Genomic DNA, 115,343 nt, shown 5'->3' with positions numbered 1-115,343 from the left:
GCCGCGATGATTCGCCCAGCCTGCAGGTGGGGACGCGCCCTGAGGGGCCGCTGACCAAGGTTGCGCATGCGCAGCCGATGCTCAGCTTGGAAAACGCCTTCGACGACGCCAGCGTGATCGAGTTCGTCGTCCGCATCCGCCGCTATCTCAATCTCGGCGCCGAGGACCGCGTTGCGCTCACCGCCGAGCCCAAGATCGACGGGTTGAGCTGTTCGCTGCGCTATGAAGGCCGCAAGCTCGTCCAGGCGCTGACGCGCGGCGACGGCGCGGTGGGCGAGGTGGTGACGGCCAATGTCCGCACCATCGCCGACATTCCCCAGACGTTGCCCGACGACGCGCCCGATATCTGCGAGGTGCGCGGCGAGGTCTATATGGCCAAGGCCGATTTCGCCGCGCTGAATGAGCGGCAGGCGGAAGCGGACGGCAAGATCTTCGCCAATCCCCGCAACGCCGCCGCCGGGTCGCTGCGCCAGCTGGATCCCGAAGTGACGCGCCGGCGGCCGTTGCGCTTCCTTGCCCATGGCTGGGGCGAGATGAGCGCGATCCCCGTCGGCACGCAGATGGGCATGATGCAGGCGATCGGGGGTTGGGGCTTTCCCGTCTCCGATCTGCTCATCCTCGCCGAACAAGTCGAAGGCGCGCTGGCCCATTATCGACGCATCGAGGCGCAGCGCGCGTCGCTGCCCTTCGATATCGACGGCGTTGTCTACAAGGTCGATCGGCTCGACTGGCAGGCGCGGCTCGGCTTCGTCGCGCGCGCGCCGCGCTGGGCGCTTGCGCACAAGTTTCCGGCCGAGCGCGCCTCGACCACCTTGCTGGCGATCGACATCCAGGTCGGCCGTACCGGCAAGCTGACGCCCGTCGCGCGGCTCGAACCCGTTACCGTCGGCGGCGTCGTCGTCACCAATGCGACGCTGCACAACGCCGACGAGATCGCGCGGCTGGGCGTGCGGCCGGGCGACACCGTCCTGATCCAGCGCGCGGGCGATGTGATCCCGCAGGTGCTGGAGAATCTGACGCCCGGCGAGGATCGGCCGGCCTTCGTCTTTCCCGACAAATGCCCGGAATGCGGATCGGATGCGGTGCGCGAGGAAGGCGAGGTCGACATTCGCTGCACCGGCGGGCTGATCTGCCCGGCCCAGCGTGTCGAGCGGCTGCGCCATTTCGTCAGCCGCCGGGCAATGGACATCGAGGGCCTCGGCCTCGTCCAGATCGAGGATTTCTTCAAGGACGGGTTGATCCGCGCGCCCGCCGACATTTATCGGCTGACCGAGGAGCAACTGCTCCCACGCAAGAAGGACGGCCGCGTCTGGGCGACGAAATTGCTGCGCGGCATTGACGCGAGCAGGACGCGCGCGCTCGACCGTTTCCTCTTCGCGCTCGGCATCCGCCATGTCGGCGAAGTGACGGCGCGCGATCTGGCGCGGCGCTATCGCTGCTTCGACGGCTTCATGGCAATGATCGCAGCGGCGCTCGAAAAGCGTGCCTCGATAGGCCCCACGCCAGCCGAGCCCGAGCGCAAGTTTGAGCTGCGCCGCCAGCGCGAGATCGTGGCGTCCATCGACACGCCCAATATCGGGCCGGAAGTCGCGTCGGCGCTGCTCGATTTCTTTGCCGAGGCGCATAACCGGGACGCCGTGGCCGATCTGATCGCGATGGGCGTCGCACCTGCCGAGGTCGTCGCCGAAGTCCGCGAATCCGAAGTTTCGGGCAAGACGGTGGTGTTTACCGGATCGCTCGAAACCATGTCGCGCGACGAAGCGAAGGCGCAGGCGCTGTCACTGGGCGCGAAGGTTTCGGGCTCGGTGTCGGCCAAGACCGACCTTGTCGTCGCAGGGCCGGGGGCGGGGTCGAAGCTGGCCAATGCCGAGAAGCTGGGCGTTCGCGTGATTGACGAGGTTGGCTGGGCAGCGATCGTCGCGGCGGCGCAGGGCTAGAACCACCACATCACGGTCTGGCTGAAGGGCGTCCAGCGCCCCACGCGGACGCCCGCTGCGCGTAGCGTCGCGCCGACCCATTCGTTGCAGGTGTGGATTGCGTCATAGCGCCCCTTCGCCTCGTAGAAGGCGTCGGCGGGGCCATAGCCCTTCATGGCGACGGCGCTGCCGTCGGCACGCAGCACGAAGCTGGCGCGGATGATCACGGCGAGGTGGCGATAGCGTTCGGGCGAAAGCCGGATCGGCCGCACGTCGGGGCCGGGCGCGGGGTTCAACTCATGATCGACATGGATCAGTGTCCGGTCCGATCCGAAGGCCGCGTGAAATATGTTCGACAGCTTCACGTCGGACCAACGCGGCGTTTCGAGGAAGAAGGCGCGCTCGCCCCAGCCGATCCAGATATGCGTGCCGGCGTAGCGCGGATCGGCGAGATCGCCGGCCCGGGCGAGCCCGCGCCAGTCGACGCCCGCTTCATTCACCGGAACGAGCAGACCGGTGTGCACGCCGTTGGTCTCGACATAGATGGTGACGCCGCCATCCTCCTGCCGCCAGTCGGCATTGGCGGGGATAGCGCCGATCGCGAAGCCGGCGGCGAGGTAGAGCAGCAGGATCGCCGCCAGCGCGGCCGCGCCCAGCCCGGCTGCCTTTGTCGCAGTCCGCGCCGCGCGCTTCAGGTCGAGAGAAACCAGCGGTCGCGACCTTCGAGGGCGAGTGCGGTCAGCCGGCCGGTGGCGAACGCGCCGGTATCGATGCCGATCCGGTTGGGCTGCTCGTCGACGTCATCGGTGATGGTGTGGCCGTGGACGACCATGTAGCCATGGTCGCCGCGATAATCGAGAAAGTCGCCGCGAATCCAGCGCAGGTCGCTGCCGCTCTGCTCATCGAGGGCGACGCGCGGGCGGATGCCGGCATGGACGAAAAGGTAGTCGCCGATGCGCACCTGCTCCTCGCATGCGCGCAGAAAGGCGAGATGATGCGGCGGGATCCGCGCCGTCAGCGCCTCGGCGAGCGCCTCGACCTCCATCGCGTCGAAAATGCCGGTGTCTATGCCATAGCTGGCGATCGTGCTGCGCGCGCCGATGCGCGGCAGGTAACGTATCGCCTGCGGATCGCCTTCGACCGCCTTCAGGAAGACTTCCTCATGATTGCCCAGCAGGAAGCGCATGTCGCGGCCATCGGCGTCGATCCGCGTCAGCCGTTCGATCACGCCGGCCGGATCGGGACCACGGTCGATCAGGTCGCCGAGGAAGATGATCGTCGTGCGCGCAGGTGCCCGCGCAGCGTCGTCGGCGTCGATCCGTGCGAGCAGCGCATCGAGCAGGTCGCTGCGGCCGTGGATGTCCCCGATCGCATAGACGCGCTGCCCGTCGGGAACGGCGTGGTTCGCGGCAGCGGTCGCGCGTCTCAGCAGTCGGTGCAGAACCATATCAATCCAATGCGTGCGACGACCATTCTATAGGCCACGGCCCTGCATTTTGCATCCGACTTTTGGGCCGTTTCGGGGAAGGTCAGGCGTCGGCGCGGTCGAGAAGATCGGCGGCGTCGAGACCAAGGCGGTCGATCACGCGCATGATGCGCGGCCATTCGTCGTTGAGGAAAGCCTCGCGCTCGCTGGCGCGTAGCCGCGCGGTGGCGCCATCGGCGACGAACATGCCGACGCCGCGCTTGACGAGGATCAGCGCTTCGTCCTGGAAAAGCTGATAGGCCTTGGCGACGGTCAAGGGGTTGGCGCCTTGTTCGGCGGCAAAAGCGCGTACCGAGGGCAGCATCTCACCGTCGCGATAACGGCCGTCGAGAATCGAAGCGGCGATTCGGTCGCGAAGCTGCAGATATACCGGGCGATCCTGTTCGGCCATGCTGGCTTAGTGCCTTAACACGGCACTGCGCGTCAAGGGGCGGGCGCGTTTTTGCGGCTGCAACATGTCGGCAATAATCTTCTTCACAGCGCGGATTTCGGCGCTAGGCTCCGCCGCCATGCCAGGGGCCGCCAGCGCCCCGACCACAGGGACAATGCCGCATGGAAACGCCAACCGCCGATTCGCCGCGCGAACCGGACATCACGCACGTCAACCCCGCCGACCGACAGACCTGGTTTGGCCATCCGCGCCAGCTGGCACGGCTGTTCACGACAGAGATGTGGGAACGCTTCGGCTATTACGGGATGCGGGCGCTGCTGACGCTCTATCTCACCAAGCATTTCGTGTTCGGCGATCGGGCGGCGACCGGGCTTTATGGCGGTTATACAGCGCTCGTCTATCTGACCCCACTCATCGGCGGCTATCTGGCCGACCAGTATCTGGGGTCGAAGCGCGCGGTGAAATTCGGCGCGATCGTGATGGCGCTCGGCTATTTCATCCTCTGTTTCGGCGGCGAGACGGCCAAGCCCTATGCGATCGTCGAGGGCACGCGCTACGAAGTGCAGGTCGACAATTTCCGCGATGGGCCGAGCAGTTCGCCGAACGAAAAGCGCTTCCTGATCGACGCCGGCCAGCGCTACGAGATCAAGGGCAATGACGACGGCACCGTCTCGCTGCTCAACGCCGACCAGAGCGTCGCGCGCACCGTCGGCAAGGGCGGATTCGAGCCGGGCGGCGAGCGCAACGCCTTCTACGTGATGCTGATGCTGATCGCGCTCAGCATGGTTTCGGTCGGCAACGGCTTCTTCAAGCCCAACATCTCGACGATGGTCGGCGAGCTTTACGACCAGGGCGATCGCCGTCGCGACTCCGGCTTCACCATCTTCTACATGGGCATCAATCTCGGCTCGCTCTTCTCGCAGCTGCTTTGCCCCTTCCTCGCCGATGCGGTCGGCTGGTGGGCGGGCTTCGGCGTCGCGGCGCTCGGCATGGTCTTTTCCTGGACGCTCATCCAGTTCGACGGCGGCAGGCTGAACGGCTATGGCGATCCGCCCAAGCGCGAGGGCGCGGACAAGGCGATCTGGATCTATGTCGGCGCGCTCTGCTTCGTGCCCGTCTTCTATTTTCTCTACACCAACCTGATGGCCTCGGCGCAGGCGACGCCGGGCGAGGGCATCCTCGGCTACATCGCTTCGCTGCCCCTGATGGGCAAGCTGCTGTTCGGCACCTTCCTCGTTGCGGTGCCGACCATTCTCATCTGGTCCTACAAGGCAGGCGACCGGCGCGAGTTCCAGATGATGCTGGCGGCGATGGTGCTGATCGTCTTCAACGTCGTCTTCTGGACGTTGTTCGAGCAGGCGGGGTCGTCGCTGACGCTCTATGCCGATCGCAACACCAATCTCAGCGTCTTCGGCCTCTTCACCATTTCGGCAGGGCAGACGCAGTTCTTCAACGCCTTCTTCATCGTCGCCCTCGCGCCGTTGATGAGCCTGTTGTGGACCGGCATGGCGAAGCGCGGGATCGAACCTTCGGTGCCCGTGAAGTTCGGCATCGCGCTGATCGGCGTGGGCGCGGGTTTCCTCTTCCTCGTCTGGGGCGGGCAGTTTGCGGGCAGCGACTTCAAGGTTGCGATCTGGTGGCTCGCGGGGCTCTATTTCATCCACTCGGCGGCCGAACTCTGCATCTCGCCGGTGGGTCTTTCGATGATCACCAAACTGTCGATCGCGCGCGTCGTCGGCCTGATGATGGGCGTGTGGTTCCTCTCGATCTCGGTCGCGCAATATGTCGCGGGCGTGGTCGCGCAGGTTGCCAGCGTCGAGACGGTCGGCGGACAGGTGACCAACCTCAAGGTCAGCCTCGATACCTATAATGGCGTGTTCTGGACGATCGGCCTGATCGCCGCCGGGATCGGCCTCTTCCTTCTCCTCGTTTCGCCTCTCATCAAGAAGTGGATGCACGGTGTTCAGTAAGCGCCTTTCGGCAATCCTGCTTTCCACCTGCCTGCTCGCCGCCTGTGCGACGACGGGCGAAGGCAAGCCCGCAGCGGCTACCCCGCCGCCGCCGGCCAAGGGATCGGCGTTCAACGCCGATCCCTACCCATCGACCTACAAGCCCTATCCGGGCGTGCCGACCCTGATAACCAATGTGACAATCTACGATGGCGAAGGCGGCCGGATCGACGGCGGGCAGATCCTGTTCGCCGACGGCAAGATCGTTGCGCTCGGCAAGGCGGTCGATGCCCCGCAGGGCGCCACGGTCATCGACGGCGCGGGCAAGTGGGTGACGCCCGGCGTTATCGATATCCACAGCCACCTTGGCGACTATCCGAGCCCGGCAGTGCAGGCCAATTCGGATGGCAACGAGGCGACCGCGCCGGTGCGCGCCGAAGTATGGGCCGAACATAGCGTCTGGCCGCAGGATCCGGGCTTCAGCCGCGCGCTCGCCAATGGCGGCGTCACCACGCTCCAGATCCTGCCCGGATCGGCCGACCTGTTCGGCGGGCGCTCGGTCGTGCTCAAGAATGTCTATGCGCGGACCATGCAGGGGATGAAGTTCCCCGGTGCGCCCTATGGCCTCAAGATGGCGTGCGGCGAGAATCCGAAGCGCGTCTTCGGCAGCAAGGGGCAGATGCCCCAGACACGGATGGGCAACATGGCGGTCGACCGCCAGACCTGGATCCGCGCCGCCGAATATAAGCGCAAATGGGACAAATATTATAAGTCGGGCGGCGACATGCCGACACGCGACCTGCAGATGGACACGCTGGCCGGCGTGCTCGCGGGCGAGATCCTCGTCCAGAACCATTGCTACCGCGCCGACGAGATGGCCAACGTCATCGATATGTCGAAGGAGTTCGGCTATCACGTCTCGGCCTTCCACCACGCGGTCGAGGCCTACAAGATCGCCGACCTTCTGAAGCAGAACGGGGTCTGCGCCGCTGTCTGGGCCGACTGGTGGGGCTTCAAGATGGAAAGCTACGACGCGATCGACGAGAATCTCGCGCTGCTCCAGAATGCGGGCGCCTGCGCGATGATCCACTCGGACGACGAGAACGGCATCCAGCGGCTCAACCAGGAAGTCGCCAAGGCGCTTGCCTCGGGCCGGCGCATGGGGATGACCATTCCCGACGAGGTGGCGTGGGAATGGCTGTCGATCAATCCAGCCAAGGCGCTGCACATCGACGACAGGACGGGAAGCCTCAAGCCCGGCAAGATGGCGGACGTCGTGCTGTGGAACGGCAATCCGCTGAGCGTTTACACCCGGCCCGAGAAGGTCTGGGTCGATGGGGCGATGATGTATGATGCGCTCGATCCCAAGCGGCGGCCGGTGAGCGATTTCGAATTGGGCCAGCCCGGCGAGGGAGACGTGAAATGAAGAAGCTCCTTCTCGCTGCCGCCGCGCTGATCGCGGCGCCCGCTGCTGCGGAGACGATCGCGATCACCGGTGGCACCGTCGCGATCGGCGACGGATCGGCGCCCGTCGAGGGCGGCACCGTGGTCATCCGCGACGGCCGGATCGTCGCGGCCGGCAAGGGCGTTGCAGTCCCCGCCGGCGCGCGTCAGATCGATGCGACGGGCAAGTGGGTGGCCGCCGGCATCTTCGCCGGCTTCACGCGCATAGGCCTCGTCGAGGTCGACGGCGTCGACCAGACCAATGACGTCTCGGCGCGCAACTCGCCCTTTTCCGCCGCGATCGACGTGACGCCGGCGATCAATCCGCGCACCAGCGCGATCACGGTCAGCCGCGCGCACGGCGTGACGCGTGCGGTCGTCGCACCCGACACGGGATCGTCGCTGTTTGCCGGGCAAGGCGCGATCATCGACATGGGCGCGGACATGGACGCCGTGACAAAGCCGCGGGCCTTCCAGTTCGTCGAACTGGGCGAGGGTGGCGCGCGCTCAGCCGGCGGCAGCCGCGCGGCGGCTTATGTCTATTTCCGCAACGCGCTCCAGTCGGCCAAGGATTATGCGCGCAACCCGGCCGGCTATGAAGGCAACAGCAAGGACGCACTGCTCAATCGCGCCGACGCGGCTGCGCTGGGGCCGGTGGTGACCGGGCAGGTGCCGCTGCTGGTCCATGTCGAGCGCGGCAGCGACATATTGAACGTGATCGCGCTCAAGAAGGACTTCCCGCAACTGAAGCTCGCGCTTGTCGGCGCCAGCGAGGGCTGGACGGTCGCGCCGCAGATCGCAGCGGCGGGCGTGCCGGTGATCGCGACCGCGCTCAACGATCTGCCGGCCTCGTTCGAGATGCTCGCCGCCACCCAGTCGAACATCGGCCGGATGGAGAAGGCGGGGGTCAGGCTCGGCATCGGCATGATCGACGACAATGATACGCGGCAGGCGCGTTACGAGCCGCAATATGCGGGCAATCTCGTCGCGCTCCAGAAGGTGCCCGGTGCGGCGGGGCTGAGCTGGGGTCAGGCCTTCGCCGCGATCACCTCGGGGCCGGCCGAGGCGCTGGGGCTGGGCGGCGAGTTCGGATCGCTGCGGCCCGGTCGTCACGCCGACGTCGTGGTGTGGAGCGGCGATCCGCTCGAGTTGAGCTCGATCCCCGAGGCGGTGTTCATCGACGGCATCCAGCAGACGACCGACACCCGCCAGCGGCGCCTGCGCGATCGTTATGCGACGCCGCAGGAAAGCGACCTGCCCAAGGCCTATACGCGCTGAGCCGACCGGACGACGACGCGGCTGCATGGCCGCGTCGTCGTCCGGCCCATTTCAAGCCAAGGCCCATCTTGCTATCAGGGCGCCAATGCAAAGGGCCCTGGGGGGCGGCCCGCCAACCGGATCGGGATGCAATGGGCAGAAAATTCTTCGGGACCGACGGTATTCGCGGTCGGGTGAACAAGTCTCCGATGACCGCCGAGATGGCGATGAAGGTCGGCATGGCGGCGGGCGCGCACTTCCTGCGCGGCGACCATGTCCACCGCGTCGTCATCGGCAAGGATACGCGGCTTTCGGGCTATGTGATGGAATCGGCGCTGGTCGCAGGCTTCACCAGCGTGGGCATGGACGTGGTCCAGGTGGGGCCGATGCCGACGCCGGCCGTCGCGCTGCTCACCCGGTCGATGCGCGCCGACATCGGCGTGATGATCTCGGCCAGCCACAACCCATTCGCCGACAACGGAATCAAGCTGTTCGGCCCAGACGGCTACAAGCTGTCTGACGAGGACGAAGCCGCGATCGAGGCGCTGATCGAAGTCGAGCCGGTGCTTGCCCCGGCCGAGAAGACGGGTCGCGCGCGGCGCGTGGAGGATGCGCGTGGGCGCTATATCCACGCCGCCAAATCGACTTTCCCCGATCATCTGAAGCTCGACGGGCTGCGCATCGCGGTCGATTGCGCGAACGGCGCGGCCTATCAGGTCGCACCCGCCGCTCTGTGGGAACTGGGCGCGGACGTGATCCCGATCGGCGTCACGCCCAACGGCACCAACATCAACGACAAGTGCGGTTCGACCGCGCCGGGGCTGCTGCAGGAGACGGTGGTGGCGTCGGGCGCGCATATCGGCATCGCGCTGGATGGCGATGCCGACCGACTGATCGTGGTCGACGAGAAAGGCACGATCATCGACGGCGACCAGTTGATGGCGCTGATCGCGACGCGCTGGGCCGAACGCGGCCTGCTGCGCGGCGGTGGGCTGGTCGCCACGGTCATGTCGAACCTGGGGCTCGAACGGCATCTGCAGAACGCGGGGCTCAACCTCGAACGCACCGGGGTCGGCGACCGGCTGGTGCTCGAGCGGATGCGCGGCGCGGGCTTCAACGTCGGCGGTGAGCAATCGGGGCATATCATTCTCTCCGATTATGCGACGACGGGCGACGGGCTGGTTGCGGCTCTCCAGATCCTCGCCGCGCTGGTCGAGGACGGGCGGCCGGCATCCGAACTGCTCCATCGTTTCGATCCGGTGCCCCAATTGCTCAAGAATGTCCGCTTCTCGGGTGGCAAGCCGCTCGAGGACGGCAGAGTGAAGGCGGTGATCGCCGATGCCGAGGCCGAGCTGGCCAACAAGGGCCGCCTTGTCATCCGTCCGTCGGGCACCGAACCGCTGATCCGCGTCATGGCCGAGGGCGACGACGCCCAGCAGGTCGAGCAGGTCGTCGATCGCATCTGCGCGGCGGTGGCAGAGGCCGCCTGATGCTGGAGATGCGTCCCGATTGCGAGCGGTGCGGCGTCGATCTGGCGGCGAACGCGCACGGCGCCTTCATCTGTTCGTTCGAATGCACTTTCTGCGCCGACTGTGTCGATGCGCTGGATGAGCGTTGCCCCAATTGCGGGGGCGAGCTGACCGATCGCCCGGCGCGCACTGGCGATGCGCTCAAGCGCCACCCGGCCTCGACCGAGCGGCGGCACAAGGGGTGACGCCGCGCATATTGATCGTCGCCGGATCGGATTCGGGTGGCGGGGCCGGCATCCAGGCCGACATCAAGACGGTGACGATGCTCGGCGGTCACGCCATGACCGCGATCACCGCGATCACCGCGCAGAACACGCTGGGCGTGCAGGGCGTCCACCCGGTGCCGACCGAAATGGTGATGGCGCAGATCGAATCGGTCGCTGCCGACATCGGCGTCGATGCGGTGAAGATCGGGATGATCGGATCGGCCGAGGCCGCCAATACCGTCGCCGACTGGATCGAGCGGCAAGGCAACATTCCCGTGGTGTTCGATCCGGTGATGGTCGCGACGAGCGGCGCGGCGCTGGCGGATGAAGAGACGATCGCCGCGTTCGGGCGATTGATGCGCGCCGCGACGCTGACGACGCCAAACCTCCCAGAGCTGGCGGCGCTGGGTGGCGATGCGGCCGCCATTGTGCGGCGCACCGGGCGCGCGCAGCTCGTCAAAGGCGGGCATGGCGGGGACGAGGTCGTCACCGATCGGCTGGTGACGCCAGGCGGCATGCGCGACTTTTCGGGCACGCGGATCGAGACCCGACACAATCACGGCACCGGCTGTACGCTGGCGAGCGCGATCGCGACGGGGCTGGCGCAGGGCTTGTCGCTGGTGGACGCGATCGAGGCCGCGCGCGTGTTCGTGCGCACCGCAATGCTCGCGGCACCCGGGCTTGGCGCGGGGCATGGGCCGATGGGGCATCGTTGGGCCGCGACCGGTCTCTACGATCTCAATCAGGTGACGTTGCCCGCAGAAGATTATGTCGCCTCCGTCGCCTTCTATCGCGCGCTCGGCCTGACGCAGATCGTCGACGCACCGGATCATTATGCGCGTTTCGCTCTCCCCGGCGGCGCGACGCTTTCCATCGAAACGGGCCTGCCGACTGCAGGCGGCGCGCAAATCTATCTCGAATGCGCCGATCTGTGCGAACGCGCGACGGCGCTGGCCGAGGCGGGGATCGTTTTCGACGAGATGCCCGAGGATAAAAGCTGGCTGTGGCGCGAGGCGCGGCTGCGCGATCCGGCGGGCAATCGGATCATCCTCTATCGCGCAGGCGAGAATCGCCGCTTCCCGCCCTGGCGCATCGCGTGACGGGACCGTCGCGCAAGATCGAAGCGGCGCATCCCGCGCCGGTGATCGGGGTCGACGAGGCAGGGCGCGGGCCGCTCGCCGGGCCGGTGGTGGCCGCTGCCGTCCTCCTGCCCGAACGCGGCGTGCCGCGTGGGATCGACGATTCGAAGAAGCTGCGCGCCGGCGCGCGCGCGGAACTGAGCGAGCGGCTCCGGGCGATCGCCGGGGTCGGCATCGGCGTGGCCAGTGTCGAGGAGATCGACAGCCTCAACATCCTGCAGGCGACGATGCTGGCGATGACGCGTGCGGTCGACGTGCTGGGCGTTACGCCGGGGATGGTGCTCGTCGACGGCAACCGCTGCCCGCGCTGGGCCTATCCCTCCACGGCGATCGTCTCGGGCGACGCGCTGTCGCTGTCGATCGCTGCCGCATCGATCGTCGCCAAGCATCATCGCGACGCGATCATGATCGCGATCGACGCCGATCATCCAGGCTATGGCTGGTCGCGCAACAAGGGTTACGGGTCGAAGGATCATATGGAGGCACTCGCCCGCCTTGGCCCCACCCCGCATCACCGACGCAGCTTCGCGCCTGTAGCGCGGGCTTTGGCGGCGAGGTGAGTCTTTCGAGTCACACCCACAATCGCTTGTGCTGCTATGACGTCAGGGCGCTCCAGATGTTGGGGCGCTTCTCCTTATGTGTCAGATTGTTGACGCCAGTTGCTAGGAGGCGTTGAAAAGTGGCGCTTGACCCGGAGTCGCCGGTGACTCACTTTCACGCCCCGCAGCACAAGGGGGCATTTATGAGCGTTGTTACCAGGGTCAGGAAAAGCGCGGAAACGCGCGCGATCGAGCTTCCGCTCGACCGGATCCTGCGCGACGACTGCATCGCGGCGATGCGCGCGCTGCCCAGCGCCAGCATCGACATGATCTTCGCGGATCCGCCTTATAATCTGCAGCTTGGCGGCGATCTTTATCGCCCCGAGGGAGGTCGGGTCGATGCAGTCGACAACGACTGGGACAAGTTCGACACTTTCGCCGCCTATGATCGCTTCACGCGCGACTGGCTGGCCGAGGCGCGCCGCATCCTCAAGCCCGACGGCACGATCTGGGTGATCGGCAGCTATCACAACATCTTCCGCGTCGGCGCAGCGATCCAGGACGAAGGCTATTGGGTCCTCAACGACATCGTCTGGCGCAAGTCCAACCCGATGCCCAATTTCAAGGGCACCCGCTTCACCAACGCGCACGAGACGCTGATCTGGGCCGCGCATAGCGAAAGCTCGCGCTACACCTTCAACTACCGCGCGATGAAGACGCTCAACGACGAACTGCAGATGCGCTCGGACTGGGTGATCCCGATCTGCAGCGGGCAGGAACGATTGAAGCGCGGCGGCACCAAGGCGCATCCGACGCAAAAGCCCGAGGCGTTGCTCTACCGCATCCTGCTCGCCTGCACGAAGCCGGGCGACGTGGTGCTCGATCCCTTCTTCGGCACCGGGACGACGGGCGCAGTCGCCAAGCGGCTTGGCCGGCGCTTCATCGGGATCGAGCGCGAGCCGGTCTATATCGAGGTGGCCGAGGAGCGCATCGCTGCTGCGCTGCCGCTCGACGAATCGGCGCTGACCACGATGCAGGCGCCGCTCGCCGCGCCGCGCGTCGCCTTCGGCACGCTGGTCGAGACCGGGATGATCGCGCCGGGCACGGTGCTGACCGACGTCAAGCGCCGCCACAAGGCGACCGTTCGCGCCGACGGTTCGCTCGAGGTCGCCGGTATCACGGGATCGATCCACAAGGTCGGTGCGACGCTGCAGGGCGCGCCGTCGTGCAATGGCTGGACCTTCTGGCATTATGAGGAAGCGGGCACGCTCAAGCCTGTCGATGCGCTGCGCCAGACCTATTTGCTGGCCAACGAGCCGTGAACCTGCCCGCCATCCCAAAGGGCGCGCGCGTCTATCTGCGGCCCGAGGGATTTGTCGATACGCCTGTCGGCAATGACGGGCAGGTCGAACGGCTGGCGGGCACGATGCTCTGGTATTCGGCCTGGGAACTGATCGTCGACAATGGCGGGCGCGTGGGCCGCGCGCTGGTGCCGGTGTCCGAACGGGCGAGTCTGCCCGACGAGGTCGCGCCGATCCTGGATCGGCTGGCGGCATCGCGACCTGCGATCCAGATGCGCGAGCGCGTGATCCGGCTCGATCAGCCGCAGGTTGCGGGCATCCTCAACATGACGCCCGACAGCTTTTCCGACGGCGGCCGCAATGCCGACCTGGAAACGGCTGTCGGCGCCGGCTTCGCCATGGCGGAGGCCGGGGCGGCGATGATCGACGTGGGCGGCGAGTCCACGCGGCCGGGCGCTGCGCACGTGTGGGAAGGTGATGAGATCAAGCGTGTTGTGCCGGTGATCGAGCGGCTCGCGGGTGGAGGCGTGGCTGTCTCGATCGACACGCGCAAGGCGGCGGTGATGGAAGCCGCGCTTGCGGCCGGCGCGGGGCTGGTCAACGACATATCGGCCCTGCGCTATGATCATCGTGCGCTTGAGGTCGTGGCGCGCGCGGGTTGCCCGGTGATCCTGATGCACCACACCGGGCGAGAGCCGCATGACGGGCCGAAGCTCACCGATCCGCTGATCGAGGTTTATGACTGGCTGGAAGATCGGATCGACGCCGTGGTCGCGGCGGGGGTCGCGCGCGACAGGATCATCATCGATCCCGGCATCGGCTTCGCCAAGGGCGTGGCCGACAATCTGGCGCTGCTCAACGGGTTGGCGTTGTTCCACGGGCTTGGCTGCCCGGTGATGCTGGCGGCGAGCCGCAAGCGGATCATCGGCGCGCTCGACAATGAAGCGCCGGCGGAGAAACGGCTGGGGGGCTCGATAACGCTCGCCCTCCACGGCGCCCAGCGTGGAATGCACTTGCTCCGCGTCCATGATGCGCCCGAGACGGTGCAGGCGCTGCGCGTCTGGCGCGGGCTGCGCGACCAGGCGCTGATCGCCTGACCTGTCTGAAAGCGGGACGATCGAAACATGCTTAAGGCCCGCCCGGGGACTTTTATTCGTCATTATTGACGATTAGAGCCGGAAACTCGGGACGCTAAATAGGCGGTTGGAAAAAATGGCCGGGCACATGCCGTTGGGGGCGGTGGTGGCGGACGGCAGTTCCAGACATTTTGCTTCGTGTTGGTCCTCGCCGCGTTAACGATATCTGAGGATCGCTGTACGAAGAGGGACGCTCTGGACCCGCGTAGCATGTGGGGGAAGTCAGCGGTGGCCGAAAGTGATGTCAGGGCAGTCGAAATGAAAGTGGCGACAGTAGCGCCTCGGCCGCGCATCGCCTTCATCTGCGCCGGCGACCCGCTCGAGATTCGCACCTGGTCCGGCACGCCGCATCATATGCTCGAGGCGTTGCGCGCCGAGTTCGACGTGATCCATGTCGTGCGCGAACCCTGGCCGCGCTGGTTCAGCAATCTCCGCGGCCTATTGCGCAGGGTCAGCGGCCGGCGCATCGATATCTACTGGTCGCCCTTCTGGACGCGTCTGGCCGGGCGCAAGGCGATCGACGAAATCGGCGGTTCGGGTGCCGACATCGCTTTCGCCGTCGCGGTCACGCCGATCACCGCCCAGCTCACAAAGATCATGCCGACCGTCTTCGTATCCGATGCGACGCAGGCGGTGATGGTCGACTATAATCCCTTCTTCTTCTCGCTGCTGCCGGGGTTCAAGCGCTCGGCCTACAAGCTCGAGACGCAGGCGATCAGGGATTCGATCGCCGCTTTCTTCCCCTCGGCCTGGGCCTATGGATCGGCGGTGGGCGAGCATCGCGGTGATCCGGCGCATGTGTTCCAGGTCCATTGGGGCGCGAACATGGAAGCGCGTGGCTTCACCCGCCCCGAGGAACGCTCGAAGGACGAGTGGCGTCTGCTGTTCGTCGGGGTGAACTGGAAAGGCAAGGGCGGCGATATCGCGGTCGAAGCGGTGCAGGCGATGCGCAAGGCGGGCCACAACGTCCATCTCGACGTGGTCGGCAGCGCGCCATCGAGCCCGCCGCCGGCGATCGAGGGCGTGACTTTTCACGGCTTCCTCAACAAGCATGTGCCCGCCGATGCCGAGCGCCTGGCGGCATTGTTCCGGGGAGCGCACCTCTTCATCCTGCCCACGCAGTTCGAGGCGCTGGGTATCGTCATCAGCGAAGCTGCTTCCTATGCGCTGCCGTCGATCGCATACCGAACCGGCGGATTGCCTTCCAATGTCGAGGGCGGAAGGACGGGGGTGCTGATCGAGCCGGGCGCGCCGGCCGCGGATTTCGCGCGCGAGATGACTGCGCTGCTCGGCGATACGCCGCGTTACGAGGCGATGTGCTATGCGGCACTGGATCTAAGCCGCAACAAGCTGAACTGGCCGACCTGGGCGCGGCGCGTTCGCGAGGTTGTCGAGCGGCGGGCGAACAAGCTCGAACCGCAGGACACGCGCGAAGTCGCCGACGCCCACTGAGCATTGGGGGAAGGGCGATGCTCAACAAGATATTGCGCAACGTCAGCTCCCGGCTCGGGCCCGATGCGCGTCGCCGCGTCCGCGCGCTGACCGATCCGATGCTGGCACCGCTCGGCTCGATCCGCAGCGCAGCGCGCGCGAGCGACGCGGTGGCGCTGACCTTCGACGACGGCCCCGATCCGGAGGTGACGCCGCGCCTGCTCGATCTGCTGGCTGCGCGCGGGGTGAAGACTAGCTTCTTCGTCCTCACCGACAAGGCGGCCGAACAGCAGCCGCTGATCGCCCGCATGATCGCCGAGGGGCATGAAGTGGGGCTTCATTGCGACCGGCACGATCGGCTGACGCTGCTGCCCGTGCAACAGGTGCGCCAGCGCCTCGCCGTCGCGCGCGACAGGCTCGCTGCGCTGACCGGCAAGCCGGTGCGGCTGTTTCGGCCGCCTTATGGCGCGCAATCGATCGCAACTTTCTTCGTCGCGCGTTCGCTTGGTCTGCAGATCGTCGTCTGGGGTCCGATCGCCGAGGACTGGGTGGAGCAGACGCCGGCCGAGGCGGCCGACCGCGCCGTGGGTGCGAGCAAAGGCGGCGACATCGTCCTGCTCCACGATGGGCTGGAGATACCCCAAGGCGAAGTCGTGCCGCGCTTCGACCGTGTCGAGATGGTGCGGCTGATTCTCGACGGGCTCGCCGAGCGCGGCCTGCGCGCCGTGCCGGTCGGCAGCTTGATCGAAAGCGCGGGTGCACACCGCACCGCCTGGTTCAGGGGCTGACCAGCGCAGCAAGTCGCGCGGCCGTCGCCTCTGCGTCGCCCGAGATCCGCAATCGCTTCATGCGTCCGGTTTCGCCCGCGACGATCGCCACATCGGCTTTGCGTACCTTGAGCGTCTTGGCGAGATAGGCGATGAGCGCCGCGTTGGCCGCGCCTTCGACGGGCGGCGCCTTCAGCCGCAGCAGGAGAAGCGGCCGGCCGTCGCTGTCCACGCTGATCCCGTCGATGCGGTCTGCCGAAGCGCGCGGCGTGAGGCGCAGTGCGAGGTAAAGTCCGCCCTCGGCGACCGTCCAGGGAAGCGGCTGATCCATGCAGCCTCTTAGCGGTGTGGCATGCGCGCCGGAAGCTCAGGCGGCGGCGTCGATGCCCAGCTCGGCGAGTTTGCGGTAAAGCGTCGAGCGGCCGATGCCGAGCCGGCGCGCCACCTCCGTCATCCGCCCGCGATAATGGCCGATGGCAAGGCGAATCACATCTGCTTCGATCGCCTCGAGCGAACGCATATGCCCGTCCGCCTCGAACAAAGTGACGCCCGAGCTGCCGCTGTTGAGCGACGGTTGCGGCGCGGCGCTGACGTGAAGGCCGCCGAACTTCTGCGCGATCTGCGGGAAATCCTCGGTGGTCAGCGCATCGCCGTCGCACAGCACGGCCGCGCGGAAGAGCGCATTCTGAAGCTGGCGGACATTGCCCGGCCAGTCATAGCTCATGAGCAGCGTCAGCGCGTCGTCGGTGATGCCAAGCCCGCGCAGTCCCGGCTGGCGCGCGGCGCGTGCGAGCAGATGGCGGGCGAGCGCCGGAATGTCGCCCTTGCGGTCGCGTAGTGGCGGGATGACGAGCTGGACGACGTTGAGCCGGTAATAAAGATCCTCGCGGAAGCGTCCGGCGGCGACCTCGTCGAGCAGCACCTTGTTGGTCGCCGCGATCACGCGGACATCAATATCGCGAAGCATGCGCCCGCCGATCGGCTGGACTTCGCCCGACTGGAGCACGCGCAGTAGCTTGACCTGCGCCTCGAGCGGTAGTTCCGCCACCTCGTCGAGGAACAGCGTGCCGCCATCGGCTTCCTGGAACCGCCCGACCTTGCGCTCGAACGCGCCGGTGAACGCGCCGCGCTCATGCCCGAACAACTCGGATTCGACGAGATTACCGGGGATGGCGCCGCAATTGACTGCGATCAGCGGTTTCTTCGCGCGCGGGCTGGCGGCATGGATGGCCTCGGCAACCAATTCCTTGCCCGTGCCGCTTTCGCCCTCGATTAGCACCGGCACGCGCGCGCGCGCGGCCTTGGCGGCGATGGCGAGCGCGGCGCGGAATCGCGGTGCGGCTCCGACGATTTCGTCGAAGCCGAGCGGCGCGGTGATCTTCTCGCTCAGATGGCGAAGCTCGCCGCCTGACGCGCCGCTGTTGACCGCTGCGTCGAGCGCGGCGAGCAGGCGTTCGGGCGCGATCGGTTTGGCGAGGAAATCGGTGGCGCCGGCGCGCATCGCCTCGACCGCGATCGCAACCGAATTGAGCGCGGTGAGCGTCAGGATCGGCAGCGCCGGGCGGCGATCGCGCAGCGCCTCGATCAGTCCGCTCAGGTCGCCGCCGGGCACAGCATGATCGATCAGGATCGCGTCGAGCGACAAGCCGTCCTGCGTGCCGAGCGTCGCGATCGCCGCCTCGGCGTCCGACGCGAAGATCGTCCGCCATCCGGCGCGCGCGCCGATCGCCGACACTAGCCGTCGCTGTGCCGGTTCGTCGTCAACCAAAAGCAGCAGGCGCGTCCCGTTCCGTGCCATGTTGTTCCATTTCCGTGCCGTTTCGGAACAGGTGGATTAAACGCCCTAGTGTAAAGGTCCGATTAAGCGCGCCGCCGATCGGGCTTGATGGCCGGGCGGCCGCTGGTTACGAAGAAGATCGACGCTTGAGAGGGGAGTAAGCGGATGACGGCAAGCAGCGACTTCAAGGTGCATGAGGAAACCTATCGCGGTTTCATCGGCTGGCTGAAGGTGGGGACGGTGATCGTCGCGCTCATCGCCGCGCTCGTTATCTTTCTCATCTCGCGCTGATCGCCCCGTGAAGATCGCGGTCCTCAAGGAAACCGCAGCCGGCGAGCCGCGTGTCGCGGCGACGCCCGAGACGGTCAAGAAATTCGCGGCGCTGGGCGCGACGCTCGCCGTCGAAGCGGGGGCGGGGCTCGGCGCGTCGATCGCCGACGCCGATTATCAGGCGGCGGGCGCAGCGATCGGCGATCGTGCGGCGACGCTGGCCGATGCCGATATCCTACTGGGCGTGCAGGGCGCGGCGCCCGAAAGCCTCAAGGGTGTGAAGTCCGGCGCCTGGCTGGTCGCGGGGCTCAACCCATTCGGCGAGCGCGCACGGGTCGACGCCTATGCCGCGCTCGGCATCGATGCGTTGGCGATGGAATTCATGCCGCGCATCACGCGCGCGCAGTCGATGGATATCCTGTCGTCGCAGTCGAACCTTGCCGGCTACAAGGCGGTTCTGGATGCCGCCGCCGAATATGGCCGCGCCTTTCCGATGATGATGACGGCGGCGGGCACGGTTTCCGCCGCGCGTGCCTTCGTCATGGGCGTGGGCGTGGCGGGGCTGCAGGCGATCGCCACCGCGCGTCGGCTGGGCGCGCAGGTCTCGGCGACCGACGTGCGATCGGCGACCAGGGAGCAGATCGAGAGCCTCGGCGCCAAGGCGATCTTCGTCGAGGACGTCAAAGGCATCGAGGGCGAAGGCAGCGGCGGCTATGCGACCGAGATGTCGGACGAGTATAAGGCGGCGCAGGCCGCGCTCGTCTCCGCGCATATCGCGAAGCAGGATATCGTCATCACCACGGCGCTGATCCCGGGGCGGCCCGCTCCGCGACTGATCAGCGACGCGCAGATCGCCTCGATGCGCCCCGGCGGGGTGATCGTCGATCTCGCGGTCGAACAAGGCGGCAATGTCGAGGGCGCGGTCGTAGGCGAGATCGTCGTCAGGCATGGCGTGAAGATCATCGGCCATCGCAACATGGCCGGCCGCCTCGCCGCCGATGCGTCGGCGCTGTTCGCGCGCAATCTCTTCAACTTCCTCAGCGCCTTCTGGGACAAGGAAGCGGGGCGGCCCATGCTGCCCGACGAAGACGAGATCACGCAGGCGATCCGGCTGACGCAGGGCGGCAAGGTGGTCAGCGCAAGACTGCTGGGCTGAGCATAAGGGAGCAGCCGAACATGGATTTCATCTCGATCCTCTCGATCTTCGTGCTGGCCTGTTTCGTCGGCTATTATGTCGTCTGGTCGGTCACGCCGGCGCTGCACACGCCGCTGATGGCGGTGACCAACGCCATTTCCTCGGTGATTATCGTCGGCGCGTTGACGGCGGCTGCGGCGGCGGGATCGCCGATCGCCAAATGGCTGGGGCTGGGCGCGGTGGTGCTCGCCAGCGTCAACATCTTCGGCGGCTTCGCGGTTACCGAGCGCATGCTCGCCATGTACAAGAAGAAGGAGCGCTAGGGGATGCACGAGGGGGCACCGGTCAATCCCTGGGTGGCGCTTGCCTATCTGGTCGCGGGCGTCTGCTTCATCCTCGCGCTGCGCGGGCTGTCGAGCCCGGCGTCGAGCCGACAGGGCAATCGCTACGGCATGTTCGGCATGCTGCTGGCGGTGGGCACCACGCTCGTCACGCATCAGATAGCGAGCCTGCCCGAGATCGTCGGCGCCATCGCGATCGGCGGCGCGATCGGCTTCGTCACCGCGCGCAAGATCGCGATGACCGCGATGCCGCAGCTTGTCGCGGCCTTCCACTCGCTCGTCGGTTTCGCGGCGGTGCTGGTCGCGATGGCCGCGTTCCTCAATCCCGAGGCGTTCGGCATCGTCGATGCGGCAGGGCAGATCCTGCATGTCAGCCGGATCGAGATGATCCTCGGCGCAGCGATCGGCGCGATCACCTTCTCCGGATCGGTGATCGCCTTCCTGAAGCTCAACGGCAACATGTCGGGCGCGCCGATCCTGCTGCCCGCGCGCCATTACATCAATCTCGCGGCGCTGCTCGCGATCGTCTTCTTCACATATGGCTTCTTCGATTCGCAGTCGCCGATCGACTTCTGGATCGTCGTCGGCCTGTCCTTCGTCATCGGTTTCCTGCTGATCATCCCGATCGGCGGCGCGGACATGCCGGTCGTCGTCTCGATGCTCAACAGCTATTCGGGCTGGGCGGCGGCGGCGATGGGTTTCACGCTCCACAACACGGCGATGATCATCACCGGTGCGCTGGTCGGGTCTTCGGGCGCGATCCTCAGCTACATCATGTGCAAGGCGATGAACCGCAGCTTCATCAGCGTGATCGCGGGCGGCTTCGGCGCCGACGGCAGCGGGGGCGGCGCCGGTGCCGCCGCGCATATCGACCGGCCGTGGAAGCGCGGATCGGCCGAGGATGCGGCTTTCCTGATGAGCCAGGCCGAACAGGTCATCATCGTGCCCGGTTACGGCATGGCGGTGGCGCAGGCGCAGCACGCGCTGCGCGAGATGGCCGACAAGCTGAAGGCACATGGCGTGACCGTGAAATATGCGATCCATCCGGTCGCAGGGCGCATGCCCGGCCATATGAACGTGCTGCTCGCCGAGGCGAACGTGCCTTATGACGAGGTGTTCGAGCTGGAGGATATCAATTCCGAGTTCGCGCGCACCGACGTGGCTTTCGTGATCGGTGCGAACGACGTCACCAACCCGGCCGCCAAGACCGACAAGACCTCGCCAATCTACGGCATGCCCGTGCTCGATGTGGAGAAGGCCAAGACGGTGCTGTTCGTGAAGCGCTCGATGGGCGGCGTCGGCTATTCGGGTGTCGATAACGAACTCTTCTACCGCGACAACACGATGATGCTGCTCGCCGACGCAAAGAAGATGGTCGAGGATATCGTCAAGGCGATGGAATAGCGGCTGCGCGGGTGTGTCCGCCGCTCGACCTGCGCAAATTCCACCCATTTTGGATTGAATTGGTCCCGCATGCCGCGGATTTCCGTCGGCGCGGGCGCAAGCTGATCCGTTTCGGAGAGATTGAGCCCGGCTTTGTCGCCGGGGGCTTGCGTCGCCCCCCTGATCGATTGCTGCAACTCTCCGTTTCGGAGTAGCTTAAGCGCCGCCGCAGTTCGGCGGGAATGTTAAATCCGGAGCGGATGAAATGCGCAGCGCCGAACGCGACGAACTGCCCGGGCCGGGCTTCACGCCCTTCGCGGCGCGGCCGCGCATCGCGCTGTGCGTGGCGGATATGGCGTCGCGACATATGCTGGAAGGGGCACTCATTGCGCTCGACGTCGCGACCGAATGGATCGCGCCGGAGGACAGCGATCCGCTGGCGGCGGCCGGATCGGCCGACATGCTGGTATGGAGCGCGCCGCCGCCCCGCCTCGATGTTGCCGACATGTTGCTCGACCGTGCGGCGCTGGGCGACTTTGCGCTGCTCGTCGCGCTGCCCGAGGTGGATCTCGATTGCTGGGCCGACGCGATCGGGCGGTGCGGCGTCGAAGTCGTCGCCGCGTCCGACCTGGAAGCGCTGGTGCGCGTGATCGGCCGAGCGCGCGGCGGCCGCGTGCAGCGGGCGCGACAGGATGATGACGATCCCGTTCGCCGGCTGCGCGATCTCGGCGACGAAGTCGCGCGCATTGCGCAGGCGCTGGCCGCCATGCCGCCGCGCTCCGACATGGCCGGCGAGCCGTCGAGCGGCTACCGCGCGCAACCCGTCGAAGCGCCGCGCGCCGTCACCGCCGCCACGGTGCGCGGGATCATCCGCGCGCGCCGGCTGCGCGACCAGTATTTCGCGCCCGATCTGTTCGCCGATCCCGCCTGGGATATGCTGCTCGACCTGATGGCGGCGCAGATGGAAGGGCATGACGTCGCCGTTTCCAGCCTGTGTATCGCCGCGTCGGTGCCGGCGACGACGGCGTTGCGTTGGATTTCCGCCATGACCGAGCAAGGACTGCTCGAACGCCACGCCGATCCTGCGGACCGCCGGCGCATCTTCATCCGCCTCAGCACGGGGACGGAGGAACGCATGCGGGCGCTGATCGCGGCGCTGGTGCGGACAGGCGCACCGCTGGTCTGAGTGAAAGGTGGATGTGATGGCGGAACATCGGTGCGGCTGGGCAGAGGGCGATCCTTTGATGCGCGCCTATCATGACAGCGAATGGGGCGTGCCCGAGCGCGATGGCTGCGCGCTGTGGGAAAAGCTGATGCTCGACGGCTTCCAGGCGGGGCTGGCGTGGATCACTGTGCTGCGCAAGCGCGATGCGTTCCGTGCAGGCTTTGCCGGTTTCGATCCCGAGAAGGTTGCGCGCTTCGATGAGGCCGATATCGAACGGCTGCTGGGCGATGCCGGCATCATCCGTTCGCGCGCCAAGATCGAGGCGACGATCGGCGGGGCGAAGTCGTATCTCGCCATGCGCGATAGCGGCGAGGATTTTGCTGACTTCTGCTGGTCATTCACCGACGGGCGCACACTGGTCGGCGACGGCGTGCATGTGCCGGCGAGCACGCCGCTGTCGGAGCAGGTATCGAAGGCGCTCAAGCAGCGCGGCTTCAAGTTCGTCGGGCCGACGATCGTCTATGCGTGGATGCAGGCGGTGGGGATCGTCAACGATCACAGCGCCGCCTGCTTCCGGCGAAGCGTGGCGCTATAGGCTTGCTTCGGGATCGATCAGCAGCCAGGTGATCGCGCCGACCACGGCGAGGATCGCGGCAGCCATGAACGATCCCGTCCAGCCGAGCGCGGCGGCGATGATCGGCGTCACCTGCGCGACCGTCGCGCCGCCGATCTGGTTGCCCATGTTCATGACGCCCGAAACCGAGCCGGCCGAGCTTTTGCCGAGATCGGCGCTGAGCGTCCAGAAGGCGCTTTGCGACAGATAGAGCGATCCCGAGCCGAGCGCGAGGACGACCGCCGCGAGGCGCGCGTCGGCCACCTGCGTCGCGATCGCCACGAACAGCCCGGCGAGCCCCATGCCGATCGCGGCGGGCATGCAGCGGCCGATACGCTTGCCGAAGCGCCTGGTGAGGCCGTCCGATGCCCAGCCGCCGAGCGACGAGGCCAGCGCCATCGCGATGAAGGGCAGCATGCCGTAGATGCCGCTCGATTTGAGATCGAGGCCGCGCACGCTCGACAGATAAGTGAAGAACCAGGTGAAGAAGATATAGGCGACATAGCCGAAGCAGAAATAGCTGAGCGTCAGCAGGCGGAGCTGGCGGCTGGCGAAGATTTGCCCCCAGCCGAGCATCGGCTGCGCTTCGTGCGTCGTCTGGTCCGCGCCGCCGCGATTGGCGGCGATGAAGGCGCTTTCCTCAGGGCTGACGAGCGGATGCTGTTCAGGCTTCTCGCGCGCGAGGAGCATCCAGACGGCGAGCGCGACGACGCCAACGGCGGCGCTGGCGAAGAAGGCGGCGCGCCAGCCGTGCGCGGCCATGATGAAAGCCACCATCGGCGGCGCGACACCCGCGCCGAAACCGACGCCGGCGAAGATCAGGCCGTTGGCAAGGCCGCGTTCGCCCGCCGGCACCCAGTTGGCGACCAGCCGGTTGCTTGCGGGGAAGATCACGGACTCGCCGATGCCGAGCAGCAGGCGGATGAAGATGAGCAGGGCGAATGCGCCGGCGATGTGGGTCGAGATGCAGGCGGTGGCGACGGTGATGACGCTCCACCACACGATGCCGAGCGCGATCACGCGATAGGCGCCGAAGCGATCCGCCAGCCGCCCCGCGATCGGCTGGGTGAGGGCGTAGCCGAGGACGAAGGCGGTGAAGACCGTCCCCATCTGGACGTCGCTGATGCCGAGATCGAGCTTGAGCAGCGGCGCCGCGATCGAGATGTTGGTGCGATCGAGATAGGAGACCGCCGCGACCAGAAAGAGCAGCCCGATCATCAGCCAGCGGACCTTGCCGCGTGGACGCACGCTTTCGATTGCCGATGCCAACGGCTTCCTCCCTGCTGGGTTATCAGGCTTATATCGCCTTTTATCGTTTATTCGTATGCAGTATTGGATTGATGTATGCAAGACAGCGCAATGCGACCCGCGATCATCCTTTTCGACCGTCCGCCGCCGATGGTCCGCGCCATGTATGACGCGGCTTTCGACATTATCGAGACCGACGGGCTTAGCGTGCCCGAGCCGGCGCGCGACCGCAGGGTCCTCGTCACTTCAGGCGGGCGCGGGGCAAGCGCCGGGTTGATCGCAGCCTTGCCCGCGCTCGAACTGATCGCGGTCAACGGCGTCGGCTATGACGGCGTCGATCTGGCAGCGGCGCGGGCGCGGGACATTGCCGTCACCAATACGCCCGACGTGCTGACCGACGACGTCGCCGACCTCGCCATCGGGCTGATGATCGCCGCGCACCGCCGGATCGCGGCGGCCGACGCCTTCGTGCGGCGCGGCGACTGGGCGGCGGGCAAGCCCTTCCCGTTGACGACGCGGCTCAGCGGACGGACGCTGGGCATCGTCGGGCTGGGGCGGATCGGCCTTGCGATCGCCGCGCGCGCCGCGCCGATGGTGCGCGATATCGCCTATTTCGCGCGTCACAAGCGTGACGACGTGCCCTATCGCTATGTGAGCGACGTCGAGATGCTGGCGCACGAGGTGGACGTGCTGGTGCTGTGCGTCCCCGGATCGGCGGCGACGCGCGGGCTGATCGGCCGTGCGGCGATCGAGGCGCTGGGGCCGGAGGGCGTTCTGATAAACGTCGCGCGCGGATCGGTGGTCGATCAGGATGCACTGGTCGCGGCGCTCGCCGACGGACGGCTGGGCGGTGCGGGGCTCGACGTCTTCGCCGACGAACCGCGCGTGCCCGATGCGCTCCTCGCAATGGAGACTGTCGTGCTCCAGCCGCATCTGGGCAGCGCGACGATCGAGACGCGCCGCGCGATGGCGCAACTGGTGATCGACAATGTGTTGGCGTATGCGAACGGAAGGCCGCTGCTGACGCCGGTGGGGTGAGGGAACCGGCCCGCCCCCGAGGGGAAGCGAGCCGGCGCCCTTGTCGAACGCGCCTAGGGCCGTTCCTCGGTCACCGCGATCGCGGCCTTGGCGGCCAGGATGTAGGATGTGGTGGTGCTGACCGTATATTCATTCTCGAACCACAGGAACGGCCAGTCGGTCTTGAGTTCGGGGAAGTCGGGCTTGATCACGATCACGCCCGGCACCATCCCGCCGGCGATGAAGCTGTAATCGGCGCGGTTGTGGCCATAGCCGATCAGCTTGGAGCGCGTGCCGACCGTCGAGACCAGCGACAGATTGTTCGCGGGATGCCGCCCCAGCATGTAATCGAGCGCGTGCAGCGTATAGTCCTTCCCGACCACGTCGGGAAACGCCTGATGGAGCAGATACATGTTGGTGCCGAACGTTGCGACTTCGCCCGATCCTGCCCATGAGCCCATGCTGACCGGCACGCCGAACGGATTGCCGGCGAGATCGGCATCGGCGCGTCGCCTGGCGGCCTCGGCCAGTTGCCTGATCCGCGCCTTGTAGGCTGCGTCCATATAAGGGATGGCGCGGACGGCCACGCCGCTCACCCGATCGAAATTCGCCTCGATCGCCGGCATCAGCGCACGGAGCCGCGCGGTATAGAGGGGATCCCCCTTCGTCGTGATCATCAGCTCGACCGTGGCGGCGACCTTCGCGAGATCGAGGAAGCGCGCCATGTTGCCGCTGTCGTCGCGGCCGTCGCTGCCATTGGCGGTCTTGCCCTGCTGCGCCGTCCACAGCGCCCTGGCGGCGGCCAGCGCCTCGGCCGACATGGCGGGGTCCAGATCCTTGAGCGCGCGGCTCGCAGCGGCGAGGCCGCCGGCCACCATCAGGTCGTTCGACGGATAATCGGTCGTGAAGGCCCAGCGATCGTCGGGCACGCCCGAGCGGTCGCCCCTGACTTCGTTGGGGCCGAGAGCCGGATCGTAGATCTTGCCGTCGGTCTGCGATCCGGCGTCGCCCAGATGCGCATATTGGCGAAGCTGGGGATCGACGATGCCGACGATCGCATGGCCGAAGACCTTATATTGGGCCAGCAGTTGCAGCGTGCCGTGGCGGATCTGCTGGAGCGCATCGGGCTTGCCGTCGGGCTTGCGGATCTCCACTTCGCGCGCCGCTTCGTCGACGCTGGTCTCGTCCCAGTCGAGCCCGAACAGTTCGCGCGCCCAGACGAGGTCGCGGACCACCATCGCATTTTGCGGGGTCTGGATGTCGTAATCGCCCGCATCCTGGAAACCGCCGACCGCCAGCCCGGGGATATGCTCGCCCGGCTTGAACGGCGAATCGAGGTTCGGCCCCATGCGATAGCCGTCGAAATGGACATGGTTGGGCGGTGCCTGGCGCGCATCGTCGAGGTGCGAGGCGCGCTGCCACACGCGATACTGCTCGCGCACCGTCATATGATCCATCTGCACGGCGAGATAGGTGTCGAGCGACGGTTGCCAGATCCGCGCATAGGCGTCGGCCGCGATGGGGAAGGGGTTGGTCGTCTGCCCCGCATAGGAAATGGCGTAGATGCCCGGATCGCGCACGCCCGAGAAATCGAAGGCGGCATATTTGTAGCGCAGCCATTTGCCGCGCTGCTGAAGCGGCGCGCGGAACACCGGCTTCTCCCCGTCGGCGGTAAGCCTGACCAGCGTCGCTTCGCCCGGCGCGTCGAAGGCGGGATCGAGCTCGATCAGCGCCACCTTGCTGCGATCGGGCGTGTAGCCGGCCTGGTTGAACGAGACGACCGGCGGCCGCGTCCAGCCCGGGATCAGGTTCGGCCGGACATGCCAGACGACGGCGTCGTCCTTCGCGCCCGCCGCGATCAGCGAGCGCACGACGAACCAGCCATTCTGCGCGCGGTTGCGCGCGTCATAGAGAGCGAGCGGCGCGTTGGCCGAGATGGTGACGCGCGTGGCGGGATCTTCCGGCGACAGGGTGATGCTGTTCGCCCCCGACGCCATCGGCTGCGGATCGCCCGATCCGTCGGTGGCCATCGGCCCGTTGGGATTGCGGGGGAAGAGGCCGGGGCGATCGCCCATCAGATAGGTCTTGCCGAAATAGGCGGTAGGCAGGAAATCGAGGTTGAACCCGGCCTTGCCGACAAGTTCGGGCGGGAGCGGCGCATCGAGATCGACCGCGATCCGGAAGCCGCCATCCTCCGCCGTGACCTTCACGCGATATTTCAGATTGGCGGCGGGATAGCTGGAGCGCACGACGATCTGGCCGGGCGTATCGCCTAGCGTGCGATCGCCGAAGGTGGGGACGGGATCCCATTGCTCGGGTGTCGGGTTCAGCCGCACCTCGCCATCGGTGGCGATGCGCTCGCCATGCAGGATCATCTGGATGCCGGCATTCTTCTCGTCGAAGAAGATCGGGCTGAAATGATTCTGCTCGACGATCACGCTCAGCCCGGGGGCCTCGAGCGTCTGATCGGCGCTGACCTGCAACGGCTGCGCCTGCGCGCTGGCGATCGCAAATGTGGAGCAAGCGGCGGCGAGCAGCCGGGTGGCGATGAGTCCTCGCATTTATCCTCTCCTGTTAGCGATACCATCGATTGGTAGATGGTTATCGCGATTTTGATTTAAGCTCGTCGAATAGCGTAGAATTCGCGAATGAAACGCGGCTCTGTCCGAAAATCAAATCGTCCCGCCTTTACGGTAACGCTAACACAGATTGGCCGATCGCGGATCGAATGACAAGGCGGGGCAGGTGGGACGGCAGGAAATGATTCAATCCCGTGGCGTCGCCGACGCTTTTCTGCGAAGGATCGGCGCGTGAGCGACGACGGGGCATCGAGGCTGCGGATCGAGGACGGGTTCCTCCTTGGCCTGCTGTCGCTGCTCACCATCGGCTTCGCGCTGCTGGTCGCCCCTTTCTTCGCGGCTATCCTGTGGGCGGTGATCGCCGCCTTGCTGTTCGCCCCCGTCAACCGCCGGCTGCTCGCGCGGATGCCGGGGAAGCCGACCGGCGCGGCGCTCATCACGCTGCTGCTGATCGTCGCGATGGTGATCGTGCCGACGATCCTGCTGGGTTCGGCGCTGATCGGCGAGGCGGGCGATTTCTATGCCCATATGCAGGCGGGGCAGATCGATTTCGCCGCGCTGTTCGAGCGCTTCCGTGCCGCGCTTCCCGAATGGGCGGTGGGGATGCTCGGGCGGCTGGGGCTGACCGATTTCAATGCGGTGGCGAGCCGGATCGAGACGGGGATCGCCGCGAGCTTCAGGACGCTGGCCGGGCAGGCGCTGCAGATCGGGCAGGGAGCGTTCGGCTTCCTCGCCCAGCTCGGCGTGATGCTGTACCTCACCTTCTTCCTGATCCGCGACGGCGAACGGCTGGCCGGGCGCGTGATCGAGGCGACGCCGCTGCGCGCCCCGGTGCGCGAGGCGCTGTTTCGCCAGTTCGCGCTGATGATCCGCGCGACGATCAAGGGCAGCATCGTCGTCGCGATCGCGCAGGGAATCATCGGCGGCACCGTCTTCTGGCTGATCGGGATTCGCGGGGCGATGCTGTGGGGCGTGCTGATGGGCGCCTTCTCGCTGCTGCCCGCCGTCGGCACCGGGATCGTCTGGGTGCCCGTCGCCATCTATCTGCTGGCGACCGGGGCGCTGTGGCAAGGGGCGGTGCTCGTCTTCTGCGGGCTGTTCGTCATCGGCATGGTCGACAATGTGTTGCGCCCGATCCTCGTCGGCCGCGACACGCGCATCCCCGACTATGTCGTGCTGATCTCGACGCTGGGCGGGCTCGAACTGTTCGGCTTCAACGGCATCGTCATCGGCCCGGTGATCGCCGCGCTGTTCATCGCGATCTGGAACATCGTCACCGATATGCGATTGAAGAGAGGGCATGTTATGGTGGCAGGCGATGGCGACGGGGATCCGCCCGCCGCCTGACGGGACAGGAGGCGCCGATGCAGACCGAGGGACAGGATTTCGCACAGAACCACAGCGCATCCGGGGGCGGATGGGGCTGGATATTGGCGTATGGCATTGCGGTGCTGCTGATCGGCGCGCTCGCGCTCGCCAATCCGATCGCGACGGGTTTCGCGACGGGGGTGCTGATCGCCTTCGTGCTGATCGCTTACGGCGTGTTCGCGATCGCGACGAGCTTCTCGTCGCTCAAAGGGCGGGCGCGGTGGATCGAGCTGCTGCTGGGGCTGCTGGCGCTGGCGGCGGGGCTGGCGACGCTGTTCCTGCCCGTCGTCGGCGCGCTGTGGCTGGTGTGGTCGATCGGCGCTTGGCTGCTCGTCTCGGGCGCGATCGAGATCGTCAGCGCGATCCGCGTTCGCACCGATCGCGGCTGGCGGTTGTTCCTCGGCGTGGTCGACGTGCTGATCGGGCTGTGGCTGCTGATGGCGGGGCCGGTGACGGGGCTTGCCTTCCTGGCGGTGCTGGTCGGGCTCAGCTTCCTGCTGCGCGGCGTATTCCTGATCCTGCTTGCGCTTGCGCTGCGCCGCTTCGTGCGGGCGTGATTGTGAAGCCGGCGTTCGGTGCCGTCGCGCTGCTCGTCGCGGCCGGCGGCGCGCAGGCCGCCGAGCGGGCGGAGCATTCGTTCGGCGTGTGGCGCAACCCGCAGAACAGCGTCCATGTCCGCGCCGAGCCGTGCGGCGCGCGCATGTGCGGCGTCGTCGTCTGGGCCAATGACAAGGCCAAGGCCGACGCAGCGCGCGGCGGCACCGAGAGGCTGGAGGGCGAGAGGCTGTTCCGCGATTTCACCCGCGCGGGCGCCGGCCAGTGGCGCGGCAAGGTCTTCGTGCCCGATATCGGCAAGACCTTCTCGGGCACGATCCGCACGATCGATGCGACGCATGCGGAAGGCAAGGGGTGCCTGGTCGGGCGCGTCGGCTGCAAGGCGCAGGTGTGGACGCGGGTTTCGGACTAGGGCGGGAAAAAGATCCCCTCCCGCCCAAGCGGGAGGGGAGTGAGGAGGGCTTATTGATCGCGCGCCTTCATCATCTGTTCGAGTTCGGCGCGGGTCATCTTCATCTGATCGGGGTGGGCGTCGACCCACTGGAGGAAGGCGGTGTTGACCGCGGGCGACCAGCGGCCGTCGATCTCACCGGGGGTGAACTTGCCTTCGCGCAGCATCTGGTGGCCGAAGGCATCGCGCAGCGCGATATATTCGGCGCCCTTCACCACCTTCTCGGCCATGATCGCGGGGATGAAGACCACGCCCTCGCGCCTGGCGAGGATGAGATCGCCCGGCAGCACGGTGGCGCGGCCGATGCGGATCGGGCCGTTGATCTTCATCATCTCCATCTCGCGGATCGCCGAGGGATCGAAGCCGCGCACGAAGGCGTTGAAACCGTCGATCGCCTCGAGCCCGGCGACGTCGCGCGCGCCCGCATCGAACACCACGCCGGTCTTCGACTTGGCGTAGATCGAGTTGCCGAGATTGTCGCCGATCAGCGTGCCGTCGATGATCTTGCCATAGCCGTCGCCGACATAGACGTCGCCGACCTGAAGCATGTCGATCGGCCAGCTATTGTGGCCGCCGATGCGCTTTTCCCTGGCGCCCTGCGCGCTGATCGCCTTGTTTACGTCGGGGCGCATCGGCATGTACTGCACGGTGAGCGCGCGGCCGACGAAGGGGCGGTCGTTATGGACCATCTGGAAGCCGCCGTCGAACTGGTTGTTGTAGCCGGCGGCGCGGAGGATGCCCCAGGCTTCCTCGGTGTTCACGTCGAGCAGGCGCTTCACGATATTGTCGGGAACCCTGGGGCGGCCGTCGGGGAAGCGCTCTCCCGTCCACTCGGACGTGTAGAAGAGTATCTCTTCCTTCGTCGCCTGGATCTGCGCGTGGGCGGGCACCGCCATGCCCAGCGCAGTGGCGCCGAACGCGGCAGCCAGAAGCAGCTTCCTCATCATCTCCGAATCCTCTCCCCTATCTGTCGTCGTGCGCGACTGGGGTCGAAATTGCATACAAGATTGAGATCGTCAATACAAAGTGGCACATCGGCAACATCATTCGGAAGTTGCAATTTAGTGTGCAAGATGGAATCATGTATGCAATAATTGAGATCGCGGATGAGCCGGCGGAGTCGGGCGGCGACCGGGAAATGATCAGGTTCGCACAGACGAACGCATGAGGGAGAGGAATGGAATGAAGCCTTATCTGGGTCTTTCGACGGGCTTGGCGCTGGCCTGCGGGCTGGCGGCGGCGCCCGCCTTCGCACAACAGGTCGCCCCGCCGGGATCGCCGGCAATGGCCGCGACCGCCAACCCGTCGACGATGCCGACCAAGCCGACGCGCACGGGCAAACATATCAACCGCGTGATCGACATGTGGCTGAAGGGCCAGCCGGTCTATTACACGCAGATCTCCGGCGGCGGCTATGACGAGGGGAAGAAGCAGGCGGCGACCAAGGCTGACTACATCCTCTACGAAATGGAGCATGGTCCGCTCGACTTCAAAGAGCTGCGCGAATTCATGCGCGGGCTGGTCGATGCCGGCCCGACGCGCACCGGGCATCGCACGCCGCCGGTCATCGTGACGCTGCCGATCGCCGGCACCACCGATGCGGTGCGCGCCAATCACTGGATGATCCAGCAGGCGCTGGCGGCTGGCGTACACGGCATCCTGCTGTGCAACGCCGAATCGCCCGAAGCGGTGCGCAGCATGATCGAGGCCTCGCGCTATCCCTTCGCGCCGACGGTGCAGGGGCTGAACCAGGGTACGCGCGGCAATGGCAGCCAGAGCTATGCCTCGACCATCTGGGGCGTATCCCCGCTCGATTATCTCCACATCGCCGAGCCGTGGCCGCTCAATCCCGACGGCGAACTGATCTTCGGCGTGAAGATCGAGAATCCGCGCGCCGACGTGAACGTCGAATCCACCGTGCGCGTGCCGGGCGTCGCCTTTGCCGAATGGGGGCCGGGCGACAATGGCTTCTATCTGGTCGGCGTGCCCAAGGACGGGACGCGCGGCGGGCCGGACGTCGCCAATCCGGCGATGGTCGCGGTGCGCGCGCGCGTGCTGGCGGCGACCAAGGCGGCGGGGATCAAGTTCCTCAACGCCTGCAACGAGGACACGGTGATCGAGCAGATCAAGGACGGCACGATGATCTGCACCGGCGGCGATACGCCCGCCGCGGACAAGGGCCGCGCCTATACCAAGCGCACCGATCCCTTCTGATGACGTAGCGTCCCGCCGGCCCCTATCGGGCTGGCGGGACAGTAAAAAATGCAACTTCCTGATTTTGTATTCAATAAAATAATCTTGTATTCATTATCGGGATATGCTCAAACAGCGCTATGGCGCTATCCATTCCGGCAGGACCGGAAGGTGGTGAGGGCGGCGGAGACCGCCCGGCCAAGGGAGGGGAGAGACAAATCGTATTGCGGGCCGGCAATGCCGGGAAGAGCGCAAGGTGGTGGGACTGGAGGGGGTAAACCCTCCGCAGCCTGAGCGACTCCGCTGCGATCCTTTCCTCGAAATATGGACCAACGATCCGTGCGGGCCTGGCGGCCTGTGCGGGGTGACCAGGTGCGCATCGACGCACCGGCATTGTCAGGGGAAGGATATCATGAAGACATTCCAAGGTGCGTTGCGGCTCGGCGGCTCCACGATCGCCGCGCTTGCCCTGCTGACCGCGGCGAGCGCCGCCTTTGCGCAGGATGCGACGCAAGACGCCGTGACGCCGTCGGTCGGCAGCGGCCAGGACACGCCCGACAGCAACGCCGACATCGTCGTGACCGGATCGAGCATCCGCGGCGTCGCCCCGGTCGGCTCCAACCTCGTCTCGGTCGGCCAGGAAGCGATTCTCAAGGTCGCGCCGACCAGCGTGTCGGAACTGGTCAACACCGTCCCCGCGATCACCACCGCAGGCGCGACGCCGCAGGGCCAGAACGCCTATTCCTATTATTCGCCGCAGATTCACAGCCTTGCCGGATCGGGCAGCAACACCACGCTGGCGATCATCGACGGCATGCGCATGCCGGGCGGCGGCCTGCAGTTCGGCCAGACCGATCCCAACATCATCCCGACATCGGCGCTGCAGCGCGTCGAGGTGCTCGCCGACGGCGCGTCCTCGATCTACGGTTCGGACGCGGTGGCGGGCGTGGTCAACTTCATCACCCGCAAATCCTACGAGGGGCTCGAGATCAACGGCCGCGCCGGCTGGGGCGATCGCTATTCGAGCTACGACCTCAACGGCATCTGGGGCACGAAGTGGGAGACCGGCAACGTCTATGTCGCCAGCCAGTTCACGCGCCAGAGCTCGCTCGCCAACGACAAGCGCGACTATATCAGCCGCGGCAACTATACCAACTATGGCGGCACCAACACCAATCAGTACACTTGCTCGCCCGCGACCATCCGCACCACGGCATCGGGCAGCGCCTATTATCTGTCGCCGAGCGCGACGACCACGACGCCGGGCACGACCGCCAACGCGCCGTGCAACACGTCGATCTACGGCACCGCGATCCCGGGCGTGCAGCGCGAGAATCTGCTCGTCGCGCTCAATCAGGACTTCGGCGACCGGATCACCTTCAGCGGCAAGATGAATTACAACCATCTCCAGACTTGGGCGAAGGGCACGCCGGGCACGGTGACCAACATCGCGGCCTTCGGCCCCGGATCGGGCAAGGGCGGCCAGATCAATCCCTTCTACCAGGCGCCTGCGGGCGAGCCCGGCGCGACGCAGCAGACGGTGAGCTGGCTCGCGCTGACCCCCGACGGCGATTATGGCGAGCAGACCTACGAGAACGACACCATCTACCTGACCGGCAAGCTGGAATATAAGCTGAGCGACAGCTGGACGGTGACGCTGAGCGACGCGCTCGGCCGGTCGCGCAGCCGCGGCCTTGGCGAGGGCGTCTTCTGCTCGGCCTGCGCCGTGCTGGCGATCAACGGCACCACCCAGTCGGGCGGCAGCACCACCGCCAGCTCGGTCGCGGGGCAGAATATCGTCGTGCTCAACCTGCCGCTGACCACCTCCAACGCGCTCGACGTGTGGAACCCGGTGGGATCGAGCAAGACTTCGGCGACCGTCTATAAGCAGCTCTACAGCAACTACACGCTCAACGAGCATGAGAACAACTTCAACCAGACCAAGCTCGAGGTTCAGGGCGAGCTGTTCGACCTGCCCGCCGGCAAGGTCCGCATGGCGGCCGGCGGCGAATATATGTGGCTGCAGCAGAACATCAAAACGTCGAACCCCGCCAATTTCGGGACGACGACGGTGGGGTCGCAGTACATCTCGACCCGCCTGAAGCGGAACGTCTATTCGGGCTATCTGGAATTCTACGTGCCCGTCATCTCCGAAGAGATGAACGTGCCGCTGGTCCAGGCCTTCGACGTCAGCATCTCCGGTCGCTACGACCATTATAGCGATTTCGGATCGACCTCGAACCCCAAGTTCGCGGCGAACTGGAAGGTCAACGACTGGATCAAGCTGCGCGGCAACTATGCCAAGTCGTTCGTGGCGCCGCCGCTCAACCAGATCGGCGACCCGACGCGCGGCTATATCCGCAGCGCGACGGGCACCAGCACGTCGGTCGCCATCTCGGTGCCCTTCGCGCTCTATCCCGAAGTGCGCGGCGTGCCGGGCTGCCAGACCGAGACCGGGCCGAGCTGCCTGATCGGCGGTTCGACCAACCCGGGGCTCGACCGTTCGCTGGGCGCGGGCTTCGGCGGGGTCAAGCCGCAGAAGGGCAGCAGCTGGTCGGTCGGCGTCGACCTCAACCCGACCTGGCTGCGGGGCTTCACGGCCAATGTGACCTATTGGAGCAACACCTTCATCGGCGGCGTGGCATCGCCTTCGCAGCCGCTGATCATCAACTCGGCCGCGCTCCACAATCGCCTGACAATCTGCCCGCAGGGCTGCACCGCGCAGCAGGTCTATGACTTCACCAACGTCGCCAACGGCGCGACGGTGGGCGGCACGATCCCGGCGACGGTCTACTTCCTGATCAACCGCGACACCGGCAACGTGCTCAATCTGCACGTGCAGGGCATCGACGCCCAGGCGCAGTACCGGCTGGAGACCAAGGGCCTCGGCGCCTTCACGATCGGCGCATCGCTGACTTACTTCACCAAGTTCGACCAGGACTTCGGCGACGCGCCGTTCAGCGTGCTCAACACGTCGGGCTACAACTCGCAGTTCCCGTCGATCCAGAAGAAGGGACGCGGCCAGCTGAGCTGGGAATATCAGGACTTCGCGATCGACTTCTTCGCCAACTATACCGGCGCCTATCGCAACTGGATCAATACGTCCAAGGCGCCGATCATCACCGACGCCAAGGGCAATCCGATCGGCGGCGGCGACCGGGTGCGCAGCGACCTGAACTTCGACATGCATGCCGCCTACAACTTCAACGGCAGCTTCCTGAACGGCAGCCAGGTCTATGTCGACGTGAAGAACATCTTCAACCGCAACCCGCCCTTCTACAACGGCAACACGACGGGCGTCGGCGTGGGCGCGTGGGGCTTCAACGGCTTCACCTCCAACATCATCGGCCGGGTCGTCTCGGTCGGCTTCCGCGCCAAGTTCTGGTGAGACTGACGGGCGGCGGACGGGAAGCTCCGCCGCCCGATTTTTCCTGAAAGGACAAGCATGAGCATCAAGGCCGGGATAGCCGCATGCCTCGCCGCCGCCGTCATCGCGCCGGCTTCAGCCCAGATCGTCGTCTCGGCGAACGACGGCAAGCAGCTCCGCCCCGGGGACGGGCCGGAGAAGCGGACCCCGGACAGCATTTCCGTGATCGATCTGCGTCACTACCCACCCCAGGTGGTGGCGACGCTTGCCGCCCCAGCAAGCATGATCGGTCCTCCTGAAGCCGTCGCCGTCGCGCACGGCGGCGGCTTCGCTTTGGTGAGCGCGGCGCAGCGACTGACCGGCGACGGCAAGATCGAGCTGGACGACAGCGTCTCGGTGCTCGACCTCGCCGATCCCAAAAATCCGCGCATCGTCCAGACGGTCCATGCCGGGCCGGGGGCGAGTGGCGTGGCGATCAATCGCGCGGGGACGCTCGCGCTCGTCGCCAGCACGGGCGACGACGCCATTTCGATCTTCACGATCGCGGGCAAGACGCTGACGCCGGCCGGCCGGCTGCAGCTGCCGGCGAAAAGCCGGCCGACCGACGTGACCTTCACGCCCGACGGCAAGAGCGCGGTCGTCGTCGCGCAGGGTGCGGGCAAGCTGCTGCGCCTTGCGGTCAAGGGCAGCGCGGTGACGCTGGCGGGCGACCTCGCGACGCCGGGCATCCAGCCCTATGGCGCGGTCGTCGGCCGCGACGGGCGTTTCGTCTACAATACCAATCTTGGCGGCCGCGTGCGCCCCGCCGATGCGCCGCCGCCGGCCGCCGGCGCGGCGCGGATCGGAACCGTCGCGGCGACCGACCTGAAAACCGGCGCTGTGACCAGCGTCGATGTCGGCGTGATTCCCGAGCATGTCGCGCTCTCGGCCGACGGGCGCTACGCCGTGGTCGTGGTCGCCAACGGATCGGCATCGCCGCCCACCGCGCCCGGCTATAACAGCTACGGGCTGCTGCAGGTGTGGCGCGTGGCGGGCGCGAAGATGACCAAGGTCGCCGAGGCGCAGAGCGGCGCCTGGTGCCAGGGCGCGATGTTCAGCGACGACAGCCGCACCGTCCTGCTGCAATGCGGGCTGGGCAAGACGATCGAGGTCTATCGTTTCGACGGCAAGACGCTGAAGCAGGATCAGGCCGCGACGCTGACCTTCGACGCGCGGCCGGGATCGATCGCATCGGCGCTTAGTCGATAAAAGGGCCTTTGCTTGAAATGGTAGGACGGCTGATCTAATTTTCCTGCATTGCATACATGAATGACGGCGGTTCAGGATTTTCCCGGCGATGAGCGATAGCGAGACGGCAGACGGTGATGACGGCGGCAAGCCGGAGGAGCCGCGCAAGGGCCAGCGCCGGCTGGAAGCCGTCAAGCTGTTGCGCAAGCGCATCCTGTCGGGCGAACTCGCGCCCGGCGAGCGGCTGCGCGAGATCGCGCTCAGCGAGGAACTGGGCATGTCGCGCACCCCGATCCGCGAGGCGTTCCACGCGCTGGCGGCCGAGGGGCTGATCGACCTGCTGCCCAACCGCAGCGTCGTGGTGAGCGTGCCCGACAAATCCGAGGCGGCCGACGTGTTCACGGTGCTGGGCGCGCTCGAGGGGCTGGCCGGGCAGCTCGCCTGCCGCCGCATGACCGCCGAGCAGATCGAGATATTGGGCGAGCTTCAGGACGATCTCGCCATGTATTTCGAGAAGCGCGACCGGCTGAGCTATCTCGAGGCCAATCGCCTGATCCACGAGCATATCATCGAGGCGTCGCAAAGCCCCTCGCTGATCCTCGTCTGGCGGTTGCTGCTGCCGCGCGCCGAGCGGGCGCGGCATGTCACCACGCTCGATCATGATCGCTGGGCCGAGGCGTTCCGCGAGCATGGCCGCATCTTCGACGCTATCGCTGCGCGCGACGAGAAGCTGGTGAAGCAGTTGCTCGAAAGCCATTTCGACAATGGTATCGAGAGCATGAAGAAGAACGAAGCCGCCGAACGCGCGAGCAAGCGGTCCGAAATCTACGCCAGCGCGACGCGCTAAACGCCGGAAATATCGTCATTGCGAGCGGAGCGAAGCAATCCAGCGGATGTCAGGCATCCTGGATTGCTTCGCTCCGCTCGCAATGACGGGTGTGGCGTGTGTAGCGCTTGCATGTATGCATCTTAATAGATATGCATACAATAAATCACAGGCAGGAGAGAGGCCGGGTGGAGGATCTGCTTCCCGTTGATCGCGAACGGGCGCTGCTCGTCGGGCGGATATCGACGCCGGGCGGGCCGGTTCCCGTCGCCGTGCGCGACGGCATGATCTTCGACCTTTCGCGCGCCGCGCCGACGCTGTCGGACCTGATCGAGGCGATCGAACCCGGCGCGGCATGGCCCGTGGGTGAGCCGCTCGGCCGGCTTGCCGATCTGGCGCCGGGCGACCTGCTCGCGCCGCTTGACCTGCAATGCATCAAGGCATCGGGGGTAACCTTCGCGGTCTCCGCGCTCGAACGCGTGATCGAGGAACGCGCGCGCGGTGACGCCATGGCTGCACATGCGATCCGCGCCCAGATCCAGGAGCGGATCGGCGCGGACCTGTCGAGCGTCAGGCCGGGGTCCGATGCGGCGATGCGGCTGAAGGCGGTGCTGATCGCTGACGGGCTCTGGTCGCAATATCTGGAAGTCGCGATCGGCAAGGATGCCGAGATCTTCACCAAGGCGCCGGTGCTGTCTGCGGTGGGATCGGGCGCGGCCGTGGGCATCCGCGCCGATTCCGAATGGAACAACCCAGAGCCCGAGATTGTGCTGATCGTCGACTCGCAGGGGCGGGCGCGGGGCGCCGCGCTGGGCAACGATGTCAATCTGCGCGACATCGAGGGGCGCAGCGCGCTGCTGCTCGGCAAGGCGAAGGACAATAACGCATCCTGCGCGATCGGCCCCTTCGTTCGCCTGTTCGACGATCATTTCACGATCGACGACGTGCGCGAGGCTGAAGTCTCGCTGGACATCGAAGGCGAGGATGGTTTCCGCCTGACCGGATCGTCCAACATGCGGCTGATCAGCCGCGACCCGCTCGACCTTGTCGGGCAGGCGATCGGGCGCGATCACCAGTTTCCGGACGGCTTCGCGCTGTTCCTGGGCACGATGTTCGCGCCCGTCGCGGATCGCGGCGAGGCGGGGCGGGGCTTCACGCACAGGATCGGTGACAGGGTGACGGTGTCGACGCCCCGGCTCGGGCGGCTCGTCAACCGCGTCGTCCATTGCCACGATGCGCCGCCGTGGCGCTTCGGCATTTCGGCGCTGATGCGCAGCCTCGCGCAGCGAGGGCTGATCGCGGCATAGAGGAACAGGATGAATGGCGATGCCGGCGCGAAGACCGGCGGGCCAAGCCAGGGAGAGAGTGAGCGTGGTGAAAGGCGGAGCGAAAAGACGGGCGCGCATGAGCAGGCTCGCACTGGGGCTGGCGACGTTCGGTGCGCTGGCGACGATGCTGGCGGCGCCGGCCGCGGCGGAAACGCTGCTGATGCGCAACTTCACGCTGATCGACGGGACGGGCGCGCCGGCGAAGCCGCAAAGCGCGATGATCGTCACCGACGGGCGGATCATCTGGGTCGGCGCGGCAGGCGATGCGCGCGCGCCCGATGGCGCGCAGATCGTCGATCTTTCGGGCAAATATGTGATGCCCGGGATCATCGATCTCCACATCCACCTCGGCAATCTCCACGAGCTGACGCAGGACCAGAAATATTACACCCACGACAATGTGGAGAAGGATCTGCGCACCTACGCCTCCTACGGCGTGACGACGGTGCAGATCATGGGCACCGACAAGGACGTGATCTTCGACATCCGCCGCGAGCAGCGCGCGGGGCGGCCGAACATGGCGCGCGTCTATACGGCCGGGCAGGGGCTGGTGCTGAAAGGCGGCTATGGCGGCGTGCCGGGGGTCAATCACCCCGTCGCGACGCCCACCGAGGCCGCCGCCGAGGTCGATGCGCAGGCGGCCAAGGGCGCCGACTTCATCAAGCTGTGGGTGGACGACGAACTCCACACCATGCCCGAGATGGCGGCGGACATGAGCAAGGCGATCATCGACGCCGCGCATCGCCACGGATTGAAGGCTTATGCGCACGTCTTCTACCTCGACGATGCGAAGCGTCTGACCGCGCAGGGCGTCGACGGCTTCGTCCATACGGTGCGCGACCAGCCTGTCGACCAGGCGCTGATCGACGCGATGAAGGCGATGGGCACGGTGCAGATCGCATCGACGCTGAGCCGCGAGGCGGCAGTGATGGCGTTCGGCCAGCCCGCGCCCGAGCTGAAGGATCCCTTCTTCCAGCAATCCATCTCGCCGGCCGCGCTGGCGATGCTGGCGAGCCCCGAGCGGCAGAAGACGATCGCGGCGCAGCCCAGCTATCCGCGCCTGCCGGCCTTTCTTGCCGCCGCCGAGAGCAATACGCGCAAGATGTACGATGCGGGCGTCGTCATCGGCTTCGGCACCGACGCGGGGCCACCGGGGCGCGTGCCGGGCTATTCGGAGCATTGGGAGCTGGCCGAGCTGGTCAAGGTCGGGCTGACGCCCGCGCAGGCGATCCATGCGGCGACAGGGCAGGCGGCCGAGCTGCTGGGTACGCGCGATCTGGGGACGATAACGCGCGGCCGCTGGGCCGACCTGATCGTGCTCGACGCCGATCCGACCGCGAATATCCTCAACAGCCGCAGGATCAACGCCGTCTATATCGCCGGGCGGCCGGTGCCGACGGTCAAGTGAGCGCGGCCGGGGGGCGCCCGACGCGGATCAGGCATCATGTGCTCGCGCTCACCGTCGCGGCCTATATGATAACCTATATGGATCGCGTTGTGATTTCGACTGCGATGCCATCCATGCGATCCGAGTTCGGTTTTTCGCTCGTGACGGCCGGGTGGATACTCAGCGTGTTCCAGATCGGCTACGCGCTGTTCCAGATACCCGGCGGCTGGCTGGGCGACCGCTTCGGTCCGCGCCGGGCGCTGACCTGGATCGTCATCTGGTGGTCCAGCTTCACCGCGCTCACCGCCGGCATGTGGTCGGCGGCGTCGATGATGGTCTGCCGCTTCCTGTTCGGGGTCGGCGAGGCCGGGGCCTTCCCGATCGCCACGCGCTCGCTGTCGCGGTGGATGCTTCCCGCCGAGCGCGGTTTCGCGCAGGGCATAACCCATGCCGGCGCGCGGCTGGGCGGTGCGATCACGCCGGTTTTCGTCGTCTTCCTCATCGCCCATTATGGCTGGCGTGCGCCCTTCCTGCTCTTCGCGCTGATCGGTCTCGCCTGGGCGGCCTTCTGGTTCTTCTATTACCGCGACACGCCCGCCGAGCATCAGCGCGTCAACGAAGCCGAGCGGGTGTTGATCGCCGAGGCGCTGGGCGGCGAGACGGCGCATACCCGCGTCAGCGTGCCCTGGCGCCAGCTGCTCCATAATCCGCAGATCTGGGTGCTGTCGGCAATGTACTTCTGCTACGCCTACAGCATCGGCATCTTCCTGACCCTGTTCCCCACCTATCTGAGCGAGGAACGCCAGTTCAGCCTGACCGAAATGGGAATCTATGCCAGCCTGCCGCTGATGGCCGGCGTGGCGGGGGATATCGCCGGCGGCTGGATTTCGGACCGGATGGTGGCGCGCACGGGCAATCTGAAAATGGCGCGGCGGCTGGTCGCGGTCGCGGGTTTCGCGCTGGCGGCGGTGACGATCCCGTTTGCGGTGCTCAGCCATGCGCCGCTCGTCTCGGTCGCCTGGTTCGCGCTCGCGGTGTTCGGGCTCGAACTGACCGTCGGCGTATCCTGGGCGGTGGCGCTGGATGTGGGCGGCAGCTTTGCCGGTTCGGTATCGTCGGTGATGAACACCTTCGGCAATATCGGCGGCGCGCTCGCCTCGGTGCTGACCGCCTATATCGTGCGTTATTTCGGCTGGACGCCGGGCTTCATGGTGCTCGCGACATTGTGCGCGATCGCGGCGCTGCTCTTCCTGAAGATCGACGCCTCGCGAAAGCTCTACGTCGGGGCCGCATAAAAGGCCGCCGCCCATGGATCGGGGCGGCGGCCCTTCTGGCCGGATCGACGATCAGGCGTAGGTGACGTTGACCCGCCCGCGCCGGCGCCGCAGCCCGGCGCCCACAAGCCCGAAGCCGCCGACCAGCATAGCCCAGGTCGCAGGCTCCGGAACGGCATTGGCGGGCGTATAAGTGAAGGTCAGTGTGCCGGTGGTGTAGATCGCGTCGGCGGCGTTGGGATAATCGTCATAATCCTCGGCGAATTCGAGGCGGAGGATGCCGTCGGCGCCGACCGAGAAGGACAGGCCTTCGGCGACGAGATCGATGGTCTCGCCATAGGTCTCCGCGCCCGAGAAGTCGTCGCCGATGCCCGGCGTCAGGAAGACCCCGGTGGTGACGGCGCTATCGGTGAAGAAGATCTGCGCCTCGGACAGCCAGCTGAGCCCGACCGTGCGGATCCTGATATTGTAGGTGACGCCGGTGATCGTGGCGCCGGCGCCGATATTGTAGCTGAAGACGCTGTTGCTGGAATCGCCGAAGCCGTCGAAGCTCCTCACCCCGGTGACGTCGACCATAAGTGTCGCGGCCTCGGCCGCAGTCGTCGGAAGCGCCGTCGCGAGCATGGCGGCGGCGATCGTGGTCGGTATGGCAAATGCTCTCATCTTTGACCCCCGTAATGTCGTGATGAAATGCCTTTGTCGTACCCTCTCCATTTGTTCGTCCGGACCCATCCGGTCTTTTGCCGGCGGACAACCCCGAAAACGTTAACCACATTTTAGCCAAGTTCAATTGGCGCGCCCGACAAAACATTGTGAAGATTTGCGAAAATGTCCCGGATTGGATCATGTGGCGACCGGATCGAACGGCGCAGGCGGCCGGATCGGCCGATCGTTGCGCTGCCGGCAGCGATCAGTCGGCGATCAGCACCAGCAGGCTGTGGGGGCCGTGGGCGCCGAGATACATGGTCTGCTCGATATCGCCCGAGCGCGAGGGGCCGGTGACCATGTTGACGACGCGCGGCATCTGCCCCTTGCCGAAGCGCTGACGGACATGGGCGATCGCGCTTTCGGGATCCCCGACGATATCGGCGGAAGCGACGATCGCGATATGCACTGTCGGCAGGAAATTGAGTGTCGTCGGATTGTCGTTGCCTGACAGCAGCATGAGCGTGCCCGTCTCGGCGACGCCGGCGTCGGCGTGGCTGAGCCCGGCGCTGTCGGCGGGATCGGCGGGGCCGCTCGCGACGGTGACGGCGGTGCCCGACCAGTCGAGCGCGGCGAGGCGCGGATCGGCGCCGGTGCGGATCGCGGCAGGCAGGTTGCGCGCGGCGAGCCACGCGGCGACGACGCCCGGAATATCGGCATAGGCGACACGCTGAACCTCGCCCAGCGCGGCGGTCGCGCGCGCGGTGAAGACGGCGATCCTGCCTTCGAGATCGTGCTGGCCCCGCGCCGGGATCGTGCCGCGCGGCGCGCGGGCGATGCGATCGGCGACGGCGGCGCGGCGCGCGGGATCGGTGCCGCTTGTCGCCAGCGACTTGCGGATCGCGGCCAGCATGGCCTCGCGCGCGCTCATCGGCGTTGCTCGCGCCGCCAGCGCGCCTGGAAGGTCTCGCCCTCGGGCGCGGGGAAATCGCGCCATTGGGTCCAGCCGCCGGCGAGCGGCAGGCTGCGGAAATTGCCGGCCTGCCCGAACAGGCCGCCGATGCGCACCGCGAGCCCGGTGGCGCGGCGGTAAAGCGCGGGGCGGCGCGCGAACCACGCCCACAGGCGCAGCGCCCAGCGCTGGGTGCGCGGCGTGATGTGGCGATCGAACTCGTCCTCGCGCCAATGGCGCATCAGCCTGGGCAACGGGATGCGCATCGGGCACACGCTTTCGCAGCGCCCGCAGAAGGTGGAGGCGTTGGGCAGATCGCGCGCGCGCTCCAGCCCCTGCAGCATCGGGCTCATCACCGCGCCGATCGGGCCGGGATAGACGGCGGCATAGGCGTGGCCGCCGATCGCCTGGTAGACCGGGCAATGGTTCATGCACGCGCCGCAGCGTATGCAGCGCAGCGCCTCGCGAAAGTCGGTGGCGAGCATCGCGCTGCGGCCATTGTCGAGCAGCACGACATGATATTCGTCGGGGCCGTCGGGATCGCCCGCGCGGCGCGGGCCGGTGGAGATGGTCGTATAGACCGTCGTGTCCTGCCCGTTGGCCGAGCGGGGGAGGAGGCGGACGACCTGCGCCGCATCCTCCAGCGTCGGCACCAGCTTCTCGAACGAGGCGATGACGATGTGGACGCGCGGCAGCGTCTGCGTCAGGTCGCCATTGCCCTCGTTGGTGACGATGATCGAGCTGCCCGTCTCGGCGACGAGGATGTTGGCGCCGGTGATGCCGACATCGGCGGCGATGAACTTGCGGCGCAGCACGCCGCGCGCCTCGGCAAGCAGGGTGCGCGGCTCGCTGAGATCGCGCGCAGGATCGTGATCGGCGTGCGCGCGGCGGAAATCGGCGGCCACCTGTTCCTTGCTGACATGGATGGCCGGCGCGACGATGTGCGACGGCGTCTCGTGGCGGAGCTGGATGATATATTCGCCGAGGTCGGTCTCGACCGGCTCGATGCCGTTTTCCTCGAGGAAGGCGCCGAGGTGGATTTCCTCGGACGCCATCGACTTGCCCTTGGTGACGCTCTTCGCGCCATGGCGGCGGCAGATATCGAGGACGATCTGGCGCGCGGCCGCCCCGTCGGGCGCGAAATGGACATGGCCGCCGCTCTCGACGACCTTCTTCTCATATGCCTCGATATAAAGGTCGATATGCGCGAGCGTGTGATCCTTCATCGCCCGCGCTTCGTCGCGGATCGCCTCGAACTCGGGAAGATCGGCGACCGCGGCGGCGCGGTGCGCGACGAAATTGGTCTTGAAGACGTTGAGCGAGCGCTGGAGCGTCGCATTGTCCAGCGCGTCGCGCACGCGCGCCTTGAACGGGGCGGCGGGGGCGACCTCGCTCATTCCTGCGCGTCCGGGCGCGGCTCGGCGATGGCCGGGCGATCGGCCATGCCGGCGAGGACTTCGGCGACGTGGCGCGCCTCGATGGGCGAGCCGAGGCGCTTCAGCTTGCCAGCGATGTTCATCAGGCAGCCGAGATCGCCGGCGAGGATCGTGCCCGCGCCGCTCGCGGCGATCGCCTCGACCTTGCGCGAGACCATCTCGTTCGAGATCGCGCCATATTTGACGCAGAAGGTGCCGCCGAAGCCGCAGCAGACATGCGCATCCTCAAGGTCCACGCGCTCCAGCCCGGCGACCCGGTCGAGCAGGCGGCGCGGCTGGGCGGCGATCCCGAGCTCGCGCAGGCCCGAGCAACTGTCATGATAAGTGACCTGCCCGGCGAAGCGCGCGGGCACGGCTTCGACCCCCAGCACGTCGACAAGGAAGCTCACCAGCTCGAAGGTCTTCGCCGCCAGCGCCTCGGCGCGCCCGCGCCAGGGATCGGCTTCGTCGAACAGCTCGGCATAATGGAGCTTGACCATGCCGCCGCATGATCCCGAAGGCACGACGACATAATCGTAGCGCTCGAACGCCGCGATGGTGGTGCGCGCGATCGCCGCCGCGTCAGCCCGGTCGCCCATATTATAGGCGGGCTGGCCGCAGCAGGTCTGCTCGGGCACATCGACGCGACAGCCGGCATCGGTGAGCAGCTTCACCGCCGCGTCGCCGACGGTCGGGCGGATCAGGTCGACAAGGCAGGTGACGAGCAGCCCGACGCTCGGTCCGCCTGGCGCTTGGCCTTCAACCACGCCCTATTCTCCCGTCCAGACCGGCTTCCGCTTGGCCAGGAAGGCGCGGACGCCGTTCCTGAAGTCGGCACTGGCATAGACCTTGCCGATCAGATCGTCGATGTCGGGCAGGTCGGCGTAGATGAGGCGGCGGATCGCTTCCTTGCTTGCCGCCGTGGTCAGCGGCGCGTTCTCGGCAAGGCGCGCGCACAGCGTTTCGGCGGCGGCGTCGATTTCCGCAGGATCGACTACGTCGGTGACGAGCGAGAGGTGGCGGAGCTCCTCCACGGGCAGGATCTCGCCCAGCATCAGCATCCGCTTGGTGATCGCGGGGCCGACATGCGCGAGGATGCGGGCATAGCTGCGCGCGGCAAGGCAGTTGCCGATCGTGCGGCCGATCGGCGAACCGAAGCGCGATCCGGTGGTCGCGATGCGAAAGTCGCAGGCGAAGGCGATGGCGAGCCCGCCGCCGACCGCCCAACCCTCGATGACCGCGACGGTCGCCTGCGGCAGCGCCTCGATCGTCTCGACATAGGCGCCGACCTCGCGCTCATAGGCGATGCCCTGCTCGGCGGTCTCGAAATCGAGGAAGCCCGAAATATCGGTGCCCGAGACGAAGGCCTTGCCGCCCGCGCCGCGAAAGGTGACGACGCGGACGTCGCGATCGCCGGCCAGCGTCGTGCAATGCTCGGCGAGCTCGCGCCACATCGGCCAGTCGAGCGCGTTATAGGCGGCCGGATTGTCGAAGGTCAGCCGTGCGATCGCGCCTGCGCGATCGAGCCTGACGCGGCCCTCGCTCATCGGTTTGCGCTCACTGGCCCGCGCTTTCGCGGCGCGCGGCGAGTTCGGCGCGGATCTGTGCGCCATGCTCGTCGAGCAGCGGCGGCGGATGGCGGACGATCTGCGGCGAGCCGCTGAGCTTCACCGGGAAACCCAGCGCCTTGAACGTGCCTTCGACCGGATGGGCGATGTCGATCACCATCTCGCGCGCGGCGACATGATCGCTGGCGAGCGACTGCGCATAATCGTTGATCGGACCGGCGGGGACGCCTGCGGCAAGGAAGCGTTCGACCCAGTCGGCGACGGTGCGCGTCGCGAAGGTGGGGCGCAGCACATCGATCAGCACCAGGCCGTTGGCGACGCGGGTGCTGTTGTCGATGAAGCGCGGATCGTCGGCCAGTTCGGGCAGGCCCATCACCTCGAGCAGCGCCAGCCACAGCTTCTGGTTGGCGGCGGCGAAGACGAAATAGCCATCGGCCGCCATCACCGCCTGATAAGGCGCGGACATGCGGTTGGCCGAGCCGAGCGGCCTGGGCGATTTGCCCGTCGCCCAGATTTCGGCGGTCTCCCAGATCGACAGGCCGAGCGCGGCCTCGATCAGCGAGGCGCCCACGAACTGGCCTTCGCCGCTCTTCTCGCGCCCGATCAGCGCGCTCAATATCCCGTAGACCGCGAACAGCGCCGCACCGAGATCGGCGACGGGGGTGCTGTTCTTGACCGGCTCCTGCCCCGGCAGGCCCGTCGCGCTCATGATGCCCGACATCGCCTGCGCGATGAGATCATAGCCCGGGCGCTGCGCCCAGGGTCCGCTCTGCCCGAAGCCCGATATGCCGGCATAGATGAGGCGTGGATTGATGGCACGCAGCGTCTCGTAACCGATGCCGAGCCGGTCGGCGACGCCGGGGCGGCCATTCTCGACCACCACATCGGCGGTGCGGACGAGATCGTAGAAGGTCTCGCGATCCGCCTCGGTCTTCAGGTCGAGCACGATGCTGCGCTTGTTGCGGTTGAGCGCGAGAAAGCCGGGCGAATCCTCGCCCTTCAGCCGGAAGCCCATGGAACGGCGCGATGAATCGCCGACCACCGGGGGTTCGACCTTGATGACGTCGGCGCCCATGTCGCCCAGCAACATGCAACAGAAGGGACCAGCCATGACCTGTGACACGTCAAGTACTCTGATCCCGTCGAGCGGCGGCATTCGGTTCGTCTCCCTGCGCGGCCGGCCTCGCTTCAATGAACGGGCGGCGCACTCAATGCATACATATGCCTATCATTGTATGCAAGTCTGTGCAGAGGGAGATTGAACCATATGCGATGAAATGCAGTTCAGGCCCTCCGCCGCGCGAGGAGAAGCCCGGCGATGCTGAGCAGCGCGGCGGCCGAAAGATAGACGCCGACCAGCCCGATGCCGCCGCGATCGACCAGCCACTGCGCTGCGACCGGGGTCAGCGCGCCGCCCAGGATGCCGCCGACGTTGAACGCGATCGATGCCCCCGTATAGCGCACGAGCGGCGGGAAGAGATCGGGCAGGAAGGCGCCGAGCGGGCCATAGACGAAGCCCATCACGAACAGCGACAGGCTGAGGAAGGCGAACATCGGCAGCAGCGTGCCCGCGCCCATCAGCGGCGCGAGGATCAGGCCGCAGCCGAGCGTGCCGACGCAGCCGACGAGGAGGACGTAGCGCGGCGTCCGCCGGTCCGACCACCAGCCGGCGAGGACGATGCCGAGCGCCATGAACAGGATCGCGCCGAGCTGGAGCGCGAGAAAGGTCTCGCGCGGGATCCTGAGCGAGGTCGTGCCGTAGCCGAGCGCGAAGGCGGTCGCGATATAATAGAGCGCGAAGCAGGCGACGACAGCGAAGGTGCCGGCCAGCGTTTCGCGCGCGTGGCGGGCGAAGACGGTGGCGAGGGGAACGCGCGGCGGCGCTTCGGCCTCCAGCGCCCTGGCGAAATCCTGCGTCTCGGTGAGCTTCAGCCGCACCCACAGCCCGAGCAGGACGAGGATCGCGCTGGCAAGGAAGGGCAGGCGCCAGCCCCAGGCGCGGAAGGATTCGGCATCGAGCACGAGGCCGAGGATCAGGAACAACCCGTTCGCCGCGATGAAGCCCAGCGGCGCGCCGAGCTGGGGCACCATGCCGAAACGCGCGCGCCAGCCGGGCGGGGCATTCTCGACGGCGAGGAGCGCTGCGCCGCCCCATTCGCCGCCCAGCCCGAAGCCCTGGCCGAAGCGCATCAGGCTGAGCAGCAGCGGCGCGATCCAGCCCGCCGTCGCATAGGTCGGCAGGAAGGCGATGGCGAAGGTCGATCCGCCCATCAGCATCAGCGAGGCGACGAGCGTGGATTTGCGCCCCACCCGGTCGCCGAAATGGCCGAAGGCGAAGGCGCCGAGCGGGCGGGCGAGGAAGGCGAGGCCGAAGCTGGCCCATGAGGCGAGCAGCTGGCCCTGCGGCGAAAGCGACGAGAAGAAGAGCGGACCGAAGATCAGCGCCGCCGCCGTCGAGTAGATGTAGAAATCGTAGAATTCGACGGTGGTGCCGACGAGGCTCGCGAGGAGGATGCGGCTGTTCGAGGCGCGCGCGGGCGCAGAGGCTTGTCCGGTCATGATTTCCCTTCCCGCTGCCCGATTGGGGCCGGGGACGGATCAGGTCAATATGGAGCGATTAACCCGAATTTGACCAAAATTAGCGATGTCGGAGCTGAAGATACGAAGGGCTGGTCCTTCGTTTGCAGGTGTTTCCGAATGACGACAAAGGCTTATCTGATTCTCGGCATGTCGATGCTTGCGTTCGCGGCGATGCCCGCGTGCGCCGCCGAGGACGACAATGCGGATATCGTCGTCACCGCGCAGAAGCGCAGCGAGCGGGCGAACGAGGTTCCCGGCGCACTGACCGCGATCAGCGGCGACCGGCTCAACCAATTGGGCGTCAAGGGATTGCAGGATCTGGCGGGCTTCGTTCCCGGCCTGACGCTGGCGGGCACCGATCGGTCGCAGTCGACGCTGATCATCCGCGGCATCACCACCTCGTCGACGGCAGCGAGTGCGAGCGTGGGCGTGGTCGTCGACGGCGTGCCGGTGGGATCGAGCTCGAGCTATGCGCTGGGCGGATCGGTGCCGGTCGACGTCAATCCGGCCGATCTCGAGCGGGTCGAAGTGCTGCGCGGGCCGCAGGGCACGCTTTACGGCGCGAGCACGCTGGGCGGCCTCATTTCCTATGTCACCAGGGCGCCGAGCCTGACCGATGTCGAAGGCGAGCTGCGCGGGACGTCGCAGTTCGTCGAGGGCGGCGGCTTCGGCTGGTCCAAGCGTGCGGCGTTCACCGCGCCGGTGGTCACCGATATGGCGGGCGTGCGCATCTCCGGCTTCTACGATCGCCTGCCCGGCTATATCGACAATCCGCTGCTCGGGCTGAAGGACGTCAACAAGAGCCGGTCCTATGGCGGGCGCGCCGCGATCCTCGTCAAGCCGGTCGAGGCGCTGTCGATCACGCTGGCGGCCGACGCGCAGAATCTCAACCGCAAGTCGGTGGACGCCGTTTCGTACGATTTCGCGACCGCCGCGCCGATCGCCGGCCGTTACGATCAGGTGCAGAGCAACCTCGAGCCCTATCGACAGCGCTATCGCCAATATTCGGCCAAGGCCGAATGGGATCTGGGTCTGGCGACGCTCTCGTCGCTCAGCGCCTGGCAGCGCATCCGATCGTTCAACAGCTATGACTATTCGGCGGCGCCGCTCGGCCAACTGCTGATGCTGCAGGGTGGCGGTCTGGTTTCGGGGGCGACGCTGCCCTTCGCTGCGACGACGCACAAGTTCACGCAGGAAGTGCGGCTGACCTCGAACGGCGACGGCCCGCTGCGCTGGCTGATCGGCGGCTTCCACACGGACGAGGACAGTCTGCTCGACCAGCAGATCGTCGGCATCGGGCTGGACGGCAAGCCGTTCGCGCCTTTTGCGCCCGCGCTCGGCTTCGTCATTCCGACCAGCTATCGCGAGGATGCGGCCTTCGGCACGCTGTCCTACGACATTACCGATCGCTTCGAGCTGGGCGGCGGGCTGCGCTACAGCCACAACCGCCAGCGCTTCGACGAGACGGTGAGCGGTCCGATCGCGCCGATCCTCGGCATCGGGGGCACCTTCCCGACCGTCAAATCGTCGGAGAATGTTGTCACCTATTCGGCTTCGGCCAAATATAGCGTGAGCGACGACGCCAACCTCTATGTGCGCGCGGCGAGCGGATATCGTCCCGGCGGACCCAACCTCGTCCTTCCGGGCATCGCCAGCCGCTTCAAGGCGGACCGGCTCAACAATTACGAAGTCGGCTTCAAGTCGCGGATCGCGGGCGGGCGCGGCAATGTCGACGTCGCGCTTTACTGGATCGACTATCGCAACATCCAGCTTACCGGATCGATGGGCGGGCTGCTCTATTTCACCAACGGCAAGAGCGCGACGAGCAAGGGCGTCGAGGCAAGCGGGAACTTCGAGGTTATGACCGGCCTGACGCTGGCCGCCAACTTCGCCTATACCGATGCGACGCTCGACGAGGCGGTGCCCGAGCTGGGCGCGGCGAAGGGCGAGCGGCTGCCCGCGACGCCGAAGTTCGCCGGCGCGGCGAGCGCGGACTATCGCTGGTCGTTCAAATCGGGGCTCGAGGGCTTCGTCGGCGGGTCGCTGCGCTATATCGGCAAGCGGCCCAACAGCTTCAACGCCAGCATCGCCAATCCGCAGTTCGTTCTGCAGGACGCGGCGCTGATGGACCTGCGCGCGGGCGTCGAGACCGGCGGCGGGCTGGAGGTCGCGCTGACCGTCACCAATTTGTGGAACGAGCATGCCCAGATGTATGCGACGACCAGCTATGGCCGCGCCAACGTCAGCATCGCCCAGCCGCGCAGCTACGGCCTCGCGGTGACCAAGAAGTTCTGAGGGGCCTTCAAACCGCTTCGTCATTGCGAGCGCAGCGAAGCAATCCAGAACGACGCCTGACGCTCAGGCTGGATTGCTTCGCTGCGCTCGCAATGACGGCGAAAGGGGCGCTCAGCACTCCACCACGTTGACGGCGAGTCCGCCGAGCGAGGTTTCCTTGTAGCGTTCGTTCATGTCGGCGCCGGTGCGGCGCATCGTCTCGATCACCTGATCGAGGCTGACGCGGTGGGTGCCGTCGCCGAGCAGGGCCAGCCGCGCGGCCTCGATCGCCTTGATCGCGCCGACGGCGTTGCGCTCGATGCAGGGGACCTGCACCAGCCCGCCGACGGGATCGCAGGTGAGGCCCAGATTATGCTCCATGCCGATCTCGGCGGCATTCTCGATCTGCGCGTTCGACCCGCCGAGCACCGCAGCCAATCCCGCTGCGGCCATCGAGCAGGCGACGCCGACCTCACCCTGGCAACCGACCTCGGCGCCAGAAATCGAGGCATTTTCCTTGAACAGCGCGCCGATCGCGGCGGCGGTGAGCAGGAAGCAGTGCCGCCCCTCGGCATTCGCGCCGGGCACGCAGCGTTCATAATAGCGCAGCACGGCAGGGATGATCCCGGCGGCGCCGTTTGTCGGCGCGGTGACGACGCGCCCGCCCGCCGCATTCTCCTCATTGACCGCCAGCGCCCAGAGATTGACCCAGTCGATGACCGAAAGCGGGTCGGAGAGGGCGCGCTCCTGCCGCGCGAGCAGCTTGGCGAGCACTTCGGGTGCGCGGCGTTTGACCTTGAGGCCACCGGGCAGGATGCCGCCCGAGGCGATTCCGCGATCGACGCAGGCCGACATCGCGTCGGCGATCGCGTCGAGCCTTGCGCGCACTTCGGGCTCCGCCAGCGAGGCCAGTTCGTTGGCGAGCGCGAGGCCCGCTATGTCGAGGCCCGCAGCATCGGCGCGCTCGAGCAGTTCGGCGCCCGAATGATAGGGATAAGGCACGTCGGCGAGTCCCGCCGGCGGTGCGTTGGACTGGATGTCGGCTTCCTCGACGATCGCGCCGCCGCCGACCGAATAGGAGACTGAGTCCGCGATCAGATCGCCCGCCGCATCCCATGCCGAAAAGCGCATGCCGTTGGAGTGGAAGGACAGCCGCTCACGCTGGTGGAACAGCAGATCGGCCTGCTCGTCGAAGGCGACGACATGGCGACCGGCGACCTTCAGCCGCCCTTCGGCACGGATGGCCGCCACGATCGCATCGGCCTCGTCGGGATCGATGCGATCGGGGTGCCGGCCGGACAGGCCGAGCAGTACCGCGCGATCGGTGGCGTGGCCCTTGCCGGTCAGCGCCAGCGATCCGTAGAGATCGGCGGTGACGCGCGCGACGCGGGGCAGGCGTTCGCCCAGCCCCTCGACGAAGCGCGCGGCGGCGGTCATCGGCCCCATCGTGTGCGAGCTCGAGGGGCCGACGCCGATCTTGAACAGGTCGAAGGTGCTGAAGGGCATGATATCAGTGCTTTCGGTTCCGCAACGCGATTGTCATTGCGGGCGAAGCGAAGCAATCCAGCGAGACGTCAGGCATCGGCTGGATTGCCTCGTCGGCTGCGCCTCCTCGCAATGACGATGCCGGCGTTACTGCGCCGGCTTCGCCTCGACCAGAGGCAGCCAGACGGCGCTCGCGGCATTGGGCGCACGCTCGATCGTCTGGGTCGCGGCCTTATAGTCGCCCGGCTGCGCGAAGAAGATGTTCTTCACATAGGTCTGCGGGTTGCGGTCGTAGAGCGGGAACAGGGTCGACTGGATCTGCACCATGATCCGGTGGCCGGGCAGGAAGACGTGGTTCGTCGTCGGCAGGCGGAAGCGATAGCGCTGGATCTTGCCCGCCGGGATCGGCTTCGGCTCGGCGAAGCTGTCGCGATAGCGGCCGCGGAAAATGTCCATGCTCACCGCAAGCTGATAGCCGCCCATCTTCGGGCTGGAGGCGACTTCGTCGGGATAGACATCGATCAGCTTCACCACCCAGTCGGCATCGGTGCCCGTGGTCGCGGCATAGATGTCGGCATAGGGCGCGCCCGAGATGCGCACCGGCGCGGTCAGAACCTCGCCCGTATAGGTCAGCACGTCGGGGCGGCCGTCGACCGAACGCTGATCGGCGACCAGCCAGGTCTTCCAGCGATCGCTGTCGTCGAAATTGATCGGGCGGGTGAGGTAGGGGACGGGCTTGGCCGGATCGGAGACATAGCTGTCGCCGCCCGCCGCCACGGGCTTGTCGAAGCCGAGGCCGAAGCCCGATTGCAGATAGAGCGGCTTCATCGGCGCGCCGCAGCCCGTATCGCAGGCGAGTGGCCACTGGCTGAAGCGGTCCCAGCGATTCTCGCCGGTGTTGTAGATCATCGCGCGCGGCGGATCGAAGGCCGGGCCGTCCTTCAGATAGCGGTTGAAGAAAGGCAGCAGCACGTCGCGCCGCCACTGGGTCGCCGTGTCGCCGTCCCAGTTGAACACGCCCAGCGACGAGCCATCATAATTGGCCTGGCTGTGCCGCCACGGCCCCATGACGAGCCAGTTATTGGCTTCCTTGCCGGCGGCCTTCAGCGCCTCCCAGCTATGGACCGCGCCGTACATGTCTTCCTGATCGAACAGCCCCTGTTCCCACATCGTCGGGACCCGGGACGGCGCGGCGGCGATCAGCTTGTCGAGCGCCTGACCCTGCCAGAAGGCGTCATAGGCGGGGTGATCGGTCATCCGCTTCCACGCCGGAAGCTGATCGAAGCCCGAGAGCTTCGCCCAGGCGCCGGCCGAGCCGAGGCGGCGGAAGGTCTCATAATCGTCATAGGCGCCCATGGCGGGATCCTGACCGGCACCCTTGTAGCCGGTCTGCGATCCGATCCAGCCGATATTGGCCTGGCGGAAGGCGCCGTAATGGAACCAGTCGTCGCCCATCCAGCCGTCGACCATCGGGCTTTCGGGGGCCGCGACCTTGAGCGCGGGGTGCGGATCGAGCAGCGCCATCACCACGGTGAAGCCTTCGTAGGACGATCCGATCATGCCGACGCGGCCGTTCGATTCGGGCGTGTTCTTCACCAGCCAGTCGATCGTGTCCCACGCATCGGTGACATGATCGGTGGCGGTGGGATTGAGCGGGCCGCGCACGGGGCGGGTGACCATATAGTCGCCCTCGGAGCCGTATTTGCCGCGGATGTCCTGGAAGACGCGGATATAGCCGTCCTGCACGAAGACCTCGTCGCCCTGCGGCAGTTGCGAGATCATGTGGGGGCTGTCCATCCGGTTGGCGCGCTTCGCGGCATTATAAGGCGTGCGCGTGAGCAGGATGGGCAGGTTCTTCGCGCCCTTGGGAATGACGATGACGGTGTAGAGCTTCACCCCGTCGCGCATCGGGATCATCACTTCGCGCTTGATGAAATCATCCTGCGCGGTCGGCTGGACGAAATGCGCCGGGATGTCGTTGGCCGGCGGCTGGAGCGCGGCCGGAGCGGCAGTGGCGGCGAGCAGCGAAAGCAGGGCGGCGGCGTAGGCGGAACGGATCATGCGGCACTCCGGAAAGGACGCGCCTGCCTGCCGGGGAACGGCGGCGATTTCAATGGGGGCGTGGAGCCCCTCAAAGCGTCAGCCGACCAGCACCCCGATGCGCGGGCGGATCGCGCCGTGCGTGCCGACGGTGCGGCCGCCGCGCAGGCGGGCGAGGAGGCGGCGGCGCTCGACCGGGCCGTCGATGATCCAGTCCGCCGTCGCATCGGCGGCGAAGCCCCAGAAACGGCCATAATATTCGGGATCGCCAATCATCATGAGCGCGTCGGCGCCGGGCCGGTCGCTGGCGTCGGCCGCGGCGAGCATCGCATCCATCAGCGCGCGGCCCGTGCCCTTCTGCTGCAGGTCGGGCTCGACCGCGACGGGGCCGACCATGACCAGCGGCTCATTCTCCAACCGCACCGGCCAGCACTGGATGAGGCCGATCATCCGGCCGGCATCGTCGAGCGCGGCGAAGCTGAGCTCCGCGATCCAGCGAGTCCCCGCGCGCAGACGATAGGCCGTGCGCCCATGTCGGTCCGCACCGAACGCCCGGTCGAGCAGCGACTCGATCTGCGTTTCGGGGATCCGGCTGAGGGGCACGATGCTGGTCACGTCTATAGAGTCTCCCTGGGCGATCCGGTTCGGCCGGAAGCGGCGCGCTTTAGCGTCGCTTTCGCGAAAGGGAAGCGCTAATCGCATCGCGCCCGGCGATCGTCGCCGCCCGATGGATTCCAATGATGCCCCATATGAATGAAGATCTGTTGCGCCTTGAAGTCGCGGATATCGAAGTCTCGCTGCTGACCGGCGTGTTGTCCGAAGAGACCAAGCTGCCGCAGCCGCTGCGCGTTTCGATCGCAGCCGATCTGCGCGCGCCCGACCGCTTCGCGCCGGAGACGCCGCTGTCGGCCTCCAAAAACTATCTCGATCTCAAGCGTGCGGTGACCGAGGGCGTGCCGCGCGACGTCCATTTCGGGCTGATCGAGGCGATCGCCGATCATATCTGCGACACGCTGTTCATGCAGGACGATCGCGTGCGCCGGGTCGAGGTGAAGATCGTCAAGCTCGCCATCGCCGAGGCCAATGAGTCGATCGGCCTCACCATGGTCCGCCACGCGCGATGAAACTGGCGCTCGTCACCGGAAGCTGCCGGCGGCTGGGCGCGGAGATCGCCGGGCGGCTGGCCGAGGACGGCTATGCGCTCGCGCTCCACGGCGCGCATGCAGCCGAACCCGATGCTGCGCTTGCCGCGCGCATCGCGGGCGCCGGTGTCGCGTCGCATCTCTTCGTCGCCGACCTGGCCGATGCACGGGCGGTCGAGACGCTGCCCGCGCGGATCGAGGCGCATTTCGGGGCAGCGCCGACGCTGCTGGTGAACAATGCCTCGCGCTTCGAGGATGACGATGCGGGGACGGCGAGCGTCGCCGGGCTCGACGCGCATCTGGCGGTCAACGCGGTCGCGCCCTTCGCGCTGTCGCTGGCGCTTGCCCGCCGCGCGACGGCGGACGCGCCGCTCGCCATCGTCAACATCCTCGACGAGCGCATCGTCAATCCGCACCGCGACCAGCTGAGCTATACATTGTCGAAGCAATTGCTGGCCGAGATGACACGGACGCTGGCGCGCGCGCTGGCGCCGCATGCGCGTGTCTGCGGCGTGGCGCCGGGGCTGACCCTGCCCACCGCCGACTATGCGCCGGGGCAGATCGAGCGGCTGGCGGGGATGATGCCCCTGCAACGCTTGTCGCGCCCCGCCGAGGTGGCCGAGGCCGTCGCCTATCTGGCGCGTGCCGAGGCGACGACGGGGCAGATCATCTTCGTCGACGGCGGCGCGAGCCTGACCGCGTTCGACAGGGATTTCGTCCACCTCGCGCGCGAGGGGTGAGGAAGAGAAGGGATTATTTCCGGCTGCGCACGCAGCGGCCAAGTCCGTCGATCACCAGGCCGTAATCGGCGCGAATCTGGGCGACCGAATCGGGATCGGCATGGGCGAGCGACGATTCGGGGATGGCGGGCGGCAGCGCGCAGGCGAGGCGATACCAGAGCAGCGTGTCGCGCGCGGGCGGGGCGGCGGCATCGTCGACGATCTCGCTCAGCGCCACGGCCCAGCGCGGCGCTTCGCCCGGGCGGCGGATGATCGACAGCGAGACCGGGCGGTGATCGGCGGTGGTCAGGAAGATCTGCGTCTCGCTTTCGCCCGGAAGCGTGCCGGGCACGCTGAAGGCGTTGCCGACCCCGGTGATCTTCGGCGGGGCATCGAGCCTTGCGGCTTCGGTGAGGATCGCGCGCAGCGTCGCCTCGGTTTCGGGCGTCCAGGCAATCTGGGCGTCGGGCGCCGCAAGGCGCAGGTCGGCCCCCTTCGCCGCGCTCGCGATCAGGATCACTTTGCTCTTCTTCAGGCGAGGCGGCTTGCCCCGCGAATCGAGGGGGACGTCGACCAGATAATTGACCGTCGAAGCGATGCCGCCGGCGCCGCGAATCAGCGTATCGACGGTCGCGCTAACGTAAAATCGCGCCATGCCCGGAGGGATCGCACCGGATTCGCCGTCCTTCAGGCGAATCGCTTCGGCAATGGTCGCGCTCAAAACCACCGGCGATTCGAGCGCAAGATCGGAAAGATCCGCATAGCTGAAGCCCGATTCGGCGGCCGGAGAAATTAATTGTTTATTACCAAAATCTTGGGCCGCCATGGCAGGCATTGGTGCGAAAAGCAGAATAAGGGCAATTTTGTGTCGCATCTCGTTTCCCGTCAGCCGCTTGCCGGACAATGGCGGTATCGCCTTATGATTGTCACGCACGGCTTCTAGCCTGACAGCGCGGACAAAGCGTTTGCGTTCCGTCGCTGTTGCGAGATAGACAATCCGCGTCTGCCTAACGAGACGATAATTCAGGGTGGAATGGGGTTGTTGCCAAGCCGACGCGACCTGGCGGTATGTCAGGCCGCGTCTGGGGTATGAGGGAGTTTCGTTTCTGAATGGCCTACGCTGATCAAAAAATGAGCGGCGGCAAGATCGGGGCGATTATCGTCGTCCTGCTTCTGCACGCCGTTCTGGGTTATGCGTTCGTCACGGGTCTGGCGATGAACGTGATCAAGCACGTGTCAAAGGATCTGTCGACGTTCGACGTGCAAGAGGAGCCGCCGCCCCCCGAGGAGCCGCCGCCCCCGCCGCCGCCCGACAAGCCGCTCGAGCCACCGCCGGTGGTTTCGCCGCCGCCGATCGTCCAGGTGCAGACGGTTACGCCGCCGCCGCAGGTGTTCACGCAGCCAAGGCCTGAACCTGCACCGGTGCCGAAGCCGGCCCCGCCGCCCCCGCCGCCCGCCCCCGTGGCGAGCAAGGCTGCGGCCGCGAAGGGCGATCCTGCGCGGTGGTTCAGCACGGACGACTATCCTCCGGGCGCGCTGCGCCGCGAGGAGCAGGGCACGACCGTCATCGCATGGGACATTGACGAGCAGGGACGCGTGCAGAATTGCCGTGTCACTCAGTCGAGCGGTTCGGCCGAACTCGACGAGACCACCTGCAAGCTGATGAGCCGGCGTGGCCGCTACAGCCCGGCGCTCGACCAGAGCGGCAATCCGATGCGGATTACCAATCAGACGCGTCGCGTGCGCTGGCAGCTGCCGCAGAACTGACGAACTTGAGGGGGCGGGCGCCCGGGGAGTTGGGCCTCGCCTCCTTTTCAATAACATCCGAATAATGAGGAAAGCAGAAACATGTTGATCCAGCTCATGGCCGCCGCCGGCGCGGCTGCCCCGCAGGGGGAAAACCCGTACGGCCTGATCCCGGCGCTCAAGGAAGGCGGCCTGATCTCGCAGACCGTTTTCGGTATCCTGGTGCTGATGTCGGTCTTCTCGTTCTACATCCTGTTCACCAAGCTGTTCGAGCAGCAGAAGATCATCAACCAGGGCAAGCGCATCCGTGCCAGCTTCTGGAACACGACCAGCCTGCGCGACGGCGCCGCCAAGCTCGAGAAGAACAGCGCGTACAAGCAGATCGTCGACGACGCGATCGTCGCCCAGGAACAGCACAGCAAGCTGACCGATCCGGTCGAGGCGCATGACTGGATGCACAACTCGCTGGGCCGCAGCCAGGACCTCATCAACTCGAAGCTGGGTGGCGGTCTCGCCTTCCTCGCGACCGTTGGTGCGACCGCGCCGTTCATCGGCCTGTTCGGCACCGTCGTCGGCATCTATCGCGCGCTCATCAAGATCGGCCTCGCCGGCCAGGCGTCGATCGACGCGGTCGCCGGTCCGGTCGGTGAAGCGCTCATCATGACCGCGCTCGGCCTGGTCGTCGCGGTTCCCGCGGTGCTCGCCTACAACTGGCTGCAGCGTCGCAACAAGAGCATTGCCGAAGACATCTCGGCCTTCTCGAACGACGTTCACGGCTACCTGCTCTCGGGCGGCAGCGTGAAGCCGGTCGCGGCCGCTCCGGCCCGCGCCGCTGCTCCGGCTGCCAAGCCGGCGACCACGCCGAAGGCTTGATCTGACGCCGGCGGGGCGGCCCTTCGTGGCCGCCCCACCCAGCCGGCGCCGGGTTCGCCCGGTGCCGTCGATCAAGACAGATAGGATTTTGGACTATGGCATTTAGTGTCGGCGGTGGCGACGAAAAGCCGATGTCCGACATCAACACGACTCCCCTGGTGGACGTCATGCTGGTGTTGCTCATCATCTTTCTGATCGCCGTTCCTGTCGTGATCCAGACGGTCAAGGTTAAGCTGCCTGACGTCCGTTTCGATCCGACCACGACCAAGCCCGAAAACGTCTCGCTTTCCGTTCGCGGTGGCGCTGACGGTTCGTGCGAGGTCTATTGGGGCCTGACGCGTGTCGATTCCAGCGAGCTGCTGACCCGCGCGGTCGACAAGCTCAAGAAGGAAATCGACAAGCAGGGCGGTCCCAGCGCCCCCGGGCTCGAACTGCCCGAGGCGCATATCCGCGGCGACGTGAATACGCCCTATCGTTGCATCGGTGGTGTGATCTTCACGATGCAGCGTGCGGGCTTCGCGCGCGTTGGCTTCATCTCCGAACCCCCTCCCGGGTCCGGCGTGAGCCGCCTCTGAGCGCTGAGGAGAATTAGACCATGGCAATGAGTGGTGGCTCAGATGATGGTGAGCCGATGGGCGAAATGAACACGACGCCGTTGATCGACGTCATGCTCGTTCTGCTCATCATGTTCATCATCACCATCCCGATCCAGACCCACGCGGTTAAGATCGATCTTCCGGTGAACTCCCCCAACCAGACCCCGCCGCCGATTCTTCCTGACAAGAATCAGCTCGGCGTCGACGTGAACGGCACGGTTCTCTGGAACGGCACGCCGATCGACCTGGTGACGCTGCGCCAGTATCTGGAGCGCACCAAGGCGATGAACCCGGAACCCGAGCTTCACGTGCAGCCCGATCCCAACGCTCGCTACGAGGTTGTCGATCGCGTGCTGGCGGTCGTGAAGCGGTCCGAAGTGACCAAGATGGGCTTCGTCGGCAACGAACAGTACGGCAATTTCGGCAAGTAAGCCGAGGTTCCGCTCGAAACGATGAGGGCGGTCCCGCAAGGGGCCGCCCTTTTTCTTTGCGTGAGCGTGGTTCGATTTTTCCCAAGGGCAAGCGTGGCATGCGGCTGCTCGCCGGTCCGACCCGATATCCAGATATTATACCGGGAACACGCCTTAAGCCTTAGTCGTTTGCGCGAGGCGCTCCGACGCTCCAATGTCGCCACGCTTTGACTGACCGGGAGGAACGATATGCCCTCGACCGTAGCCGAACAATTTGTCGCAACGCTTGCCGCCGCCGGGGTGAAGCGCATCTACGGAGTCGTCGGCGACAGCCTGAACGGCATCACCGATGCGATCCGCAAGCGTGGCGACATCGAGTGGATCCATGTGCGGCACGAGGAGGCAGGCGCCTTCGCCGCCGCAGCCGATGCGCATCTGACCGGGAGCATGGCGGTGTGCGCGGGCAGCTGCGGGCCGGGCAATCTCCACCTGATCAACGGGCTGTTCGATTGCCATCGCTCGCGCGTGCCGGTGCTCGCGATCGCGGCGCACATTCCCTCGCCCGAGATCGGATCGGGCTATTTTCAGGAAACGCATCCGCAGGATCTGTTCCGCGAATGCAGCCATTATTGCGAACTGGTGTCCGATCCGGCGCAGATGCCGCGCAGTCTGGAAATCGCGATCCGCACCGCGATCGGCGAAGGCGGCGTGTCGGTGATCGTCATCCCCGGCGACGTCGCGCTGAAACCGGCGGCAAACGCCATCGCGCCCAAACCGGCGGGGCTGCTGCCCAAGCCGCCGACGGTGGTGCCCGCAGACAGCGAGCTCGACGCGCTGGCGGCGATGCTCGGAGCGGGCAAGCGCGTGACGCTGATGTGCGGATCGGGCTGCGCGGGCGCGCATGACGAAGTGGTGGCGCTTGCCGCGAAGCTGAAGGCACCCGTCGTCCATGCGCTGAAGGGCAAGGAATTTGTCGAATATGACAATCCCTATGATGTCGGGATGACCGGCCTCGTCGGCTTCGCATCGGGCTATTACGCCATGATGGACGCCGACATGCTGCTGATGCTCGGCACCGATTTCCCCTATCGCCAATTCTACCCGTCGGGCAGCGCGCGCATCGCGCAGATCGACATCCGCCCGGGCCAGCTTGGCCGCCGCGCGGCGATCGACCTCGGCGTGGTCGGCGATGTCGGCGCGACGATCCGCGCGCTGCTTCCGCGCCTTGCCGAGAAGAGCGATACGAGCTTCCTCGACAAGGCGGTGAGCCATTATCGCAAGACCCGCGCCGATCTCGACGAGCTCGCGGTCGGCAAGCCCGGCAAGCGCCCCATCCATCCGCAGCAGGTCGCGAAGGCGCTGAGCGATCTGGCCGATGAGGACGCAGTCTTCACCTTCGACGTGGGCCTGCCCGTCGTCTGGGCGGCGCGCTATCTGAAGATGAACGGCAGGCGCCGGCTGATCGGATCGATGTGGCATGGCTCGATGGCCAATGCGATGCCGATGGCGATGGGCGCGCAGGCGACCTTGCCCGGGCGGCAGGTCATCTCGCTGTCGGGCGACGGCGGCTTCGCGATGCTGATGGGCGATCTCCTGACGCTGCGTCAGTATAAGCTGCCGGCCAAGATCGTGATCTTCAACAACGGCTCGCTGGGCTTCATCGAGACCGAGCAGCGATCGACCGGCTTCCTGCCTTTCGGCACCGATCTCGATAATCCCAATTTCGCCGCGATGGCCGAGGCGATCGGGATCAAGGGGATCAGGATCGAGGATCCGGCGGACGTTGAATCCGGCATAAGCGCGGCGCTGGCGCATGACGGGCCGGTGCTGGTCGACGCAGTGGTGGCGCGCACCGAACTGCCGATCCCGCCCTCGATCAACGTCGAGATGGCCAAGGGTTTCACGCTCTACATGATCCGCGCGGTGATGAGCGGGCGCGGCGACGAACTGGTTGATCTCGCCAAGACCAATCTCTGGCGCTGAACGGGACGGCGGGAGCGAGGCGGCTCAAGCGGGAAGGGCCCAGTGCCTGACCGCGAGGAACAACCAGATGCTCCCGCCGACGGCAGCCACGATGGCGAGGCATATCGCCAATAGAATGAGCACGACCCGGCAGGGGATCATCACCTCCAGCCAGTCCCACAGCCAGTCGAACATGGCGGGTCAGGCCGCCAGCCCGTCGAACTGCAGCCGCGCGAGGCGGGCATAGAGCCCGCCGGCGGCGGTCAGCGCGTCGTGCGTGCCTTGTTCGACGATGCGGCCCTCGTTCATCACGATGATGCGATCGGCGGCGCGGACGGTGGCGAGGCGGTGGGCGATCACCATCGTCGTGCGGCCTTCCATCAGCCGTTCGAGCGCATCCTGCACCAGCCGCTCGCTTTCGGCGTCGAGCGCCGAGGTCGCTTCGTCGAGCAGCAGGATCGGCGCGTCGCGCAGCAGTGCGCGGGCGATCGCGATGCGCTGGCGCTGGCCGCCGGACAGCCGCGCGCCGCCTTCGCCCATGAAGGTGTCGAGGCCTTCGGGGAGAGCGCGGAGGAACGTCGCGGCATTGGCGGCCTCGGCGGCCTTCCACAGCGCATCGTCGTCGGCGTCCCAGCGGCCATAGCGGAGATTGTCGCGCGCCGATGCGGCGAAGATCACGGTTTCCTGAGGCACCATGGCGATGCGCGCGCGGATCTCGGCGGGATCGGCGTCGGCGAGCGCCACGCCGTCGAGGCGGACCGCGCCCGACTGCGGATCATAGAAGCGCTGTGCGAGCTGGATCAGCGTAGACTTGCCCGCACCCGAAGGGCCGACGACCGCCACGGTCTCGCCCGGTGCGATGTCGAGGTTGAAATCGCTGAGCGCCGCGACCTCGGGGCGCGTCGGATAGCGGAAATCGATATGATCGAAGGTCAGGCGGCCGCGCGGCGGGACGGGGAGCGTGGCGGGCGCCGCCGGCGCCCTGATCTCGGGCTGCTCGGCCAGCAATTCGCTCAATCGCCCGGCGGCGCCGGCGCCGCGCAGCAGATCGCCATAGACTTCGGTCAGCGCGCCGAACGCACCGGCGACCAGCCCGCCGGTCAGCACGAAGGCGGCGATGTCGCCGCTGCTGATCCGTCCGTCGGCGACGTCGATCGCGCCCTGCCACATCACCATGGTGATCGATCCGAAGATCAGGGCGATGACCACCGCCGTCATCCCCGCGCGGATGCGAATGCGTCGCCGCGCGGTGCCGAAGGCGCGCTCGACCGCCTCGGCGAACCGGCCACGTTCGCGCGCTTCCTGCCCGAAGGCCTGGACGATCTTCATCGCGCCCAGCGTCTCGGCGACGATCGCGCCGACTTCCGCGATCCGATCCTGGCTCTTGCGCGACATGGCGGTCAGCCGCCGCCCGATCAGCACGATCGGCAGGATGACGAGCGGGATGCCGATCAGCAGCAGCCCCGCCAGCTTGGGCGCGAGCATGAAAAGATAGATGATGCCGCCAACGCCCATCACCAGGTTGCGCAGCGCGACCGAAATGGTCGTGCCCACCACCTGCTCGATCACCGAGGTGTCGGCGGTGAGGCGCGAGGCGATTTCCGAGGGGCGGTTCTCCTCGAAATAGCGCGGGGCGAGGCGAAGCAGGTTGGCCTGCACCGACCGGCGTATGTCGGCGACGACGCGCTCGCCCAGCCACGATACGAAATAGAAGCGCAGCGCGGTCGCGATCGCGAGGACGACGACGATCATCAGCAGGTAGCGGAAATAGGGCGTCACGTCTCCGCCATGCGCGACGAAACCCTTGTCGATCACGCGCTTGAAGCCGCTGGGGATGGCGAGCGTCGCAGCGGCCGCGACGAGAAGCGCCGCGCCCGCCGCCGCAATATGGCCGGGATAGCGCACCGCATGGGTCCAGATCATCGCCAGATTGCCGAGCTTGCGCTCGCCGCGTCTGCCTTCCTTGTCCTCAGCCAATGCGGTTCCTTTTGTCTCTGTCGGCCTTCATCGCCGCGAACGGCGCCCCCCGCTGGGCCGAGCCCTAGCAATCGCGGCCGCGCCTCTCAATCATGTTTGCCGGGGTATCCGGGAGATGAGCATTTGGTTAGCGCTCGCATCTTGCATTGCAACATTAACCCTTGGAGGCGTAGGACAGGCTCGAACGCGCCTTGGGGAAGGGGCGCTGGACAGGATTGCCGATGCTTTACGATGCTTATGAGATGCAGCGTTCGTTCCTCGCCGGGGCTAGCGCGATCGCCAATGCCAGCGCCGAGTTTCTGAACAACCCGATCAATCCGCTGTCCTATTTCGGCGGCGGTCCGGTGCTTGCCTCCGCGCTCGAGGTGTTCGCGCACGCCGCCGCGCCGCGTGGCAAGCCGGCTTTCGGCTTCGTCGAGACCAAGGTCGACGGCAAGCGCGTGGTGGTGAGCGAGGAGATCGTCCTCCAGAAGCCCTTCGGCCAGTTGAAGCGTTTCCGCCGCGAAGGCGTTGAGGGCCAGCCCCGACTGCTGATTGTCGCGCCGATGTCGGGTCACTATGCCACGCTGCTGCGCGGGACGGTCGAACGGTTGCTGCCTTCCACCGACGTTTACATCACCGATTGGCGCGACGCGAAGCTGGTGTCGCTCGCCGACGGCGATTTCGACCTCGACGACTATATCGATTATCTGATCGAGTTCCTCGATCATATCGGGCCGGGCGCGCATATGCTCGCGGTCTGCCAGCCTTCGGTGCCCTGCTTCGCGGCGGCGGCGCTGATGTCGGCCTCCAAGCATCCGGCGCGGCCCAGGACGCTGACCATGATGGGCGGCCCGATCGACACGCGCGAGGCGCCGACAGCGGTCAACACGCTCGCCACCCAGCGCCCGCACGCCTGGTTCGAGCAGAATGTGATCGCGACCGTGCCCTTCAGCTATCCGGGCGCGGGGCGGAAAGTCTATCCGGGCTTCCTGCAGCTTGCCGGCTTCATGTCGATGAACCTCGGCAACCACCTGATGAGCCATTGGGGCATGTTCAAGCATCTGGTGGCGGGCGACGACGAGAGCGCCGAGGCGACCAAGGATTTCTACGACGAATATCGCGCGGTCTGCGACATGACGGCGGAATTCTATCTCCAGACCGTCGATCTGGTGTTCCAGACCCACGCGCTGCCCAAGGGCGAGATGAAGCATCGTCGCGCGACCGTCGATACCAAGGCGATCACCGATATCGCGATCCTCGCGATCGAAGGCGAGCGCGACGATATTTCGGGCATCGGCCAGACGAAGGCGGCGCTCAAGCTGACGCCGAACCTGCCCGAGGCGCTCAAGAAATATCATCTCGCGCCGACCGTGGGCCATTACGGCATCTTCAACGGCCGCCGCTGGCGCGACGAGATCGCGCCGGTGGTCGAGGACTGGATCACGAAGCATAATTGAGGCGCGGTCGGCCGTGCGCGGGCTGACCGTCACCGCCGCGATCGAGCGCTTCGCCGTCGCGGGCAGCTTCGTGATCGCGCGCGGGGCCAAGCAGCATGTCGATGTCCTCGTCGCCACGGTCGGCGACGGCACCCATGTCGGGCGCGGCGAGGCGACGCCCGTCTATTATGAAGGCGAGACCGCCGAGGGCTGCGTCGCCGCGATCCGCGCCCATGCCGCATCGTCCGAGCCGCTGACGCGCGCGAGCCTGCTGGCGACCATGACGCCGGGCGCCGCGCGCAACGCCCTCGATTGCGCCCTGTGGGATCTGGAAGCGCGGCGCGCGGGAACAAATGTCGCCACGCTGGCCGGCTTGCCCGAACCGAGGGCGATCGAGACGGCCTATACGATCTCGGTCGGCACGCCCGAGGCGATGGAGATGGCCGCGCGCGCCGCCGCTTCGCGTCCCCTGCTCAAGATCAAGCTCGACGGGCAGGGCGATCGCGCCAAGATCGCCGCAGTGCGCCGAGGCGCGCCCGCCGCGCGGCTGATCGCGGATGCCAATGAGAGCTGGGGCGGGCTCGACATCGCGGCCGAGGCGGCGGCGCTGGCCGCGCTGGGCGTCGAGATGATCGAGCAGCCAGTCCGCGCGGGTACGGAAGCGCGGCTGGCGGGCATCGCTTCGCCCGTGCCGCTGGTCGCCGACGAAAGCTGCCAGAGCAGCGCCGATCTCGATCGCTGCATCGGGCGTTTCCAGGGGATCAACATCAAGCTCGACAAGGCCGGCGGGCTGACCGAAGCGCTGCGGCTTGCCGATGCCGCCGCCGCTGCGGGGCTGGACGTGATGATCGGCTGCATGCTCTGCACCTCGCTCGCCGTCGCGCCGGCGGCCCTGCTCGCATCGCGCGCGCGCTGGGTCGATCTTGACGGGCCGCTGCTGCTGGCGGCCGACCGGGCGGGAGGCTTCGCCTTCGAGGGGAGCAGGCTGGTGCCGCCGCCGGTTCCGATCTGGGGCGGTCAGCCGCAATAATCGGTAGCGAGCTTCTGCGACTCCGGCAGGTTCTTGCGTTCGTCGCGCGCGCCGAGCTGGCCGCGCGCGCGCATCGCTTCCCATGTCGCCACCGCCTCGCGCGCGGCCGCGCAGGCCTGCGCCCTGCGCCCACCGGCGGCGAGGAAGCCGGCATAGCTGTTCGCGCCGATCGCGACATCGCGGATGCGCGACGGATCGGCGGGCGAGGCCTTCAGCCGGTCGCGACGGATCGACAGGCTCTGCGCCGCAGCCTCGATCGCCTCGGCGTGACGCCCCATCTGGCTGAGCACCAGCGCGCGCTGGCCGAGGAGCATCACCAGCTTCTTCTCGGCATTGGCATCGGGGCCGTAATCGAGCACGCGGCGGACCGCCGCGATCCCGCTGTCGGCCGCCGCGAGCGCTTCGCTGCCCTGCCCGGGCAGGTCGCCGAGCGATCCCGACAAGTCGAACATCGCCTCGCCCTTGCGGATCAGCCAGTCGGGCGTCTCGCCATGATCGGCCATGGCTTTCTCGGTCAGCACCTGTTGCTCGCGATACCAGGGCAATGATCCGGCGATGTCGCCCGTCTCATATTCGGCGTCGCCGATCATGTTGAGCAGCGTCATTTCGAGCTGGAGAGCCGCCTCGCGATCGGCGGCGGCGAAGCGCGCGGCGCGGAGCGTCGCGAGCGTGTCGGTGAGGATTGGCATCGCCTTCTCGGGATGATCGCCGACCATCAGGTCATAGGCTTCGCTCTTGCGCGTCACGAGGCGGCCGAGCAGCGCGCCCTTGGCCTGCGGGTCGATCGCCAGCGCCTTGTCGAACCACTCGCGCGCGGTCGCGTTCATGCGCGCGGATTCGGCGTTGTTGGCGAGCAGGGTCCAGCGATCGGCATAGACCCAGCCCAGCGTCTCGCAGGCAGCCGCGCTGTGCGGATCGGCGGCGATCACGCCGCGCAGCAGCGCTTCGGCCTTGTCGAGCGACTGGCGCGCCGCCTGCGGCTGGCCGAGGCTCGACGTGCCCGAGAGGCCCTGCACCGCCGCCAGCCGGCGATAGCCTGCCGCCGTCTCGATCCTCAGCGCCTCGGGCGCGCCCCGCGCGGCGGCAAGCTGATCGAGATAGCGGGCGCTGCGCTGGGCGATGTCGGCGCGGATCGCCACCGTCCCCGGCGCGGCGCGCAGCCGGTCGTAGAGATCGAAAAGCTGATATTTGGCGAGGCTGCGCAGCTCGGCGAAGCGGGCATCGGCCTCGGCGCGGGCGCGCTCGGCGCGCTGATAGTTGCGCGTGGCGACGGCGGTGCTGCCGGCGAGCACGAGCATCGCCGCCGCCGTCGCGATCACGCCGATCCGGTGCCGCTCGATGAACTTGCGCGCGCGGTAGAGGAGGGTGGGCGGCTGCGCCGAGACCGGCAGGCGATCGCGCCAGCGTTCGAGATCGGCGATCAGCGCCGCGACGCTGCCGTAGCGCGTCTTCTCGTTGGGCCGTGCGGCGCGGTCGGCGATCGCCTTCAGGTCGGCGTCGCGCGTCTGGGCCGTCAGATCGCGCATGATGATGCCGAGCGCGAACACATCGTCGGCGATCGTCGGCGCATTGCCCGCCAGCCGCGCGGGGCTGGCATATTCGCGCGTCATCGGTTGCAGCCCGGCGTCGAAGCCGTCTTCCTGCTCGAGCAGCCGGGCGATGCCGAAGTCGAGCAGCTTCACGCGCCCGGCCGGGTCGACGAGAATGTTCGACGGCTTGAGGTCGGCATGGACGACGAGGCGGGCGTGCGCGAACTGCACCGCGTCCGCCGCCTTGATCAGCAGGTCGATGCGCTGGCGTTCGCCAAGCCCTTCGGCGAAGTCGCTGATCGGCAGGCCGTCGATATATTCCATGACGAGATAGGGGATGCCGGTATCGGTCATCCCCCCGTCGATCAGCCGCGCGATATTGGGATGTTCGAGCCGCGCGAGGATGCGGCGTTCCTCGGCGAAGCGCGAGCCGGCAAGCGGCGCCAGATGCGCGCGGATGAACTTGATCGCGACGGTCTGATCGTAGAGCCCGTCGTCGCGCACCCCGCGCCACACCTGTCCCATGCCGCCGCTGCCGATCGGCGCGATCAGGCGGAAGGGGCCGATGCGGTGGGGCGGGGGCTGCGCCTCCATCTCGTCGTCGGCGGGGAAGAGCGTGGGCATCGAGCCGGCGGCGGTGCGGTGGCTGCGCTCGAGCGCGGCGAGGCGCGTGCGCACGCGCTCATCCTCGCGCGACAGCAGCCTTTCGCGCAGGCGGACATTGTCGGGCCGGTCGAACAGACGTTCGAACAGCGCCAGCGCGCGGCGTTCGACCTCAGCCGGTGACGGGCCCGGCATCGGATGCCAGATAGTCCTGCAGCCAGGCGCGCGCCGCCTGCCAGCGCCGCTTGACCGTGCGTTCGGCAAGCCCGGTGAGCGCGGCCGTCTCCTCCACCGTCATGCCGAGGGTGAAACGCAGCTCGACGATCCGCGCATGATCGGCCGAGAAACCTTCGAGCGCGGCCAGCGCGGCGTCGAGATCCTCGACGTCGACCAGCGCCTCGCGCGCGCCGGGCCACGAGGTGAGCAAGGTAGGGCGATGCCGCTTGACCGCCGCCGAGCGGCGCGATTCGTCGATGAGCACGCGGCGCATCGTCCGCGCGGCGAGCGCGAGCATATGGCCCTGGCTGCTGGGCGCCACGGCCGAGGATTGGATCAGGCGGAGCGCGGCCTCGTTGACCAGATCGGTCGGCTGGAAGACGCAGCGCATCTGATCGGTCGCGATGATTCGGCGGGCGATGCGGCGCATGTCGTCATAGCAGGAAGCGAGGATCGCCTCGGCCGCCTGCTCAGGTTCGCTCTGCGCCGCTCCGTCTGCCACCAAGCCACTCACGCAATCGATGATTCCCGCCTTCCGGGGCAGGTTCAAGCGCGAATAACGGGAAAGCGTGGTGATATGGTTACCGTCGCGCTCATTATCTTGTCGAACGATGTCGGCCAAGCTGCTATGCAAGGCCGATATTTCATCGAGGGGCTGGCGATGACCGGACGGACGTTGAACGAGGAACGGGTAATCGCGCGCGAATTGTCGCCCGATGTTGCGTGGCCGACGATCATTTTCGCCTTCGCCCTGCCGCTGGTCCACCTGTCGATCGTGGCCGCGGCGCTCATGGGTTACATCAACATGTGGCTGGCGATGCCGGTGCTCGGCTTCACCGCCTATATGCACTATACGATCGTCCACGAAGCCATTCACCGTAACATGATGCGCCGGTCCTTCGCCTTCGAGCCGGTCAACACCGCGCTCGGCTGGATCGGATCGATCGCGATCGGGACGACCTGGCCGCTGCTCAACCGCACGCATCTGGCGCACCATGCCCACACCAATACCGAACGCGATGCCGATATCTTCCTGAAGGGCAGCTATCCGCGCCTGCTGTTCATCTGGGTGGTGTCGATCGTCGCCAATCTGATCCCGGTGCCGGTGGTCAAATGGGCGTTCGACAAGGCCGGTTTCGACAGCGGCTATCTCAACACCCGCCATCTGATGAGCGAGCGCGAATGGCAGCTCCACCTGATCGCGCACACCGGGCTGTGCGCCTTCGTCTGGGGCATGATCGCGCTCGGCTACGGGCCGCAGGTGATCGCGCTGTTCGTGATGCCGGCGGCGTTCGGGCGGCTGCTGCTTGGCACCTTCCAGCAATGGCTGCCGCATGCGCCCTTCGTCGAGGCCGGCCGCTACCGTCAGGCGCGGATCATGAAGGTGCCTTTCGGTCCGCTGCTCTACATGGGGCATGACGTGCATCTGGTGCATCATCTCTGGCCGAGCGTGCCTTTCTATCATTATGGGCGCTTCTATCGCCGGCTGGAGCCGATCCTGCGCGCCAAGGGCGCGCGGATCGAAGGCCTCGTGCCCCGCCCGGTCGAGGTTCCGGCCGAGCCCGTAACCCAGCAGAACTGATCGCGAAGCCCCGCAGGCCGAAGCAATCCGGGCGGCATTGTCCGATGACGCCGGATTGCTTCGTCGGCCCCGCCCTCTCGCGACGGAAGGGAAGGCCATGCCCGCTGCGGATCAGGCGGTGACGTAACGCGGCGCGGCGCGCCTGCGCATCGCCATCCCGGCCAGCCCGAAGCCCGTGATGAGCAGCGCCCAGCTTGCCGGCTCGGGCACGGCGTTGCCGCCCATGCTGACCGTCAGCGTCGCGATGCCGGCATTGCCGTAGCAGGCCTCGCCGTCGCAGAAGGGATCGGGCCAGCCCTGGTTGGAATAGACGCCGACCGCGCCGAACGCCCCCGGCTGGAACCAGTAGAAGCCGGTGCCGCCGCCATTTTCGGTATTGAGGTTGAGCCCGATATAGTCGGCGCCGATATTGTTGCCGAAGCTGGTGGGGTAAGGCTCCATCCGCTGCGTCGGGGCGCAGAAGAAGGCGGCGTTGCCGCTGTCGCAGCTGTCGGGGACGATGTCGGCGGCGCTGGTGACGAAGTCGGCCGCCGTGAAGCTCCAGGTCGCGGTGCTGGTCGCGAGCGTATTGCCCTCGTCGTCGCGCTCGCTGACATATTCGCCGGTGAAGGTGTAGACGACGCTCGCCTGCGCCGCGCTTGCCAGCGCCAGCGCCGAAACCGCCGCCGCCTGCGCAACTTTCCGCAATGTCCGCATGAAATTTCCCCTCTGAGCAACGGACGCGCACCCCTGCGCGGCCTTCATCGGGGAATGCGTGGAAAGTCGGGAAAGGGGGCCAATGGCCCGAACAAAAAAAGGGCGGCGCGAATTCCTTCACGCCGCCCGCGTCCGATCAGAGGACTTCGAACAGCCCGGCCGCGCCCATGCCACCGCCGATGCACATCGTCACCACGACATATTTCGCGCCGCGCCGCTTGCCTTCGATCAGCGCATGGCCGGTCATGCGCGCGCCCGACATGCCATAGGGATGGCCGATCGAGATCGCACCGCCATTGACGTTGAGCAGCTCGTTGGGGATGCCCAGCTTGTCACGGCAATAGAGCACCTGCACCGCGAACGCCTCGTTCAGCTCCCAAAGGCCGATATCGTCCATCTTGAGGTTGAAGCGCTCGAGCAGCTTCGGGATGGCGAAGACGGGGCCGATGCCCATCTCGTCGGGCTCGGTGCCCGCCACCGCCATGCCGACATAGCGGCCGAGCGGGTTGAGGCCCTTCTTCTCGGCGACCTTGGCTTCCATCAGCACCGATGCCGACGAACCGTCCGAAAGCTGGCTGGCGTTGCCGGCGGTGATGTTCATCCCCGGCCCCATCACGGGCTGGAGCGACTTCAGGCCTTCCAGCGTGGTGTCGGCGCGGTTGCCTTCGTCCTTCGCCAGCGTGACTTCCTTGTAGCTGACCTCGCCCGTCGCCTTGTCGACCACCGCCATCGTGGCGGTCAGCGGCACGATCTCGTCGTCGAACTTGCCGGCGGCCTGCGCGGCGGCGGTGCGCTGCTGCGACTGAAGCGCATATTCGTCCTGCGCGTCGCGGCTGATGCCATAGCGGGCGGAGACCGTCTCGGCGGTACCGAGCATCGGCATGTAGATGTCCTTGTGCATCGCCAGCAGCTCCTTGTCGGGAGCCACGCGCATCTCCTTGGTCTGGACGAGCGAGATGGATTCGACGCCGCCGCCGATGGCGATGTCCATATTGTCGGTGATGATCTGCTTGGCGGCGGTGGCGATCGCCATCAGGCCCGACGAGCACTGGCGATCGACCGACATGCCCGACACTGTGACCGGCAGCCCGGCGCGCAGCAGCGCGTTGCGCGCGATGTTGCCGGCCTGGTGGCCCTGCTGGAGCGCTGCGCCGAAGATCACGTCCTCGACTTCGCCGCCATCGATGCCGGCGCGCTCCACAGCGGCGCGGATCGAATGGGCGCCGAGCGTCGGCGAGGGCAGGTTGTTGAACGCGCCGCGATAGGCGCGGCCGATCGGGCTGCGGGCGGTGGAAACGATGACTGCGTCACGCATGGTCGAGAGTCCTATGGTTGATGCGCCTATATGGGCGCGGGAAGGTTCAGATGAAGAACTGGCTGATCTACTCGGCGATCAGGGCGGGCTTGTCCTCGCCTTCGATCTCGAGCGTATATTCGATGGTCTGCTGGAACTGGCCGGGACGCTTTTCCTCGATTTCGAGCAGCTTGAAATGACCGCGCACGCGCTTGCCCGAGCGGACGGGGGCGAGGAAGCGGACTTTGTTGCCGCCGTAATTGACGCCCATCTTGATGCCGTCGAGGCGCGGCATGTCCGTCATCTGCGTGAGCACGGGCATCAGCGACAGTGAGAGGAAGCCGTGCGCGATGGTGCCGCCGAACGGCGTCAGCTTCGCTTTTTCCACGTCGATATGAATGAACTGGTGATCGCCCGTCGCGTCCGCGAACTTGTCGATCATTTCCTGGCTCACGGTCAGCCATTCGGACGTGCCGATGGGCTGGCCGGTCATTGCCTTCATCTCGTCGATTGTGACGATCGGCACGCTGTTCCCTCCTGACCGTTTCTGGCGCATAGGCGCGCCTATCTCCCCCCTAATAGGCCGCGCTTTTTCAGCGAAACAAGGGCGCGGCGACGATGAGGTCGAAAGTGCAGGATTCCGCAACGTCCGTTTTCCGCGCGAAAATGAAGGCGCTCCACCGCGCGGCCGAGCCAGACGTGCTGGCGCCGCTGATCGAGGCCGCGCGCACCGATTCGCGCGAACGCGACGGGATCGTCGCCAACGCGCTCGGTCTGCTCGCCGATCTCCGCGTCGCGCAGCGCTCGGGCTGGGTGAACCAGTTCCTCCAGCAATATCGCCTCAACAGTTCCGAAGGCGTCGCCTTGCTCTCGCTGGCCGAGGCCTTTCTGCGCGTTCCCGATCCCGAGACGGCGGATCTGCTCATCTCCGACAAGCTGGGTGATGCCGATTGGCGCGCGCATACCGGCAAGTCATCGTCCGCCCTCGTCAACTCGGCGACCTGGGGGCTGGTGATCGGCCGTGCGCTCGTCGCCGACGAAGGCAATGCCGGCGTGCTCCGCCGCCTGATTTCGCGCGCGGGCGAACCCTTCGTCCGCCAGGCGGTCGGCTCGGCGATGAAGATGATGGGCGAGATCTTCGTGATGGGCCGCACCATCGACGAAGCGACGCGCCGCATGAAGCGATCGGAAAATCGCGGTTTCACTGCCAGCTTCGACATGCTGGGCGAAGCGGCGCGCACCTTTGCCGACGGGCGGCGCTATTTCGACGCCTATGTCGGCGCGATCGACGCGGTGGGCGAGGATCCCGCGGCCGGCCACTCGATCTCGGTCAAGCTCTCCGCGCTCCACCCGCGCTATGAAGTCGCGCAATATGATCGCTGCGTCCCCGCGCTCACCGAAATGCTCGAGGCGCTATGCGTCCGCGCCGCCGACAAGGGCATCGCGCTGACCGTCGACGCCGAGGAATCGGAACGGCTCGACATGAGCCTCGACATCATCGGCGCGGTCGCGCGTCTGCCCCGGCTCAAGGGCTGGGACGGCTATGGCATGGCGGTGCAGGGCTATGGCAAGCGCTGCCGCCCGGTGATCGGCTGGGCCGATGCGCTGGGACGCGAGACCGGGCGGCGGATGAACGTCCGCCTCGTCAAGGGCGCCTATTGGGACAGCGAGATCAAGCGGACGCAGGAAGCCGGGCTTTCCGATTATCCGCTGTTCACGCGCAAGGCGGCGACGGACGTCTCCTACCTCGCCTGCGCCAAGGACATGCTGGCCGCGCCCAATATCGCGCCGGCCTTCGCCAGCCATAATGCGCTGACCGTGGCGACCATCCTCGAATGGGCGGGCGACGCCCGCGATTTCGAATTCCAGCGCCTCCACGGCATGGGCGAGGGGCTGTACGAGCGGCTGGTGCGCGAGGAGGGCTATCATTGCCGCATCTACGCGCCGGTCGGCGGGCATCGCGACCTGCTCGCCTATCTCGTCCGCCGCCTGCTGGAAAATGGTGCGAACAGCAGCTTCGTCCACCAGCTTGCCGACGAAGGCATGACCGACGCCGAGCTGCTCGCCGATCCGGTCGTGCATATCGAGGCGGTGGGCGGCGCGCGCCATCCCTCGATCCCGCTGCCGATCGACCTGTTCGGCGAGCGGCGCAACAGCGGGGGCGTCGACCTGCAGGAAAAGGATATCCTCGCCGCCGTCGCCCGGGATATCGCGGCGACGCCGCTGCCCGCCGCATCGCCGTCGCCAGATGTCGCCGATGCGATCGCGCGCGCGCAGGTGGCCTTCCCCGCCTGGTCGAGCCGCAGCGTCGCGGACCGTGCGGCGGCGCTCGACGCGCTGGCCGACGCGCTCGAGGCCAATCGCACCGAACTGATGGCGATCGCGGTCAAGGAAGCGAGGAAGACGCTGCCCGACGCGCTCGGCGAAGTGCGCGAGGCCGTCGATTTCTGTCGCTATTATGCGGCCCAGGCGCGGCTTGGCCTCGAGGCCGTCGAGCTTCCCGGGCCGACCGGCGAGCGCAATATCCTGCGCATGGAAGGCAAGGGCGTGTGGGCGACGGTCGCGCCGTGGAACTTCCCGCTCGCCATTTTCCTCGGCCAGACGGTCGCGGCGCTCGTCGCCGGCAATACCGTGATCGCCAAGCCGGCGCCGCAGACGCCGCTGATCGCGGCGCGCTCCGTCGCGCTCGCGCATGAAGCCGGCGTGCCGCAGGACGCGCTGATCCTGTTGCCCGGTGGCCCCGAGGCTGGGGCGGCGCTGGTCGCCGATCCGCGCGTCGTCGGCGTCGCCTTCACCGGGTCGACGGGTACCGCGCGCCGCATCGCGCGCAGCCTGCTCGACGACGAGAACCGCCCGCTCGTCCCGCTGATCGCCGAGACCGGCGGGATCAACGCGATGATCGTCGATTCGACGGCGCTTGCCGAACAGGTGGTGCAGGATGTCGTCACCTCGGCCTTCCGCTCGGCGGGGCAGCGCTGCTCGGCGCTTCGCCTCCTGCTGCTGCAGGAGGATATTACCGAATCGACGCTCGAGATGCTCGCCGGCGCGATGGACGCACTGATCGTCGGCGATCCTGCAGATCCGGCGACCGATGTCGGCCCGGTGATCGATCAGGCGGCCTATACCAAGCTGATGGATTATCGCGAAAGCCGGCGGCCGAGCTGGATCAAGACGGTCGACGCGCCGTCGGAAGGGCTGTTCGTGCCGCCCACCGCGATCCGTATCGCCGACGTCGAGGCGCTCGATCGCGAATGGTTCGGCCCGATCCTCCATGTCGCGACGTGGAAGGCCGGGACGCTCGAGGAGACGATCGCGCGTGTGAACGCCAAGGGCTTCGGGCTGACGATGGGGCTCCACAGCCGCATCGCGCGCGCGGCCGAGACGATCGAGGCGCTGGCGCGCGTCGGCAATCTCTACGTCAACCGATCGATGATCGGCGCGATCGTCGGCTCGCAGCCCTTCGGCGGCGAAGGCCATTCGGGCACGGGGCCGAAGGCCGGCGGCCCGCACTATCTCTATCGCTTCTGTGCGGAGCGCGTGACCTCGACCGACACCACCTCGGCCGGCGGCAATGCGACTCTCCTGTCGCTCGACGAGGAAGGTATTTAGCGGTCCTTGCTTGAAGCGGCGCCGGCCCGCTCCTCCACCCACATTTAACATTTGTCGACTGTCGTCGCCGGTTCGTCGACCCGGCGACGGCGGTCGATCTCCCGTCGAAACGAAGTCGCCTCGGTGACGGCACGGGCATAGGCGCTTCTCCCGGACGAGAGGAGACCAACGATGCTGTTTCATGTTTCAGTCGAAGCCGACGATCCACGCCGCACCGCCGCCCTACTGGCGGAGTTCTGGGGCGGCGAGGCCTTTCCCTTTCCTGCGGTGACGCCCGGCGCCTGGATGGCGATGGCGCCCGATGATCGCGGCACGATCATCGAAGTCTATCCGCGCGGCACCGAGCTTCATCCGGCGGACGACGGCGCGACGGGCGTGCGCGTCACCCCGCGCCGCCACAACGCCACCCATTTCGCGATGGCGACGCGGATGAGCCGCGCGCAGGTGATGGCGATCGCGGCGCGCGAAGGCATCGCCGCCAGCTATTTCGAACGCGGCGGGCGCTTCGGCGTAATCGAGCTGTGGATCGATGGCTGCATGATGATCGAGGTGCTGACCGAGCAGATGCAGCGCGACTATATCGACAGCATCTCCATCCCCAATGCGCGTGCGATGGTGGCGACGATGTCCGATCACTATGGCATCGCGGCGGATCATCGGGCGGCCTGACCCTCCCGGTCAGGCGTCCTCGATCCGGCGCAGCGGCAGCAGCCAGGTGGCGACGACGAAGCCGAGCCCGCAACCGAGCAGCGTTTCCCACGCGCGCGAGGAAAGGACCTCGACCGATCGTTCGCCGCCGAGCGCCAGCGTGATCATCAGCGTGAAGGCAAAGGCCCCGCAGGCGACGTCGTAGCGTTCGGGCAGAGCCACCGCGTAGATCATCATCGCGGCCGCCGCTGCGCTCCACACCGCCAGCGGCGCGGTGTCGATCAGCGGCACGAAGGCGATGCCGATCGCGACGCCCACCAGCGTGCCGATCACCCGGTGGCGGATGCGCAGGATCGTCGCGGCCGATGTCCCCGCGACAACATAGGTGGACGCGGTGATGGCCCAGGCAGATTCCGTCAGCCCGATGACTGCGTTGAGCATAACGATCGCCAGCGCCGGGATCGCGGCCTGCAGCCCCATCGCCAGCTCGGTCGGCAGGCGCCCGGCGCTTCGGCCGATCGGCACGAAGGGCACCGGACGCTCGGCCGGGCCCGACAGCAGGCGCGGCACGATCGCGCTGGGCAACGCGATCAGCCCGGCAATGCCGATCAGCGGCAGGTCCGCGGGCGTCAGCCCGTCGCCATAGGCCAGCAGCAGCCCGATATAGATTTGCGAGCCCGTTCCGGTGCCGAGCAGCCCGAAGCGGCGGAGATAGCCGACGAGGAATGCCCCCGCGACGAGCATCAGTTCGGGCGCGGTCACGCCGATCCGCGCCAGCGTGTCGCGTCCCAGCACGAAGATCGCGGCGCTGACCGCGGCGGCCAGCGTCAGCACGGCGAGGTCGCGGCTCGACCGCCGGCGATCGCTCTCGCCTTCGGAAACGCTGGCCCACAATGCGAATCCGCCGGCGAGCGAAGGCAGCAGCGCGCCGTTGCCGATCGGCCAGGACAGGCTGACGAGCGCGCCGCACATCGCGGCGAGCGCATAGGCGGTGACGAGCCGTAGCCCCTTGATCCGCCGGTGCGCGCCCGGATCGAGACGCCCGATCCAGGCCGCCGCCCTTGCATATGCGCCCCCGCCTTGCATGGCCTGTCTCAGGTCGCCGCGATCAGCAGGCCGCCGACCAGCCCGCCTTCGATAAGCATTGCGTCCAACGAGGCCCCTCCAGTCGCGATATAGCCGCAACCGATCATTTCCCCCGCCAGTCGGTTGTGCAAGCGAAAGCACAAGCTGCCCGGCGAGCGAGGCGCCGGGTTAGCGCGGGCGGCGCCCGTGCGGCGACGCGAGGCCATGAAGGCCCCGGCTTTCAGGTCCCGGAGTGGCGCGCCAGTCGCTCGCGCAGATCCACCAGCCCGCCCTCCATCTCCCTCAGCCTTTCGAGCGTAAGGCCCGTGGCGTGCAGCACTTCCTGCGGCACGCAGGCCGCCTCTGCGCCGATCGCGCGGCCCTTGTCGGTAAGGGTGATGCGCACGACGCGCTCATCGGCGCGATCGCGACGACGGTCAATGAGCCCCGCGGCCTCCATGCGTTTCAGCAAGGGGGTGAGCGTACTCGAATCGAGGAAGAGCTGGTCGCCGAGCTCGCCGACGGTCTGGTCGTCCTTCCCGTGAAGAAGGGTGATCGCGAGATATTGCGGATAGGTCAGCCCCAGTCTGTCGAGAAGCGGCTTGTAGAGGCGGTTGAACGCCAGGCCGGTCGAATAGACCGCAAAGCACAGGAAACCCTCAAGGGCAGCATCGGGTCGGCCACTTTGGCCGGGCGGTTGGATGGCGGGAGTCCGGGTCACACCCAATTGTAGATAGCGTGCGATAAAATAGCAAGGTTGACATCTGCCCTCGAATATGGCGGCGAGCTCAACAGCAACAATCGCGTCCACAGCGCGACGTTCAAGCTCGGCTATCGCTTTGGGGGAAAGCGCCGGTCAGCGCATGCCGCTGCCCCAACCTTTGCTTTAACCCATGTGAATGCGCATCCCGGCGAGACGGACGATAAGGATCGCGGCCTCAGGGGGCCATGCATGTTCGCGACTGAACTGACCCGGCTGGGCAATGACGGCCCAGCCGGGTTTGTTGTGGAGCAATCGGGCAGCCCATCCGCAAAGCGGGAACCGCGCCCTCCGCCTTGACCTTACAGATCAGGAGATCGGTTCAGCCAAGGCTGCAATCGAGGGTCCGGCGACGCTTCCGGCGCGTGGCCCCGCCCACCGCGCCGAAGCCGGCGATCATCATCGCCCAGGTCGCGGGTTCCGGCACGCCCTCGGTCGGCCCTCCGGCCGGAATGGTCCCGGTCGGGCTTGTCGTGATGGGATTGTAACTGTTGTTGAACGTCCAGTTCACAATGTCCTGCGCACTCCAGTTCGCGCCCGTGCCGCCGGTGAAGCCGACAAAGACCGGATTTGTACCGAACAGGCTCGCCAGATCGATCGTATAGCTGAGGCCGGCAGCGTCGGGCCGCAGGCCGTCCGTGGACCAGCGCACCTCCATCAGATTGGTGGCGCCGTTATAGTCGACGAAGGCGGTGATGTCATAGCCGCCGCTAAGGTCCAGCGTGGACGACACGTTTGCATAGGCGAGATGATTTATCGCATCGCCATTCTGCATGATCGCGATGTGATTATTGGCGGTGAGATCGCCATTGGATTCGGGATCGAACCAGTTGCTGTAGGTATCGAATTCAACCTCGACGCTGGGGCTGATGCCGCCATAACCCATGGAGCCGCCGGTGCCGCCGACACTGTTGGACTGGGTCTGGATGACGAAAGCGATGCCGTCCGCTCCGATCGGACCCCATGGGGTGTCGCCATTTGAGCCGATGTTGAAGGTGAAGCGGGTGCTGAAGCCATAGTCATTGGTCAGCGCAATAGCCTGCGTGTTGAACACGGAGCCGCCGGAGTCGGGTTGGGGCGGGGTGAGCCGCATCACGGTCCGTCCGTCGACATCGAGCGCGGTGGCGGCGCCGTTGATCTGGAGTCCCGTCGTGTCGGCGAAACCGGCGTAGGAGAATGTCTGGGCCGGCGCCGATGTCGCCATCATCCCGCCAATCGAGAGCGCCAACAGGGCCGCCCTATATCCCATCGCATCGAACCGCATTTCCGCCTCCCACTGTCCCGGCCACGAAGCCCCCTTCGCGGCGTGTCGGAAGCTATTATCGGTGGTCCGCGCGATACCCATCAATCCCCGGTTCCGGGGATGGATGCGGTTAATCATTGGTAAATTTTCACGATTTTCGTTTCCATCCGTCTCCAATCGGGACGAGCACGGCCACGCGCACCCCTTGCCCCGGGGCGGTTTCGATATGCAGATCGCCGCCCATTTGCGTGGCGCGGCGATGCATGTTGGCGAGACCGCGTCCCTCGCCCGGGGAGCCCCTGGCCGTGGCGGGATCGAAGCCCTTGCCGTTATCCGCGAGCGTCACGAGGAGCGAGTCGCCGTCTGCGGGCTCCGCCATGAGCGTGATTCGCGTGGCATGGCCGTGGCGCAGGGTGTTGGCGATGCCCTCCTGCAGCAGCCGGTAGAGGCTGAGCAGGCGGGGCGCATCGAGGCGCGGCGCGGGAGAGGCAAGCCGACATCGCCAGTCAAGGGTGATGCCCGACCGGGCCAGCTGGACCCACATGCGTTCGCGGAACATCGCCAGCGCCTCGTCGACCGGCTCGTCGGCGGCGTCGATCGCGCTGGCCATGTTCCGCAGATCGTCCATCGCCGATTGCAGCGCTTCCCCGATTTCCGCATGGCTCAGACGCTCCTCGCGGGTGTCGAGCAGGAGATGAGTCAATATGCCGCCTACGCCGTCGTGCATGTCCCGCAACAAGCGTTGCCGCTCGGCGTCGATCGCGATCCGTCGTTCCTGATGGCGCAGCAGGTTGGACGAGCGCAGCAGGCTCGCATCCTGTTCGAGGACCTGTCGTTCGAGATCGGTGCGCGCTTCATCGGCTTCCCGGCTGAGCTGGCGGCCCTGGAGCGCTAGTTCGAACAGGATGAGGAAGGTCGTCAAGGTCGGCGTCAGCACGGAGGCCTGCAACATGGGACCGGATGGAGTCGGGTGGATAAGGATGTCCCAGGCGGTCGAGGTTATGCCGATCATCAGGATCGCCATCACCCGGATCGCAGGGCCTGGCGCGGTGCGGCTCAGCCGCAGCAGGGTAGCGATCCCATAGGCGGACACCAGAGCGAGCGCGGTGGCGTCGAGCCAGGGGACGACGGGGGCGACATCGCCGCGCACCAGCATGGCGACGATCAATATCGCAAAGCCGATGGCGAAGCAGCCGAGCGCGATCCCGGCCGCCCGGGGCCGCCAGCCGGCAAAGGCGTTCACGGTCAGCGCGACCATCGCCAGCATCAGATATTCCACGCCGTAGCGCAGCAGCGGGAACCAGGCATAAGGCAGCGCATCCGCGCCGAAGGCGGTGAACCAGGCGTCCGCGCTCACCAGGATCATGAACAGGCCGGTGATGGTCTGGAGCCGGGAGAAGCGGCTGAGGGGCAGCAGCACGAGCAGGGCCATCCCCAGCAGCCCCTCGACGGCGATGGCCAGCCAGACCATGTCGAAACGCTGGAAGCGTTCCCAGCCGGCGGCCCTGCCGATCCGGTCATAGGGGCCGGCATAGAGCGCGTCCGTCGCTCCGCAGGAAGCGCGAAGGCAAGTGAGCGACCACGTCCCTTCCGCCGCCCCCTGCTCGGCCGGCGAGAGGAGCGTCATATGCGCTGGATAGAGGATGGCGGGCTGCCAGCCGGGGATGTGAAGCATTGCCGGTTCCGCAAGGCCCGCTGCCCAGGCGCCGGTCGGACCTTTCGTGGAAGCCAGCCCGGCGCGCCCGGCGGGCACGCGATATTCGCTCCACGCCGTCGCCGGCTGAAAGCCCAGCACGATCAGGCCGTAGAAAATCCAGAACAGCAATTGCGCGCCCAGCACGGTGACGAGCGCGCGGCGCCATCCCCACCGCCGCAGCTTCACGGTCATGGGCGCAGCAGCCCGCTCCTGAAGGCACGCACCATTGCCTCGCCCCGGCTGCTCACGCCGAGCTTGCGGTAGATCGACTTCACATGATCGCCGACCGTGTGCGGCGACAGCGACAGCGCCTCCGCCGCCTGCCGGTTGCTCTGGCCGCGCGCCAGCAGCTGGAGCAGTTCATATTCGCGAGGCGACAGGTCGGGATCCTCGTCGCCCGGCTTCGGCTGTTCCTGCTGGCCGCGCAGGTAACGCAGCACATAGGCGGCGATGCTGGGCGAAAGCGGCGCCCCGCCCGACAGCGCGGCGGCGGCCTGCTGGCCGATGTCCAGGCTATCGAGGTCCTTCAGCAGATAGCCGTCCGCGCCGGCCAGCACCGCCGCCAGTACCGTCGTCTGATCGCCCAGGACGGACAGCACCAGAATCTTCGGTTCAAGGCCGCGCCGGGCGCGAATTTCCGCGATCAGATCGATCCCGTTACCGTCGGGAAGCCCGAGATCGAGAATGAACAGGTCCGCGTCATGGCTGAGCAGCGCGCGCGCCTCGGCCAGCGAGCCCGCCGTCCCGAGCAGCGACAGCCCACCATGAGCCGTCACCCCATGGGCGACATGTGCGGCGATCCGCAGATCATCCTCGACGATCACGACCTTCGCTTGCACGTCGCCGTCAACCTTTCGCCAGCACCGGGCTGCGTCCAGCCCCTGCCCGAGCGGAGCATAGCCATTTCCTGCGCCATGCCATTAGCCGGTTAGCCTGCGCAGCGCCAATATTGCGAATTGGCCGATGAAATATCTATCGAGATGACCCGCACCATCAGGAACGCCACCGTCAAACGCTTCCATGGTCCATACGGCAACAAATAGGTCGCGGAACTGCCGTTCGCCCCAGTTCGGATTGGATTATCGGCTACGCGTCCCAGATTCGGCCGTTCGTTGTCCCTGTCGTCACATCTGAAAGCGGCCGCGCTTTATAGGCACGACGTGCGAGATGCCCTTACAGTGCCGCGACAATGTGATAGTTGACCCCAGATGCGCGCGTTGCTGCCCCTGCTTGCCTGCCTGATGCTGATCGTCACCAGCCTGACGTCGGTGGCGCACGCGGCCGAGGGAGCAGAAGGTGCGATCAGCGCGGTCGAGATGACTGCGTGGCACGCGCCCGGCGATGCCGACAACGTGCCCGCGGATGCGGATCGCGATTATCCGCATCATCACTCGCTGTGCCACGGCCACGATCTTGCCGCGCCGATGAAGCTGGGGGCAGCGCCGGAGCTTTATTGCGGGGCGCGGGCTTTGCGGCCCGGCGTATCGGCCGTGCTGCCGAAGCGTGCGGCCGATACGCCGCTGAGACCGCCGATCGCCTGACATCGACCGATCGCGCCCGCAGGCGCGCCCGTCCTTGTCAGGAGTTATCTTCATGTCCCGAATTACGGCGGCGCTTTGCGTCGCGATGCTCGTTGCCGCGTGCGGCGGATCCGCGCCCGCACCCGAAAACACCAGTGCCGAGGCGCATGCCGACGGCGCTATCACCCTTACTGCCGCCCAGATCGCAGCGGCCAATATCGGCGTCGCGCGCGTCGGCCGCGCCGGAACTGCGGGCGTGATCGAGGCACCCGCGTTGATCGAGAGCGATCCCGACGCGACGCGCGTGGTCGCATCGCCGATCGAAGGGCGGATCGTCTCGCTTTCCGGCAATCTGGGCGATGCCGTGCGCCGCGGCCAGACGCTGGCGGTGATCGAGAGCCGCGAGGCGGCGAACCTGCAGGCCGAAGTCGAAAAGGCGCAATCGCGCCTCACGCTTGCCCGCACCACGCTGGCGCGCGACGAGGCGCTATTTGCCCGCGGCTTCCGGCCACGCCGCGAAGTCGACATTTCGCGCGCGGGCTTCGAGCAGGCGGCGACCGATGTACGGCTTGCACGACAACAGCTTGCCGCATCGGGCATACGCGGCGGCGGCTTCAACCGGATCGCCATCACTGCCCCGATCGCCGGGCGTATCGTCGCGCGCACCGCCATGCTGGGGCAGGTATTCACCGCCGACGCCCCGGAGACCGAGCTGTTCCGGATTGCGGCGCTCGAACGGCTGAGCGTGATGCTGTCCGTTTCGGCAGCGGATGCGGTGCGGGTGAAGCCGGGCGCGGCGATGGATGTCGAAGCGGCAGGCCGAAAGGCTGTCGCGCGTGTGCGTTTCGTCGCACCGACGCTCGATCAGCAGACACGGCTCGTCCGCGTTATCGCCGATCTCGACAATCGCGACGGGCGCTGGCGGGCTGGCGAGCCGGTGCAAGTGCGGATCCAGGTCGACGACGGCAAGGGCGGGGCGCTGACCGTCCCGACCACGGCGGTGCAGACCGTTGATGGGCGGTCGGTGGTCTTCGTGCGCACGGCGCGGGGATTTCGCGACGCGCCGGTGACATTGGGCGGACGCGACGGGGCGATGGTCGTCGTCGCATCCGGCCTGTCCGGCGACGAGCGGATCGCCGCCACCAACAGCTTCACGCTCAAGGCCGAACTCGGCAAGGGCGCGGCGAACCACGAGGACTGACCATGATCGCCTCCATCGTCAGCTGGGCGGTCGACAAGCGCTGGCTTGTTCTGCTGCTCACCGCCATCGCTGCGCTTGTCGGCGCCGTCGCTCTCTATCGCCTGCCGATCGATGCGGTGCCCGACATCACCAACAATCAGGTGCAGATCAATATTAGCGCCCCGGCGCTGTCGACTGAGCTGGTGGAAAAGCAGGTCGCCTTCCCGATCGAGACTGCGCTGGCCGGGATACCCGGCCTCCAATATACGCGTTCGCTCAGCCGCAACGGCTTTGCGCAGGTGACGGCGGTCTTCACCGACGCGACCGACATCTATTTCGCGCGCGCGCAAGTCAATGAGCGGCTGGGCAGCGCGCGACAGACGCTGCCCGAAGGCGCGAACCCCGAAATGGGGCCGATCGCGACCGGGCTGGGCGAGGTCTATATGTGGACCGTCCTGTTCGATCATCGTGCCGATGACCGGCATCAGCCCGGCGAACCCGGGATGCAGCCTGACGGCAGCTATATCACCCCCGAAGGCGAACGGCTGACGAGCGAGGCCGACAAGGCGACCTATCTGCGCACGACGCAGGACTGGATCGTGAAGCCGTTGCTCAAGACGGTGCCGGGGCTGGCGGGGATCGACGCCGTTGGCGGCTATGCGCGCCAATATGTGATCATGCCCGATGTGGCGCGGCTGGCGGCGTTGGGACTGACGCTGACCGATCTGGCGACCGCGGTCGAACGCAACAATGTCAGCAGCGGCGGCGGTTCGGTCGAGCGCAATGGCGAGGGGCTGGCAGTGCGCGCCGATGCGCTGGTGCGCAATGCGGGCGAACTGGAGCGTATCGTCGTCGCGACGCGCGGCGGCGTGCCGATCACGCTCGATCAGGTCGCGACGGTCGGGACGGGGCAGGCGGTGCGAATGGGATCGGCGTCGCGCAACGGTACAGAAGTGGTGATCGGCACCGCGATCATGCGGATCGGCGAGAACAGCCGCACCGTCGCCTCATCGGTTGCCGACCGGCTTCAATCGATCAACGCCTCGCTGCCGCCCGACGTCGTCGTCCAGCCGGTGCTCGACCGCACGACGCTGGTCAATGCGACGATCCGGACAGTGGCGCGCAACCTGAGCGAAGGCGCGCTGTTGGTGATCGTGGTGCTGTTCCTGCTGCTCGGCAATTTCCGGGCAGCGCTGGTCGCGGCGCTGGTCATCCCGATCACGATGCTGCTCACCGCCTTCGGGATGCTGCGCGTCGGCGTGTCGGCGAACCTGATGAGCCTCGGCGCGCTCGATTTCGGGCTGATCGTCGACGGGGCGGTGATCATCGTCGAAAATGCGCTGCGCCGCCTTGCCGCGCGCCAGCATGAGGCGGGGCGAGCACTCGAGCGCGAGGAAAGGCTGGAGATCGTGGCGGCGGCGGCGCGCGAGATGATCCGCCCCTCGGTCTATGGGCAGGCGATCATCATGCTCGTCTATGTGCCGTTGCTGGCGCTGAGCGGGGTCGAGGGCAAAACCTTCGCGCCCATGGCGCTGACCGTCATCATTGCGCTCGGCGCAGCCTTCATCCTCTCGCTCACCTTCGTGCCGGCGGCGATCGCCTGCCTGCTGTCGAAGCCGGTGGAGGAGAAGGAAGGGCGCATGATCGGCTGGCTACGGCGCCGATATGAGCCGGGGCTTGCACTGGCGATGCGGCATCCGCGCGCGACGATGGGAACGGTAGCCGGGGGGCTCGCCCTTGCCGTTGCAGCCTTCCTGTCGCTCGGGCTCGTCTTCCTGCCGCAACTCGATGAGGGCGATCTGCTGATCCAGGCGCTGCGCATCCCCGCCACTTCGGTGGGTCAGAGCCAGGCGATGCAGGGGCCGATCGAGCGGATGGTCGCGAAACAGCCCGAGGTGAAGTTCGTCTTCTCCAAGACCGGCACGGCCGATCTTGCCTCGGATCCGATGCCGCCCAATGCGACCGACACGTTCGTCATCCTGAAGCCGCGCGACCAATGGCCCGACCCAAGGCTGAGCAAGGAGGCGCTGGTCGAGCGGATCGAGGGCAGGCTCGCGACGCTGCCGGGCAACGCCTATGAGATCACCCAGCCGATCCAGATGCGCTTCAACGAACTGATCGCGGGCGTGCGCGGCGACATCGCGATCAAGATATTCGGCGATGATTTTGCCGCGATGAACGCGACCGCCGACCGTGTGGCGGCGATCCTGAAGCGCACGCCGGGCGCGGCCGACGTGAAAGTCGAGCAGACGGGCGGTCTTCCCATGCTCGACATCGGGGTGAAGCGTGACGCGATGGCACGGCTGGGCGTGACTGCTCAGGATGTCCAGGATGTGATCGCGGCGACGCTGGGCGGGCGCGAGGCGGGCACCATCTATGAGGGGGATCGCCGCTTCCCGGTGGTGGTGCGGCTGTCCGACGCGCAGCGCGCCGATTTCGAGGCATTGCGGCAAGTGCCGGTGCCGATCGCGGGGGGCGGCTTCGTTCCCCTCGCCAGCGTCGCGGAACTCGACATCGTCGACGGCCCCAACCAGATCAGCCGCGAGAATGGCAAGCGCCGCGTCGTCGTGCAGGCCAATGTGCGCGGGCGCGACGTGGGCGGGGTCGTCTCCGATGCGCAGGCCGCGATCGCGCGCGAACTCAGATTGCCGACCGGCACCTATCTGGAATGGGGCGGGCAATATGAGAATCTGGCGTCGGCCGGCGGGCGGCTGGCGCTGGTCGTACCGGCCTGCTTCGCGCTGATCATGCTGCTGCTTTACGGGGCACTGCGATCCTTGCGCGATGCGGCGATCGTATTCACCGGCGTGCCCTTCGCGCTGGTCGGCGGCGTACTGGCGCTGGCGGTGCGGGGGATGGATTTCTCGATCTCGGCCGCCGTCGGCTTCATAGCGCTGTCAGGGATCGCGGTGCTCAACGGGCTGGTGATGGTCTCGTCGATCCAGGATCTGGTCGCCGTGGGGGTCGAGCGGGCGGAAGCCGCGCGGCTGGGCGCGATGCAACGCCTACGTCCGGTGATGATGACCGCGCTGGTCGCGAGCCTTGGCTTCGTACCGATGGCGCTGGGGCACGGCGCGGGCGCCGAGGTGCAGAAGCCGGTCGCGACGGTGGTGATCGGCGGTCTGATCTCGGCGACGCTGCTGACGCTGTTCGTCCTGCCGACGCTCTATGCGCGGTTCGGACGGCAGTTGCGGAGCATATGCAGTTGAAATGCCGGGGCGCGGCGCTGTCGTTGATCCTTCGACGACGGTCAGCTTTGCGCCTTAATTTCGGTCAGTAAATGCCCACCCACTAGCTCCGAAAGCTGCCATTTAGGTCGTAGCGGCGGGATTCGCGCTTTGACTGTGGGGATAGCATGCGGGGGCATCAGCATCGCCGGTGCCGCTGCATGTTGATCAATCCGCCGCGAAATCCGTCGAGGCCGAACCCGGCGATGCTACGCCGTAATCAATTTTCTATCGATATGATAGATTTTATTCGCGCGCCTCAAGCCGAACCCCGCTTGCTCCTTGAAACTCTATCTGAATGATAGGAAATGCAAGGGAAGGAAAGCAAATGCGGGGAAACGGAGCATCGACGATCATTCTGGCGTGGGCGTTTGTCGCCGGGCAGGCGCGGGCGGAAGATGTCGCACCCAAGACCGTGGAAGCGGCGCCATTCGCCGAGGTCGAAGAAGGCGTACCGCAATCGGAAATCCTCGTCACCGCGCGCCGGCGCGAGGAAAAGCTGCAGGATATTCCGATCGCGGTCAGCGCGGTCAGCGGCAACACGCTTGCCGAACAGCGCATCTACCGCATTGCGGATTTCGCGGCAAAGCTGCCCAACTTCGCGGCCGTGCAACAGAATACCCGCGTCTCGGGCCTCTACATCCGCGGCCTCGGCGGCAATGCGAACAATGACGGCGCCGAGTCAGGTGTCGGGCTGATCGTCGACAATGTCTTCTACACGCATGTCGGTTTCAGCTGGCTCGACTTCGTCGATCTCGATCATATCGAACTGGTGCGCGGGCCGCAGGGAACATTGCTCGGCAAGAATACGACGATCGGCGCCGTCGTCGTCACCACCAAGAAGCCGAGCTTCGACTCCGAACTGAACCTCGAGGCCGGCTACGCCAATCACGATCGGCTCCAGTTGCGCGCGAACGCCACCGGCCCGCTCATCGGCGATACGCTTGCCTATCGCCTCACCTTCTCGCGCGATCGCGGCGGCGGCTGGGCGACCAACGCCTATGACGGCAAGAAGTATCTTGACACCAATCGCTGGTCGTTGCGCGGACAATTGCTGTTCCAGAGCGGTCCGGTCACCAGCCGGCTGATCGCCGAGCATTACGAGACGAGCGAATATAATAATTACTACCCCGCCTTCGCCGACGCGACGAGCTTCGCCAACGGCGCGCCGCGCGCCGCCGCGTGGGAAAACAAGCTCAAGTCGATCTTCGGCTACACGCCCAGCTACGATGTCGGCCACAATGCGAACCTCAACACGCAGGACCGCATCGGCACCAAGGTCACTGGCGTCTCGAACGAGCTGACCGTCGATCTCGGCGGCCCCACGCTGACCTCGGTCTCCGCCTGGCGGCGGCTCCGTTTCCGCCCGCGCAACGACAGCGACAATTCGCCGCTGTCGATCCTGCGCGCGGGCTATGACGTCGACGTCGATCAATATTCGCAGGAGCTGCGCCTCGCCTCGCCCAGCGGCGGTGCCTTCGAGTATCAGGTCGGAGGATATTTCCTGCGTGAGGATCTGGTCAGCAACAACCGTTCGATCTTCCAGTCCGATTCGACGCGCTATTTTCTGACCGGCGGGCTGCCGCCGGCCGCCCTGCTTCCCGCCATCCTCGATGGCGTGGAATATGACCAATATGGCAAGTTGCAAGTGACGAGCGGCGCGGCGTTCGGCCAGGCCAGCTATCATTTCACCGACCAACTCTCGTTGACCGCGGGCCTGCGCTATACGAGTGAAAAGAAGAAGGCGTCGAACACTGCTTCGACCTTCGGGGGCGGGGCATTGCCTTCGACGCTGCAACCCGCGCGCACGGCAATCATCAATGCGTTCGGCGGCATCTTCGCGGTCGCCGATCAGCGCACGACCAACAGCTGGTCCTGGCTGGTCAACCCGTCGTTCAAGATCAGCGACGATGTGCTGCTCTATGCATCGGTCAGCTATGGCGAGAAATCGGGCGCGGCCAATCTGGGCGCTACGCCCGGCAAGCCGATCATCATCGATCCCGAAAAATCGACCGACTATGAAGTGGGCATCAAATCGACGCTGGCCGACGGGCGGGTGACGCTCAACGCCAATCTCTACTGGAACGACATCAAGGACTTCCAAGCCGTTCAGCTCGATCCGACGCGATTGGCGCTGGGCAACTTCCTCGGCAACGCCGCCCGCGTGCGCCTGCGCGGAGTCGAGGTCGAGGCTGCCGGACGGCTCACCGACGGCGTCAACCTGTCCTTCAGCGGCGCGTTCAACGATGCGATCTACCGATCCTACGCCAACGCGCCCACGCCGGTGGAATTCACCTATGCCGGCGGCCCCAGCTCCGTGGACCTGTCGGGCAAGCGCGTGATCGGTGCGGCCAAATGGACCGGGCAGGTCAGCCTCGACTACGACCGGCCGATCACCGATCGGTTCAACCTCACCGGCTATGTGAACCAGACCTATCGCAGCAAGAGCAACCTGCTCAATCCGGTGTCCGCCTATGGCCGGCAGGAAGCTTATGGCCTGACCAACGCCGGCATCGGCATCAAGACCTCCGACGATCGCTATTGGATCCAGCTTTGGGCGCGCAACCTGTTCGACAAGCGTTACGCGATCGGCGTGGGCGCGGCGAACGCGGTGTCCCCCTTCATCAAGGTGCTGGGCGATCCACGCACCTTCGGCATCACCGGCAAGGTCAGGATCTGATCATGGCCGGTGCCCGCCAGATCCGCCTCGGCGCATTCCTCATGGGCGTGGGGCATCATGTTTCGGCATGGCTTCACCCCTCGGTCGAGCCACGCGATCTGGTTGATCTCAACCACTATATCCGCCTCGCGCAGACCGCCGAGGCCGCGAAGTTCGACGCGATCTTCTTCGCCGATAATGTCGCGATGTTCGGCGGACCGCCCGAAACGGCGGGGCTGGCAGCGCCGGTCTATTATCTTGATCCGCTGGCGCTGCTTGCCGCGATCGCGCCTGCGACCGAACGGATCGGCCTCGTCGCCACCGTCTCGGCGACTTACCTGCCGCCCTACCATCTCGCTCGCAAGTTCGCGACGATCGACCATATCAGCGGCGGACGCGCGGGGTGGAACTGCGTTACCTCGGGCTCCGACGCCGAGGCACGCAATTTCGGGCTCGACCATCAGCTTGCCCATGCCGATCGCTACGCGCGCGCCGCCGAATATGTCGCGGTGGTGAAGGCACTGTGGTCGAGCTGGGAACCTGACGCGCTGCTTTTCGACCGTTCCGGTCGCCGCTTCCACGATCCGGCGAAGGTTCACGCGGTCGACCACGAAGGCGAGCGCTTCAAGGTCGCCGGACCGCTCCAGATCGGCGGATCGCCGCAAGGGCATCCGGTGATCGTCCAGGCCGGCTCGTCGGACGACGGGATCGCGCTTGCGGCTGCTACTGCAGAGCTGGTTTTTACCGCACAGCAGTCGCTCGAAGACGCCGTCGCCTTCGCGAACCGGCTGAAGGATGCGGCCGAGGCCAGTGGCCGGTCGCGCGACGATATCCTCGTCATGCCCGGTATCATGCCCTTCGTCGCCGAAACCGAAGCCGAGGCGCAGCAACTGCACGACGAGCTTCAGGCGCTTGTCGATCCGCGCATCGGCATCGGGCTGGTGTCCGGCCTGATGGGCGTCGACCTGTCGGCCCATCCGCTCGACGGTCCCTTGCCCGAGCCACAATCGACCGAGGGATGGCAGAGCCGCCAGCGTCTTTTCGTCGATACCGCGCGCGCAGAGGGGCTGACCATCCGCCAGCTGATCGCGCGCGTTGTCACCGCGCGCGGGCACAAGACGGTGATCGGCAATCCCGTCCAGATCGCCGATCTGCTCGAACAATGGTTTGTCGCGGGCGCGGCTGACGGCTTCAACATCCTCGCGCCTACGTTGCCCCACGGCCTCGACGCCTTCGCCCGGCTCGTCGTGCCCGAACTGCAGCGGCGCGGCCTTTATCGCGAAGATTATGAAGCGGGCACGTTGCGCGGCCATCTCGGCCTGCCGCTCCCCGCATCCCACCGACCAGCGCAGCAGCTTGCCGAGGCCGCCGAATGACGCGCCCGGCCCATCCCCCCAAAGCAGGAGAACGCCCATGACCAGCGAGGCCAATTTCCTCAACCAAGCCGATCCCGCATCCCCGCTCGATATCGTCCCCGTCGCGGGGCGGATCGGCGCCGAAGTGCGCGGGCTGCCGCTCGACGCCGATCTCGATCGCGGCATATTGCGGGCGATCCGCGCCGCGCTCGTCCGCCACAAGGTGCTTTTCTTTCGCGGCCAGACCCATTTGGACGATGCCGGGCAGGAAGCGTTTGGCCAGGTCTTCGGCGAGCCTTTCGAGCATCCGACCGTGCCGTCGCGCGGCAATTTCCTGTTCGAGCTGGACTCGCATCACGGCGCGCGCGCCAATCACTGGCATACCGACATCACCTTCGTGCCGGCCTATCCCTTCGCGTCGATCCTCCGCGCGGTGAAGATTCCGCCGGCGGGCGGCGACACGGTCTGGGCGAATACCGCCGCAGCCTATGATGATCTGCCTGATACTCTGCGCCAGATCGCCGACGGGCTGCGCGCGATCCACACCAACGATTACGACTATGCTGCAGCCCGGCCCAATGCGACCGAGGAGCAGCAGCGCATCTTCAAGGCGATCTTCGCCTCAACGGTCTATGAGACCGAGCATCCGGTGGTCCGCGTCCACCCCGAAAGCGGCGAGCGCAACCTGCTGCTCGGCGGCTTCGTCAAACGCTTCGTCGGCGTCGCCCCGCATGAATCGCGCGCGCTGTTCGATCTCCTGCAGGCGCATGTCACGCGGCTTGAAAATACCGTCCGCTGGCGCTGGCAGGAAGGCGACGTGGCGATCTGGGACAACCGCGCCACCCAGCATTATGCGATCGACGACTATGCGGGGCAGCACCGGGTCGTGCGCCGCGTGACCCTGGCCGGCGACGTGCCCGTCGGCATCGATGGCCGCCCGAGCCGCGCAATCCTCCCCGAGGCGCAGCCGATCCTCGAGGCGGCGGAATGATCAGCCGCCGCGAAACGATCGCCGCGCTCGGCGCGTCGCTGGCGCTTGCCGCCTGCGGCGCGAAGGGCGGCAAGGATGCAAAGGACAAGGGTGTAGTCTTCGCCACGCAGAAGAATGGCGTCCCCTTCCTCGCCCAGCAGCGCGGCGAGTTCGAGAAGCGGCTCGCCGCGCGCGGGATCGGCCCGGTCAAATGGGTCGAATTCCCATCGGGGCCGCCGCTGATCGAGGCGATCCGTGCCGGCGCGGTCGATATCGGCCTCGTTGGCGACACGCCCGTCGTCTACGCGCAGGTGGCAAATACCGACCTCTATTATGTCGCGACGCAGAGCTTTCCGGGGCTCGTCGGCAGCGGACTGCTCGTGCCGCCCAAGTCGAAGGTCACTTCGATTGCCGAACTGAAGGGCAGGAAGATCGCCTACACCAAGGGATCGGCTGCGGAATTCGCGCTGGCCATCTCGCTCAAGCAGGTCGGGCTCAAGCTCAGCGACATCCAGCCCGCCAACCTGTCGCCCGGCGACGCGCAGACCGCGCTGGCCAACGGATCGGTCGACGGCTGGCTGATCTGGGATCCCTTCTACACGCTGGCGCAGATACGTGGCGGCGCACGCGCCGTGCCGCTGCCGACCGGATCGGATATCCGCACCGTCGCCTATTATGTCGCATCGGGCCATTTCACCCGCGACCGCACCGACGTGCTCCGCGCCGTGCTCGACGAGCTGCGCGCCGAGGCGGAGTGGGGCAATGCCCATCGCGATTATTATCGCGACGAGGTCGCCAAATCGACACGCCTTCCCGTCGAGGTGCTGAACGGCATGCTCGCGCGCTACAAGGATTTCCTGTTCCGCGTCGATCCCGTCACGCCCGATGTCGTCGCCAACCAGCAGAAGGTTTCGGACTATCTGTTCGACGCGGGCGTGATCCCGACGAAGGTCGACGCCGCCAAGGCCGCGTGGAGCGGCTGGACGCCGACATCATGAGCCTGACCGCAGAACGGCTGCGCGACAGCGCGCTGGTGCCGGCGATCGTGCCGGTCGCGTTGCTGCTCGTCTGGCAGGCCGCTTCCTCGACGGGATGGCTGCCGTCGCAGATCCTGCCCGCGCCGACAGCCGTGATCGTCGCGGCGGGCGAACTGATCGCAGACGGCACGCTGCCGCATCATCTGGCGGTCAGCGCGGCGCGGGCGCTGACCGGGCTTGTCGCCGGCGGCGTGATCAGCTTCGCGCTCGGCCTGCTCTGCGGCGTCTCGCCCTTTGCGCGCCGCCTGCTCGATCCGACGCTGCAGATGGTGCGCACCATCCCGCACCTCGCGCTGCTGCCGCTGGTCATCCTGTGGTTCGGGATCGACGAACAGGCGAAGATCTTGCTCGTCGCATGGGGCATCTTCTTCCCCGTCTATCTCAACACCTATCACGGCGTCGTCTCGGTCGATCCGCAATTGATCGAGATGGGGCGCATCTACGGGATGAACCGCTGGACGCTGTTCCGCCGCATCATCTTCCCCGGCGCGCTGCCGTCGATCCTCGTCGGGCTGCGCTTCGGGCTGGGGCTGATGTGGCTGACGCTGATCGTCGCCGAGACGATCGCGGCCAATTCGGGCATCGGCTACATGGCGACGCAGGCCCGCGAGTTCAGCCAGACCGACATCATCGTGCTGGCGATCTTCGTCTATGCCGCACTCGGCAAGCTCGCCGACAGCGTCACCCGCCTTCTCGAACGGCGCCTGCTGCGCTGGAATCCCGCATATGCAAAGGCCTGACCGATGAGCCGACTTGCCTTGCGCCTCGTCGGGGCCGAGCGCGGTGCCCGCACCGGCAGCGCGATCCACATTCGCGACCTGTCCGTCGCCTTCGGCCAGAATCAGGTGCTCGATCGCCTGAACCTTTCGATTGCCCCCGGCGAATTCGTGGCGATCGTCGGGCGATCGGGCTGCGGCAAGAGCACCTTGTTGCGCGCGATCCTCGATCTCGTTCCGCTCGCCGGCGGGTCGATCGAGGTCGATCGCGCCGCCGCGCGCCTCGTCTTCCAGGAGCCGCGCCTGCTGCCCTGGGCGACAGTGCGCGACAATGTCGCGGTCGGCGTGCCCGGGGGGGTAGCCGCCGACGACCGCGACACGCTGGTCGCCGAACGGCTGGCCGAGGTCGGGCTGGCCGACAAGGCCGGCGACTGGCCCGCCGCGCTGTCCGGCGGCCAGCGCCAGCGCGTGGCGCTGGCGCGTGCATTGATCAGCCGGCCGAGCCTGCTGGCGCTGGACGAACCGCTGGGCGCACTCGACGCGCTGACGCGGATCGAGATGCAGGGACTGGTCGAGCGCGTCTGGGCGGCCGAGGGCTTCACCAGCCTGCTCGTCACGCACGATGTGGCCGAGGCCGTCGCGCTCGCCGATCGCGTCATCCTGCTGGAGGCAGGGCGCATCGCGCTCGACGTGCCGATCGCCGTGCCGCGCCCGCGCCGCCACGGCGATCCCGCGCTGGCAGTGATCGAAGGCCAGATCCTCGATCGCCTGCTCGGCCGCTAGGGCATCGTCACGCTGGTCGCTGTAGGGAATGGCGGAAAAGTGCGACTCCCGCCTTCAGAAGTTGACAAAGTTGAGAGGCTGGAGTGGTCTTCTCAACTTCCGAGCAGAAGCAATATCAAAGAGCGGGGCGACTGGCGCCTGCCTCCCTCTAACATAGAGCCGCCCTTGTAGGACAGCATCTGGATGGTCGATCCGTCGCTCGCCCTCAGGTGAAGCGACCGGTGACCGTCGCAGCCGGCTTGTCCTCACGCGGCGGGAAGAATGGGCGTAGCGGCGGCAGCGTCTCCTGCCGGCGATGCGGCAGATTGAGCCTGGGGAAAAGCAGCTCGGCGACGCGGTAGGCTTCCTCCAGATGCGGATAGCCCGATCCGATGATCGTATCGACGCCGATATCGGCATATTCCTGTAGCCGTTCGGCGATCGTGTCGGGATCTCCCACCAGCGCGGTGCCCGCGCCGGTGCGGATCAGCCCGATCCCCGCCCAGAGGTTGGGCGCGATCTCGAGATTGTCGCGGCTGCCCTTGTGGAGCGCCTGCATCCGCGCCTGCCCGACCGAATCCGTGCTCTTGCTGAGTATCGTCTGGAACTGCGCGATCTGATCGTCGGTGACGTGCGAGATCAGGTCGTTCGCCGCCGCCCAGGCCTCGTCCGCCGTTTCGCGCACAATGAAATGGATGCGCAGCCCGAAACGGATCGTTCGTCCGCGCCGCGCGGCGCGCGCGCGGACATCGTCGATGATTTCCTTGAGCTGCGACGGCGGCTCGCCCCAGGCGAGATAGACATCGACATGCTCCGCCGCGATCTCGCGCGCGATTTCCGACGAGCCGCCGAACCAGATCGGCGCATGCGGCTCCTGCACGAAGGGGAAGATGAGCCGCCCGCCCTTGATCGACAAATATTCGCCGTCCTGCGTCACCGTCTCGCCGCGCGCGAGCTTGCGCCAGATGTCAAGGAACTCGGCGGTCTGACGATAGCGCGCACCATGATCGAGAAAGATGCCGTCCTGCGCCAGCGCTGCGGGGCTGCCGCCGGTCACGACGTTGAGCAACGCGCGGCCGTTGGACAGCCGATCGAGCGCCGCCGCCTGCCTGACCGCCTCGGCAGGCGCGGTGAGGCCGGGGCGCAGCGCGACGAGCAGCTTTAGCCGCTCGGTAAAAGGCGCGATCGACGCAGCGGTGATCCAGGCGTCGGCGCACATCGCGCCTGTCGGCATGAGGACGCCATAATAGCCGAGCCGATCGGCGGCAACCGCGACCAGACGCAGATAATCGGGTGTTGGCGCGCGCTCGCCCTCGGGCCAGCCCAGTCGACGGCTGTCGCCGCCCGAAGGTATGAACCACAGAAAATTGAGCGGACTGCGCGCCGCTCCGTCAATACCCACCAGCTCAGCCATGCATGCCTCCCGCAGCGCCTATTCCCGCAGGGGAACACGTGCCCTTACGCTCGGCAAACTAGCTTTTGTTTTCTATGCAATAAGTAGATTAATTGCCGCGACGATTCAGTAAGGGGGGCTTGGAGCCCGTTTGAGACCGGCACCGGCCCGCTTCCCTACGGGGCATCCCACCGGCTCCTCGATAGTGCGGTCATCCCCTCGACTTGACCATTCGTCCATGTTTGCGCCGCGCGATACCATGCGTCTTACCATGTCGAGATGTGGACGCCCGCGAACAGGTGCGAACACCGACCGCTCCAAAGTGGCTCCGAAAACGGCAGAAATCAAGGATTTGTGAACGACTACGCACAGGCGCGGCGGCAGCCTTGGCGGATTCGACATCCGCGCCGAGCGCGATGAGACAGGAGTATCAGGGCAGCGGCTGCTCTTCCCTCCCGATATGGGACCGCTGGGTTAGAGTCGGACATATCGGACATATCGGACATTCTGGACAAAATGGATGTTCGTTGCTATATCCACTCGGGAAGGAGCGATGAACACGGCGACTCAGTTGCACAGTGCCGATACCAGCGCTGATGTCCGCCGATTGGTGGCGAGCGAAGTGAATGAAGCGCTCACTCGCCAGCCTGGCCTCGCCAAGTCCGCGGCCGCCAACACGGCGCAGATCGTCGCCGCCGTCGCCGCCGTCGTGGTCGCGCTACCCCCAGCGCAGCAGAAACGGCTGAAGAGCAAGAGCGCCGACGTCGCCGACATGATCGCCGCCCTGGCCCGGGAGGATGTGCCCGCCCGAATCGAGATTCCCGAGCCGACTGAGATTGAGGTCGGCAAGGGTAGCGGTTTCGGCGAGCTGATCGACATTGAGGAAGGCCGGCGTCGGCTGTCCGCTTATGCGACCAAGGTTCCGCTCGAAGATTGGGCGGGGCCGGTCGCCGGATCGAGCATGCTCAGCGATCAGGGCATCGCCCGCTCGACGCTCCATGATTGGCAGAAGCGTGGACAGGTCGTGGCGTTGCTCGCAGGCGCGCGCAAGCACGCCTTTCCGCTCGAACAGTTCGTCGACGGCCGGCCTGTCGAGGGCATCGCCGACGTGCTCGAGATCGTCGGCAATCCGCGCCGTGCCTGGCTGTGGCTGGTCCAGCAAAGTCCGCTGCTCGGCAGCAAGCGGCCGATCGACTTGCTCAAGCAGGATCGCAAGAATGAGGTCGTGGACGCGGCCCGGACTGTCTTCGAGCATCCGTGACCTTCAACGCGGCGATATTGCGGGAGCTGGTCGTCGGCATCGACGTGTCCAGCTATCTGGGGATCTTGGAAGCGCGCCATCGCGCCACGCCGATGGGCATGGGTCATGGGAAGACGCGCTTCTCCAGTCCGACCAACGCCTTCACCGTGCTCTATGCCGCACAGGATCTGCCCACAGCGCTTGCCGAGAAGGTCATTCGCGATCGCTTTCAGGGCAAACAAGCGCGCGTGCTGCTCGAAGCCGATCTTGATGAGTTGGTGATAGCCAGCATGGTCGCACTCAAGCCGCTCAAGCTGCTCGATCTTCGCACCAGCGGGGCGAGCCGGCTTGGTGTGCCGACCGATGCCGTTCGCGGCAGGGCACAACAGGCCGGACGCAAGTTCAGCCAGCAACTCTATGACGCGACCGATTTCGACGGGATCGTCTATATGTCCCGGATCACCAATGCCGAATGCGTCGCCATCTATGACCGGGCGACCGGCAAGCTCGATCCGGCCTGCCCGGTCTTGGAACTGCTCCAGCTTGCGGGGCTCGTCCCAGCGCTCACTTTGCTGAACGTACAAATTATCCTCTAGGGGGCTTCGCGCCGTAATTTCGGCCGTTCCACAACTCTACTGGATCTTTTGAAAACCGCCATTCTGTCAGGACTGCATGTGCTTGCCTCTCTGGGGCGGAGGCAGCGGATTGGCGGCGGGTCGCGACACGCTAAGAATACATCGGCAAAATCTGAACTTCAGAACCAGAACGATTCATCATCGAGCCGATCCACCAGTCGCCGAGACCAAACGCCTAGGTGAGCTGGCGGCCGAATGGCGCCAATTTGGCTGCCGCCGCCTGTGTCAGGGGGCGCCCCTGCCGTGATGTCGTCCGAAACCGTCGGGCGATAGGAACAGGCTCATAAGATCGGCGCCGAACATGCGTCGCGCAGTATCGACGACCTGGCTGCTCAATTGCCGCCGCGCAATCTCGCCGCTCGCACGAGCAGCCTGGAGTGCGTGATAAATGACGACGAAATGGCAGATCAGAGCGTTATGAATGGCTCGCGTGAGGTCGGGTTGCAACAGCTTGAAGCGCGACCGCATTGCGCCGCCGGCCTGTGCCGCCACAGCCTGCGCGACCCGCTCCGATGGATCGCCTGCTTGGTGCGCTGCGGTCCATAGAAGCAGCAGCGTCGACCCGATCGCATGAGATAAGCGATCTGCGGACAGACCTGCCGAGCCGATGACCCAAGCATATGTGCGCAAAAAATCGTGCTTTCCGAGAAGACTGTGAAATTCTCCCGCCTCGACTGGCAAGTCGGGAAGCAGGCGGGAAATGAAATGCTGCCGTTCTGCTATGGTGAGCTTGCCGACCAGGCGGTCGACAGATGCCGGCGCTTCCGATGTCGCGCTTGGCCGAACGGCCAGAAAGCGCTCCATAAACTGGTCGCCCAACGCCAGCGGAATGTCCGCGCTTACGAACGGAACGAGGCGGACCCAGCGGAGCCGCGTGCTGACCGAAGTCGTGTCAGGCACGACCATTGCCATGCTGCGGTCATCGCCGCCTTTCCTGAGCCATTCGCTTGGCGTGCAGTTCATGATCTGCTGGAAAGCGATACGGAAACGCGAATAGCTGCCGAAGCCCGCATCTATCGCCGCTCGCAGAAAATTGTCGCCGGGGCGATAGCTCGTCAGGAAGCGTTGCAGGCGGATGCGGTTGCGCCACTCGAGGAAGCCCCAACCGGTATATACGACGAGCAACCGGCTGAGATAAGGCGCGCCGACGCCGGCAGCGCTCGCCAGTTCCGGGAGAGAGATGGAGGCGTCGGTCTCGCGCAGGATGAGCAACGCGCGCGAAACTGCAGCGTGCATCGGTCGGCTGTGCGAAGGCGCGGAGTCGGCGCTGGCGCGCAAGGCGCGGATCAGTGCGTAGCGTATCCCCGCGCTATAGGCTGCGGGATCGTCTGAATCCTGCGCCACCTGGACAAGAAGCCGGTCCAGTTCGACCAGTTCTTCACCAGGCAGCATCCGCACCGGCAACCGGTCCACAGTCTCTGCCAGATGCGGCGGCAGCAATTTGGGCGAAGCCCAGATCACCCACATCTCCAGCAACGCCGAACGCAAAAGGCGATGGCTCTGACCGGCTGGAATCCAGATGAGCGTTCCCGGCCTGAGAGAGAATGTCTCGTCGCCGATGATCAGCCGGCCGGTTCCGCGCATCACCAGGTTGCATTCCACGCCTTCGTGGAAGTGATCGACTTCAAATTTGGTGTCGGGAGACGTTCGGCGAATATCGCCGTCCATCTCATTGAGTAAATTGTACGATTTTCTCCGAATCTTCCGGTCTCCATTCCCGCGCTGCCGCCGCGGCCCGCCGTCTCGAGAGCATGGCCACAAGGACGAATGACTAACCGCTTGCCGTCAATTCATAACAGCTTTTAGACAACTGCAAAATAAATGCAAAATACGCGCATGACATTTGAATAGGACGATCAGACAAGCGGCGCTCCACCCGATAAATGCCGCCCGCAAGCGCCAGCGCCCTGCCGACCCAAATGGGCGACGCCGAGCGCAGGGAACACAGACGCGGACGACAGGCGTCAGAGCGTCGCCTTATGCCGGGAGCGCGTTCATCCAACGCCACTCCAGTCAGCCGCAGGCAAGCGGGCAGCGCGAATGCGCGCCAGCATTATTGAGGGCCAATTCAGGGTGGAAGGCAACGCAATTTGTCTATCACTCGGATCGGGATCGGGGGCAGAATGAGCAAGTTGCAGCAGATGGCATTTCAGAACATGTCGTTCGGCCTTCCGGGACGCACCGTCCGAAAGACCTCGATGCTCGCGTCGAGCGCGATTCCGGCGCTGGTGCTGACGGGTATGGCCGCTGCGCCCACCCCGCTTGTCGCCCAGTCGCAAAGCTGTACCACCAGCCCGTCGACCTCCGGCCAGAATTATCTGATCGTCTGCCGCGGTAATGACGGCAACCCCGGTCCCGAAGGCTCGATCGAGCATCATGCTGGGCCGGGCGACCCGGGCAATGCGCCGAGTTTCAATCCCATCACTCTCGACGGGGACTACACCGGCGAGAGCGGCCAATCGACGATCACCATCCATGGCTTCGGGGGCACTGGCGGACAGGGCGGCTTGGGCGGCGACGGCAACCTCCCAGGCGGAACCGGCGGCCAGGGTGGCAATGGCGGGACGATCAACCTCACCATCCAGGCAGGCGCGATCGGCGACGGCGGCAATGCGATGGCGCCGGTTTCGCTGATCGCCAATGCCGGCCAGGGCGGCGAAGGCGGCAATCATGGCGGCAGCGGCGGCAAAGGCGGCGCGGGCGGCAATGGCGGCACCGGCGGCTCGGTCAACATGCTGCTCGGCAACGCGGCTTCGATCGTCAGCACCAAAGCTAATGTCGCCGCGATCGACATCCAGGCTTTTGGCGGCAATGGCGGCGCCGCCTATGGGTCCGAATTCTTCAGCGCCAACCAGAAAAGCAACCCCGGCGGCAATGCCGGGCAGGGCGGCGCGATCGGCAGCGCGGTGGCGCCGTTTGCGGTTGCGGGCTCGATAACGTCGGCGGGCTGGGGCATCCTCGCGCGCAGCATAGGCGGCAATGGCGGGACCGGCGGCGACGGCACCGATAGCACGCTGAACAGCGCGGGCGGCGACGGCGGCGACGGCGCATCCGGCGGGGCGGTCTACATCATCAATCAGGGCGGGACGATCAAGGCCGGAAGCAGTTCCAACACCATCACGGTATCGGACCCCAATGCGACGGTCATCTTCGACGAAGCGACCGCCGCCATCCAGGCAATCTCGCAAGGCGGCAATGGCGGTGCGGGCGGCCCGGGGCATGGCGGATTCGGCGGCGGCACCGGCGGCAATGGCGGCACGGTCTCGTCCGAAGACAATCCGGTCGTGATCACCAACGATCATGGCGCGATCAGCACGACCGGCGAGCTTTCCGCCGGCATGCTTGCGCAAAATCTCGGCGGCAGCGGCGGCGACGGAGCCTCGGGCAGCGGATGGTTCGTATCCAAGGGCGGCAATGGCGCCGGCGGCGGATCGGCCGGCGCAGTGACGCTGATCGGGCTGGGCACGCGTCAGGCCACTTCCGACGGCAATTTCACGGTCCAGGGGACGATCTCGACGCTGGGCGACTATTCGGCGGGCATGGCGGCGCAGTCGATCGGCGGCGGCGGCGGCTTTGGCGGCGCGGCGACCGCGCAAGGCACGATCGCGACGGTCTCGATCGGCGGCAAGGGCAATAATGGCGGCAATGGCGGCAGCGTGACTGTCAGCAACGGCGCGCTGGACAGCAGCACCGGCCTGTGGAGCGGCGGCAACAGCATCAGCACGAGCGGCAACTATGCGCTCGGGATCATCGCCCAGTCGATCGGTGGCGGCGGCGGCAATGGCGGCGCGGTCAAGAGCGAGTCGCTCGGCCCCGGCGCGACGGTCGCGGTCGGCGGATCGGGCGGAAACGGCGGTATCGGCGGCGCGGTCACGATCAACAATGGCGAGGCGATCGCGACAATGGGCTCATTGGCTTACGGCGTTGTCGCGCAGTCGATCGGCGGCGGTGGCGGCAATGGCGGCGGCGCCTTCGGTTTCAATGCGGGCACGCTGGTGCAGGCGGTGTCGGCGGTTGGCGGCAGCGGCGGCAACGGCGGCAAGGGCGGCGCCGTCAATATCGCCAATTCCAGCACCATCGTCACGAGCGGCGCCGGGGCTTTCGGGGTTGTCGCGCAGTCGATCGGCGGCGGCGGCGGCAATGGCGGCACGGCAACGACCGCGCTGCTTTCCGCCAACGATCCCGCTCTGCCTTCCATTGCCCTGACGGCGACGGTGGGCGGCCATGGCGGCACCGGCGGCGACGCCGGCGCGGTCAGCATGACCAATTCCGGTTCCGTCATCACCAACGGCACGGGGGCCTGGGGCGTACTGCTCCAGAGCATCGGCGGCGGCGGTGGCAATGGCGGCGACGCGGATTCGCTGGCGATTGCGGCGCGCGCCAATGGCGCACAGGTCAATGTCAGCGTCGGCGGAACCGGGGGCGCCGGGGGCGTCGGGGGCGCGGTCAACCTCCTCAACAATAATAACGGCCTGATCGAGACGCATGGCGATGATTCCTACGCGATCTTCGCCCAGTCGATAGGCGGCGGCGGCGGCAATGGCGGCAGCGCCTCCGCGCGGCAGATCAACATCGCCGGCGGCAACAACGACACCGACCTGTCGGCCAATCTCAACCTGGCGATCGGCGGCAGCGGCGGCAGCGGCAATGTCGGCGGCGGCGTCACGATCGACAATGTGAACGGTACGGTTTTCACCACGGGCACCAATGCCAAGGCGATCTTCGCGCAATCGGTCGGTGGCGGCGGTGGCTGGGCCGGTGGCGCGTCGGCGATGGGCAGCGGCGGCAGCAGCGCCAAGTTCACCGCCACTGTCGGCGTCGGCGGCGCGGGCGGCGCAGGTGGCGAGGGCGGCAACGTCTCCATTACAAACGGCGGCACCATCTACACCAGCGGCGCCAATTCGGCGGCCATCTATGCCCAATCGGTCGGCGGTGGCGGTGGCACGGGCGGATCGGGCGCGGGCAACAGCGGCGCAGACGGCAACGTCCAGCTCGTCGATTATCTGGCCGGCCGGGTCGGGGCGAACGGCGACCTGATTTCGCTGGGCAACAATGTCTGGGGCGTGAAGACGCAGGTCAACGATGCGCAGGACCAGCTCGGCCATCTGAAGGAACTGGCCGAAGCCTATGAGGCCGAGCGCAAGGCGCCGGATTCGGTCGACTGGCTCGAAAAGGGCGTGAGCCAACTGACCGTCAACCTCGGCGGCGGCTTTGGCGGCAAGGGCGGCGGCGGCGGCGACGGCGGCGACGTCACGATCATCAACAGCGGCCTGATCTGGACCGAGCGCGCCTATTCCGATGCGATCTTCGCCCAGTCGATCGGCGGCGGCGGCGGCGACGGCGGCGCTTCGCATTCGGCATCCGATTCGACGGCGGTTAACGCCAATCTCGCCGTCGGCGGCGGCGGCGGATCGGGCGGCAACGGCGGCGACCTGACCGTCACCAACAGCGAGGACATCACGACCAGCGGCGACATGTCGCACGCGATCAACGCTCAGTCAGTGGGCGGCGGTGGCGGCCGTGGTGGCGTCTCGGTCGGCACCTCCGGCGAGTCGGGCGAATTCTCGCTCAGCATCGGCGGCGACGGCGGCGCACATGGCGACGGCGGCACGGTGACGATCAACGCCGGAGGAGTATTGGCCACGGGAGCCGCAACGACGGTCGGGATCAATCCCACCGGCGCGGGCTCGATCGGCATTCTTGCCCAGTCGGTCGGCGGCGGCGGCGGCGAAGTGACGGTGCTGGGATCGCAGGAGGGTCAGGCCGGCGCGGCGGAAAGCAGCTACAGCTGGGGTGAGCTACTGCCTCATCTGCCGACGATCAAGATCGGCGGCTCGCCTGCGGGCAATGACACGGTGGCGGCCGGCGGCAATGGCGGCGCGGTCGATATCAACCTGACCGGCACGATCGCAACCAGCGGCAAGGATGCCTATGGCATATTGGCGCAATCGATCGGCGGCGGCGGTGGCGTGGTCTTCTCTCCAATCACCATGGCCGACAAGTCGAATCCCGAAGCGATGTTCGGCGACGGCAACATGTATGGCTTCGGCGATGCCGTGTCCGTGTCGCTGGGCGGCAGCGCGAGCATCACGACGCAGGGCGACGGCGCCGTCGGCATCCTTGCCCAGTCGATCGGCGGCGGCGGCGGTCTCATCGGCGGCATGTCGGGCGTGGACGTCACGGCCGTCGCGACGACGTCGTCGACTCTGCATTGGGGTAATGGCGGCAACGTAACGGTTTCGGCCGTCGCCGGCAGCAAGATCGAGACCCTCGGCGCGCGCGCGCATGGCATAGTCGCGCAGAGCGCAAGCGGCGGCGGCTTCTTCGCCGGCAACAGCGCAGCCGGCTTCTCGGTCTCGACGACGACGTGCGGCAGCAACTGCAGCTATAATCCGGTTGCGGTGAACGTGACACTCAACGGCGAAGTTACGGTGCACGGCGCCGGAAGCTATGGCGTCTTCGCGCAGAATCGCGGCGGCCCGTCCGGCGCGACAGTGAGCGTCGAAGTCAACAGCAGCGGTTCGATCATCGCCGACAAGCAATCGGCCGGCGCCGTCTATATCGACAATCCGGGCGGCGCGAGCACGATCACCAACTATGACTATATCATCGGTGGCGGTGTCACGCCGGTCGCCGTCAACGGCACCGCCGCGACGATCGACAATCACTTCTATCTGTCGGGCGATCTGCTGACGACCAGCGGGTCGCATGTGGTCAACAACTATTCCGAGGCGAGCCTGCTTCCCGCGAGCCGCATCGTCGCTAGTGCGCTCAATAACATGGCGGGCGGCACGCTGGTGATCGGCTATGCGGCCAACACATCCGCGACGCTGACCGGCAATCTCAACAACAATGGCTGGATCGTCTTCAACATGCCGGCCAGCGGCACGCCGGCGTCGTTGACGGTGAACGGAACGGCGACGCTGTCGAGCGGCAGCTTCATCGGCATTCTCGGATCGCCCGTGCAGGTGGAGAAATTCACCGCGCTGACCGCCAGCACATTGAACGCCGCCAGCGGCCTGACCGCAGGTCAGGTGCAGTTTCCCGGCGATCGTTTCTCGCTGCTTCCCAACCCGACGTTCGGCTTTACGCTGGCGATCAACGGCAATGTGTTGACGGTGACGCCGCAGCTCAATACCTCGTCCCAGTTAGGCATATCGCTCACTGCCAACGAAGCGGCGACCGCCGATCATCTGTCGGCCGCCTTCGCGGCAGGCAATGCCGGCTACAGCCGGACGGCCTTCGAGGGCATATACCAGAAGGCCCCGACCGCGCCCGATTACAAGAAGCTGCTCGACGAGATTGGCGGACATACGTTGGGCGCGATGATGTCCAGCCGGCTGCCGCTGCAGCGCGCCTTCATCGACAATATGATGAGCTGCCCCGATTTCGCGGGCGACGGGACGGCGGTCTATGAGACATCGTGCGTCTGGGGCCGTTTCCAGCAGAGCTGGATCAGCAACGATCATGACGCGGGCTTCCACGCGGACTCCCAGCGCTATCAGATCGGCGTGCAGGCCGAGCTGAGCGAAGGCTGGTTCATCGGCGCATCGGGCGCCTATGAGGATGAGACGATCAACAGCAGCGCGGCGAAGGCGCATCTGCGCGGCGATCTGTTCAGCCTCGGCGCGCTGGTCAAGCGCGTGACCGGCAACTGGACCTTCGCCGCATCGGCGACGGGAACGATCGGCAATTTCGACACGCGCCGGCTGCTCTCGATCAGCGACACGCCGGCGACGGCATCGCCCAGGACCCAGGGCATCGCCCTGCAAGCGCGCGCCGCCTATCAGATCCCGATGGCGGGATGGTATCTGCGTCCCGCGCTGGCGGTGACCGGCCATTATCTCCACCTCGACGCATTCGCCGAGATGGGGTCGGACTTCCCGCTCCGCGTCGCGCCGGCGGGCAACTGGACGCTGGCGGTGGCGCCGTCGCTCGAGATTGGCGGGCGCATCACGCTGGGCAAGACGATGCTGCGTCCCTTCGTCCGCGGCGGCGCGGTCTATGAGCGCAAGAATGACTGGTCGCACCAGGCGAGCCTCGTGAACAGCCGGATCGACCTCGGCAGCTACATGTCGCAGATCGAACTGCCCGACTGGTCGGGAACCGCAGCGGTAGGCCTCGATGCCTATGCCGGCGAAAGGTTGACCCTGCGCCTTGAATATAGCGGCGAGCTCAACAGCGATAATCGCGCCCACAGCGCCACACTCAAGCTCGGCTATCGCTTCTGAAGAAACCTCGGTTGCAGGAGGGGCCACTTTTTTTGCCGGAACCTCCTGGAGCATAGCTTTGTCCAGCGACAGATCGGCGACCAGCTTCTTGAGCTTCTGGTTCTCCTCCTCGAGCTGTCGCATCTTGCGCAGCTCAGATGGTCCCAGGCCGCCGTACAGTTGCTTCCACCGGTAGAAGGTCGCCTCTGACACCCCCATCTTCCGGCACACCTCTGCGACAGGCGTGCCTACCTCGGTCTGGCGCAGCGCGAACGCAATCTGCTCGCCCGTGAACTTCGACTTCTTCATCGGCAAAATCTCCAGCTCGCTCAGCTTCGATCTTGCCAGATCCCTCTCATCATAACCGGATACATTTTACGGGACAGGGTCACGGACGTTGCATCGACTCGAAGCGGCTTGCATGTCCACATTATTCCACTATATTGAGACACATGAATAAGCCCATGACCCTCAATGTCCGCATCGGCGGCGCGCTGGGTGATTTCGTCGCCACCAATGTTGGCGACCAGGGTGCCTATGAGAATGTTAGCGAATATGTCCGCGACCTGATCCGTCGCGACAAGGAGCGAACCGAAGCCGAGCGGTTCGACCGACTCAAAGTCGAGCTAACCCGGGACTTCGCCGCGCCTCAATCCAGCTATGCGCCGCTCGATGCGGATGCGGTGATCTCGCGCAACCGTCGGGACTGACATGACCGGCTTCACGGTCTCGGCGATCGCCGGGCAACGCCTCGACGAGATCTACGTCTATACCCGCGACACCTGGAGCGAAACGCAGGCGGAAACCTATGTGCGGGAGCTCTTCGGGTGCTTCGAGCGTATCGTGCGCCGCGATCAGGCCTGGCGCGCGGTGCCGGCCGAGTTCGGCGTGGACGGCTTCTACTGCCGGCACGCGCATCATTACATCTATTGGCGCCAGTTCGCCGATGGCACAATCGGCATCGTGACGATCCTGCACGAGCGAATGCACCAGATGGATCGTTTTCGCGAAGACAGCGCGCCCTGATCAATCGCCAGATGGATCGGCCATTGGCTGGAGCGCGTACGAACCCCGAGCGATCGACGACGCTAAATCTTTTTCAGACACCGCTGTCACGGCCAGAGACCGTTCTAAGTCGTAGACTCATAAGCGCGCAGCCACAGGCGCATCGAGGCGAGCTGGACCATGGCGAGGAAGTTGGCTGCGAGCTTGTCGCAGCGGGTAGCGACCCGGCGGAAGTGCTTCAGCTTGGAGAAGAAGCGCTCGATCAGATTGCGCTCGCGGTAGAGCCGCTTGCTGAAGCACGGCTTCCAGCGGCGGTTGCCCTTGGGTGGGATGTTGGGCGTGGCTCCCTGTCCCTCGATCAGTTCACGGATACGGCCGGCATCGTAGGCCTTGTCGGCCAGCACGATGGTGCGCGGACCGAGATGGTTGAGCAGCGTGTCAGCGGCTTGGCCATCATGCGCCTGTCCTGCCATCAGACCGAGCCGGATCGGGAGCCCCTGCGCATCGATGACCGCGTGGATTTTGGTCGTGAGACCGCCTCGGGAGCGACCGAGACAATGATCTCGATCCCCTTTTTTTGCCGTCGCGGCCTGCTGGTGGGCGCGAACGGAAGTGCTGTCGATCATCTGGATGTCGCCGTCGTGCGCGGCGGTGATGGCGTCCATCATTCTATCCCACACGCCCGCCTTCCGCCACCGCACGAAACGGTTATAGCAGGTGGTGCGCGCGCCGTAGCGCTCGGGCAGGTCGCGCCATGGCGAACCGGATCGCAGCATCCAGAAGATATCGTTCAGCACGCGGCGATCATCGACACGCGGCACACCTCGCGGCTTGTTGGGCAACAGCGGCTCGATCACGCGCCACTCAAAGTCAGTCAGATCATATCGGCTCATGCCGATGCTGAATCAGCTCGGAGCGCGTTGCGCAAGCTGGTGCTGGGAGGACGGGAGAAATCCATCTGCTCTTCTCAGAGCCCCAGCTGATCCCCTCGCCAAGTCTAACCTCCCGGCTTGGCTGAGAGAATCAGCAGCATAACCGCGCAAGAAGCGCGTCCGCAAGTTTATGGGTTCACGACCTAAGATTGAAAACACGGTCAGGTATCTTGGCGTCGATATCGAAGATGCCCTGCTCTTGGCTGAAAGAACCGAAATCTGACTTGGGAGCGGCCTGTCCGCTAGTGGACAGGGCGCTTTCGAAAAGTGCGGCCATGCGCCCCGAAGATCGACCGTTGGTCGACGTAGCGGTTCGCCTGAAGGCTGCCGCGCTTGAATTTAAGAACTCGACGACGGAAGAATGTCATGAACTTCAAAATCGGGGACCGTCATGTCAGTTGCGCCGTGGGAGTATTGGGCTGTCGCCAATATGCTTATCTCGACACATGGCGAGGCCGCCGAGGAAAAAGCGCAGCTCAAGATTACTGACGCCCTCGAAAATAACGATCGGGCCGAGGTCGTCGTGTGGACTGCGATCCTGGGCAAGATCGACGAGATAAGGGGCGGAAAGTGAGAGGGAAGGATTCTCGATGGTTCGTTGTCGCACTGGCATTAATCGCTGTAACCGTACCAACAACGTCAGACGCCCGGAAAACACGTTATAGCCAAAGCCACATCACCGGCGGCTCCGACTGTTACATCGCTAAGAGCGGTAACTGCGTTCGCCGCCCCGTGCGCGCACCGAGCGCCCCAAGCGGTGCCAGCGCCAAATGCCGTGATGGCTCGTGGAGCTTTAGCGAGAACCGCCGCGGTACGTGTTCGCGGCACGGCGGCGTTGCTCGCTGGCTTTAATTCGTGTTGCCTAGGGCCGGGGCTGGCGCAGTAGTAGCCCCACCGAATCCGCACTGCTTTTGCTCCATCGCGATCTGCTTAGTGATGCGCGTTGCGTTTTCAGCATAAGCTTCGGTGACTGAGCCCTTATTGATGGTCTTGCCACGAAGCGGACTCACGCGCTCGCACAGGTGGAACACGTGCGGGTCGGACGACTTCTTGGCGCCGCCCTCTGGTGCGATCCAATATACTACGTCCTGGCCCGCCGGATTCGCAGCGCTCTTGGTTGCTTCCGTAACCGCGTCCGTATCCTTGGCGATCTCTTTCGCCTGATCGGCCACTTCCGGTGAACACGCCGTTGTCGCTTCGCCCGCTTTTATCTGCGCCGCGCACTTGTTCATGTCCTCGGTATATTGTTCGGTCGAAGGCGGTTTGAAGCTGATCCCCGTCGCGGTGGCGATCAGTGCCAACACAACCCCTACGCCGCCGGCAATCTTTTTGTTCTTCGGATCCATATCCTTGTCGAGGAAGATCAAGACTAGCAGCGGCAGAAACGCGATCACCGTGATGATAGCGCCTAGCTGGTTCTGGAAGAAGAACTTCGCAGCATCAGCGCGGCTTGCCGGATCCTGTTTGTTGGCCGCCTTCCACATGAGGTTGCCAGCGATCGCGCAGACGGCAATCACGACGAGGATGCCGATCAGGAGCGCCATATTCCCCTGATCGAACTTGCCTTGGCGGAGGAAGACGACACCGGCGATTTCGCTACCGATCGCAACGATCCAGGCGACGACGGCAAAAATGCGAAGCCGCTTTGCAGCAGCTTGTTGGCCTTGCGTCGCGCGCCATGCCTTGGTGACATCCACTTCTTCAGAAGGCTTGTTGTCGGCCATTCCGATCCCTTTCGTCCCTTGATCCCAGCGGACGTCGAACGGACGCCAACCTCGCCCAATGAGACAATTGCTACAGCGCGCGCTTTGACACGTCTATCCCCGATGCCGCTGGATCTCCGCGCCGGCGCGTCCACCATATGACCTGTAACACGGGTGAAGCGCATGTCGCGGTGTTAGCCCTGCTATTCCGGCATAAGCCGCCGCCTTTGGCAACATCGAACTGGCAATGCAGAGTTCAGCCTGTAGATCGTTGCCGTGCTTCCGCCCAAAGTTATCGAGCTATTGAAGCGACTGACAAGAGCGAGAGCCGACTGCGGCTTTTTGCCTCAAATATCGCCGTTCATTATCGCAGTGGCTGTTCCCAAGAGCGCCGCTCACTGCATAAAAACTACTGCAGGAGCACTGTTGTTCAAGAGGAGCGCTCCGTTTCGCGAAGCCCGTTGTCTCTCGGTGACGCTCAAGTTGATGATGAACCGCCCCGGGATTCCCGGAGGCCATTTGGTTTAAGATATATATATCGCATCTGTGATCGGATTTTTCTATGAGTAAGAGCGTTTCGTGGAGAAACATCGCGCCGCGGTCGCAAGATCAGGACCTGCGACATCGCTGCAGCGTCCAATCTTGTGGTAAAATGATAAGCCGATTTCATCGCTATCCGAGAAACACATGGCACGGCGGCAATAGCCTGATTTCCGACACCCTGGCACGTTTCCGCAACCGATGGTGACACGGGAATTGAAGTTGGAAGCGCCATCACCCTGATCGCCATCACCATGTCCAGTTGGCGCGCTTTGCTACTGGTTTGGCGTATCAAGCGGATGAAATATCGTCGCTCATATATTAGCCTTAAGGGCAAGGGCATGAGAGGTTTACGATGTTCACCAAAGGAAAGAAGACAGCCCTTGTCACCGGAGCCTCCTCCGGCATGGGCAAGGATATCGCCAGGAAGCTCATCGAGGACGGCTTCCAGGTCTATGTGGCGGCCCGCAGCGTCGAGAAGATGAATGATCTCGCCGCCCTCGGCGCGCAACCGTTGCGGCTCGACGTATCGAAGGAAGATGAGATCAAGGCCGGCGTGGATACGATCCTCGCCGAGACGGGCGGCGTCGATGTGCTGGTCAACAATGCAGGCTTCGGCCTCTATGGCCCCGTCGAGGATATCACGCTCGACGAGGCCCGCTACGAGTTCGAGGTGAACCTGTTCGGCGCCGCGCGGCTGACGCAGCTTTTGCTGCCGTCGATGCGGGCAAAGGGCGCCGGCACGATCGTCAATGTGACCTCGATGGGCGGCAAAATTTATTCGGTGCTCGGTGCCTGGTATCACGCAACGAAACATGCCCTCGAAGGCTGGTCCGACTGCCTGCGCCTCGAAGTTGCGCAATTCGGCATCCGCGTCGTCATCATCGAGCCCGGTGTGATCGAGACGGGCTTCGGCGATGCCGCCTCCAACAATCTTCTGAAGCGTTCAGCGGGCGGCCCTTACGCCGGTCTGGCACAAAAAGTCGCCAATTCTATCGCCAACACCTATGGCCACGGTACGGGAAGCCCCGGCACGGTCGTTGCTGATGCCGTTTCGCAGGCGGTGCAGGCCAAAAAGCCGAAGACTCGTTATGCCGTCGGCAAATATGCGAAGATGCTGCTCGGCATGCGCAAGTGGCTGAGCGACCGCGCGTTCGACGGCATCATCATGAGCCAGACGAAATAAGTGCGAGCCATGTCCGTCAGATGCGGTGGGAATGAACGATGAGCGGAATACCGGCCGACCGCTGCAAGGTGCCACAAGCTTTCTGGGGCGCGATCGAGCGGACCGGCCTGCGGCCGCCTGTGGTGCTGCGCCAGGCCGGGCTTCCCGCGACCCTGCATCTGCACGGCCAGGGCCTCGTCACCACGGCGCAGTTCTTTGCGCTCTGGAAGGCGATCGAAGCCTTGGCCGATGATCCAGGCCTAGCCTTCCGGCTGGTGACCGACACCGAAACCGCCGTCCATCCTCCGTCGAGTCTCGCGGCTTTCCATGCCCGCGACTATCGCGACGGCCTGTTCCGGCTGGCGCGCTTCAAGCGGCTCTGCACGCCCGAGAAGCTGCATATCGTCGAGACAGATGGTGAATGCGCGATCAGCGCCGAATGGCTGCACGCAACGGTAGCCGTTCCCGATATCGCCGTGGATGTGGACTTCGCCTTCCTGGTCGAACTTGGCCGGCGCGGCACGGGGCAACCGGTGACGCCGCTGCGCGTCGAACTCGCGCGGCCTGCCAGCAAGTCGGAAGCACACGAAGCATATTTCGATTGCCCGATCCGCTTCAATGCGGCCCGCAACCTGCTGGTCCTGCGCTCCGCCGATCTCGACCGGCCCTTTCCCGGCCACAATCCGGAATTGCTCGACATGCTGACGCCGGCGCTTGCCTCTGCGCTCGGCGAGCTTCAGGCACGCAGCTCGCTGCGCGATCGGGTCAAGACCATCGTGAAGCGGGGCCTGGCCAGCGGCCGGCCGGAGCTGGCCGATGTAGCCTATGATCTCGCCATGAGCGAGCGCAGCCTGCAGCGGCGCATCACCGAGGAAGGGACGACCTTCCGCGACCTGGTGATGGAAGCCCGGCAGGAGCTCGGTCGAACGCTGCTGTCCGACCCCGCCGCCGATATCGACGAAGTTGCCTGTCTGCTCGGCTATCAGGACACCAGTTCCTTCTATCGCGCCTTCCGGGAGTGGGAAGGCCTCACGCCGAACCAATGGCGCGAGCAACGGGCCGAACGGTTGCATTGAGGTTGGACGATGGCCCATCGCATTTTTCTCGCCGGCGGCACCGGACTGATCGGCAAAATGGTCGCCGGACGATTGTCGGCGCGCGGTGACGTACATCTCGCCGCTCCGTCACGCAGGGGTACGAACGGGATCGACTATGACAGGCTGTGCAGCGATCCGGCGAACGAGATGCGCCGGTTCGCCCCCGATGGCGTGGAGGTGGCGATCTCCTGCCTCGGCACTACCATTCGTCAGGCACGATCGCAGGCGGCGATGTACCGGGTCGATCATGATTATGTCCTGGCCGTCGCGCAGGGCGCAAGGACTCTGGGAGCGAAACGCTTCATCCTGATGACTGCCGCAGGCGCAGGCGGTCCCGGTTTCTACCTGCGCACCAAGGGCGAGATCGAGCGCGCCGTCGAAGCCCTCGACTTCGAGCGGGTTGATCTGATCCGCCCCGGCTTCCTGCTGGGCGAGCGCGCCGAGCATCGCCCGGCCGAAGCGATCGGGCAGCGTATTTTCGCGGCGCTGACGCCGATGCTGCGCGGCCCGTTATCACGCTGGGGTGCCATCCCTGCCAATACCGTCGCTGACGCGATCGCCGCACTGGCGCTCAGGGAAGCTCCGGGACGCTTCATCCAGGAAAACCGCGATCTGCGAATGATCGCGCCGGCATGGATGCACGCGCAGAACGACCGCCTCATCAGGCGATCGTAGTTCAGCGCGCGAGGCCAAGCCCGCCGCCTGCCGCCGATTTGGCGTGTTCCGCAACTCAATTGGCGTATCCCGCAACAGTCAAAGGGATCGCTTCCCGCTATCTTGGGATCCACGGCAGTTGCTTATCGCCGTTGTCAGGAGGTTCCCCATGTCAGGCAAGATCTGGTTCATTACAGGCGCGTCGCGCGGTTTCGGGCGTATCTGGGCGGAAGCCGCGCTCGATCGCGGCGACAAGGTCGTGGCGACAGCGCGCAATCTCGCGAGCCTCGATTCCCTTGCCGAACATTATGGCGAGGCGGTTCTGCCGCTGGCCCTGGATGTGACGGTTCCTGATCAGGCCGCGCAGGTCATTGCCGCTGCGCATTCACATTTCGGCCGTCTGGATATCGTCATCAACAACGCCGGTTATGCGCTTGTAGGCGCGATCGAGGAAGCAGCCGAAGCCGACGTGCGGCAGGAATTCGACACGAATTTCTTCGGCGCGCTGCGCGTGATCCAGGCGGTATTGCCGTACCTGCGCGAGCAGGGAAGCGGCCATATCCTCGGCGTGTCGAGTGTCGCCGGCATCGTCGCCCATCCGATCTCCGGTTTCTATCATGCCTCCAAATGGGCCTTCGAAGCGCTGCATGAGAGCCTGGCGCAGGAGATCGCGCCGTTCGGGATCAAGGTGACGCTGCTCGAACCCGGCGCCTATGCGACCGATTTCGCCAGCCAGGCCTCGCTGAAGATTTCGGCGGGTTTGGATGCCTATGCCACGCTGCGGCAGCAGGCTTTCGCGGCCGGGGCGCAGATGGAATTCGGCGATCCGCAGGCGACCGTAGCCGCCATTCTGAAGCTGGTGGACGTAGAGACTCCGCCGCTGCGCTTCTTCGTCGGCACGGAGGGATTACCGGTGGCGCGCGCGGCCTACGCGGCGCGTCTCGCCACCTGGGAGGAATGGGAGGCTGACTCCAACGCCGCCCAGGGTGCCGGCAAACAGCACGCTATCGCCTCGCTCTAAAAGTCGCCTCGATCACAAGGCACCGGCCCGAGCGGCCAGATAACGAGGATCAACGTCATGAAAATATCCACGGCATCCCGCCGGTCGGTGCTTTTCGCCGCGCTGGCCTTGATGAGTCTGGCCGTCACTACTCCCACTTTCGCGCAGCAGGCATCGCAGGATGCCGTGCTCGGCAAATGGGCAGCATATGACGGCAGCGTAAAACTTGAGATGTACAAATCAGGATCGGAGCTTCAGGCCCATCTTCTTTACGGCAACCAGATCATGGAAGCCGACAACACGACGTTCAAGCAGGACAGCAAGAATCCCGACCCTGCCCTGCGAAGGCGATCGCTGAAGAACATCGTCTTCATTCGCGGCCTGCACTGGGATAACGGTCAATGGACCGGGGGCTCGCTCTATGACGCCTCCTCCGGCAGGACCTACAGGTGCAAGGTTGAGATGAAGGGCGGCAAGATGCTGCTCAGAGGCTATCTTGTGACGTGACCCCCGGCTTTCATCCAGCGGCAACCAGAGACCGATCATTGTTGTCGCGCATCAGCGCAGGTGAAGCAA

98 protein-coding genes and 2 pseudogenes (1 of these 100 running past the window's edge) are annotated in these 115,343 nt (G+C 66.2%); 64 read left to right on the top strand and 36 right to left on the bottom strand.

Going from position 1 to position 115,343, the window contains the following annotated elements:
* Positions 1–1,937 carry the 3' portion of an NAD-dependent DNA ligase LigA gene (gene ligA, locus AC3WT0_RS05210; protein WP_492752010.1) on the top strand. Its footprint begins 172 nt before the window's first position, so the window shows 1,937 of its 2,109 coding nt (coding positions 173–2,109); the start codon falls outside the window, past its left edge; it ends in the stop codon at positions 1,935–1,937.
* On the opposite strand, the gene AC3WT0_RS05205 is transcribed toward ligA, so the two are convergent.
* The 3 genes from AC3WT0_RS05205 to AC3WT0_RS05195 all read right to left on the bottom strand — a co-directional run bounded on the left by AC3WT0_RS05205 (position 1,934) and on the right by AC3WT0_RS05195 (position 3,793).
* Complete coding sequence (locus AC3WT0_RS05205; RefSeq protein ID WP_492752192.1) at positions 1,934–2,542, bottom strand: TIGR02117 family protein; 609 nt, start codon at positions 2,540–2,542, stop codon at positions 1,934–1,936. The two genes, ligA and AC3WT0_RS05205, sit on opposite strands and share 4 nt — an antisense overlap.
* Before the next feature lie 65 nt (positions 2,543–2,607).
* Positions 2,608–3,363 (bottom strand): metallophosphoesterase, encoded by a 756-nt coding sequence (locus AC3WT0_RS05200; RefSeq protein ID WP_492752008.1) that lies wholly within the window; start codon positions 3,361–3,363, stop codon positions 2,608–2,610.
* Between the two features lie 82 nt (positions 3,364–3,445).
* Entirely contained in the window at positions 3,446–3,793 is a 348-nt protein-coding gene (locus AC3WT0_RS05195; protein ID WP_492752007.1) for a GntR family transcriptional regulator, read from the bottom strand.
* Between the two features lie 161 nt (positions 3,794–3,954).
* Between AC3WT0_RS05195 and AC3WT0_RS05190 the strand changes: the two genes are divergently transcribed.
* The 11 genes from AC3WT0_RS05190 to AC3WT0_RS05140 all read left to right on the top strand — a co-directional run bounded on the left by AC3WT0_RS05190 (position 3,955) and on the right by AC3WT0_RS05140 (position 16,511).
* A complete protein-coding gene (locus AC3WT0_RS05190; RefSeq protein ID WP_492752005.1) occupies positions 3,955–5,763 on the top strand; it encodes a peptide MFS transporter in 1,809 nt (602 codons plus the stop codon).
* Positions 5,753–7,168, top strand: a complete 1,416-nt coding sequence (locus tag AC3WT0_RS05185; protein WP_492752003.1) for an amidohydrolase — start codon at positions 5,753–5,755, stop codon at positions 7,166–7,168. The genes AC3WT0_RS05190 and AC3WT0_RS05185 overlap by 11 nt, the downstream gene beginning before the upstream one ends.
* Entirely contained in the window at positions 7,165–8,463 is a 1,299-nt protein-coding gene (locus AC3WT0_RS05180) for an amidohydrolase family protein (RefSeq protein WP_492752001.1), read from the top strand. The genes AC3WT0_RS05185 and AC3WT0_RS05180 overlap by 4 nt, the downstream gene beginning before the upstream one ends.
* A gap of 131 nt (positions 8,464–8,594) precedes the next feature.
* On the top strand, positions 8,595–9,932 hold the full coding sequence (gene glmM / locus AC3WT0_RS05175) for a phosphoglucosamine mutase (RefSeq protein ID WP_492751999.1): 1,338 nt from the start codon (positions 8,595–8,597) through the stop codon (positions 9,930–9,932).
* Positions 9,932–10,156 carry a DUF1272 domain-containing protein gene (locus AC3WT0_RS05170; protein ID WP_492751998.1) on the top strand — a complete coding sequence of 75 codons (225 nt, stop codon included), beginning with the start codon at positions 9,932–9,934 and terminating at the stop codon, positions 10,154–10,156. Before glmM ends, AC3WT0_RS05170 begins: the two co-directional genes overlap by 1 nt.
* A complete protein-coding gene (gene thiD / locus AC3WT0_RS05165; RefSeq protein WP_492751997.1) occupies positions 10,153–11,277 on the top strand; it encodes a bifunctional hydroxymethylpyrimidine kinase/phosphomethylpyrimidine kinase in 1,125 nt (374 codons plus the stop codon). The genes AC3WT0_RS05170 and thiD overlap by 4 nt, the downstream gene beginning before the upstream one ends.
* Entirely contained in the window at positions 11,274–11,876 is a 603-nt protein-coding gene (gene rnhB, locus AC3WT0_RS05160; RefSeq protein ID WP_492751996.1) for a ribonuclease HII, read from the top strand. The genes thiD and rnhB overlap by 4 nt, the downstream gene beginning before the upstream one ends.
* 182 nt (positions 11,877–12,058) lie before the next feature.
* Entirely contained in the window at positions 12,059–13,177 is a 1,119-nt protein-coding gene (locus tag AC3WT0_RS05155) for a site-specific DNA-methyltransferase (protein WP_492751994.1), read from the top strand.
* Complete coding sequence (gene folP / locus AC3WT0_RS05150) at positions 13,174–14,253, top strand: dihydropteroate synthase (RefSeq protein WP_492751992.1); 1,080 nt, start codon at positions 13,174–13,176, stop codon at positions 14,251–14,253. The genes AC3WT0_RS05155 and folP overlap by 4 nt, the downstream gene beginning before the upstream one ends.
* Before the next feature lie 297 nt (positions 14,254–14,550).
* On the top strand, positions 14,551–15,744 hold the full coding sequence (locus AC3WT0_RS05145) for a glycosyltransferase family 4 protein (RefSeq protein ID WP_492751990.1): 1,194 nt from the start codon (positions 14,551–14,553) through the stop codon (positions 15,742–15,744).
* 17 nt (positions 15,745–15,761) lie between these two features.
* A complete protein-coding gene (locus tag AC3WT0_RS05140) occupies positions 15,762–16,511 on the top strand; it encodes a polysaccharide deacetylase family protein (RefSeq protein ID WP_492751988.1) in 750 nt (249 codons plus the stop codon).
* Here AC3WT0_RS05140 and AC3WT0_RS05135 read toward each other — a convergent pair.
* Both AC3WT0_RS05135 and AC3WT0_RS05130 read right to left on the bottom strand, forming a co-directional pair.
* Entirely contained in the window at positions 16,501–16,821 is a 321-nt protein-coding gene (locus tag AC3WT0_RS05135) for a DUF167 domain-containing protein (RefSeq protein ID WP_492751987.1), read from the bottom strand. The two genes, AC3WT0_RS05140 and AC3WT0_RS05135, sit on opposite strands and share 11 nt — an antisense overlap.
* Before the next feature lie 36 nt (positions 16,822–16,857).
* On the bottom strand, positions 16,858–18,288 hold the full coding sequence (locus AC3WT0_RS05130) for a sigma-54-dependent transcriptional regulator (protein WP_492751986.1): 1,431 nt from the start codon (positions 18,286–18,288) through the stop codon (positions 16,858–16,860).
* A gap of 144 nt (positions 18,289–18,432) precedes the next feature.
* Between AC3WT0_RS05130 and AC3WT0_RS05125 the strand changes: the two genes are divergently transcribed.
* The 6 genes from AC3WT0_RS05125 (at position 18,433) to AC3WT0_RS05100 (ending at position 23,156) form a co-directional block, all read left to right on the top strand.
* The gene (locus tag AC3WT0_RS05125) at positions 18,433–18,558 is read left to right on the top strand and encodes an aa3-type cytochrome c oxidase subunit IV (RefSeq protein ID WP_492751985.1); all 126 of its coding nucleotides are present in this window, start codon (positions 18,433–18,435) and stop codon (positions 18,556–18,558) included.
* A gap of 7 nt (positions 18,559–18,565) precedes the next feature.
* The gene (locus AC3WT0_RS05120; RefSeq protein WP_492751983.1) at positions 18,566–19,693 is read left to right on the top strand and encodes an NAD(P) transhydrogenase subunit alpha; all 1,128 of its coding nucleotides are present in this window, start codon (positions 18,566–18,568) and stop codon (positions 19,691–19,693) included.
* Between the two features lie 20 nt (positions 19,694–19,713).
* Positions 19,714–19,995 carry an NAD(P) transhydrogenase subunit alpha part 2 gene (locus tag AC3WT0_RS05115; protein ID WP_492751982.1) on the top strand — a complete coding sequence of 94 codons (282 nt, stop codon included), beginning with the start codon at positions 19,714–19,716 and terminating at the stop codon, positions 19,993–19,995.
* A gap of 3 nt (positions 19,996–19,998) precedes the next feature.
* Complete coding sequence (locus tag AC3WT0_RS05110; RefSeq protein WP_492751980.1) at positions 19,999–21,417, top strand: NAD(P)(+) transhydrogenase (Re/Si-specific) subunit beta; 1,419 nt, start codon at positions 19,999–20,001, stop codon at positions 21,415–21,417.
* Positions 21,418–21,661: 244 nt separating this feature from the next.
* Positions 21,662–22,582 carry a winged helix DNA-binding protein gene (locus AC3WT0_RS05105; protein WP_492751979.1) on the top strand — a complete coding sequence of 307 codons (921 nt, stop codon included), beginning with the start codon at positions 21,662–21,664 and terminating at the stop codon, positions 22,580–22,582.
* 16 nt (positions 22,583–22,598) lie between these two features.
* Complete coding sequence (locus AC3WT0_RS05100; RefSeq protein ID WP_492751977.1) at positions 22,599–23,156, top strand: DNA-3-methyladenine glycosylase I; 558 nt, start codon at positions 22,599–22,601, stop codon at positions 23,154–23,156.
* On the opposite strand, the gene AC3WT0_RS05095 is transcribed toward AC3WT0_RS05100, so the two are convergent.
* A complete protein-coding gene (locus AC3WT0_RS05095; RefSeq protein ID WP_492751976.1) occupies positions 23,151–24,443 on the bottom strand; it encodes an MFS transporter in 1,293 nt (430 codons plus the stop codon). The two genes, AC3WT0_RS05100 and AC3WT0_RS05095, sit on opposite strands and share 6 nt — an antisense overlap.
* Positions 24,444–24,518: 75 nt before the next feature.
* Between AC3WT0_RS05095 and AC3WT0_RS05090 the strand changes: the two genes are divergently transcribed.
* Positions 24,519–25,460, top strand: a complete 942-nt coding sequence (locus AC3WT0_RS05090) for a 2-hydroxyacid dehydrogenase (RefSeq protein WP_492751975.1) — start codon at positions 24,519–24,521, stop codon at positions 25,458–25,460.
* A gap of 53 nt (positions 25,461–25,513) precedes the next feature.
* On the opposite strand, the gene AC3WT0_RS05085 is transcribed toward AC3WT0_RS05090, so the two are convergent.
* Complete coding sequence (locus tag AC3WT0_RS05085) at positions 25,514–28,000, bottom strand: glycoside hydrolase family 9 protein (RefSeq protein ID WP_492751973.1); 2,487 nt, start codon at positions 27,998–28,000, stop codon at positions 25,514–25,516.
* A 249-nt stretch (positions 28,001–28,249) separates the two neighbouring features.
* Between AC3WT0_RS05085 and AC3WT0_RS05080 the strand changes: the two genes are divergently transcribed.
* The 3 genes from AC3WT0_RS05080 to AC3WT0_RS05070 are packed head-to-tail and all read left to right on the top strand — an operon-like array spanning position 28,250 to position 30,353.
* The gene (locus AC3WT0_RS05080; RefSeq protein ID WP_492751971.1) at positions 28,250–29,365 is read left to right on the top strand and encodes an AI-2E family transporter; all 1,116 of its coding nucleotides are present in this window, start codon (positions 28,250–28,252) and stop codon (positions 29,363–29,365) included.
* Positions 29,366–29,382: 17 nt separating this feature from the next.
* Positions 29,383–29,943, top strand: a complete 561-nt coding sequence (locus AC3WT0_RS05075; protein WP_492751970.1) for an HdeD family acid-resistance protein — start codon at positions 29,383–29,385, stop codon at positions 29,941–29,943.
* A gap of 2 nt (positions 29,944–29,945) precedes the next feature.
* Positions 29,946–30,353, top strand: a complete 408-nt coding sequence (locus tag AC3WT0_RS05070; protein ID WP_492751969.1) for a DUF2147 domain-containing protein — start codon at positions 29,946–29,948, stop codon at positions 30,351–30,353.
* Between the two features lie 50 nt (positions 30,354–30,403).
* Here the strand turns inward: AC3WT0_RS05070 and AC3WT0_RS05065 are convergent, their stop codons facing one another.
* A complete protein-coding gene (locus AC3WT0_RS05065; protein ID WP_492751968.1) occupies positions 30,404–31,336 on the bottom strand; it encodes an RraA family protein in 933 nt (310 codons plus the stop codon).
* Between the two features lie 238 nt (positions 31,337–31,574).
* Between AC3WT0_RS05065 and AC3WT0_RS05060 the strand changes: the two genes are divergently transcribed.
* The 7 genes from AC3WT0_RS05060 to AC3WT0_RS05030 all read left to right on the top strand — a co-directional run bounded on the left by AC3WT0_RS05060 (position 31,575) and on the right by AC3WT0_RS05030 (position 42,015).
* Positions 31,575–32,606, top strand: coding sequence for a hypothetical protein (locus AC3WT0_RS05060; protein ID WP_492751967.1), 1,032 nt, complete (start codon positions 31,575–31,577; stop codon positions 32,604–32,606).
* A gap of 391 nt (positions 32,607–32,997) precedes the next feature.
* Positions 32,998–35,973, top strand: coding sequence for a TonB-dependent receptor plug domain-containing protein (locus AC3WT0_RS05055; RefSeq protein ID WP_492751966.1), 2,976 nt, complete (start codon positions 32,998–33,000; stop codon positions 35,971–35,973).
* Between the two features lie 57 nt (positions 35,974–36,030).
* The gene (locus AC3WT0_RS05050; protein ID WP_492751964.1) at positions 36,031–37,200 is read left to right on the top strand and encodes a lactonase family protein; all 1,170 of its coding nucleotides are present in this window, start codon (positions 36,031–36,033) and stop codon (positions 37,198–37,200) included.
* 88 nt (positions 37,201–37,288) lie between these two features.
* On the top strand, positions 37,289–38,026 hold the full coding sequence (locus AC3WT0_RS05045; protein ID WP_492751963.1) for a GntR family transcriptional regulator: 738 nt from the start codon (positions 37,289–37,291) through the stop codon (positions 38,024–38,026).
* Positions 38,027–38,193: 167 nt separating this feature from the next.
* Positions 38,194–39,312 carry a fumarylacetoacetate hydrolase family protein gene (locus tag AC3WT0_RS05040; RefSeq protein WP_492751962.1) on the top strand — a complete coding sequence of 373 codons (1,119 nt, stop codon included), beginning with the start codon at positions 38,194–38,196 and terminating at the stop codon, positions 39,310–39,312.
* A 97-nt stretch (positions 39,313–39,409) separates the two neighbouring features.
* Positions 39,410–40,741, top strand: a complete 1,332-nt coding sequence (locus tag AC3WT0_RS05035; RefSeq protein ID WP_492751961.1) for an amidohydrolase family protein — start codon at positions 39,410–39,412, stop codon at positions 40,739–40,741.
* On the top strand, positions 40,738–42,015 hold the full coding sequence (locus tag AC3WT0_RS05030; RefSeq protein WP_492751960.1) for an MFS transporter: 1,278 nt from the start codon (positions 40,738–40,740) through the stop codon (positions 42,013–42,015). Before AC3WT0_RS05035 ends, AC3WT0_RS05030 begins: the two co-directional genes overlap by 4 nt.
* Before the next feature lie 51 nt (positions 42,016–42,066).
* On the opposite strand, the gene AC3WT0_RS05025 is transcribed toward AC3WT0_RS05030, so the two are convergent.
* The 7 genes from AC3WT0_RS05025 to AC3WT0_RS04995 form a co-directional block, all read right to left on the bottom strand.
* On the bottom strand, positions 42,067–42,657 hold the full coding sequence (locus tag AC3WT0_RS05025; protein ID WP_492751959.1) for a PEPxxWA-CTERM sorting domain-containing protein: 591 nt from the start codon (positions 42,655–42,657) through the stop codon (positions 42,067–42,069).
* 247 nt (positions 42,658–42,904) lie between these two features.
* The gene (locus AC3WT0_RS05020; RefSeq protein WP_492751958.1) at positions 42,905–43,570 is read right to left on the bottom strand and encodes a LutC/YkgG family protein; all 666 of its coding nucleotides are present in this window, start codon (positions 43,568–43,570) and stop codon (positions 42,905–42,907) included.
* A complete protein-coding gene (locus AC3WT0_RS05015) occupies positions 43,567–44,988 on the bottom strand; it encodes a LutB/LldF family L-lactate oxidation iron-sulfur protein (RefSeq protein WP_492751957.1) in 1,422 nt (473 codons plus the stop codon). The genes AC3WT0_RS05020 and AC3WT0_RS05015 overlap by 4 nt, the downstream gene beginning before the upstream one ends.
* Positions 44,985–45,773 (bottom strand): (Fe-S)-binding protein, encoded by a 789-nt coding sequence (locus AC3WT0_RS05010; protein ID WP_492751956.1) that lies wholly within the window; start codon positions 45,771–45,773, stop codon positions 44,985–44,987. Before AC3WT0_RS05010 ends, AC3WT0_RS05015 begins: the two co-directional genes overlap by 4 nt.
* A gap of 3 nt (positions 45,774–45,776) precedes the next feature.
* A complete protein-coding gene (locus tag AC3WT0_RS05005; protein ID WP_492751954.1) occupies positions 45,777–46,553 on the bottom strand; it encodes an enoyl-CoA hydratase in 777 nt (258 codons plus the stop codon).
* Positions 46,554–46,563: 10 nt separating this feature from the next.
* Positions 46,564–47,730 carry a CaiB/BaiF CoA transferase family protein gene (locus tag AC3WT0_RS05000; RefSeq protein ID WP_492751952.1) on the bottom strand — a complete coding sequence of 389 codons (1,167 nt, stop codon included), beginning with the start codon at positions 47,728–47,730 and terminating at the stop codon, positions 46,564–46,566.
* Between the two features lie 128 nt (positions 47,731–47,858).
* Positions 47,859–49,133: an MFS transporter gene (locus AC3WT0_RS04995; RefSeq protein ID WP_492751950.1), complete on the bottom strand. Its 1,275-nt coding sequence runs from the start codon at positions 49,131–49,133 to the stop codon at positions 47,859–47,861.
* 138 nt (positions 49,134–49,271) lie between these two features.
* Here AC3WT0_RS04995 and AC3WT0_RS04990 point away from each other — a divergent pair, with 138 nt between their 5' ends.
* Positions 49,272–51,449 (top strand): TonB-dependent receptor, encoded by a 2,178-nt coding sequence (locus AC3WT0_RS04990; protein WP_492751948.1) that lies wholly within the window; start codon positions 49,272–49,274, stop codon positions 51,447–51,449.
* A 111-nt stretch (positions 51,450–51,560) separates the two neighbouring features.
* Here the strand turns inward: AC3WT0_RS04990 and AC3WT0_RS04985 are convergent, their stop codons facing one another.
* From AC3WT0_RS04985 to AC3WT0_RS04975, 3 genes are all read right to left on the bottom strand, one after another.
* A complete protein-coding gene (locus AC3WT0_RS04985; protein ID WP_492751946.1) occupies positions 51,561–52,934 on the bottom strand; it encodes an L-serine ammonia-lyase in 1,374 nt (457 codons plus the stop codon).
* 126 nt (positions 52,935–53,060) lie between these two features.
* Positions 53,061–54,974 (bottom strand): CocE/NonD family hydrolase, encoded by a 1,914-nt coding sequence (locus tag AC3WT0_RS04980; RefSeq protein ID WP_492751945.1) that lies wholly within the window; start codon positions 54,972–54,974, stop codon positions 53,061–53,063.
* Positions 54,975–55,052: 78 nt separating this feature from the next.
* Positions 55,053–55,568, bottom strand: coding sequence for a GNAT family N-acetyltransferase (locus tag AC3WT0_RS04975; RefSeq protein ID WP_492751943.1), 516 nt, complete (start codon positions 55,566–55,568; stop codon positions 55,053–55,055).
* A 134-nt stretch (positions 55,569–55,702) separates the two neighbouring features.
* Between AC3WT0_RS04975 and AC3WT0_RS04970 the strand changes: the two genes are divergently transcribed.
* The gene (locus AC3WT0_RS04970) at positions 55,703–56,077 is read left to right on the top strand and encodes a dihydroneopterin aldolase (RefSeq protein ID WP_492751942.1); all 375 of its coding nucleotides are present in this window, start codon (positions 55,703–55,705) and stop codon (positions 56,075–56,077) included.
* The gene (locus AC3WT0_RS04965; protein ID WP_492751941.1) at positions 56,074–56,835 is read left to right on the top strand and encodes an SDR family oxidoreductase; all 762 of its coding nucleotides are present in this window, start codon (positions 56,074–56,076) and stop codon (positions 56,833–56,835) included. Before AC3WT0_RS04970 ends, AC3WT0_RS04965 begins: the two co-directional genes overlap by 4 nt.
* A 13-nt stretch (positions 56,836–56,848) precedes the next feature.
* On the opposite strand, the gene AC3WT0_RS04960 is transcribed toward AC3WT0_RS04965, so the two are convergent.
* Positions 56,849–57,541: a hypothetical protein gene (locus tag AC3WT0_RS04960; protein ID WP_492751940.1), complete on the bottom strand. Its 693-nt coding sequence runs from the start codon at positions 57,539–57,541 to the stop codon at positions 56,849–56,851.
* Between the two features lie 383 nt (positions 57,542–57,924).
* Here AC3WT0_RS04960 and AC3WT0_RS04955 point away from each other — a divergent pair, with 383 nt between their 5' ends.
* From AC3WT0_RS04955 to poxB, 5 genes are all read left to right on the top strand, one after another.
* Positions 57,925–58,581 carry an energy transducer TonB gene (locus AC3WT0_RS04955; protein WP_492751939.1) on the top strand — a complete coding sequence of 219 codons (657 nt, stop codon included), beginning with the start codon at positions 57,925–57,927 and terminating at the stop codon, positions 58,579–58,581.
* A gap of 96 nt (positions 58,582–58,677) precedes the next feature.
* A complete protein-coding gene (locus AC3WT0_RS04950; RefSeq protein ID WP_492751937.1) occupies positions 58,678–59,433 on the top strand; it encodes a MotA/TolQ/ExbB proton channel family protein in 756 nt (251 codons plus the stop codon).
* 95 nt (positions 59,434–59,528) lie between these two features.
* The gene (locus tag AC3WT0_RS04945) at positions 59,529–60,008 is read left to right on the top strand and encodes an ExbD/TolR family protein (protein WP_492751936.1); all 480 of its coding nucleotides are present in this window, start codon (positions 59,529–59,531) and stop codon (positions 60,006–60,008) included.
* A 20-nt stretch (positions 60,009–60,028) separates the two neighbouring features.
* Positions 60,029–60,460, top strand: a complete 432-nt coding sequence (locus AC3WT0_RS04940; RefSeq protein ID WP_492751935.1) for an ExbD/TolR family protein — start codon at positions 60,029–60,031, stop codon at positions 60,458–60,460.
* Between the two features lie 228 nt (positions 60,461–60,688).
* Positions 60,689–62,422, top strand: coding sequence for a ubiquinone-dependent pyruvate dehydrogenase (gene poxB / locus AC3WT0_RS04935; protein ID WP_492751934.1), 1,734 nt, complete (start codon positions 60,689–60,691; stop codon positions 62,420–62,422).
* 24 nt (positions 62,423–62,446) lie between these two features.
* Here poxB and AC3WT0_RS04930 read toward each other — a convergent pair whose 3' ends face one another.
* Together AC3WT0_RS04930 and AC3WT0_RS04925 are read right to left on the bottom strand one after the other, a co-directional pair.
* Positions 62,447–62,596, bottom strand: a complete 150-nt coding sequence (locus tag AC3WT0_RS04930; protein ID WP_492751933.1) for a hypothetical protein — start codon at positions 62,594–62,596, stop codon at positions 62,447–62,449.
* Between the two features lie 6 nt (positions 62,597–62,602).
* Positions 62,603–64,378 (bottom strand): ABC transporter transmembrane domain-containing protein, encoded by a 1,776-nt coding sequence (locus AC3WT0_RS04925; RefSeq protein ID WP_492751932.1) that lies wholly within the window; start codon positions 64,376–64,378, stop codon positions 62,603–62,605.
* Between the two features lie 221 nt (positions 64,379–64,599).
* Between AC3WT0_RS04925 and AC3WT0_RS04920 the strand changes: the two genes are divergently transcribed.
* Together AC3WT0_RS04920 and dgcA are read left to right on the top strand one after the other, a co-directional pair.
* On the top strand, positions 64,600–65,817 hold the full coding sequence (locus AC3WT0_RS04920; RefSeq protein ID WP_492751931.1) for a polyhydroxyalkanoate depolymerase: 1,218 nt from the start codon (positions 64,600–64,602) through the stop codon (positions 65,815–65,817).
* A 13-nt stretch (positions 65,818–65,830) separates the two neighbouring features.
* Positions 65,831–66,826 (top strand): N-acetyl-D-Glu racemase DgcA, encoded by a 996-nt coding sequence (gene dgcA / locus AC3WT0_RS04915; protein ID WP_492751929.1) that lies wholly within the window; start codon positions 65,831–65,833, stop codon positions 66,824–66,826.
* Here dgcA and AC3WT0_RS04910 read toward each other — a convergent pair.
* Together AC3WT0_RS04910 and AC3WT0_RS04905 are read right to left on the bottom strand one after the other, a co-directional pair.
* Positions 66,814–69,153 (bottom strand): serine/threonine-protein kinase, encoded by a 2,340-nt coding sequence (locus AC3WT0_RS04910; RefSeq protein ID WP_492751928.1) that lies wholly within the window; start codon positions 69,151–69,153, stop codon positions 66,814–66,816. The two genes, dgcA and AC3WT0_RS04910, sit on opposite strands and share 13 nt — an antisense overlap.
* Positions 69,131–69,676 (bottom strand): ECF-type sigma factor, encoded by a 546-nt coding sequence (locus AC3WT0_RS04905; RefSeq protein ID WP_492751927.1) that lies wholly within the window; start codon positions 69,674–69,676, stop codon positions 69,131–69,133. Before AC3WT0_RS04905 ends, AC3WT0_RS04910 begins: the two co-directional genes overlap by 23 nt.
* 75 nt (positions 69,677–69,751) lie before the next feature.
* Between AC3WT0_RS04905 and AC3WT0_RS04900 the strand changes: the two genes are divergently transcribed.
* Complete coding sequence (locus tag AC3WT0_RS04900; protein WP_492751926.1) at positions 69,752–70,756, top strand: fatty acid desaturase; 1,005 nt, start codon at positions 69,752–69,754, stop codon at positions 70,754–70,756.
* A 111-nt stretch (positions 70,757–70,867) separates the two neighbouring features.
* Here AC3WT0_RS04900 and AC3WT0_RS04895 read toward each other — a convergent pair whose 3' ends face one another.
* The 3 genes from AC3WT0_RS04895 to AC3WT0_RS04885 all read right to left on the bottom strand — a co-directional run bounded on the left by AC3WT0_RS04895 (position 70,868) and on the right by AC3WT0_RS04885 (position 73,248).
* Positions 70,868–71,452: a PEPxxWA-CTERM sorting domain-containing protein gene (locus AC3WT0_RS04895; RefSeq protein WP_492751924.1), complete on the bottom strand. Its 585-nt coding sequence runs from the start codon at positions 71,450–71,452 to the stop codon at positions 70,868–70,870.
* Between the two features lie 136 nt (positions 71,453–71,588).
* Positions 71,589–72,767 (bottom strand): acetyl-CoA C-acyltransferase, encoded by a 1,179-nt coding sequence (locus AC3WT0_RS04890; RefSeq protein ID WP_492751922.1) that lies wholly within the window; start codon positions 72,765–72,767, stop codon positions 71,589–71,591.
* 67 nt (positions 72,768–72,834) lie between these two features.
* Positions 72,835–73,248 carry a MaoC family dehydratase gene (locus AC3WT0_RS04885; protein WP_492752191.1) on the bottom strand — a complete coding sequence of 138 codons (414 nt, stop codon included), beginning with the start codon at positions 73,246–73,248 and terminating at the stop codon, positions 72,835–72,837.
* Positions 73,249–73,412: 164 nt separating this feature from the next.
* Here AC3WT0_RS04885 and AC3WT0_RS04880 point away from each other — a divergent pair, with 164 nt between their 5' ends.
* Both AC3WT0_RS04880 and AC3WT0_RS04875 read left to right on the top strand, forming a co-directional pair.
* Complete coding sequence (locus tag AC3WT0_RS04880; protein WP_492752190.1) at positions 73,413–76,355, top strand: L-glutamate gamma-semialdehyde dehydrogenase; 2,943 nt, start codon at positions 73,413–73,415, stop codon at positions 76,353–76,355.
* Between the two features lie 171 nt (positions 76,356–76,526).
* Positions 76,527–77,024 carry a hypothetical protein gene (locus AC3WT0_RS04875; protein ID WP_492751921.1) on the top strand — a complete coding sequence of 166 codons (498 nt, stop codon included), beginning with the start codon at positions 76,527–76,529 and terminating at the stop codon, positions 77,022–77,024.
* A 9-nt stretch (positions 77,025–77,033) separates the two neighbouring features.
* Here AC3WT0_RS04875 and AC3WT0_RS04870 read toward each other — a convergent pair whose 3' ends face one another.
* The 5 genes from AC3WT0_RS04870 to AC3WT0_RS04850 form a co-directional block, all read right to left on the bottom strand.
* Positions 77,034–78,089 carry an FUSC family protein gene (locus AC3WT0_RS04870; protein ID WP_492751920.1) on the bottom strand — a complete coding sequence of 352 codons (1,056 nt, stop codon included), beginning with the start codon at positions 78,087–78,089 and terminating at the stop codon, positions 77,034–77,036.
* Positions 78,090–78,309: 220 nt separating this feature from the next.
* Complete coding sequence (locus AC3WT0_RS04865) at positions 78,310–78,789, bottom strand: MarR family winged helix-turn-helix transcriptional regulator (protein ID WP_492751918.1); 480 nt, start codon at positions 78,787–78,789, stop codon at positions 78,310–78,312.
* Between the two features lie 361 nt (positions 78,790–79,150).
* Positions 79,151–80,248: a lectin-like domain-containing protein gene (locus AC3WT0_RS04860; protein ID WP_492751916.1), complete on the bottom strand. Its 1,098-nt coding sequence runs from the start codon at positions 80,246–80,248 to the stop codon at positions 79,151–79,153.
* Positions 80,220–81,959 (bottom strand): sensor histidine kinase, encoded by a 1,740-nt coding sequence (locus AC3WT0_RS04855; RefSeq protein WP_492751914.1) that lies wholly within the window; start codon positions 81,957–81,959, stop codon positions 80,220–80,222. Before AC3WT0_RS04855 ends, AC3WT0_RS04860 begins: the two co-directional genes overlap by 29 nt.
* Positions 81,956–82,606, bottom strand: coding sequence for a LuxR C-terminal-related transcriptional regulator (locus AC3WT0_RS04850; protein WP_492751911.1), 651 nt, complete (start codon positions 82,604–82,606; stop codon positions 81,956–81,958). The genes AC3WT0_RS04855 and AC3WT0_RS04850 overlap by 4 nt, the downstream gene beginning before the upstream one ends.
* A gap of 369 nt (positions 82,607–82,975) precedes the next feature.
* Between AC3WT0_RS04850 and AC3WT0_RS04845 the strand changes: the two genes are divergently transcribed.
* The 9 genes from AC3WT0_RS04845 to AC3WT0_RS04805 all read left to right on the top strand — a co-directional run bounded on the left by AC3WT0_RS04845 (position 82,976) and on the right by AC3WT0_RS04805 (position 95,214).
* Positions 82,976–83,308 (top strand): hypothetical protein, encoded by a 333-nt coding sequence (locus AC3WT0_RS04845; protein ID WP_492751909.1) that lies wholly within the window; start codon positions 82,976–82,978, stop codon positions 83,306–83,308.
* Positions 83,309–83,360: 52 nt separating this feature from the next.
* The gene (locus tag AC3WT0_RS04840; protein WP_492751907.1) at positions 83,361–84,488 is read left to right on the top strand and encodes an efflux RND transporter periplasmic adaptor subunit; all 1,128 of its coding nucleotides are present in this window, start codon (positions 83,361–83,363) and stop codon (positions 84,486–84,488) included.
* A 2-nt stretch (positions 84,489–84,490) separates the two neighbouring features.
* The gene (locus AC3WT0_RS04835; RefSeq protein ID WP_492751906.1) at positions 84,491–87,676 is read left to right on the top strand and encodes an efflux RND transporter permease subunit; all 3,186 of its coding nucleotides are present in this window, start codon (positions 84,491–84,493) and stop codon (positions 87,674–87,676) included.
* Positions 87,677–88,022: 346 nt separating this feature from the next.
* Entirely contained in the window at positions 88,023–90,374 is a 2,352-nt protein-coding gene (locus AC3WT0_RS04830; protein WP_492751905.1) for a TonB-dependent receptor, read from the top strand.
* 2 nt (positions 90,375–90,376) lie between these two features.
* Positions 90,377–91,729: an LLM class flavin-dependent oxidoreductase gene (locus AC3WT0_RS04825; protein WP_492751903.1), complete on the top strand. Its 1,353-nt coding sequence runs from the start codon at positions 90,377–90,379 to the stop codon at positions 91,727–91,729.
* 37 nt (positions 91,730–91,766) lie between these two features.
* Positions 91,767–92,699, top strand: a complete 933-nt coding sequence (locus AC3WT0_RS04820) for a TauD/TfdA dioxygenase family protein (RefSeq protein ID WP_492751901.1) — start codon at positions 91,767–91,769, stop codon at positions 92,697–92,699.
* Positions 92,696–93,676 carry an aliphatic sulfonate ABC transporter substrate-binding protein gene (locus tag AC3WT0_RS04815; protein ID WP_492751899.1) on the top strand — a complete coding sequence of 327 codons (981 nt, stop codon included), beginning with the start codon at positions 92,696–92,698 and terminating at the stop codon, positions 93,674–93,676. Before AC3WT0_RS04820 ends, AC3WT0_RS04815 begins: the two co-directional genes overlap by 4 nt.
* On the top strand, positions 93,673–94,455 hold the full coding sequence (locus AC3WT0_RS04810) for an ABC transporter permease subunit (protein WP_492751898.1): 783 nt from the start codon (positions 93,673–93,675) through the stop codon (positions 94,453–94,455). Before AC3WT0_RS04815 ends, AC3WT0_RS04810 begins: the two co-directional genes overlap by 4 nt.
* A gap of 3 nt (positions 94,456–94,458) precedes the next feature.
* Positions 94,459–95,214, top strand: a complete 756-nt coding sequence (locus tag AC3WT0_RS04805; protein ID WP_492751896.1) for an ABC transporter ATP-binding protein — start codon at positions 94,459–94,461, stop codon at positions 95,212–95,214.
* A 205-nt stretch (positions 95,215–95,419) separates the two neighbouring features.
* Here the strand turns inward: AC3WT0_RS04805 and ssuD are convergent, their stop codons facing one another.
* On the bottom strand, positions 95,420–96,607 hold the full coding sequence (ssuD, locus tag AC3WT0_RS04800) for an FMNH2-dependent alkanesulfonate monooxygenase (RefSeq protein ID WP_492751894.1): 1,188 nt from the start codon (positions 96,605–96,607) through the stop codon (positions 95,420–95,422).
* Between the two features lie 532 nt (positions 96,608–97,139).
* Between ssuD and AC3WT0_RS04795 the strand changes: the two genes are divergently transcribed.
* Both AC3WT0_RS04795 and AC3WT0_RS04790 read left to right on the top strand, forming a co-directional pair.
* Positions 97,140–97,847 carry an antitoxin Xre/MbcA/ParS-like domain-containing protein gene (locus tag AC3WT0_RS04795; protein WP_492751892.1) on the top strand — a complete coding sequence of 236 codons (708 nt, stop codon included), beginning with the start codon at positions 97,140–97,142 and terminating at the stop codon, positions 97,845–97,847.
* Entirely contained in the window at positions 97,844–98,422 is a 579-nt protein-coding gene (locus tag AC3WT0_RS04790; protein WP_492751890.1) for an RES family NAD+ phosphorylase, read from the top strand. The genes AC3WT0_RS04795 and AC3WT0_RS04790 overlap by 4 nt, the downstream gene beginning before the upstream one ends.
* Positions 98,423–98,686: 264 nt before the next feature.
* Here the strand turns inward: AC3WT0_RS04790 and AC3WT0_RS04785 are convergent, their stop codons facing one another.
* The gene (locus AC3WT0_RS04785) at positions 98,687–100,129 is read right to left on the bottom strand and encodes a helix-turn-helix domain-containing protein (protein ID WP_492751888.1); all 1,443 of its coding nucleotides are present in this window, start codon (positions 100,127–100,129) and stop codon (positions 98,687–98,689) included.
* A 455-nt stretch (positions 100,130–100,584) separates the two neighbouring features.
* Between AC3WT0_RS04785 and AC3WT0_RS04780 the strand changes: the two genes are divergently transcribed.
* Positions 100,585–106,692 (top strand): hypothetical protein, encoded by a 6,108-nt coding sequence (locus AC3WT0_RS04780; RefSeq protein ID WP_492751886.1) that lies wholly within the window; start codon positions 100,585–100,587, stop codon positions 106,690–106,692.
* A gap of 12 nt (positions 106,693–106,704) precedes the next feature.
* Here AC3WT0_RS04780 and AC3WT0_RS04775 read toward each other — a convergent pair.
* Positions 106,705–106,980, bottom strand: a pseudogene (locus AC3WT0_RS04775) (transposase); the annotation flags it as partial.
* 155 nt (positions 106,981–107,135) lie between these two features.
* Here AC3WT0_RS04775 and AC3WT0_RS04770 point away from each other — a divergent pair.
* Entirely contained in the window at positions 107,136–107,381 is a 246-nt protein-coding gene (locus AC3WT0_RS04770; protein ID WP_492751884.1) for a ribbon-helix-helix domain-containing protein, read from the top strand.
* Position 107,382: 1 nt separating this feature from the next.
* Complete coding sequence (locus AC3WT0_RS04765; protein ID WP_492751882.1) at positions 107,383–107,697, top strand: type II toxin-antitoxin system RelE/ParE family toxin; 315 nt, start codon at positions 107,383–107,385, stop codon at positions 107,695–107,697.
* Positions 107,698–107,801: 104 nt separating this feature from the next.
* On the opposite strand, the gene AC3WT0_RS04760 is transcribed toward AC3WT0_RS04765, so the two are convergent.
* Positions 107,802–108,569, bottom strand: a complete 768-nt coding sequence (locus tag AC3WT0_RS04760; protein ID WP_492751880.1) for an IS5 family transposase — start codon at positions 108,567–108,569, stop codon at positions 107,802–107,804.
* A 184-nt stretch (positions 108,570–108,753) separates the two neighbouring features.
* Here AC3WT0_RS04760 and AC3WT0_RS04755 point away from each other — a divergent pair.
* From AC3WT0_RS04755 to AC3WT0_RS04745, 3 genes and pseudogenes are all read left to right on the top strand, one after another.
* Positions 108,754–108,831, top strand: a pseudogene (locus AC3WT0_RS04755) (integrase); the annotation flags it as partial.
* 168 nt (positions 108,832–108,999) lie between these two features.
* Entirely contained in the window at positions 109,000–109,182 is a 183-nt protein-coding gene (locus AC3WT0_RS04750; RefSeq protein WP_492751879.1) for a hypothetical protein, read from the top strand.
* Positions 109,134–109,460 (top strand): DUF3761 domain-containing protein, encoded by a 327-nt coding sequence (locus AC3WT0_RS04745; protein WP_492751877.1) that lies wholly within the window; start codon positions 109,134–109,136, stop codon positions 109,458–109,460. The genes AC3WT0_RS04750 and AC3WT0_RS04745 overlap by 49 nt, the downstream gene beginning before the upstream one ends.
* Here AC3WT0_RS04745 and AC3WT0_RS04740 read toward each other — a convergent pair.
* A complete protein-coding gene (locus AC3WT0_RS04740; RefSeq protein ID WP_492751875.1) occupies positions 109,457–110,332 on the bottom strand; it encodes a hypothetical protein in 876 nt (291 codons plus the stop codon). The genes AC3WT0_RS04745 and AC3WT0_RS04740 overlap by 4 nt on opposite strands.
* 874 nt (positions 110,333–111,206) lie before the next feature.
* Here AC3WT0_RS04740 and AC3WT0_RS04735 point away from each other — a divergent pair.
* Genes AC3WT0_RS04735 through AC3WT0_RS04715 form a run of 5 tightly spaced genes read left to right on the top strand, consistent with a single transcriptional unit; the run spans position 111,207 to position 115,274 of the window.
* The gene (locus AC3WT0_RS04735) at positions 111,207–112,037 is read left to right on the top strand and encodes an oxidoreductase (RefSeq protein ID WP_492751873.1); all 831 of its coding nucleotides are present in this window, start codon (positions 111,207–111,209) and stop codon (positions 112,035–112,037) included.
* 38 nt (positions 112,038–112,075) lie between these two features.
* Positions 112,076–113,092: an AraC family transcriptional regulator gene (locus tag AC3WT0_RS04730; RefSeq protein ID WP_492751871.1), complete on the top strand. Its 1,017-nt coding sequence runs from the start codon at positions 112,076–112,078 to the stop codon at positions 113,090–113,092.
* A gap of 9 nt (positions 113,093–113,101) precedes the next feature.
* Entirely contained in the window at positions 113,102–113,788 is a 687-nt protein-coding gene (locus AC3WT0_RS04725) for an NAD-dependent epimerase/dehydratase family protein (protein ID WP_492751870.1), read from the top strand.
* 43 nt (positions 113,789–113,831) lie between these two features.
* Positions 113,832–114,788: an SDR family NAD(P)-dependent oxidoreductase gene (locus AC3WT0_RS04720; protein ID WP_492751868.1), complete on the top strand. Its 957-nt coding sequence runs from the start codon at positions 113,832–113,834 to the stop codon at positions 114,786–114,788.
* A 57-nt stretch (positions 114,789–114,845) separates the two neighbouring features.
* The gene (locus tag AC3WT0_RS04715; protein ID WP_492751866.1) at positions 114,846–115,274 is read left to right on the top strand and encodes a DUF2147 domain-containing protein; all 429 of its coding nucleotides are present in this window, start codon (positions 114,846–114,848) and stop codon (positions 115,272–115,274) included.
* Positions 115,275–115,343: the final 69 nt, after the last annotated feature.

This window comes from Sphingomonas sp. EU05-FHT14C10, from assembly GCF_058790595.1.
The sequence above is the reverse complement of the archived record's forward strand: the minus strand, read 5'-3'. Positions and strand labels throughout refer to the sequence as shown.

Excerpts from the sequence above, each read along its gene's own strand:
- AC3WT0_RS04875 (WP_492751921.1), top strand. The coding sequence starts at position 76,527 with ATGCTGTTTCATGTTTCAGTCGAAGCCGACGATCCACGCCGCACCGCC.
- AC3WT0_RS05200 (WP_492752008.1), bottom strand. The coding sequence starts at position 3,363 with ATGGTTCTGCACCGACTGCTGAGACGCGCGACCGCTGCCGCGAACCAC.
- AC3WT0_RS05000 (WP_492751952.1), bottom strand. The coding sequence starts at position 47,730 with ATGCCGCCGCTCGACGGGATCAGAGTACTTGACGTGTCACAGGTCATG.
- AC3WT0_RS04885 (WP_492752191.1), bottom strand. The coding sequence starts at position 73,248 with ATGAAGGCAATGACCGGCCAGCCCATCGGCACGTCCGAATGGCTGACC.
- AC3WT0_RS04765 (WP_492751882.1), top strand. The coding sequence starts at position 107,383 with ATGACCGGCTTCACGGTCTCGGCGATCGCCGGGCAACGCCTCGACGAG.
- AC3WT0_RS05190 (WP_492752005.1), top strand. The coding sequence starts at position 3,955 with ATGGAAACGCCAACCGCCGATTCGCCGCGCGAACCGGACATCACGCAC.
- AC3WT0_RS04930 (WP_492751933.1), bottom strand. The coding sequence starts at position 62,596 with ATGTTCGACTGGCTGTGGGACTGGCTGGAGGTGATGATCCCCTGCCGG.
- ssuD (WP_492751894.1), bottom strand. The coding sequence starts at position 96,607 with ATGGCTGAGCTGGTGGGTATTGACGGAGCGGCGCGCAGTCCGCTCAAT.
- AC3WT0_RS05110 (WP_492751980.1), top strand. The coding sequence starts at position 19,999 with ATGCACGAGGGGGCACCGGTCAATCCCTGGGTGGCGCTTGCCTATCTG.
- AC3WT0_RS05055 (WP_492751966.1), top strand. The coding sequence starts at position 32,998 with ATGAAGACATTCCAAGGTGCGTTGCGGCTCGGCGGCTCCACGATCGCC.
- AC3WT0_RS04840 (WP_492751907.1), top strand. The coding sequence starts at position 83,361 with ATGTCCCGAATTACGGCGGCGCTTTGCGTCGCGATGCTCGTTGCCGCG.
- AC3WT0_RS04945 (WP_492751936.1), top strand. The coding sequence starts at position 59,529 with ATGGCATTTAGTGTCGGCGGTGGCGACGAAAAGCCGATGTCCGACATC.
- AC3WT0_RS05025 (WP_492751959.1), bottom strand. The coding sequence starts at position 42,657 with ATGAGAGCATTTGCCATACCGACCACGATCGCCGCCGCCATGCTCGCG.
- AC3WT0_RS05060 (WP_492751967.1), top strand. The coding sequence starts at position 31,575 with ATGAAGCCTTATCTGGGTCTTTCGACGGGCTTGGCGCTGGCCTGCGGG.
- AC3WT0_RS05045 (WP_492751963.1), top strand. The coding sequence starts at position 37,289 with ATGAGCGATAGCGAGACGGCAGACGGTGATGACGGCGGCAAGCCGGAG.
- AC3WT0_RS05170 (WP_492751998.1), top strand. The coding sequence starts at position 9,932 with ATGCTGGAGATGCGTCCCGATTGCGAGCGGTGCGGCGTCGATCTGGCG.
- AC3WT0_RS05180 (WP_492752001.1), top strand. The coding sequence starts at position 7,165 with ATGAAGAAGCTCCTTCTCGCTGCCGCCGCGCTGATCGCGGCGCCCGCT.
- AC3WT0_RS04990 (WP_492751948.1), top strand. The coding sequence starts at position 49,272 with ATGACGACAAAGGCTTATCTGATTCTCGGCATGTCGATGCTTGCGTTC.
- AC3WT0_RS05065 (WP_492751968.1), bottom strand. The coding sequence starts at position 31,336 with ATGAGGAAGCTGCTTCTGGCTGCCGCGTTCGGCGCCACTGCGCTGGGC.
- AC3WT0_RS04730 (WP_492751871.1), top strand. The coding sequence starts at position 112,076 with ATGAGCGGAATACCGGCCGACCGCTGCAAGGTGCCACAAGCTTTCTGG.
- AC3WT0_RS04880 (WP_492752190.1), top strand. The coding sequence starts at position 73,413 with ATGAAGGCGCTCCACCGCGCGGCCGAGCCAGACGTGCTGGCGCCGCTG.
- AC3WT0_RS04795 (WP_492751892.1), top strand. The coding sequence starts at position 97,140 with ATGAACACGGCGACTCAGTTGCACAGTGCCGATACCAGCGCTGATGTC.
- AC3WT0_RS05100 (WP_492751977.1), top strand. The coding sequence starts at position 22,599 with ATGGCGGAACATCGGTGCGGCTGGGCAGAGGGCGATCCTTTGATGCGC.
- AC3WT0_RS04985 (WP_492751946.1), bottom strand. The coding sequence starts at position 52,934 with ATGCCCTTCAGCACCTTCGACCTGTTCAAGATCGGCGTCGGCCCCTCG.
- AC3WT0_RS04760 (WP_492751880.1), bottom strand. The coding sequence starts at position 108,569 with ATGAGCCGATATGATCTGACTGACTTTGAGTGGCGCGTGATCGAGCCG.
- AC3WT0_RS04815 (WP_492751899.1), top strand. The coding sequence starts at position 92,696 with ATGATCAGCCGCCGCGAAACGATCGCCGCGCTCGGCGCGTCGCTGGCG.
- AC3WT0_RS04895 (WP_492751924.1), bottom strand. The coding sequence starts at position 71,452 with ATGCGGACATTGCGGAAAGTTGCGCAGGCGGCGGCGGTTTCGGCGCTG.
- AC3WT0_RS04980 (WP_492751945.1), bottom strand. The coding sequence starts at position 54,974 with ATGATCCGTTCCGCCTACGCCGCCGCCCTGCTTTCGCTGCTCGCCGCC.
- AC3WT0_RS04735 (WP_492751873.1), top strand. The coding sequence starts at position 111,207 with ATGTTCACCAAAGGAAAGAAGACAGCCCTTGTCACCGGAGCCTCCTCC.
- poxB (WP_492751934.1), top strand. The coding sequence starts at position 60,689 with ATGCCCTCGACCGTAGCCGAACAATTTGTCGCAACGCTTGCCGCCGCC.
- AC3WT0_RS04970 (WP_492751942.1), top strand. The coding sequence starts at position 55,703 with ATGAATGAAGATCTGTTGCGCCTTGAAGTCGCGGATATCGAAGTCTCG.
- AC3WT0_RS05195 (WP_492752007.1), bottom strand. The coding sequence starts at position 3,793 with ATGGCCGAACAGGATCGCCCGGTATATCTGCAGCTTCGCGACCGAATC.
- AC3WT0_RS05050 (WP_492751964.1), top strand. The coding sequence starts at position 36,031 with ATGAGCATCAAGGCCGGGATAGCCGCATGCCTCGCCGCCGCCGTCATC.
- AC3WT0_RS04835 (WP_492751906.1), top strand. The coding sequence starts at position 84,491 with ATGATCGCCTCCATCGTCAGCTGGGCGGTCGACAAGCGCTGGCTTGTT.
- AC3WT0_RS04825 (WP_492751903.1), top strand. The coding sequence starts at position 90,377 with ATGGCCGGTGCCCGCCAGATCCGCCTCGGCGCATTCCTCATGGGCGTG.
- AC3WT0_RS04845 (WP_492751909.1), top strand. The coding sequence starts at position 82,976 with ATGCGCGCGTTGCTGCCCCTGCTTGCCTGCCTGATGCTGATCGTCACC.
- AC3WT0_RS04890 (WP_492751922.1), bottom strand. The coding sequence starts at position 72,767 with ATGCGTGACGCAGTCATCGTTTCCACCGCCCGCAGCCCGATCGGCCGC.
- AC3WT0_RS05130 (WP_492751986.1), bottom strand. The coding sequence starts at position 18,288 with ATGGCACGGAACGGGACGCGCCTGCTGCTTTTGGTTGACGACGAACCG.
- AC3WT0_RS05155 (WP_492751994.1), top strand. The coding sequence starts at position 12,059 with ATGAGCGTTGTTACCAGGGTCAGGAAAAGCGCGGAAACGCGCGCGATC.
- AC3WT0_RS04955 (WP_492751939.1), top strand. The coding sequence starts at position 57,925 with ATGGCCTACGCTGATCAAAAAATGAGCGGCGGCAAGATCGGGGCGATT.
- AC3WT0_RS04780 (WP_492751886.1), top strand. The coding sequence starts at position 100,585 with ATGAGCAAGTTGCAGCAGATGGCATTTCAGAACATGTCGTTCGGCCTT.
- AC3WT0_RS05105 (WP_492751979.1), top strand. The coding sequence starts at position 21,662 with ATGCGCAGCGCCGAACGCGACGAACTGCCCGGGCCGGGCTTCACGCCC.
- AC3WT0_RS04830 (WP_492751905.1), top strand. The coding sequence starts at position 88,023 with ATGCGGGGAAACGGAGCATCGACGATCATTCTGGCGTGGGCGTTTGTC.
- AC3WT0_RS04725 (WP_492751870.1), top strand. The coding sequence starts at position 113,102 with ATGGCCCATCGCATTTTTCTCGCCGGCGGCACCGGACTGATCGGCAAA.
- AC3WT0_RS04770 (WP_492751884.1), top strand. The coding sequence starts at position 107,136 with ATGACCCTCAATGTCCGCATCGGCGGCGCGCTGGGTGATTTCGTCGCC.
- AC3WT0_RS05145 (WP_492751990.1), top strand. The coding sequence starts at position 14,551 with ATGAAAGTGGCGACAGTAGCGCCTCGGCCGCGCATCGCCTTCATCTGC.
- AC3WT0_RS05075 (WP_492751970.1), top strand. The coding sequence starts at position 29,383 with ATGCAGACCGAGGGACAGGATTTCGCACAGAACCACAGCGCATCCGGG.
- AC3WT0_RS05135 (WP_492751987.1), bottom strand. The coding sequence starts at position 16,821 with ATGGATCAGCCGCTTCCCTGGACGGTCGCCGAGGGCGGACTTTACCTC.
- AC3WT0_RS04995 (WP_492751950.1), bottom strand. The coding sequence starts at position 49,133 with ATGACCGGACAAGCCTCTGCGCCCGCGCGCGCCTCGAACAGCCGCATC.
- AC3WT0_RS04740 (WP_492751875.1), bottom strand. The coding sequence starts at position 110,332 with ATGGCCGACAACAAGCCTTCTGAAGAAGTGGATGTCACCAAGGCATGG.
- AC3WT0_RS05085 (WP_492751973.1), bottom strand. The coding sequence starts at position 28,000 with ATGCGAGGACTCATCGCCACCCGGCTGCTCGCCGCCGCTTGCTCCACA.
- AC3WT0_RS04965 (WP_492751941.1), top strand. The coding sequence starts at position 56,074 with ATGAAACTGGCGCTCGTCACCGGAAGCTGCCGGCGGCTGGGCGCGGAG.
- AC3WT0_RS04940 (WP_492751935.1), top strand. The coding sequence starts at position 60,029 with ATGGCAATGAGTGGTGGCTCAGATGATGGTGAGCCGATGGGCGAAATG.
- AC3WT0_RS05035 (WP_492751961.1), top strand. The coding sequence starts at position 39,410 with ATGAGCAGGCTCGCACTGGGGCTGGCGACGTTCGGTGCGCTGGCGACG.
- AC3WT0_RS04950 (WP_492751937.1), top strand. The coding sequence starts at position 58,678 with ATGGCCGCCGCCGGCGCGGCTGCCCCGCAGGGGGAAAACCCGTACGGC.
- AC3WT0_RS05140 (WP_492751988.1), top strand. The coding sequence starts at position 15,762 with ATGCTCAACAAGATATTGCGCAACGTCAGCTCCCGGCTCGGGCCCGAT.
- AC3WT0_RS04805 (WP_492751896.1), top strand. The coding sequence starts at position 94,459 with ATGAGCCGACTTGCCTTGCGCCTCGTCGGGGCCGAGCGCGGTGCCCGC.
- AC3WT0_RS05115 (WP_492751982.1), top strand. The coding sequence starts at position 19,714 with ATGGATTTCATCTCGATCCTCTCGATCTTCGTGCTGGCCTGTTTCGTC.
- AC3WT0_RS04910 (WP_492751928.1), bottom strand. The coding sequence starts at position 69,153 with ATGCCGGGCCCGTCACCGGCTGAGGTCGAACGCCGCGCGCTGGCGCTG.
- AC3WT0_RS04810 (WP_492751898.1), top strand. The coding sequence starts at position 93,673 with ATGAGCCTGACCGCAGAACGGCTGCGCGACAGCGCGCTGGTGCCGGCG.
- AC3WT0_RS04785 (WP_492751888.1), bottom strand. The coding sequence starts at position 100,129 with ATGGACGGCGATATTCGCCGAACGTCTCCCGACACCAAATTTGAAGTC.
- AC3WT0_RS04750 (WP_492751879.1), top strand. The coding sequence starts at position 109,000 with ATGTCAGTTGCGCCGTGGGAGTATTGGGCTGTCGCCAATATGCTTATC.
- AC3WT0_RS04715 (WP_492751866.1), top strand. The coding sequence starts at position 114,846 with ATGAAAATATCCACGGCATCCCGCCGGTCGGTGCTTTTCGCCGCGCTG.
- AC3WT0_RS05005 (WP_492751954.1), bottom strand. The coding sequence starts at position 46,553 with ATGAGCGAGGGCCGCGTCAGGCTCGATCGCGCAGGCGCGATCGCACGG.
- AC3WT0_RS04855 (WP_492751914.1), bottom strand. The coding sequence starts at position 81,959 with ATGACCGTGAAGCTGCGGCGGTGGGGATGGCGCCGCGCGCTCGTCACC.
- AC3WT0_RS04920 (WP_492751931.1), top strand. The coding sequence starts at position 64,600 with ATGCTTTACGATGCTTATGAGATGCAGCGTTCGTTCCTCGCCGGGGCT.
- AC3WT0_RS04870 (WP_492751920.1), bottom strand. The coding sequence starts at position 78,089 with ATGCAAGGCGGGGGCGCATATGCAAGGGCGGCGGCCTGGATCGGGCGT.
- AC3WT0_RS05015 (WP_492751957.1), bottom strand. The coding sequence starts at position 44,988 with ATGAGCGAGGTCGCCCCCGCCGCCCCGTTCAAGGCGCGCGTGCGCGAC.
- AC3WT0_RS05125 (WP_492751985.1), top strand. The coding sequence starts at position 18,433 with ATGACGGCAAGCAGCGACTTCAAGGTGCATGAGGAAACCTATCGCGGT.
- AC3WT0_RS05020 (WP_492751958.1), bottom strand. The coding sequence starts at position 43,570 with ATGAGCGCGCGCGAGGCCATGCTGGCCGCGATCCGCAAGTCGCTGGCG.
- AC3WT0_RS05090 (WP_492751975.1), top strand. The coding sequence starts at position 24,519 with ATGCAAGACAGCGCAATGCGACCCGCGATCATCCTTTTCGACCGTCCG.
- AC3WT0_RS04900 (WP_492751926.1), top strand. The coding sequence starts at position 69,752 with ATGGTTACCGTCGCGCTCATTATCTTGTCGAACGATGTCGGCCAAGCT.
- glmM (WP_492751999.1), top strand. The coding sequence starts at position 8,595 with ATGGGCAGAAAATTCTTCGGGACCGACGGTATTCGCGGTCGGGTGAAC.
- AC3WT0_RS04820 (WP_492751901.1), top strand. The coding sequence starts at position 91,767 with ATGACCAGCGAGGCCAATTTCCTCAACCAAGCCGATCCCGCATCCCCG.